Here is a 115,343-nt window from a genome sequence, read left to right as displayed (position 1 = left end):
ATAATGGATCAGAAACCGGCCTGGATCTGCTTCATCATCATATATTTTGCGACCATACCGCCATCTGAAGCGGCATCGATCAGTTGACCGGCAAAATTGTTCTTCGTTTCACCGGCAACATACAGACCTTCCATCGATGTTTCGCTGAAACTGTCCACTGTGAACTTTCCATTATCCTCCCTTTTCAGATCAAGGCCTTCCAGAAAATCGAAATCCGTATCCCAATGCATTCTGGCGATCATGCCCTTGATCTGCGCTTCTGTACCATTTTCGAATGTGATTGTCTCCACCTGACCGCCAGCGCCTGACAGTTCTGAAATGACCGCTTCATTATATTTGAAGCCTTTGTTTTCAAACATTTTTCTATGTGCGTCGGTCAGTACATCCGCACCATTTGTACAGAAGAGCAGGTCACGACTCCAGTTCGAGATCAGCATGACCAGATGGCCGATCGTATCCTGATCCACCATGACTGCGAGCGGCCGGTTTCTGAGCTCATAGCCATCACACCATGGGCAGTAGAATATGGAAATCCCATAGAACTGCTCGAAGTTTTCAATGTCTGGCTGCTTTTCCCGGAGGCCAGCCGCAAGCAGAACCTGCCGACTCTCGAATGCATCTGTGGATGTGGAGACGATGAAATGCCCGTCCTGCTTTTCAACATTCATTACACGATCGCGTTCGAGTGACACCCCCTCATACTTCAAAGCATCCTTCTGTGCCAGCTTCCTGAATTCGAGCAGGCTGATGCCGTCATGCGTCAGGTAGCCGTTCGATTCCTCCGTCACCCTGTTTCTCGGCTTATCTTCATCAATGACTAGTGCACGTTTCAGTCCCCTGCCAAAGTTTAATGCAGCACTGAGACCGGCCGGACCGCCACCGATGATAATCACATCATACATATCCATTCCACCTTCATATATATCATAGAGTCACAATATCCATAATTAGAAGTTTAAAAAACGATTTGCATGACAAATCGTCTTCATTCTATATCAGCTGGTCAATACTTCTGTTCTTGAGCGCCTGGATCATATCCGTCTCCACTTCCATCATCAGCCGCTGGATCTTGCATTCGCTGCCGTGATTGAAACTGTCTTCGAACAATGTGGGTTCCCCGTCGATGGCGACGATGACATCATAGACGGAAATCTCCTTCCAGTTGGCCGGCAGTGAATAGCCGCCCTTTGCACCACTCGTTGCGATGATATACTTTCGCTTCACAAGACGTGCCAGTATTTTCGAGAGATACGTGCTCGATACATCGAGCTTCTTTGCCAATTCCTGGACAGGGAGCTTGTCTGCGCTGTCCTTCTGCCATACAAGATAGGCCATTGCGTGCAAGGCATAATCCGTTCCTTTGGAAAACTTCATTACGACACCTCTAATTATGGATATTATAAGTCCATAATAACCCTGAACTAACTAGATGGCAAGTTTATAATATTTCGAATTCGAGAAGTTTATTTTTCCACAGCCGGGGAAGAAGTACTGCGTAATATCAATCGATCACCCAAGGAGGATTTATAATGGCACATCAGATTGAAACGAAAAATGGAAATAAAATTCACGTTGAAGACTTTGGCAGTGGCCAACCGATTATTTTCCTGCACGGCTGGCCGGCAAACAACAGAATGTTCGAAGCCCAGTCATTCTCAGTAGTCGAGCAGGGCTACCGCTATATCGGTATCGATTATAAAGGCTATGGAGGTTCCGACATTACAGCAGACGGCTACAGCTACGAAGACATTGCTGATGATATTCAGCAGGTCGTAGAAACGCTCAATCTTAAAGACATTGTCGTTGTCGGCTTCTCCGTCGGCGGACCGATCGCATTGAAGTATGGCGTCAAATACAACAGCGGCAATCTCAACAAGATGATCCTCATTTCACCTGCTGCACCAAGCTTCGTCCAGCAGGATGGCTATGAATATGGCATGAAGAAGGAAGAAGTCGATGAACTGATCGAAGGACTCAAGCAGGACCGTCCGAAGGCACTTGGCGAATTCGGCGACAACTTCTTTTCGTCAAACGTTGAGAATTCCGAAGAGTATAAGACGTACTTCCATGGGCTCGTCTCCACTTCTTCACTCATCGCCACAGTGAAGCTTGCAGAAACTTTAAGAGACGCGGACCTCAGAGAAGAGATCAAAAGCCTCGACCTTCCAATCTTCGGCATCCATGGCAAGGAAGACGCGGTATGCCCGATCGAATTCTCGGATGTACTCGAACAGTCACTGCCGAACTATACACTCCACAAAGTGGATGATGCAGGTCATGCCATCTTCCATGAGAAGCAGGATGAAGTCAATCAGCTGATTAATGACATCCTGAAAAAATAAACCAAAAAGTTGCCCCTGCAACGGATATCATTCCGCTGCAGGGGTTCTATATTACATATCGATATCTTTCATGACATCCAGCACATGACAGGTTGTTTCTATGCCATTGTAGAAGTTTTCCACCATCATGTTCTCGTTTGGCGAATGGTTGGCCTCGTCGACATTTGCATATGGGACCAGCACGGAAGGTACGCCGAGCACTTTCGTCCAGACGGCATCCGGCAGACTGCCGCCGAGGCTCGGCTGGATGAAGGCTTCCTTGCCGAATGATTTTTCCGCCGCCTGACGGATCGGTTCGATGAACGGCATGTCAGCAGATGTGCGGGACGGCCACATCTTGCCGAACTGCTTGACTGTAACATCCGGGGCGTGCTTTTTCACGTGATTCTGCAGCAGCTCGAATATTCTGTCCGGGTCCTGGTTCATGACGAGACGTATATCGATTTTCACCTTGGCATCCTTCGGAATGATCGTCTTCGATCCTTCTCCGCCATATCCGCTTGCAAACCCTGCGATATTAAACGTCGGCTCGAAGCAGAGCTTCCGGTAGTAGTCGGCTTTCGACATGCTGATGCCGTCGTGACCGACGTTACGCTTCACTTCTTCGAGGTCGAATGGCAGTTTCTCAAGCAGTGCCAGCTCCTCCTCAGTCGGCGGCAGCACACCATCATAGAAGCCATCTATCAGCACATTACCATCCGCGTCACGCATCGTATGCAGCAGATCGATGAGCTTCCATGCCGGGTTCGGCACGATGTTCCCTTTATTTCCGGAGTGGTTGTCGAACGCCGCTTCCTCGACTTTAAGCTCTACATACAGAATCCCGCGGACACCGAGCAGTACGTAGGGATGACCGTCAGGCAGCATCGGACCATCAGATGCGTAGACGAGATCGGCCTTGAGCTTCTCACGGTGTGTGTCAACAAAATCGACAAGATTCACGCTGCCGATCTCCTCTTCTCCTTCAATCAGGAATTTGACGTTCACCGGCAGTGTTCCTTCCGCTTCAAGGTATGTCCGGATTGCCAGAACCTGCGCCATCATCTGTCCCTTGTTGTCGCCCGCACCACGTGCATAGATCCGGCCATCGCGCACAGTCGGCTCAAACGGCGGACTGTCCCACGCTTCGACTGGATCCGGCGGCTGGACGTCATAATGGCCGTAGATCAGAATGGTCGGTGCATCCTCCGACACATGATATTCACCATAGACGACAGGATGGATCTCCGTCTCCATCAGCTCCACATGCTGCATGCCGGCAGATCGAAGCTTGTCCGCCACGAGCTCCGCACACTCCCTGACACCGTCATTCTGTGCACTGATGCTCTTCTGCCTGAGTACTTCGAATAGTTCTTCGAGATATGCTTCTCTATTCTGATCAATGATGCTTCTATAGTCCATTGGTATTCACCTGTTCTTTTTATTATTCCTAACCAGTATTGTTAGTTTGACCGACTTCACAAAGTGGCAGAGTCTTCAGCGTCTGAATCCACCTTCACTATCGATTATCTGACCTGTAATCCATCTTCCTTCGTCACCATGAAGAAACAATACCAGATTCGCTGCATCCTCTGCAGTCCCCCATCGCTTGGAATTGAACTGGCCGGCAATGTGGGTGTACAACTCACTGTCTTTTTCAATATAGCCAGTATCGGTCGGACCTGGGTTGACGGCATTCACTCTGATTCCCTGTTTCCCCAATGCATGAGAGGTCTGCACCGCCAGATTGGCAACTGCAGCCTTTGACGCGGCGTATGGCATTTCATCTGTCATCGGCCCCAGGTTCTGGCCTGATGTAAATAAAGTGATGCATCCAACTTCTTCCTGGAACTGTTTATAAAATGCCTGTATCAATAACATGCTGGCAGTGACATTAGTGGTCATATGTGCTGTGATCTCTTCAAATGACCAGTGATCGATATCGCATTGTGTACTATAGGCGTGACAAAGCACAAGATGATTGATGGGGGTATGCTGCTTCAATTCATCAATCAGTTGACCGATACCCGCCCTGGTGGATAGATCCGAATCCTGTAATCTCCTGATTTCAGTTAAAGGCGCCGAAGTTCCAGCATCCGGATATTCCATGCTTTTGTCATACTCCGAATTGCCGTGAACGAAAACTTCATACCCTGATTCCGAAAACCTGCGTGACAGAGTACTTCCAATTCCTTGGGGTCGGCTCACCCCGGTAATCAATATGCGCTTTTTCATATTTGAAATCTCCTAGAATATGCTTATTGGTCTTGCTGAGTTGAGTTATATTTGCAGGATTACCCTAATCCAATTCCAATGTTTCCGATGTCATGCGCATCTGTTCCTTGAACGCTTCGTCATCAAACGTCGCCTGCTGTCCTGTTTCAGAAATATGCTTCAGGTTCTTCACCTGGAACTGCCAGCCGGTGAAGTCCTGGGCAATATGACCAAATTCGAACGGCAGCCTCTGCTCCAGTTTAAGCTCTGTCTCATTATCAGCCGGTTCCAATGTGAAATAAACCTCGCCGACATCCCACGTGAAGCCGATGCGTCCGGGCATCTCATATACAAGTACCTCCATCTCTTCAAAGGTGCCATCACCAAGATCAAAAATCAGTTTCTTTCCCGATTCCGTTTCGCTGAAGGATAGCTCTTCGAACCACTGGCTGATACCCTCCGTACCTAGATAACTGAAAACATGTTGTGGTGAAGCGGCGATCACTTCCCTGATTGTCTGATAGACATTGCGTTCATCTTTATGGTAGGAAACATCCATGATTAACCCTCTTTTCTCTATGATTTTAATACTACTTCATAATAAATATCTAAAAATTCCGTCATATTCCAATTATAATTATACATGAGGAAATTCTAAAACAGAAAGGGAAAAAGAGATGTCATTCACACCACCAAAACACAGTGTTTCTGCAGCCACGATTGTAATTAATGATAACGACGAAATACTTCTGATCAATGGTCCGAGAAGAGGATGGGAGATGCCTGGCGGTCAGGTCGAGGAAGGAGAATCGCTGAGGGCGGCGGCAATCCGGGAAACGAAGGAGGAAGCGGGAATTGATGTTGAGATTATCAAATTCTGTGGCATCTATCAGAACGTCGAGAAATCCATATGCAACAGCCTGTTTCTGGCAAAGCCGGTCGGCGGGGAACCAACTACTTCACCGGAAAGCCTTGAAGTCGGCTATTTCCCGATTGAAGAAGCATTATCCATGGTCAAACGCAGTAACTTTCGCGAAAGAATAGAGCAGTGCCTCGATGAGACGGCTCAGCCTTTCTGTGTGGAGTTCTGATTGCATAATTTTTTCAGCCATATATAAAAAAGCCCCTGAAGTTGAATGCATCAACTCCAGGAGCTCGCCTTATTGATTCATATCCATTCTGTTACTCTTCTGATTTATATATGCCGAATTCATCGATCAGTTGCACAGTACGTTCTTCACCTTTTTGAAGGTCTCCGCTCACCTGATACATGCGTACAACCATTTCATTGTCCACGACTTCGTATACTGCAAAGTTCTGCGTGGAGGAGTCACGGTTGTTGGAGTGGGATTCTTCGAAAGCTTCCGTCTCCTGTGGCTGATAGCCGAAAGCGAACAGGCTGTTGTAGTAGTCCATGTCCTCCTGTGTCATCCAGCCGAGATCCGGTCTGACTTCATGCAGGTGTTCAGCGCTTTTTTCATAAAGGTTATCGTATTCCTTCGTACCGCCTGTGTTCGGCAGGATGTATGTTGTACCATCCGGGTTATCCAGATATTCCACGCCATTTTGTCCGTAGAATGTATTTACATCCTCTATTACACCATTCGAGAAGTTTTCTTCAGATGGCACGTGCTTCAGTGAATGGGTTCTGGAGATGACATGATCATGTCCTTGAAGTGCTACATCTACATCAAGCTCGTCGATTAGAGCGGTCAGTTCTTCCCTGACCAGCTGGACGTCTTCATCCTGCAGGGAGTGGTAGGATTTTGAATAGAGCGGCTTATGATAGTTCAGCACGACCCATTCTGCACCATTCGCTCTCGCCTGTTCGATGTCCTCACGGATCCATGCCATCTGCTCTTCTCCAATGGCCTTGCCTTCAGGATTGTCTTCAGATTCCTTATTGTCGTTCGTATTCAGTGTGACAAAATGAACACCGTTGTAGTCGTAGGAATAGTATGACCCACCTGAGATGGCGTCGTTTGTTACAGGCACATTGATATGCTGGTTGAACTTCTCAACAACCGGGTCGTCACCGTATTCCAGTGTATATTCGTCATGGTTTCCTGGGGCAACCGCCATGGCAGTCTGCATGAAGGATGGGCGGGAGCGCTCGTAGATGTCTACCCACTCATCTTCCACTTCTGCGACCTCGACGACATCGCCTGTATGCATAACGAAAGCTGCCTCTTCTGCTGTTTCGAGTGCATGCTTGAGGGTATCTGCACCAAATGCCGCTTCATTGCGTACATTTTCATTCCAGAATGCATTCTGTGTATCTGTGTAATGGATGAAGCTGAAGCGGTCTCCGTCTTCACCGGAAGTCATGAACTCGCCGACTTCACTCATCTGCCCCGCTTCACTGCCCACCTTGTAGTAGTATGTTGTGTTCGGCTCAAGACCTGTCGCTTTTGCCTTATAGGAGTGCTCCGTTACATCAATCAGTTCCATGTGGCCATAGTCGCCGGACATCCATTCATCTCCATGTGCCTGTGCATCGGTATAGTACCCATTGATGACCGGTTCGCCATTTTCATCTTCCATCGGCTCCCCTTCTTCATCTTCAGCCACTTCGGCAAAAATGAAGTTGCCGTTCATGTCACGTTCCCCGTAGCTTGATGTCACTTCAGTCGCCTCTGCTTCGAACGTCATGGCATCTTCGAAGTTGCCGGATTTGGAAACCCATACCATCGGATTCCGAGCGAGATCCGTCGTATACCAGTTGAAGCCCATTTCGCTTGTCGTATCTCCGTTGAAAGTCGTGATGATCCTGTTTGGCATGTTGTTCGGTTCAATTTCCGCTACTTCGGGCTTTGCTTCCGTCAGGACAGGATCGAATTCCTTTTCTTCGGTCATCGGTTCGGAGTCAGGCGCAATTGGACCCCCTCCGCCCCCTGCTTGAGCAATCGGACTAGTCAGTGCGGTTGCGATCAGGGTAAAGACGAGCAGCGTGATGAACGTCATTGCTAGAAATCGCTTGTCAGGAAACTTTTTAAAAGCCATTCTTGGGTACCCTCCTATAATTGTTGAACAATGATGTGTTGCATGTTCAATTATAGGAAAGGAATATGAATTCCATCTTAAGATTCTGTTAGGAAAGCTTTACATGGATTATTTATCGTCTACAGTACCTGGACATGTGAAATTCCAGCTGCAGCTACCGCTTGGCAAGTGTAACCTTCGGTATCACCTCGACTGTGACGACTTCTCCTTCCTCGAACGAAGTGGTAAAGGTCGTTGCACCGCCGTATGCCGGGTTGCCCAGGGCAAATCGGGATTTCTCATACTCCTTGATGGCATTCACTTTCAAGTATCCGAGACTTTCGCTCTCTTCCAGACTGATATCGTAGACGCCTGGCGAAAAGTCTTCTCCCACAACCCACTGGCCTGGTACAAGTTCAGTGACTTCGGCTGTTTCATATGGTGTGAAATCGACACCCTCCATGCCGGAGATTTCCACTTTATGACCATCGTCAAGAAAAATCACTGCCTCACCCGGTTCAGATTGGCCGATGCTATCGGTTTCTCCGCTCATGACTTCGTTGAAGGTCAGGCGTTCTTCCGTATCATAGACGAAAATATTGCCGAAGCCTTCGGTTGCAGTGACATGGTATCGGCCAACCGGAATATCTTCACCGACCATGAAAGTCCCTTCTCCCAAGGTCGTTGCTTCGCCCTGACCCAATAGGTGACTGTAGTCCAATGTTTCAACTTCAGCTGTCTCTGCTTCTGCAGCTTCCTGTGTACTTTCCTTCGCTGTCTCACCTGTGTCGGAAACCGGCACTTCTGCCGTACCCACTGGCTCATCCGTTGCCGTGGATTCTTCAGCTAGCATGGAATTGATGCCATCTGCCATCCGATCGAACGGGTTGCTGCATCCCACAAGGAGTGTGCCTGTCAGAATAGTTGCTGCAAGACCTGTGAACTTCTTTTTATTCTTCATATTTGTCCCTCTTATGTTTGATTTTATTTACTATTCTTTATGCATATAATAGAAAACCTGTCCACCTGTGGATGGCGACGGGTATGAAAATCAGTTGTCTGCCCTATCGATCGATTCCTGCGCCTCGCTCATTTTCCTGAAGGTCTCCTTCAGATGCTTGTCATCCACCTTATCTGCATAATCAGAGAGCATCTCTTCATTGACATGGGCATCGGTGAGCTTGCCGAACTCCTCCTGGATTCTTCTGGCATCTTTTCTGATGCCCTTATGCTTCATGGAAGCAAGTTTTCCGAGATATCTGGCTGAATATCTCAGCTTTTTCGCCTCTTTCCGGATGTCATGCACGGCCTCATAGTTGTTCCGGTTGACACTCTGGTAGGCTGCCTTCAGATCCTTGTTCTTTTTCTCCAGGTGTTCTGTAATGAAGTCGTCCCATTCGGCATCGATATTGAATATCAATCCATTCAAATCCGCTTCCACCGTCTCGATCGTCTTCAGGTTATTATCCGCTTCTACAAGCGTCCGTTCCATCTCTTCATTGCGCTCCTTGTGGAGGTATCTGAACATCTGCTGATAGTGGTCACTCAGCTCAGGGGATTTCAGAGCGATCTGGTTGCACAGATCGATCAGTACATCCAGTTCACGCAACGGTCCATATACTTGGGCCAGGTCCTTCAGTGCTTTATTCAGCTTCTTATATTTCCCTTCCTCGATTGTGGGCTTCAGGAAGCTCAGCAGGCTCCGCAATTTTCTTGAATTCACACGCATCGCGTGGGCGGTTTTCGGGTGGTATGGATTGTTCAGATAGTCCGTATGTGACTGCTTCAATCGGCGCGCACGTTTCGAAAGTACATCCTCCACTGTTTCCATCTTCTACACCTCATTTGAAATTTTCATCCCGTCTGGATCATCCAAGCATATAGACGCTTCTATACTATATATACCCTATACAGGGAAATTCCACAACCCGGTAATAATGAAGGATGGCTAAGCACAAAATGAAAGGCCGCCTCCATTATTCACAAATCTGCCTCAATAAAATAGTTTGAATGGGTTTCAAAATGCGCATAAAGGCAAGATAAGGAATGAATTCAAATTATGGAGGGTGTTCAAATGTCAAAATTCATATTCCAATCCCCAGGCAAGTATATTCAAGGTCAAGGCGTGCTTGAAAGTCTCGGACAGGAAACGAAGAAACTCGCACAGAAGCCTCTTTTAGTATCAGATGAAGTAGTATGGTCGATTACTGGTGAGACGATTAAAGCGAGTTTCAAGGAAGCAGATGTTGAATTCGTCTATGAGGAGTTCAATGGAGAAGCATCGGAAGTGGAAATCGACCGTCTGAGCGAAACAGGCACAGGCAACAATGCGGACATCGTCATCGGCGTAGGTGGCGGTAAAACACTGGATACTTCCAAAGCAGTCGCAGACAACCTCGGCGCACCAGTCATCATCGTACCGACAACCGCATCGACAGACGCACCGACAAGCTCCCTTTCAGTCATCTATTCCGATGAAGGCGAGTTCACGGGATACCGCTTCTATGATAAAAATCCGGATCTCATTCTTGTCGACTCCAAAGTTGTGGTCAATGCGCCGCTTAAACTCTTTGCTTCCGGAATGAGCGACGCGATGGCAACGCTGGTCGAAGCGCGTGCGACACTGCGCAGAAAAGGCGAAACGATGGTCGGCGGCCAGCCGACGCTTGCTTCCATCGCCATCGCTGAAAAATGTGAAGAAACATTATTCAAGCATGGGCATGCGGCATACAAGGCAGCTTCAAAAGGACTTGTGACCCCTCAAGTGGAAGCTGTCATCGAAGCCAATACACTCCTTTCCGGTCTCGGCTTTGAAAATGGCGGTCTTGCAGCAGCACACGCCATCCACAACGGATTCACAACGCTCTCCGGTGACATCCACCACCTGTCACATGGCGAGAAGGTCACTTACGGCACACTTGTCCAGCTGCTGCTTGAAAATAGTTCCGATGAAGTGATGGAGAAATATATCAGCTTCTATAAAGCAATCGGCATGCCGACGACACTGAAGGAAATGCATCTCGAGGATGCAAGTTATGAAGACCTGGTGAAAGTCGGCCAGCTCGCAATCGATCCGAACGATACACTCGGAAACTTGAGCGACAAAATCACTGCTGAAGATGTGGCAGATGCCATACTGGCAGTCAGCGAACTGAGTCAGAAACAATAGATGGATTATGGAGCTGGCAGGCAATCGCCCGTCAGCTTTTTTATTTTGGTTAAAGCGAGCCTGTCATTCTACATATCGTTAAAATGGGTATAGGAGTAAAAATAGAGAGGCATTGAGAATTACAGACCCAAGGAGGGGAATGAAATGGAGCAGGAAGTACTGATTGTCGGTGCAGGACCGACCGGTCTTGCGCTGGCACTCGGTCTGGAAAAGCAGGGCGTCCCTTTTCGCATCATCGATAGGAATGCCGGTCCCGGAACGACTTCAAGGGCGATGGTCGTCCATGCAAGAACACTCGAGTTCTATCGTCAGCTCGATATGGCACACGCACTGATTGAAGCGGGGATTGTGGAGGATGCGGTCCACCTTTATAAGAACAGGGAGGAAGTCTCCCGCGTGCCGCTCGGTGAGATGGGAAAAGGTTTGAGCCCCTTCCCTTTCGTCCTGAGTCTTGCCCAGGACATCCATGAATCGATTCTTGTCGAATGGCTGAAATCAAAGCATATTCTAGTGGAATGGAATACAGAACTCGTGGCATTCGACCAGCAGGCGAATCATGTGGAAGCGAGGATCAGCAAGAATGGCAGGCAGGACTATTCCAGGTTTGCCTATATATGCGGCTGTGACGGCGCCCACAGCACGGTCAGAAAACAGCTCGACATCGGCTTTCCCGGCGGTACCTACAGCCAAATGTTCTTTGTCGCGGATGTGGTGAATGAAAAGCCGTTCAAAGGGTTCTCGGCAGGGTTCCGCGGCAGTGACTTCAAGCTGGCACTGAACATCCGGACGACAGGCAATGTGCGGCTGATCGGCATCATCCCTGATGCCCTCCTCGATGATGGCCCCCCTGAAGCCTTTGCGCCGCTCATTCCGCACGTCGAAAAAGTACTGCCCGTCAAAGTGGGCGCAGTGAACTGGTATTCCTCCTATAAGGTCCACCATCGTGTCGCGGAAAACTTCAGGCAGGGTCGCGCCTTTATTTTGGGAGACGCCGGACATATCCATAGTCCGGCGGGCGGACAGGGCATGAATACAGGCATCGGGGACGCCTTCAATCTGGCATGGAAGTTTGCGATGGTGCTCGAGGACAGAATGAATGACAGCGTGCTCGATACGTATGAAACAGAACGGATCGGCTTCGCCCGGAAACTGGTGTCAACGACCGACCGCGCCTTCCAGCTGGTCGTCGGCAGCAGGACAGTCAGAAATGTGGTAATTCCCTATGTCATTCCGAAAGTGCTCAAGAGCAGCAAACTGAGAAAAGAAGTATTCAAAATGCTTTCCCAGACAAAACTGAGCTACCATGACAGTCTTCTGAGCAGCGGCAGAATCGGCGCAATGACTGCTGGTGACCGACTCCCATGGGTGCAGACACATGACGGCGACAACTACGAACCATTGAAAAGCGCCGACTGGCAGATGCATGTCTACGGCAAGCCGAACAGTAAGATCAAAAGACTCTCTGACACATCCGGCCTCCCCCTCCACTACACTCACTGGACGAAGGAGATGAAACAGAAAGGTATAAACAGGGATTCAGCCTTTCTGATCCGTCCCGATGGCTATATCGGAGTCGCCGCCACCACAGATGACACTGAAGTCATCACTCGGTATATCAGGCAGTTCGACCTCAGGATGAAATAGTTTATTCAGCACGTCCATGAATATATAAAAGCCCCGGATGTTGGACTTTAAATCCAACATCCGGAGCTAGTTATCAATCATTATTTTTTGGCCATTTCAAATTCCCGTCTCATATCTACTGTCGGTGCTGAGCCGACTTTTGAGAATATGACGATTGCGAGAGATGAGAATAGGAACCCTGGTATCAGTTCATACAGTTCGAAAGGAATGACGCCGCGCTCTGTCAGCGAACTCCATAGTATGACAGTCACTCCCCCTGTGATGATACCAGCGAGCACGCCGTTTTTCGTCGTGTCCTTCCAGAATAGCGAGAACAGCAGTGGAGGACCGAATGCAGCGCCGAAGCCTGCCCAGGCATAGCCGACCAGGTCGAGCACGGAAGAATTCGGGTCCAGGCCGACAACAGTCGCAAAGGCGATGATGAGCAGTATGGATCCACGAATGATCCAGAACATCTCTTTTTCTTTGGCATTCTTTCTGAATAGCCCTTTATATATATCTTCAGTCAGACTCGTTGCTGAAACGAGCAGCTGCGTACTGACGGTACTCATCACAGCTGCAAGCAATGCAACGAGCAGGATGCTTGCGATGATCGGGTGAAAGAGCGCATGGGTCAGTTGAATGAAGACGGATTCCGGGTTGTCCAGACGATTATTACCGAAAAAGGCGAGGCCGACGACACCGATCAGAACGGCCCCATACATCGCAATGACGTTCCAGCTGGTATAGACCGCTCTGCCAAGCGTAATATCCTTGGCAGAATTGAAAGCCATGAATCTAAGTATGACATGGGGTTGGCCGAAATACCCCAGTATGCCCCAGAAGAGTGCCGAAATGATACCAAGCTGGGTGATTCCAGAGAAGGCATTCAACTGATTCGACGAAACCTGATCCACCCCACTGATTACATCGTTCCATCCGCCCATGGCGAAAATAGTCACAACGGGTACGAGTATGACCGCAACAAGCATGATGATGCCCTGGACGAAATCGGTCCATGTGACAGCGAAGAAACCGCCTGTCGATGTATAGATCATGACCACTGCGGCGATCAGTAATATTCCGAACGTATATGAAATTCCGAATGTCTGCTCAAACAGCAGACCACCGGCAACAAGACCGGAAGATACATAGAATGTGAAGAAGCCGATGATGAATAAGGCAGAGACAATCTTGATGACTTTGGAAGTATCGCGTGTCCGGTTGGCCAGAAACTCCGGCAACGTCTGTGCATCACCGGATACAATCGTATACTTCCTGACTTTGTTCCCGACATACTTCCAGTTCAGATAGAACCCGATGGTAAGTCCAATCGCCATCCAGAGGCCCCCGGAGAGACCTGTGGCATATACCGCGCCGGGAAATGCAAGAAGCAGCCAGCCACTCATATCTGATGCACCAGTGCTGATGCCTCCGACAACCGGGCCAAGTTCACGCCCACCTAAAACATAATCTGAAAAGTTATTACTTTTCTTATAGGCCAGATAACCGACCAGCAACATAAAAATGAAATACAGCGAAAATACTACGAGTGAAATATAATCCATATTTGTATACGTACTCCTTACCCTGATGGTTTGATTTATCGAATGCTTCCTGACTCTTTAATGATTCAACGATTGTTTTACAACATCTTTTAACGATAGTAGTAGAAGCATGGGCATTGGGATAATTACGAGCAAAATAGTCAATATTTCTGTCATCTAATCACCATCCTTCATATTATCATGGCCACCTTGGCCGTTTTTTACTCTACAGTAGAATAATTTAACACTAAAACGGTCCGTTGTAAACCTTTTTCGATAAAAAATGGACCGAGCGGTCCATTTTTATGTTTATCAATTCCACTTCCTCTGTTATAGTTAGTGTCAGTTATAACTTTCATATTCATTTCGAGGTGAACATATGGGCAATGACAACATATTGAATTACATGATCGAAAATAAGCACAGGATGTCGAAGAAGCACCAGTATCTTGTAGACTATGTTCTTGAAAATCATCAGGACATCAGTCTGATGAGTGCATCCGAGCTATCAAAGCAAGTAGGCGTCGGCAAGACGACCGTCCTCAGATTCATCCATGAACTGGGCTTCGACTCTTTCTACTCACTGAAGAAGGAATTGCTGAAGCTGCAGAAAAACTACTCCAATAAATGGGAAAACATCCAGTCCTCCTACGAAAAGGATGATGACGGCCGGGTCGTCAATATCGTCTGGAAGGAGCAGAAGCGTCTGCTTGATGATATGATGACGCCACATCTGATGGAAAACTATGATGCAGCAATCGACCTGATGGTGAAAAGCCGTACCATCAACCTACTCGGAATGCGTCCATACCGCGCTGCCACAGTCTATATGGAAGCTCTGGTGAAGGAATTCAGCCAGGATATCCGTCAGCTCAGCCAGGATTCCGAGAGCATCATAGACCAGCTGCTTCATCTCGGTTCCGAGGATGTCATCATCATCTTTGAATTCAGTCCCCATCTTGCAAAAAGTGTGGACGTCGCTGAAATTGCCCATAGCAGGGGAATCCCTGTCATTTTCATTACCGATAATGTACTCAGTCCAATCATAAAGTTTTCGGATATCATTCTGGAACTCAATTCGAGTCAACGGTATTTCACTCTCATCCCGATGATGGCATTGATCGAAATCATGGTGGTAGAGTTGGGTCAGAGGCAATCTCCCGATGCTGTCGACAATATAAAACTGCTTTCCACCCTGCTCAAAGAAAAGGGATACATGGTCGACTGACGGCTAAAGATAGTTGAAAGATCGACGACATGGAAGTATAAAAAATGCGCATCATCCGGTCTGTTGACCCGGTGATGCGCATTATCGTTCTATTTGTGCACGTCTTTCAGGAAGTGGAAGCTGGCCGGATGCTGGCCGTAACCCTCGATATCCTCCCGCATGCCTGTAAGCAGTGACGGGTGATAGATCGGGATGATCGGCGATTCATCCAGCAGTATCTGCTGGGTTTCTTCATATAGCGCAAGCCTTTGTTCTTGATCTGTTTCCGAACGTGCTTCATCAAGCAGGTCATCCACTTCGCTATTGGAATATCTGGAGCGGTTGCCTGATGTACCAATATTCGAGGAGTGGAACAGTGCATAGAGTCCGTAGTCAGCATCGAGTGTCACTGTTCCCCAGCCGCCGATGAACATTTCGTGGTCACCGCCACCGACATAGTCGAGGAATGCACCGGAATCGAGCTGGTAGATTTCAAGGTCTATGTTCAGGCCGGCAAGTGCTTCCTGGATGTATGCTGCCATATCTGCTGCAGTGCGGTCCATGACTGTAATCTCCGCAGTGAATCCATCACCATATCCGTTCTCTTCGAGCAGTTGTTTTGCCGCTTCCTTGTCATATTCGATTGTATCCAGATCATCACTGTGACCGAAAACGGCCGGTGCGAGCAGCGTATCCGCTACTTTGGCTCTCCCTTCCAGCATCTCATCGATGATGGCCTGCTTATCGATGGCCATCGCAATCGCCTTTCTGACAATCGGATCGTCAAATGGCGCCTTATCGGTATTGAAACCGACATACTCCATACGCACACTTTCCGTTTCATTCATTTTTGTGCCTGCATTATCTTCTATCTGCGCGTAGTCGTTCGGGTTGACCGGATAGATGAGATCGGTCGTCTCCGTCATCAGCTCTGCGATGCGGGTTGAATCCTCCGGGACGGCCTTGAATGTAAATGTCTCGGCCTGGGCCGGCTCCCCCCAGTAGTCTTCATTACGGGACAGCGTCACAAATTCACCTTCTGCAAGCTCTTCGAAAGTATAAGGACCTGTACCGACCGGGTTCTGGTGGACTTCGGTCAGAAGCTCACCGCCATTTTCATACTGTTCATAGTCGGCCTCGATGACAGCCGGACTGATCATGCTGCCGGCAGGATGGGCCAGGTGTGATGGCAAGGCTGCAAACGGATGGACTGTTTTGATATGTACCGTATATTCATCCACGACTTCAACCGAATCGATCAGTTCGAAAAGGAATGCGACAGGCGCCCCCACTTCTTCATCCCTCACACGGTCGAGATTCGCTTTGACTGCTTCTGCATTGAATTCAGTTCCATCATGGAACTGGATGCCTTCCCTCAGTTTGAACTCCCATGTCAGATCATCGATCTGTTCATAGCTTTCAGCAAGTCCCGGTTCAAGGTCCAGGTCAGGTGTGAACTCGACCAGGCGGTCGTATATGTTGACGTTCACATGGTTCGATGACTGGTCGTTGGCGGCGTGGGGATCGAGCGAGTTCGGTGTTGCCAGCACACTCATTGTAATTTCATCCCCACTGCCCGCCTCTTCAGCATCTGTGTTGTCGTCTTCCACTGCCTCCTCCACTTCGCTGTCATCTGTGCACGCTGACAGCAGCAGTACAAACAGGAATGCAAGCAATGGTACCAAATATTTTTTCATTTCTTCTCCTCCATCTATTTTCATGTCCACTACACATAGTAATATACTCGGAATAAAAAATGAATACCTATTTCTAAAATAGCTCCCCAGTCAGCAAAATTGATTATGGGTAAAGCTGATTGTTATAGTATGTATTGTTCCATGAACACATCACATGCAGGAGGACTTCACCTATAATGAATACTAGATACGCACCCCTATTTGAAGGTGTTCAGCTGCCGAACGGCGTTGAACTGAAAAATAAATTTGTACTCGCTCCACTGACCCACGTCTCTTCGAACGATGATGGCACACCGACGGATGCGGAAATCGAGTATATGCGCAAACGCTCAAATGGTGTCGGTCTCGCACTGACAGCCGCAACGAATGTTACAGATCTCGGCAAAGCATTCCCGGGACAGCCCTCCATCGTCCGTGACTCCGACATTGAAGAACAGAGAAAGATTGCGGATGCGATGAAGGCGAATGGCGCAAAGGCAATCATGCAGATCCACCACGGCGGCGTCCAGGCGCTGCCATCCCAGACAGCCACTGGTGAATCGGCTGGACCGAGCGCGATTACTATGCAGAGCTTCGGCGAACCAGAACCGCATGATGCACGTGAAATCACACCGGAAGAAATTGATGAAACGATCAAAGCATTCGGCGAAGCGACACGCAGAGCCATTGAAGCGGGATTCGACGGCGTTGAGATTCACGGTGCCAACCACTACATCATCCACCAGTTCGTCTCCCCCTACTTCAACAAGCGTACGGACAAATGGGGCGAAGACCGCTACCTGTTCGCGATGGAAGTTGTCGATGAGGTCGTCAAGACTGTCAAAGAACATGGAAATCCGGACTTCATCATCGGCTACAGGTTTTCGCCAGAAGAACCACAGACGCCGGGCATCGATATGGAGATCACCGAAACATTGATCGGCAAACTCGTCGAGAAGCCACTCGACTACCTTCATGTTTCACTATTCGACGTCCATTCCACGACACGCGACGGCAAGTATGTAGGCATCGAACGCATCGAGCTGCTGCACAAATGGATCGGCGGCCGCATGCCACTGATCGGCATCGGTTCCATATTCACGCCAGACCAGGCACTCGAAGCAGTCGAATCCGGCAACGTCGATCTGCTCGGTCTTGGCCGCGCACTGCTGCTCGATCCCGACTTCGTCAATAAGATCGAAGACGGCAAAGAAGAAGAAATTACCAATGTATTCGATCCAGAACGTGCAGATAAGCACGAACTGACCGAACCCCTCTGGGAACAGTTCTACAAAGGATTCTACCCAGTACCCCGTAAGGACCAGTAAAATTAGACGCCTGGAGTTGACATAAGTCAATTCCAGGCGTTTTTCATTCCATATCAGTCTTCTTTCTCACAGTACTGTCGCTCTTTTTCTTTCCTTCTCATTTCATCCAATATCCGCTATTTCTCAGGGTTACGACGTGGTTTATCAAAATGTCTATCGCCCGGTTTGAAGTCAGGGTCCACTCTTCTTGCAGCACGAATCGCATCCTCCCTTCTCTCTCTATTTCTTTTTCGAATCTCAGAGAGTTTCATTTCTTTCATCGCAACCATCCCTCATTTCATCTTTTCTTTAGATCACTTCAGAAAATCTGCTTTCGCACATATTCCTAAAAGTTAGAATTAATATGATGAGACAAACTGATTAAATGGTTATAGATTTATCAGCTTGATATAATTCATTGAATATCGTCTAAACATACTAATAATAAATCTGAAATATACAAATGAAACGCTTTACCATATCTTTCAAAGTAGACCTTCGATTGTTCGGTTCTATATGTTACTGCTAGTTCCTTCAGTTTTTCAACTGTAAAGTAGCCCTGGTATTCATCATTTATATATCTGATAAATGTTTTCATAACGGCTTCGGCTTTATCCCTATCTTCTTTGTGTTTATATATTTTCATAAAATAATAATCAAAATCTATCTTTTTGTTTTTGATATGATTATAAAACTGATCAACATCCACAGTATCGAAATCTATATACTCATTCAAAAGTATTTCTTCTATCGATTTATTTTTCTTTCTCTGCGAAATCATCAATTCCAGTTTGCTTTTCTGTGTTTTTAACCGTTCCAGTTTCATATCTATGATCTGTTCCTGCAGTAAGAGAATATCATCAATGGATTCTGAGTTATTCTCCAGAATCTCTCTGATTTCATCTAATGATATACCTATCTCCTTCAGTGAACGGATCATTGATAGCTTTAGAATATCCATAGTGTTATATACACGATGATTACTGCCATTTCTTTCGATAGGCAATAGATTGATTTCATCATAATATCGAAGCGTTCTGATCGTTACATCGGTTAGATTGGAAACCTCTTTAACTGAATAGCTCATTTCATATTGCACCTCACGTTACGTAACCCCTTACTATAATTGAAAGGAGGGGAAAATGATGAATATTCCAATTAGAAAATATCTGATATGCGACAACCAGTTTAGAGTTTTCGCCATTGGTAAAGACCAAACCGGCACTTTTTCAATTGAAGAAGACATTGCTTATGCTTCAGCTTTTACAACGATGCTGCTCAGTCAAGAAGAACGTATCACTTTCAATTTTAAGAATGAGAATAGCAATTGTTTTCTTTATATCGATTCTTTTTCACAAGGAAATTGTTTTTATAGACTTCCATTGGGTGAAGCTTCTGTTCTGGGCACAAAGTTATTTGTCACTAAGAGTAAACTGAAAAACTTTGGAGCGTCATATAATTCAATTATGCAGTTTCATGAATTTGATATATTGAAGAACATTTCATCCTACTACAAAGAAAGTGAACAGATGGAATTGAGCTTCATAGAAAATGACAAATGCATTCTAATGATTCAACCTTTGCCTTTTTTTGAAGAAACACAGTACCATTACATTATGGAAGAATTAAATGCGTTTCAAGGTGATGAAGAAAGGTATCTATCGAACGAATATCTAGTCGAAACAATCCAAGTCAAAGTTTTAAAGCAATAGTTTCTAAGAGAGCTCGTTTATGAATCATAGGTGTTGAAGTGTGGACCTATCTGTTAAAATCTGCTTTCGCCGGATTCTTCGGCTTCTCACGCTTCTTGTACATTTCCATCTTGTCGTTGTATCCCCAGATGTATGTCAGACCGAAAGCGAGTGCCAGTGTAATGAATGTGGTCAGAATGGCATACCAGAAGTTTGCGGTGATGCCGTTCTCCGGATCAATGAAGGATGGCAGTCCGATCAGAGATCCGATAATGCTCCACATGTTGACGCCGAGAATGCCGGCGAGAAGCCCACCGACTGCGCTGGCGATGCTTGCGCATATGAATGGTCTGCGGAAGCGCAGGTTGATACCGTAGATGGCGGGTTCTGTAATGCCACAGAAGGCGGAGAATGCCCCGGCGTAACCGAGTTCCTTCACTTCCGCCTTCTTCGACTTCACGGCAACACCCAGTGCGGCTCCGGCCTGGCCGACGATGGTGAAGCTGACCATTACGGACAGGTAGCTGTATCCGAGTGTGGCAAAGTCATTTACATAGACCGGTACGATGCCCCAGTGGAGACCGAAAATGACCAGCAGCTGGTAGAATGCTGCGATGACGGCACCAAATAGTGGTGCATTGAAGTCGAGCATGGCCTGCAAGCCATTGGCGAGTGCGGTTGAGAAGCCGACCAGCACGGGACCGGTGATGATGAGTGTAATGGCCGACACGACCCCGATGATGACGATCGGGATGAATATGGCCTGGATGTATGCAGACACCCAAGTCTTCATCCAGTCCTCAAGCTTTTTCACCAGCCAGGCGGCAAGGATCATCGGAAAGATGGAGTATGTATAGGCGACGAACGGAAAGGCGAAGTTGCCGATGGCAAAGATGTTCATATCCCCATTTGCCGCTTCAAGGACAGTCGGGTGGATGATGACCCCGCCGATGACGGCAGTCAGAACCGGGTTGCCATTCATGCGCCTGGCTGCATTGAAACCGATCAGTACAGGCAGGAAGTAGAAGACCGCATCCGCCATCGCATTGATGATCAGATAGGCAGTGCCTGTGTCGGTTATGATATTTGTCGATGTCAGTACCGCAAGCAGCCCTTTGATAATACCGGCTGCAGCGAGAATATTGATAATCGGCATGACGGATCCTGTGATGATGCCGATCAGCTTATTGAATTGATATCCGACCTTGTCCATGATACTGCTGTCTTCGGAAGGTTTCGCAAACTGTTCCCGATCTGCTGGCTGGTCTTCTGAAATGGACAGCTGCGCCATCACTTCCTTATGGATGTCATCCACAGCCGGGCCGACGACGACCTGATACTGGCCACCTGCTTCCGCCACGCCCATGACACCGTCCAATGCCTTTATTCCCTCTGTATCGGGCAGTGCCGGATCCTTCAGATAGAAGCGCAGACGCGTCACACAATGGATGACATTGACGATGTTGTCATCTCCTCCTACCCGTTCGATGATCTGTCCAGCAAGCGTATGATAATCCAGTCTCTTGTTTTTCATTGCTGCTTTCACCTGTCCTTCCAACATTTCCATTTCTGTTTATAGTCAAAATGGATGCCACCAGAATGCGATTGGCAACTCTACATCAAAGTTCACTTATGATAATAGAATACATCAAATGGTGCCATTATGGATATGGTAGAAGAACTTCGGGAAGAAATTAATCAAAATATAAAAAGTATTATAAATATACACCACTCAACTGTAAATTTAATGTAAAATACCTAGTGAATGGATGCATGCATCCACAATACATAAGAAGGAGATGATTGAATCATGGCTGAAAATATGGGATTGGCAGTTATTCTGGGAGTCATTCTTGTACTGATCATCGCTGCCGGCATCGCATGGTACTTCTATATGAAAGTCAGGTATAGAACGGTACCTTCGAACGAAGCGCTGATTGTCACAGGTCCGAACCTCGGAGACGAGTCGAAAGAAACGAATATCTACAAGGATGATCAGGGACGGTATATGAAAGTCATCCGCGGGGGTGGCCATAGGCTGCGCATGTTCCAGACTGGAACGAAAGTCTCCCTGAAATCCTTCCAGCTAAAGATTGAAACACCGAAAGTCTACACCAAGGAAGGCGTCGGCATCTACGGTCAGGCCGTGGCGACAGTGAAAGTCGCCGACGATCTTGAAGGTATCGTAAAATATGCCGAGCAGTTCCTCGGCAAGGATCAGAATGACATCGAACATGAAGTATCCGAAGTACTGAACTCGAACTTGCGTGCCATCCTGTCGAAGATGACCGTCGAGAGCATCAACGCCGACCGTGAGAGTTTCAACGAACAGGTCCGTGAAATCGCTCAGGACCAGCTCAACCGCATGGGCTTCAAGATCACCTCCCTCGGTCTGTCCGACCTGAAGGATGATGAGAACTATCTCGAGAACCTCGGTCGTCCACAGATTGCCAGAGTCAGAAAAGAAGCGGAGATTGCGGAAAGTGAGAATAAGCTTGCAACAGAAAGCAAGCAGGCGGAAGTCAATGAGAAGATTTCACGTGAGAAATACCAGCGTGAGATGAGCATTGCCGACAGCCGCAAGGAGAAGGAACTGAAGGAAGCCCGAAACTCCGCTGAAACGGCGAAGGAACAGGCCATCGCCGAGGCAGCCGGTGAACTTGAGGCAGAAGAACGCCGCCTTGCCGTCGAGCAGCAGCGCCTCGAGATCCGCGAGCAGGAGAAAGCGAATGAGCTCAAGCTGCGTAAGATGGAACGTGAAAACGACGTTGAAATCGAGAAGCAGCAAGTGGAAGTCCGCAGACAGCAGGCAGAAGCCGACTACTATGCTGAAACTAAAAAAGCAGAAGCCAGTGCCGCTGCGCGTATCTCGGAAGGTAATGCAGAAGCCGAAGTCATCCGTAAGAAGAGCCTGGCCGAAGTCGAAGCCATCGAACGCCGCGCCAAAGCCATGGCCCAGCATAAGGATGTCATCCTGATGGAGAAACTCATCGAGATCATGCCTGAATTCGCCAAAGCAGTCAGCCAGTCCATGAGCAACGTCGAATCCATTCGCATATTGGATGGCGGAAGCGGAGACCAGCTCAAGTCACTGCCGAAGACCGTCACAGGCACCATGGTCAACCTTCAGGAAAGCATGGGCCAGATGACCGGTTTTGATATGGAAGGCTTCCTGAAGAACCTGACTGCCAACGTACAGCCGGATGCTGAGGAAGAAGCGAGTGAAACGCTCGCAGATGACCAAGAAGACGGTGAAGATGTGGAAGAAGAGAACTATGTTGATGATGTTGACAACAAAGAGAAATAAACTAAAAAAATGACTCTTCGGAGTCATTTTTTATAACTTGAGGAGGATGCTATGGAGATAACCGTAAAACGAAGGACCTGGCTTCTAGGTTTATTGAATTCACTGAGACTGGAGTTCAACGGTGAAAAGATAGGGAATATCCATTTTTTTCAGAATAAGACTATAGAGATTCCGGAAAAAGAAGGCAGATTGAAGTACGTACAAATATTGGATCACAATGATGAAATTCATGTAAAAGATGGAGACATAATCATTATCAAAGAAACGCTATTGAGCAAAATAGCGAATATCGTTTTTATAGTTTCCCTGCTTTATTTCTTGTTCGTCATTAACTACAGACCACAAAGAGAATCTGATCTCTACGTCCAATTAGGTGAAGCTACACTTCCAATCTTCCTGATTATACTTCTCATGGTCGGTCTATCTTCGTTCTTTTTTAATTCTCACAAGCTCGTGGTAGAGGACAAGACAGACCGAAGTAACCAAAGCTGAATCACTATCAATGCGTTTTTCTATTAAGCATGTATACTGGCAAGTGAGAATAGAAAGAGGCGGAGATACAATGAAGCAGTACTACAGTAACGTGATTCAATATAGAGGCACCCATTATGATTTCGGCTATTTTCAAGGCGAGCAGCTGAGAGAGTCGCCGATTCTGCCCAACCGCGAAAAAGATCTAGAAAGACGTAAAAATCGGCATTATATAGTCAATCCCGAAGAATATATAAATATCATGTCAAAATACTCACCAGCCATACTCGATGAAATTTATGGACTTGCCGATGCACTGGACATGGAAATGAAAAAAGCATTCCAACTATTCGGCGGCTATTATCTGGAATATACACGAAGCGGCTGCTCCATTTTCACGGATAGCGACTTCATGGTTCGCAATTATGACAGCCACCCCCGTGGATATGAGGGACGGTATACGTTTTACGAACCAACTGACCACGGATACGCCGTAATCGGACCTTCGATGCGGATTGCCGGACGGATAGATGGTATGAACGAAAAAGGACTTGTGATGGGATATAACTTCACACACAGTAAAAATTCAGGCGACGGGTTCCTATGCAGTATGATTGGCCGTCTGATTCTGGAAACATGCGCAAATGTAGATGAGGCCGTTTCATTATTGGAAGACATTCCACATAGGCATTCATTCAGCTATATCATTCTCGATCCAGAAGGCGTATCCTACGTCGTTGAAGCATCGCCAAGGAGAGTTGCAGTCAGACAGTCCAATGTATGCACCAATCATTTCCACTTGCTGGATGAAGAAAACCGGTACCGTCAGGAAGAAACACGCGAGCGGGAAAGGACGATACAAGCCGAGCAGCAGCATGCCACCAACCCCTATCAGGCGTTTAAAGTCATGAATAACCCTGACCATGGCATATTCTCACATAAATACGATGCCTCAGCAGGAACCATACACACATCCGTCTATTTCCCTAAAGAATTGAAAGCATGGTTCGTCATTGGTCCCGACAAACAGCCAGTAATCTTTGACTTTTCAAAATGGCTGAGAGGTAATAATGTCAACGTTAAGCAAATCAAAGGAACACTCGAATACGACCGACCATTCGTGAACATGGAGAGATGAAGCAGAAAGGTTTGATTGAGCTATCATCTCTCTACCAAATCACGCATTGTCCTATCGTACTTTGCAAACATTTCGTTGGACAGATCCAGCACCTCTTCCTGTTGATCACTCTGCTTTCTGATGATGACAGAATCACCATCTGGAACAAACTCCAGACGGTCGCCCTCCTCAGCCTTCAGCGTCTCAAGAATGCTTTTCGGTATACTGACAACCATATTATCTCCAGATTTCCTCAGTTGTCTTAAAATAGCCATAAAACCCCACCCTCTCATCCAAGTGTATATAGCACTTAAAAAGGAAAATATGAAGATGAATTAAAAACCATGCTATTCCCTGCTGATCATTCTGGCTCTTAATGCTTTGAGATATGGAACATATTTGATACAAGGGATGGTAACCTCTACTATGTTATCTTCTTCATTTTAAACTTGATTTCAGTAATCGTGGTAATCTTCATAAAAGATAACATAATTTCCGATAACAGACGCACAGGTGACAAAACTCAGTAAATAGACACATTCATAGCAAAAGAACTATTTAATGGCTTCTTGTCCATGAAATCAAAAAGTATTTCCAGCCACTATTTCTGTCATGTATTTCATATAGATACAGCATTTGCAGCTACTGAATCGACAATTGTATAGTTACATTATATTGCGCTAAAACGAAAAACTCCAAAGGAAAAAATTAAATCCGTCGTCGATCATAAGACAGACCCCCTGATATTATGATAACCTGATTCAACTCCTGGTTTGCAGTAAGATCAATCTAGTAAATACTATTCATGGTAACCTTCAGCGTATCACCTTATGATGAGTTTTTCTATCTTCTTTTCAATCATTTTCCACTACAACGACATTTATATTTTGTATATTCTTATAAAATATTGTTACAGTTTAATAGCAATTTAATGAAGTATCTGTAATACTAATTTAAAGTATATAATTTTCTGATAATATGTATATCATAAAAGTCACATATGGGGTGTGGAGAATGATGGGACATAAAAATATGTACAATAAATTTCCAATCATTATGTTACTCGTTTTTATATCAGTACTTTCCGGATGCAGCGACCTGGAAGTTTTCGATCCTGGAGGTCCGGTTGCCGAAAGTCAGCGTGATCTGATCTATTACTCACTCTACTTCATGGCGGGCATCATCATTGTCGTCTATACCATTTTCACTATTTTTGTAATCAGATATCGGGCAAACCGCAAAAACAGAAAGCCATCGGATTACAAACCGGAAATGCACGGCAATCTGAAGATAGAGATTGTCTGGTTCGCAATACCCATACTTATCGTCACTCTTTTGTCCATTCCGACGATAAGCCTGATCTTCCAGCTGGAGGAGCCTCCTGCGTCCTCAGATGATCAGGAGCCTTTAGTGGTTTATGCAACTTCTGCGGATTGGAAGTGGATTTTCAGTTATCCGGAAGAGAATGTGGAGACTGTCAACCACTTATATATTCCGACTGACCGTGCGATAGAATTCAGATTGTCATCTGCAGACTCCATGGCATCCATGTGGATCCCGCGTCTCGGCGGCCAAAAATACAATATGGCCGGCATGGAAAACAGGCAGCATCTGCAGGCTGATGAAGAAGGGGTGTTCCTCGGCCGAAATGCGAACTTCACCGGAGAAGGTTTTGCAGCCCAGACATTCGAGGTCAATGCAGTGGATCATGATGAATTTGACAGTTGGGTGGACAATATCCATGAGACACAGCCTGAACTGACTCAGGAAGAATACGATGAAATTCTGGCGCCCGGGCTGGTTGATGAGATGGCCTTTTCATCCACCCATCTCGAATGGGTCGACCATGGCCGGAACGAATTCAGGGATTATTCAGCAGTCAGGCACGCCGACAAGTATGAAGAAGGCATAGATCTATACAATTACCCCGGATTCAATCCGAATGAAATCTCAGAATGATGAAAGAAGGTCACACTTATGCAATGGGATGAATTTTTTGTAACAGGGGAACCTTTAATATATATAGGTATGGTCGCAATTGTTCTGGTTTCAGCAACGATTATATTTGTCCTTACTTATTTCAAGAAATGGAAATGGCTGTGGCGGGAATGGCTTGTCACAGTCGACCATAAGAAAATCGGCATCATGTACATCCTGCTGGCACTTGCCATGTTCTTCAGGGCCGGCATCGATGCTATGATGATGCGTGTGCAGCTTGCATTTCCAGAAATGAACTTTCTGAATGCACAGCATTACAGCGAAGTCTTCACAACACACGGAACGATCATGATTTTCTTCGTGGCGATGCCGTTTCTGATCGGGCTGATGAACTTTGTTGTACCGCTACAAATCGGTGCACGCGACTTCGCATTCCCTTATTTGAATTCTGCCAGCTTCTGGTCGACATTTTTCGGTGCACTGCTGTTCAACATAGCATTCGTCATCGGCGGTGCGCCTGATGCAGGATGGTCAAACTACGCACCGCTTTCAGGGGCTGAGCTGAACCCCGGCCCCGGTATCAACTTCTATCTGCTCGGATTGCAATTGTCCGGTATCGGTACACTCGCAACCGGAATTAACCTGATGGTGACAATAGTGAGAATGCGCGCGCCCGGCATGAAGCTGTTTCAGATGCCGATTTTCACCTGGTCGACACTGATCACAACATTCCTCATCATCTTTGCATTCCCGATACTTACCGTCGCTCTGGGACTGATGACGTTGGACAGGATATTCGGTTCACACTTTTTCGCTTTAACCGGTGAGGGTATGCCGATGATGTGGACAAACCTGTTCTGGATGTGGGGACACCCTGAAGTCTATATCGTCATCCTGCCCGCTTTCGGTATTTTTTCTGAAATTATTGCCTCCTTCGCCCAGAAGCAGCTATTCGGATATAAGACGATGGTTTGGGCGATTATCGTTATTGCCGGTCTCAGCTTTGTCGTCTGGGTCCATCACTTCTTTACGATGGGGGCAGGCTCTTTCGTCAATTCAGTTTTCTCGATAACGACGATGGCTATCGCAATACCGACCGGTGTTAAGATATTCAACTGGCTGGCGACTTTATATAAATCGAAAATATTATTCAGTCCACCGATGCTCTGGTCACTCGCTTTCGTACCGAGTTTCACCATCGGCGGTGTCACAGGCGTCATGCTCGGCATGGCAGCCGCCGATTACCAGTTTCATAACACGTATTTCCTCGTATCACACTTCCATTATGTGCTGATTCCGGGCACAGTATTTGCAAGTTTTGCCGGCCTCATCTTCTGGTTTCCGAAGATGTTCGGCTATCAGTTGAATGAACGATTGAACAAGTGGGCATTCTGGCTGTTCCTGATCGGCTTCCATGTCACGTTCTTCCCGCAGTATTTCCTCGGGCTCGACGGCATGGCGAGAAGGCTGTTTACAATCGGTCCTGATTGGTTCACGTTAAACTTCATCTCAACACTTGGTGCCTTTACGATGGGCGCCGGTTTCACAGTATTCGTCTACTGCATCATATACAGCTACTTCAAGAGTACCCGTAACTTGAAAGGCGATGTCTGGGGCGTCGGCCGTACACTGGAATGGGCAACACCGACACCGATCCCTAAATATAATTTCGCAACATTGCCTGAAATCAACAGCCTTGATGCACTCATCGAGATGAAAAAATCAGGCAGAACGACATTTGAAAAAGACAAACTCGAACGGATTCATATGCCGAATGATACAGGGCAGCCTTTCATCATGATGGCAATTATGTTCTTTGCGAGCTTCTTCCTCGTATTTGAGTGGATTACACTGGCGGCTGTCGGACTCGTCGGGATCTTGATCATGATGGTGATCCGGTCATTCGACTACAGAGAAGGCTATCATTTTGAAGTGGATGAAATTGAAAAAATAGAGCATGAATCGAGGGGGGCTGAAAATGAGTCAAGATATTAGAAACCATGTCCCTTTGGAATACAGTACAGAAGACGGACAGAATAAAATCATCGGATTCTGGCTGTTCCTGGCTGGTGAAATGTCTTTATTCGGCACATTATTCGCCACCCATGCAGTATTGACAGGCCGTACAGCAGATGACCCCGGTCCTGCTGAACTGTTCCAGCCGGACATAGTGCTCGTCATGACGTTTCTGCTGCTGACAAGCAGTTTCACATGCGGGCTGGCCATCCATTTTATGAGGGAAGGTTCAAAAAAAGGGCTGATTGGCTTGCTCGTTGTGACCTTGCTGCTCGGCACCACGTTCCTGGGCCTCGAAATATACGAGTTTGTCCATTACGTGAGTGAAGGCGTATCACTGCAATCCAGTGCATACTGGTCTGCTTTCTTCACACTGACAGGCACACACGGGCTGCACGTTACACTCGGTATAGTATGGATGATACTGTTGATCATTCAGATCACGCAGCACGGGCTGACGCCGGTGACAACAAGGAAGGCATTCATCGTCAGCTTATACTGGCACTTTTTGGATGTCATCTGGATATTCATCTTTTCTGCAGTCTATATGCTGGGGATGGTGATATAGATGGATAAGAATAAGAGGAAGTACCCGGTCAACCATCTTGTCGGATTCATATTGTCCATCGTGCTTACAATCGTTGCAGCCTGGACAGCACTTTCATCCGGATTGCCTGTAGTATGGATCGTCATCTCAGTCATGGCGCTGGCAATTATTCAGGCGCTCATACAGCTGTTCATGTTCATGCATATAATCGAGCGGGGCACGACCCACACCCCGTGGCATATGATGTTCCATGCATTCGTAATTGTAGCTATCATCGTAGCAGGATCCATCTTTACGATGTCATTCGGATTTACACATGACCACGGAGGCGGGGACCATGATTCCGAAGAAGAGATTATTGAAACAGAAGGCGCGGAACATGATGGTCACTAGCGAAAATGCATTTGATATCTGAAAAAACCAGGAATCCAATTCAGGATTCCTGGTTTTTTAGTAGATGGCATTGATCCGTCAATCGATTAGAAGATCAATAACTGATACCCAAGATACGCAGCAATTCCCCAGATGATGACTGCTGAAATTTTATTGATCGTCATGACAATCTTTCCTTCACGGTCAATCGAACGGGTGCTGCGACCAATGACTGCCAACATCAAGAAGGTTATCCAGGATACGGCGATACATGCTGTCGAAAAAGCGATCAGTTCTGATGTCTCACTGTACCTTAACGAGTTCGCACCGATGACGCCGACTGTATCGAGTATGGCGTGAGGATTCAGCAGGGACACTGAAATTGCAAACATGACCTGCTTTTTCGGACTCATCGCACCATACTTATGGAACAATGGATATCAAAATCAAATAGTGACTGTTGAACTTTTTAGATCTTCGCACAATCAATAACCATTAGAAAATTATATAGAAGTACATATTCTCTAAATCGATTAAACCTCATCAACGATGATACGCTTCATTTCTTATGATCTTATTTAGATTAACAGTCGTAATTCAAGAAATTTTCCAGTATCTTGTTATAAATCTCCGGCTGTTCCAAGTGTACGACATGACCAGCAAATGGAATGATTGACGCATGTACATTCTTATTCATTTTAGGATAGATCAATACTCCAGCGGTTTCATGTGCATTGTGTTCACCGACTATATATAAAACTGGAAGATCGAGCATTGATAAATCTGCTGTTTCATTGAAAGGATACCAATCGGACTCCTGGGTTGTTTGAAGCAGCTCTCTCCAGTTCCCTTTATGTATACTATCAAAATAAACGACAGTTTCAGGGTCTTTAAGCAACTTTTCTGTATGTTCTATGTCCTTCTTGTTCATTTCTACCCAGTCTGAAGGTTTTTCTGGAATGATACCGGATAAAGTTAGAGTTTTCACCTTCTCTGGAAATTTCTTAGCAAAGATAAGCCCGACAAGTGCACCTAACGAACAACCAACAATGTGTGTGGATTCTACATCTAATGATTCAAGTGTTTCCGCCAAGTCTTCTGCAGAGTTGTTAAAGTAATTGTTCACATCATTCGAGACAGATTTACCATGCCCACGTAGATCCGGCAGTATCACTTGATAGTCATCTTTGAAATATTTTCGTTGTATATCCAATTCAGTGCTTCCTGTCTGCAGTCCGGTATGTAGAAAAACGATCGGTTCTCCACCTCCGGATACTTCTGTATGTAAAATCATATAGTGGCTCCTTTTTCTTTATTCACTGAGTAATCATCGTATCTACCCTTTCGCTTCACCAAGCTGAACTCTGCATTGTCTACCTCTCTCATTTATAATCAAGATAACTAGATTTCTCGCATAGGACGACTTATTGACTCACGTCTTAAATGAAAGGTGGATCCACATGACAAGACAAACCACTAAAAAGGACTGGATTGACAGTAGCATCGGTCTTGGAATGATTGCAGGCTGTCTGGTCGGCATACTTGCAGCTCTGTTCATAAATCCATCAATCATGGTCTTTACGATTCCTCCAGGTTCAGCTATCGGCTTGCTGGTCGGCATTGTGATACAAGCCATCTATGGCAGTCATAATCAGCACGACAAATAGCCATGCCACCTAGTTGTTAGGTGGCATGGTGTTATTGAGCACTGTCATGGAAATGGCTGTGGTTGTTGCAATCATGATTGCCGCTTCCATCTGCTCGATGGATTTGTTGATGGCGACGTCGTATTCGCTCTCGGCTGCAATTTTCTCGATCCGCTTCTCTGCGGTTTCTTTTTTCTCTTCACCGAATACTTCGGCTGTGAGGTTGCATATCTTAATCAGGTTCAACAGGATGCCGGCGAGCGGGTCGGGTGTTTCATTATCGAACACAATCCTTTGAAGCCTGCTCCTGATTTCCTGCTCGACTCTGCCGTCTGCCTCCGGGTGCATTTTCTGGTTGAAGACAAATAGGATTTTCTTGGATTCTTCTTTCAGTATCCCCTTCTCCACTAACGATTGGATGATTTCTTTCTTGATGTTATGCATCTTGAACGGCAGGCGGTCCATCCAATATTCGATCTTCTCCGGCTTCTTGGCATTCTCGATTTCATCGAGGACTGTTTCAAAATAAGGCACGCCTGTCGGTGTGCGGTCGATGACGACCACTTTTTCGTCCTGCAGTTCGATGCGTTCCATCAGTGTCAATTCGGAAAGGATGGCGCCGGTGAAGCCATATTCCATCGAGTCGGCTGTAGATACTTGTGTGCCCTTATCGTCGTCTGTTGCAAGCAGCAGCAGTGCTTCTGCAATTGTAAACATAAGATCTCCTCCTATTTTCAAATTTTATAGAAAGTGGTACATATCCCTTTTCCTACTGTCGAAAATCGGCACTTCCTTGCGGATTTTAGCGACTTCATCGCCATCAACCCTGCCGGTCAATACAGCATCGCCATGGTCTGCCGCTTCATCGATACTCCCTCCGAACGGCCCGATGATCATGGAGCGCCCGGCATATTCCTGAGTGCCGATCTTCCCATGTGTGTCGCAAGCAATGATATACAACTGGTTCTCAATGGCCCGTGCACGAATGAGTGTCTCCCAGTGCGATTTACGCGCCATCGGCCATTCGGCCACGACGAAGATGGACGTGGCGCCTTTTAACGCCAGATCTCTGAACAGTTCGGGGAATCTGAGATCGTAGCAGATGACGATGCCGCATTTGTTGCCATCCAGCATGAACGTCTCCACTTTGTCCTCCCCGGCTGCGAGAAATTCAGGTTCATTGAGCATCGGTACGAGGTGCATCTTCGAATATTCATGCACCAGCGCACCCTTTCGGTCGATGACGAATGCAGTGTTGTAGACCTTATCCGGATCGTCCTTCAAATTGGCGACGGACCCGGCAACAATGTTGACATCATATTCCTGCGCGAGTTCGACAATGACGGACTTCGCCGGTTCGAGGTGGTGGCAGGCGTGCTCCTGTATATTTTCAAGATCATAGCTTGATGTCCACATCTCCGGCAGCACGACCACATCCGTGCCTTTCAGGTTCTCCTTTTCGAATAGCGCCTTTACCCTCTCAAGATTCGCTTCAAGGTCTCCATATACAACCTGATACTGCAGTACTTTTATATTGATAACGATCACTCCCCATATGACTATTGCCGACCCAGTTCGATGTTATAATCCGACACGATTGTATCCCCCGAGTTGATTTGCACACTGACACTGGACTCCGGATCCAGTGCCTCCATCTGTCCATAGTTCCGATATGTGCCGTCGACGTTCCAGTAGATCCGGTGCTCACCGGATTCCCCCATTATCGGCAGACTTTCTGTTGCCAGCCAGTACTTTCCAGATTCGATATGAGTGCCCACCGTATATGTTCCTGCAGGCAGCATGATGCTCCTAGTGGCTGATGCTTCCATCATATCATTTCCAATCTGTGAAATGTCGAGTTCACCATCCCGCGACTTGAACGTCAGAGTGTAGCCCGGTTTCAGATCAAACTGTGCACTTGGTGTCTCTAAGCCGATGGAGATTTCCAGGATTCTGATACCTGCGCCATCTTCAACAACAATGGCACCGGCATTCTCCATCACCGTGCCTCTATATCTCCCTGGCGCGAGGTCCTCACCGACTTTGTATGTACCCGGTTCAAGCGTCATCGTTGCACCGGCACTGCTTTCGACCGTTCCTGACAGCTCACTGCTGTCGACGAAAGGGAAACGCTCTGCAATATCATCTGCAAACAGCAGCTTGTCTTCCTGATAGGCATTGATTGCCGCCTCATTTTTCACGAAAGCCTCTCCGTCATAAGTCTCCGGCATGAGGCCGGTATAGCCGCATCCTGCAAGCCCAAACACCATCAGGAGGATTATTGCCCGCTTCATGATTCCACACCCTTGTAGATGCGAAGGTAATGTTCATACGTGCCGAGCGGACCGAGAATGACGGACTCGGAACCTGCTGCCTGCAGGCTCTTCATCAGTTTCAGCGTGTCTGCGTCCGTTAAGCTTTCTGTCGGTATGCAGATGCGCTGGTGATTCAGATACAGCGTCCCTTCCGGCAGTGCATCGAGGGATCTGTATTGGTCCGGTGCGATATTCCCCTTGATATATGTGTCCTGTGCTTCTTTGCGGTCATACGTGTAGTAGATATCGTTGTTGTTGAGAAAATAGATCTGGTCTGCGTAGTCGTCGAGATTCTCGAGCAGGTGGCTCGCGACGATGATGATCTTGCCTTCTTCCTTCACTTCCTGGAGGATTCTGCTGACGAGCTCGACATTGACCGGATCGAGTCCGTTCATGATCTCATCCATGAACATGATTTTCGTGTCTGCTGCCATCATCATGGCAAAGCACAGTCTCTGCCGCATGCCGAGGGAATAGGAGCTGACCTTGCTACGCACATAGCCCGCCATGTCCAGCCGGTCGACAATGGCATCAATGTCCCCTTTTCCCCCTTTCCAGATGTCCCGGTACATCTCGATATGTTCATAGCCGCTGAAGTTCTCATAGAGTTCGGCCTGGTCCGGGAAGAAGGTGATCTTCTCATGCAGGGCGCGTACATCCTTCGTCGTATTGCGGTAGTTTCTGCCGTCGACCCGTATTTCTCCTTTATTGATCGGAATGAAACGGATGATCGCATTGAAAAGTGTCGTCTTGCCGGTGCCGTTCGGTGCAACCAGACCGATGATGTTGCCGTCCGGTATGCTGAAGTTGATATTCTCAAGAACGACATGGCTGCCGTAGCTGATGCTTAGGTCCTTTATTTCGAGTGGCATCAGTTCTTCCTCCTTTCGAGTCTGCCTGTCCGTGTCGGAATGAGCTTGAAAATGAAATGGAACAGGATTTCAATCAGTATATAGAGCAGTACGATGGCGACGAGCATCTTCGTAATATTGACATCACCGACCTCTGCCCACTCCCCTTCAAGCACCGGCAGCAGCTGCAGGTAAAGGAACGGATTCCAGCTGCCTAGAGGTGATACGACAGTGAATATATACGGAATGAAAAAGATGGCAACTACTATGGTGATGGTCAGATAGATGTTTCTGAACACCCAGCTGAGCCCGGTCGACAACTTGATGATGATGTAGCTCAGTGCCATGGCAAGTGCCAGGGTCATGATGACATACTGCAGTATGCTGATGTATATGGCATTCTCCCCGGCGTACAGCTGCACCGGGTACATGAGTGTACCGGTGTCCGTGGACAGGCGGCTGACGAAGTATGATATGAGAACACCGATGATCAGTGTCGCCCAGATCAGTATCCAGCTGATCACTGTGCGCTGCCGCCACTGGAACTTCCAAGTATAGGGCAGCCCCTGGGTGATGCTCCAGTTGTTCTCCTGGTCCCGGCTGAACCGGTCGGCACCGAATATTGCCGCAATGATGTAGATGAAGACACCTGCGATGATGTTGACCAGTGCATGGAGCACAAGGCTTGGTGACATCGGATTCCAGTCGATGGCGACATCATTTTCATCCAGGTAATTCAAGAACTTGAGCCGGTTGTTTATTTCCGCCTCGCAAGGCATGAAGGAGAGCAGCAGCTCCTGGGATTCGAAATCATCCGCCTTGTAAAAGTAAAGCTGGTTCTCTGCCATTTCGATGCCCTGGTCGACATAGTCGCTGACAATCTCTTCAAGGCCTTCGACTGTGTTCCCTTCCTTCTCCGACAGGATGAACCGCTGCATGCCGAGTATCTGCTGCTGGCGGGCCAGACGGTCGTATATATCCTGGCCGGTCTCTGTTTCAAAATGCGCCTCCGGTATCGCTCGGAAGAGGTTCTGCGTATCCGTATACTGTGCTATCGTCTCATCGACCGGCAGCTGGATGGTCCGGTTCTGATAGAGCGTGGAATAGGTTGCAACGAATAGGAGCAGGGCAGCAAGCAGTATGCGCACTTTCCAGTCGCGTACCACTTTCAATGTTTCCCATCTGAACAGCCGCATCATCCCACCTCCCTTTCAAACTTCTGCCTGTCCATCCACTTCGCCGTCAGCAGCAGCAGGACTTCAAGGATGAGGATCGAAGCAGTCAATACGAGCGTGCCGGTCAGAAAGCTGAATCCATTGGTCATGGCAAGAAAGTTGCGTTCACCGCTCAGCACCTGGCCGAACTCAAAATAGTTGTGCGGAAAATACTGGCTGCTGATACCGAAGATGGTCGCTTCGCCGCCGCCATTGTATATGCGGTTGAAGCCGACGAGCAGGAAGCCGATGATCATGACGACAACGTCATGCCTGAATACGAGCGACAGCCATGCATTCAGACGGACGAAGAGGTAGACAAGGAGCAGGATGAATACTGCGGACATGCCAATGAAGCTACTGATTGACCGAGTTGAGAAATTTACTTGTTCCCCGCGGTAGCCTTCCTGGTAGCCATATGAAGACACGCCGAGGTCGAACGTGCCAAATCCGTAGAGGATGCCTGCCACCAGATAGTAGATAGACAGCAGTGCAGTAAATGCTGTGATCAGTATGATGAAAAGCGATACCGACTGGTACAGGATGTAGCGCCACCAGCCGAACGGCTGACCTGCTTTCAATGTACGGTGCTTCCTGTCGTCGACGAGGATTTCACTGGCGACGAATATGGTCACAAGCAGCAGGATGAGCGGCCCGTTCGTCTTCAGGAAAAGATGCAGCTGCTGGGCCGCTGTCTTCTGGTTATACATATGAAGCGTTGCATCTTCCTGTGCTGCAATGGCCTGAAGCTCCGTATTCACCACGCCGGCGTTGTAGTTTCCAAGGTGTATATCACGGTCGAAGCGTTCACTGGGCGCTTCAGCAAGCGGGGGTGTGAGTGCCGAGTGTGTTGCGAGATCGATGAGCAGCCGGATATTCCCGTTGTCTATCCCACTTTGAAATGCATAATAGCTTTCGTAGGTTTTCTTGGCGAGGCTGTATGTATTCATGCCGGTAAAGCTGTTGACCGCGATATCCCCTTCCTCGAGACGGGATTCCTTCATTCCATACTCGGCACTCAGTTCAAGTGCCAGCGCTTCCCGGTCGATGGTGGTCGGGTGCTCCTTGCTCGGCAGGTAGAGCAGCAGATAGGCGAAAATGCCCAGCAGCGTGAGAACCAGCACCAGCCGGTTCTTTCTGTTTCTCCACGTTCGTTTCAGTGTTTCCCTGAACACAGCAGTAAACATATAGGGTCTCCTCGATTTCCATTTATGGGTTTGATGCTGTATCAGTTTGCGGTGATGGTCTCAAGCTTCTTCATCTGGTTATCAAGCACCTGTTTGACAATCGGTCTGGCCCCTTTTAAAACCAGTGCGTACCGTCTGCTCTCTGCGTCGAAATGGCTTTCCACCTGTACCCTCGTCTCTTCCGGTCCTTCTGGTTCCAGTCTGAATGATGATGTGATGATTCCTTGCTTGAGTGTCGTTTTCACTTCGATGAAGCGGTTCTCTTCATACTCGGTGATGGTCGAACGGAACTGATATGTCTTATTGAGTACTTTCATCATCGTTCTGAACTTCGTGCCCACTGCACGCTTGTCTTTCGTGTTATAGATGTTGCCTGCAAAAATCGGACTCCATTCCTTCAGCTTATCGTCATCGTTGACGACCGCAAATATCTGCTCGGGTGTTCCCTTGATCCGTTCATCATAAGTATAGAGTTTCATGGTTATCTCCCTTTTAAATGCTATGTAATTATTTTCTAAAATTTTAGATATTTGTTAAAAATTATACAGTTTTCTTTTTGAATTTTCAATAATCATTGCGTTATTCCTCATTAAAACGCTATTATTATAATAAAAAGAGGTGGCTGCATGTTGAATATGAGCAGGGATCGGGACATTGCCTACAGTGATATCAAACAACTGTACATGGGCAGTGGGGATACACCGTATGAAAATAGACTCGATGCATTGCATGAAGCCATCATCCGCTCCGATTATCTGGTCACAGCATGGGATGGAGAAATGCTTGTCGGACTGCTCCGCTCTTCCGGAGACATGCAGTTCACTCAAGTCATTGCGGATTTCCTTGTGCATCCGGAGCATCATACGAAAGGCATCGCCTCGAAGCTGATGAATGCCTACATCAAGGACACTGCCGATGTGGAGAAGATCTACCTGTTCATGGACGATGGGCTGGCGAGTGCATTCACCAGAAACTGGCTCGTACATAAAGGATTCCGCATCATCAAGGATGGCGAGGACCTGTGCATCTACCTGAAACGCAATCTGGTCTCATGAACAAGAATAACCTGGAAGCTTCTGCTTCCAGGTTATTTCGTCTATATGAAATAGTTGCCGAGCACACTGTTGACGTCATGGACGACGACGAAGGCCTTCTCATCATACCGTCTGATGAGGCGCTTGAGACGGGTCAGCTGTGATTTATTGATGATGACATAGAGGATATCCTTATCCTCCTGCGTATAGAATCCCCGGCCGTTCATGATGGTTACACCGCGTCTGATTTCGCTGTTGATCATCTTGCCGAGCCGGTCCGGATGATCGGAGATGATGGTGATCGCCTTTTTAGGGTTCATCCCTTCGATGATGAAGTCCATGACCTTCATCGCGATATAGAGCGCAATGACGGTGAGCAGCACCTGCTCGAGTGTCATGACCGTGAGACCGATGGTAATGACGACTAGATCGAAGAACATGAGTGCATAGGATACGTTTACGTCCATGTACTTGTTGACGAGACGGGCAAGAATCGTCGTACCTGCCGTCGTCGCTCCGATGCGGATGATGAGTCCGATGCCGAGCCCGACGAGTGCACCGCCGAAAACAGTGTTGATCAGTATTTCGTCAGTTTCAATGCGCCATGTTTCCGTCAGCCACAGGAAGAACGATGTCAGAAAAACGACGACAATCGTGTAGTACATCGCACGCCTGCTCAGAAACTTGAATCCGACCACAAGAAGTATTCCGTTCAGCACAAAGTTCGACACAGCCGGAGAAATATCGAACGCGTAGTAGAGAATAATTGCAAGGCCAGTGACGCCACCCTCACCCAGATTACCGGCGATCATGAACGAATTGACACCGATGGCAAAAATAAAAGACCCTATGATTACCGTAGCAATATTGATCAGGGTCTGCTGGGTGATTCCGGGACCGAATGCAAGCCTTTTTTTATCAAAGTTGATGTTTTTGAGCCTTTTTCTGATCTGCACAATCATCCGCCTCCTCGTTGTTTTTATTCCACCGATACATGATATACGATAAAGGGAAATTTTTCAACTTGAGCCAGTACACTGACACTATTCCGCATGGCTCTCGGGCACATTGATCCTGATGCATGCCGGCACAAGCTCTATGTTCATGGATTCGAACGGCTGGGCGTCTCCATCGATATCCATCACCTCGAGACGGTCCGTATCAAGCGTCAGTTTCTGTGTCCGCATATAATGGACATTCTTATGCCTGGCAATTGTTCCACGCAGGGCGGCAATGATGATTTCCACAATCTCCATCGGACCGGAAGGCGTGATGTTCAGTATGTGCAGATGATGGTCATCCACCCGCGCTTCCGGCAGCAGGCGCGCGAAACTGCCGACTGAGGAGGTATTCGACACGATGGTCAGTATGGAATCCTCCATCACCTTCTCCTCAGCAGTGTCTATCTCCACCCGGTACTTCTTCATTGTGAACAATGCACGCAGGCTGGCATACAGATAGGCAAAAATGCCAAATCGGTTTTTGACTTTTGAACTGACTTTTGTAAATGATTCCATGAAGTCACCGAGTGCAATGAGATAGGCGGCATGGCGATCATTGAATCTGATGACATCTATATCCATCTCCTTCTGCGGACTGGACAGGTTCTCGATGGCTTCGTTCATATCGAGCGGGAGCCCGAGCGCACGGACATAGTCGTTGACCGTTCCTGCCGGCAGTATCGACAGACTGGAACAAGAGCCGCATTCCACCATGCCGTCGATGATTTCACCGAGCGTGCCATCGCCGCCTGCAGAGACGATCAGATCGGCATAGTCGGAGACCTCTTTGGCGAGATCCTTCGCATCGGACCCATCCGTATACAGCAGCTTCACATCGTATCCCTGTGCATGCAAGTTTCGTAGTACACCATACTCAATCGGCGGCTTTTTCTTCTTACCTGACTTCTTATTGATGATTACAGCAGCTTGTTTCATAAGTCTCCCCCATCGATGAATGTATTTACACCATTCTATAGGAATGGCAGCCGTATGTCGATTAAACCATGCCCCAAATAAAAGACATCCGGCAATGGCCGGATGTCCAAAATATAACTTTATTCTTTACGGAACCGTTAAATCCTAAAGAGATTCTGATACTGTGTTAACTACACTCTGTCGGTATCGTCTGTTCTTCTGCGTGCAGTGGCATCATCGGTTGTTCTGTCATTGACAGTGCCGTCAGTGCGGGTGTTCTCTTCATTTTCAAGAACAGGTCTTGTGCCTGGTGTATCATCTGCTGTTCTGTGCGTTGCCGGGTCAGCAGCCGGCTTGTGATTCACATCATCATGATGCGCTTCACGACGTGCGCCATCATCCGTAATCATGCCGAAGAATTTCAGACAGTAGAGTGCTGCAAGACCGACAAGGATGTAGACGACTTTGGAGAGGATGGCATCCTGTCCTCCAAATATGGAAGCAACGAGATCGAATTCGAACAGTCCGACCAGGAGCCAGTTGAGCCCACCGACAATCAGAAGTACGAGTGCAAGAATATCCAATGCTTTCATGTGCTCTCTCCTTTCTTGTCTTTACTAGTCCTTATGTTCCCTCTATGTGAGCGGGTAAACATGCGCTGTCATGTCTTCGGATATAAAAAATGGTCCCGGATTCGACCGGGACCCCCTTTATGCATCCATTCTATTTTTGTAGACTGTGCCTGCCTTGGCGACAACCTGGATATTATCATTGTCCTTCAGAGCGCCGATGTTCTCGAGTGGATTCTCCTTTGAGAAGATGAAGTCGGCAACGTAGCCTTCCTTGACCAGCCCGATATCCGTATAGCCCATGCATTCCGCCGCCGTCTTTGTGGAAGCGACGATGGCGTCACTCGGCGTCATGCCGCATTCGACCATCAGTTCCAGTTCGCGCAGGTTTGTACCGTGCTTGAACACACCGGCATCCGTACCCATGGCAATCTTGACGCCCGCCTTATAGGCACGTGTGAAGCTTTCCTTGTGGATTTCAATGACTTCCTCGGACTTCTGTACTGCCGTCTTCGACATGCCGAGCTCTTCGGCAAATTCGAGTACCGATACAGGCGCGAGCAGTGTCGGCACGAGGTATGTACCCTGATCCTTCATCATGCCGCACACTTCATCATCGAGGAAGATGCCGTGCTCGATGGAATGGATGCCCGCTTCAATGCACTGTCTGACACCTTCCAGGCCTTGGGCGTGCGCCATCACTTTGACACCATTTCTGAACTTCGCCTCCTCGACAATGACTTTCAGTTCTTCAAGTGAGAACTGGGTGAACTTCGGATGGTCGGTCGGGCTCGATACTCCACCTGTCGCGTGTACTTTGATGATGTCTGCACCGGCCCGGAGCATTTCACGCGTCTTCTTGCGTACTTCCTCCACGCCATCACAGATGCCATGCGGCATGCCCGGATGCGCCTGGATGAGGTCCGTCACGACGCCGGAATAGTTGTAGCCGTCGCCATGCCCCCCTGTGATTGTCAGTGCATTGACACTGATCTGCATGCGCGGCCCTTTGACCAGACCATCCTCGATCGCCTTCTTCAGTCCGAGGTCGCTGCCAAGCGCATCCCTTACCGTCGTCACACCTGCGTTCAGCGTGCGGTTGAGGTATTCCATCGCCGCATAGAAATTGTAGGAGAAAGGTGTCACAAGCCGCTCTTCCACTGGTTTGAATTCCGTCATCATGTGGACGTGCGTATCAATCATGCCCGGGAGCATGTACTGCCCCTGGCCGTCCAGCACTTGTGCATTTTCCGCTTCCGATTCATCTGCACCGATCGTCTTGAAACGTCCGTCTTCAATCAGGACATTCGTGCTGCTGACCAGTTCAGAACCTGTACCATCAATCAGATTGACATTTTTAATGAATAGTTTTTCCATTTTCTCCACTCCTAGTTTGTTTTTAGATCAGACTCATGATGAAGCTTGCGATGAAGACTGAAGCAACTGTAACCGTTACAAATCCACCAATCAGCATTGGTGTCACAAGTTCCTGGAATAGTGCATTTTCATCTTCCAGGTTGTCCGTTTCACTTCTGGCCACTTCCTCACAGATCAGGTAGTCGCCAGGAAAACCGATCAATGCGGTGAGTGCCACCGGAATGCCTTTATATGGGTGCCAGCCGACCAGTTTGGATGCGATGAAGCCACCCGTAATGATCCCGACTATACCGAGCCCAAGAATGGCGCCGACAGCAGGAATGTTCGTCAGCGCGTCATTCGGCGTGATGCCACCCATTGAACCAATAATAACAAATATCAGGGCAACCATCATGAAGCTGAATGAATTGGCGGACTCGAGTGCACTTTTCGGCAGCAGGTTCGTATTCAGGGCAAGAATACCGAACAGCAGGCAGAAGAGTGTATAGTGGATGCCCGTAACGTCTCCGAGAAGGATGCCGAACATGCCGAGGAGGAAGATGACAAACAGCTTGATCGTATTGTTCTTCATCAGACTGAATCGTGACAGTCCCCTCTCCTCCTCGAAACCGACGCTGTCGGATCCCGTCATGCCTTTATTTTTCATATACGCACGACCGTAGCGCTTCATGAAGAATGTGGACAGCGGCATGCCGATGACACCCTGGAATGCCTGTACAAGCACGGGGACGACAATCAGGCTCGTCATTCCAAGGTTCGTCAGCGTTTCATTGGTGATCAGCAGGGCGACGACACCGCCCGATAGCGGACCGATGCCACTTGCAGCCGTAGTAAAGTCGAACATGAGTGTGACGAGTGTAAGCACCAGCGTCAGTGCCCCCACCAGTCCGGATAGTGCGATGATGACGGCACGCCACTGCATTTTCAGAATGGAAAAACGCATGAGCGTACCCATATGTACAATCAGAGGGCCGATCAGTATTGCACCCAGCGCCGGAAGTGTGGAGAGTTCAAGAATATTTTCCGGAAATATTCCTATCCATGTAAGTATCAGAAAGCCAAGCATTGCGGTCAGCAGCATCGGAACTCTGGCCCGGGTCAGGACCGAGAGGAGTTCTCCAAATGCAATCAGCGCAAATATCATGACCGTCGCAACAATGGGTTCTTGCAGCATGATTAATTCCTCCTGGATATTTATGATGTACGTAAGTATACGCCCTGAAGGTCATGAAGGAAAGATGTTTTCTGAAAAAATAGATGATTCTGATAATGAATGCGTTTTCATTAAATAAGGGAGGCACGCAGTGTGCCCCCCTTAAAATATACTCTATTCCTTTGTATCGAAGGTATTCCGGGCAATGCTGAGTGATCGGAGCATTGCGGTCTTCTTGTAGTGGTGATCCTCGAATTTGCCGAGAATGTCGGAAACCACCTGCACACCGTCCGCAATATATTCACCCTTGTTCAGCATGATGCACTCGGTTCTTGAACCGGCGACAACGTCTGATATTTCAGAGCGTGTCGGTATGCCTGTCTTCACCAGCGATTCGACGACCTGCGTCGCCCAGATGACCGGCACATGTGCCGCTTCACAGATCCATAGCACCTCTTCCTGTATTTCCGACAGCCGCTCGTAGCCGATTTCAACAGCCAGATCACCACGTGCCAGCATGACACCGAACGGCCGTGCACCGGCTGCACGCTGGATGATATCCGGCAGGTTCCTGATGCCTTCAGGCGTTTCGATCTTTGCGATGATCGGCATATCCTGCTTCTCTTTGGTGAGCCGTTCTCCGAGTGCCGATTCTATCATGTCGATATCCTCCATATCCTTGATGAAGGAAAATGCGATAGCGTCCGCATGCTGTGCCGCGAAGTCGAGGTCCTTATAATCCTTTTCCGTCAGAACTGGCAGCTTGAAATCAAGATCAGGCAAGTTGATGCCCTTTTCGGTCTTGACCTTCACTCCGCCTTCCTTCACCGTGCGGGTGACTTCGCATATGACGCCCTGATCGACCCTTTCCTGTGCTTTTGCTTCAATATGGCCGTCATCCATCTTGATGTTCTGCCCGACTTCGACTTTACCGATCATCTCCGGCACGGAAGTATTGAGTGCAATCTCGATGTCTTTCGGCAGTGTCATCGATGTATCGCCTGAGAGCAGAAACCGTTCGCCGACATCAAGCTTCGGGCTGCGTTTTGATGTCAGAAGGTGCATGGTTCTTATTTTCGGTCCGCTGATATCCATCAGAATCCGGCAGGCCAGCCCGGTTTCATCCGCCGCCTTCCTGATGTTTTCGATCATGGCGGACCATACCGATGCATCATCATGCGCGCAGTTGATGCGTGCCATGTTCATGCCCGACTCCACCAGCTGCCTGACCAATTTATAGTTCTGCCCCGCTTCAGACGGCATCGTCACAAGTACGCGTGTATCCCGCTCTTCATGGGCGGGCCCGAAAATCTCATCCGAATTTTTTCTGAGTGCCTGGTTACGCTCGAGAAAAGAATCGGAGGAGCGGTAGTCGATATCCCCGACGTCTGCGTCTGCAATATAGCCGAGCGTGCGGACGACCGCATTCAGTGTGCCCATCACGTCCGCTTCCAGGCGGCCGAGTGATGACAGCCCCCATGGAATGAGCTTTTCCTGCAAAGCCCGCATATCTTTTCTGCGAAATGCCATATAGTAGGCCAGATTTCTGGCACTGTTACTGTACGCTTCCCTTATGCCGTCCCTGTTCCATTCACTGAAGAGGTCGTCCCCCTCATGTCTGACCGATGCCCGGACATCCATGACTTCATCGAGCAGCGGCTGTGCGTTCTTCCTGTCCATCCGTTTCACCTCATTTGCATGATTTCTTCATAGTATAGTAGTCTATACCCGCTCAACGGAAATCTACCATGATAAAAAAGCGCCCTCGGACCATGAAAGGTCCGAAAGCGCCGAATTTTACATCCCCAGTCTGAACATCAGGTGCAGGGCTTCAAGGTAGCCGATATGAAGGATCGCCCACAGTGTGAATCCGATGTAGCCATAGAGTTCAAGATCCTGGACCGAAAGTGCCGACAGTATGAAATAGAGCAGTGTCGTCACTGCTCCGACCGTCACCATGCCGGGCATATAGAGGCTTTTCTTGTAGACGTACAACCATTTGAGCACCGTGGCCAGAATGACGGATACTGCCAGATGAAGCAATACCTCAAGAACGATGCCAAAGCTGCCGCCATAGACAAAATCCACATTCAGAAGCAGTGTCGCAAGTTCCATCTCTGCTGCAAATTCAACATACGCGCATACCAGTAAAAGCAGCATGCCGGAAATGACGCCGGTCACAAGACCGGATGTTATAATTTTTCCCATGGTCGCTATCCTTTAGCAATGATTATTTCCGTTATTTTCACACTTCCATTATAGCATATGGCATTTCTGAATTTAAGTCTGTTAAAAATGCATGAATGCATATATGATAAGTGTCAGGTCAAAGGAGGGTCCCAATGCAAATTCTATCATTTGAAGAGGAAGCCAGGCATCTCGGCTTCATCACAGATTTCCTGAAAGTATTCAGAGCCGATCTCGAGATGAGACAGGGCCGCACCGCAGAGGGCATCGTCGGCACAAGATACGAGATCAACGAAAACATCTCGAATGCCATCGACTTTGAAGACGGCAACGTCATGGAATTCGTGCAGATGCTGCCGGAGATCAGAACGACTGAAATGAACTTCAACTATATTCATACAATGCTCGAACGGACGAAACGCATGATTCCAAAGCCGTATTTCGGCAAGATCACTGTCGATGGCGAAGCGATCTATATCGGTACCGGCACAATCAAGAACAAGGATAATGACATCCTGATCTATGACTGGCGGACCCCTGTTGCGAGCCTGTTCTATGAGAACCGGACCGGTGATCTGTCATATATCATCCCTGACGGCAGCAGAATCGATGCCACCGTCGAACAGAGGCGGCAGTTCATCATCGAAGACGGCACGCTCGTCAACATGTTCGACAGCGACATGTATATCGGTGATGAAATTCTCCAGAACATGATCACCGACTCATCACAGTCCCGGCTGAAGAATATCGTTTCGACCATCCAGCAGGAGCAGAATGACATCATACGGCTGCCCCTCTCTAGGGACACCCTTGTATACGGTCCACCGGGCAGCGGGAAGACATCCCTTGCGATGCAGCGGATCGCCTACCTTCTGTACCAGCACAAGAACACGCTCAACCCTGAAAATATACTGCTCGTATCCCCCAATGAAGTATTCAACGACTACTTGTCGGACGTACTGCCGGAGCTCGGCGAGAACCATGTCAAAAATACGACATTCTATCGTCTGCTGTCGCGCTTCCCCTACTTCAAAGGCAGAAACTTCGAGCACGTCTATGAGAACATACGCCGCCTGAGGGAGAGCGACTCCGGTCACGCCATATACGAATATAAAAATTCAATCGACTACTTCAGCACCCTTCATCAGTTCATCCAGTCGCTCGGTGAAGCGGGCATGGAATTCAGAAACCTCGTCGGAGAGAATGGCATGTTCTATACAAAGGAGGGGCTTGCCCACATCTTCTACAATGAACTCTCCGCCCATCCGGTCCGCAGAAGGCTCGCCAAGATGCAGGAGCGTCTGCTGTCCCGCTACACCGAGGAAATCAGAAGGCTGACGGAGGAACGGTTCAAAGCACTGCATGAGACAAACACGTACATCGGGGAAGAGAACGAACTGAAGAAGGAAGCACATGAATATGCGAAAAAGCAGCTTAGAGTGGTCCACCGTCAGATCTCACTCTTCCGTTTCGTCCATTTCGAGAAGCTGTACCTGAATTCGATTGGCGACAGGAAGTTCCGCAACCAGACGGTGCGTTCGATCAAGGAGAACGACTTTAAATATGAAGATATTGCACCGCTTCTATATCTCTATATCCATGTGCTCGGCAGGACGGACAGGCAGATCCAGCACGTGCTCATCGACGAAGTGCAGGATTATTCCAATATCCAGTACTATGTGATGCGCCATTTCTACCAGAAGGCGACATTCACAAGCCTCGGAGACCCGAATCAGCAGATCCATCCGGGGAGGAAGGACCCGCTCATCGCACGTGACCATACGGAGAAGAGATTGGAACAGTCGTACCGTTCCACCAACCAGATCAACGCTTTTCTGAACAGCATCATCCCAGGGTCCATAAAATCCGTATCGGTCGATGGGGATGAGGTGCAGAAGATACGTACAGATGACGAAATCGAATACGTCAAGGCACTGCTCCGTAATGATGAGCATCCGCAGGTGGCCATCATTACACCGACGCGGGCAGCAGCAGACGCCTACTACAAGGCGCTGGAATCGGAATTCCCGCAGATCAAGAACCTCGGGGAGACGGATACACTCTACAACCAGTCGTTCATTGTCCTGCCCTACTATCTGTCGAAAGGGTTCGAATACAATACGGTCATCCTGACCAGCGCGCATGATTATGCGGATTCAAAGCATATCCTCTATGTACTCGCATCCCGCGCTACACGGCATCTCCATCTGCTGAATCCGGAAAGTTAGAAATATCCAATATATCCTACTTTACAAGTATGTTTTAATCCATTATAATAGTTCTACTTGATTACAAATTCAAAGGAGATAACATAATGGATGCATTACTTGTCATAATCAACCTCATTGCATTCCTGCTGCTGATCGGTGCACTCGTTGTGCTGAAGCGCCGGAATGTGAAATTTTCCTACCGTGTAATGATCGGGCTGCTGATCGGGCTCGTATTCGGTGCAGCACTGCAGCTCATCTACGGCGTTGAAAACACCGTCATTACAACTACGATGGACTGGGTCGCCATCGTCGGCAGCGGATTCGTCAGACTGCTGCAGATGATCGTCATGCCGCTGATCTTCATCTCGATCCTGAGTGCTTTTGCGAAAATGGACATCCAGGAGAAATTCCTGAAATCCGGTCTCAAGATCATCGGTATCCTGCTCGGCACAACAGCCATCGCCGCTGCGATCGGCATCACTACAGCACTCGTCTTCAATCTGGATGCTTCCAGCCTGAACCTGGGTGAAGCGGAAAACGAACGTGCACTGTCACTGGAAAGCACTGCTTCCGAAGTACAGGATCAGACACTGCCACAGCAGCTCGTTTCCCTGCTGCCGGCCAATCCGTTCCTTGACTTCACCGGAGATCGTGCAACTTCCACAATTGCTGTCGTATTCTTCGCCATATTCCTTGGCGTAAGCTTCGTCCGTCTCATGCAACGCAACCCGGAAAGTGGCGACAAGATCAGACAGGGTCTCATTGCCCTGAACGACTGGGTCATGCAGCTTGTCAAACTGGTACTGGCTCTGACACCATATGGTATCCTTGCCATCATGACATCCACCGTCGCAACAAGTGATTTCCAGGCCATCTACGATCTTGGACTGTTCGTCATTGCTTCCTACGCAGCACTGATCACGATGTACATCATCCACCTGCTGCTGATCTCACTCACGGGACTGAATCCGGTGCAGTACTTCAAGAAAACATCCGAAGCACTGCTGTTTGCCTTCACTTCCCGCTCGAGTGCAGGTACACTGCCACTCAACATACAGACGCAGCGTACTAGACTTGGCATTCCTGCAAGCATCGCCAACTTCTCAGGCAGCTTCGGGCTGTCCATCGGACAGAACGGCTGCGCAGGCATCTACCCGGCAATGCTCGGCATCATGATTGCCCCGGCCGCCGGTGTTGAAATCAACGCGCAGTTCATCCTGACACTGATCGCTGTGACCGTCATTGCTTCACTCGGTATTGCAGGTGTTGGTGGCGGTGCAACATTTGCAGCCATCATCGTCCTGTCCGCGATGAATCTGCCGGTCGCACTGGCCGCTGTCCTCATCTCCATCGAACCACTGATCGACATGGGCAGAACCGCACTCAATGTCAACGGTTCAATGACAGCAGGCACCATTACTGCCAAAACGAACGGCACACTGGACAAGAGCGTATATAATGATGAAAACTATGGTGAGCTTGCAGCAGAAGCATAATATCAGCCGGTACCCTTATGGTACCGGTTTTTCTTTTGAAATTTTTTAATCTTTAATTTCAAAAAATATTACTTCTAATTTGTGATTGTATTACAGAAGAAACACTTCTTTGACATAGCCGCCTTCCCCTATCCCCCTACCGTCTCCACTGAGAAGAAGATTCAACCGCAATGATACCAACGATATGGCTTATGTTCACTTTTTATCAAAAGTATCCTTAATCCTTGCTGCTCCTCCATTTTAATGCGTTATGCATTGAACACTTAAAAATAAATTACTGATTATTACTACTTCTCCATAGCATTTCACTTCTTCTTTGATATAATGTAGTCATAAATGAATATTCACAATATTATATATGAACGGGGGATGTAGCATGAAGAAATATTTACTGCTTATTGTCATGTCGATACTACTGCTGAGCGCCTGTGGTGGTTTTCAGATTGGAGGCGGTTCTGAGGAGCCGGCTTCTACGGAGACCGACAATGCTTCAGGGGATACTGCTGACAGCGGCTCCGAAGCATCTGGAAGCGGAGAAAAGATTACACTTGATTTCTGGACTTTCTGGGGCTCAGAACAAAGACGCCCAATCGTCGATCAGATCATAGAGGACTTCAATAATTCCCAGGAGGAAATAGAAGTCCAGCATACTTACGTGCCTTGGGGAGACATCTGGACGAAGAACCTTGCGGCCATTGCTGCAGGAGATCCGCCCGATGTCATCATCAACGACATCAACACGGTGAAGCTGAGAGCCCAGGAAGGACAGATGGAGCCACTCACAGAATTCGTCGATGAAGAGGTGCAGAACCGCTTCTACGATCAGATGGCGGAAGCGACGATGTTCGACGGCGAAATGTATGCCCTGCCTTTCAACACCGACACGCAGATTCTTTTCTACAACAAGGATCTGTTCGAAGAGGCGGGACTGGATCCTGAAGACCCACCATCCACGTGGGCAGAGATGGAAGAATATGCTGCTGCACTTGATGTGCAGGAAGGGGAAAGCTACGAAACCATCGGATTCTACCCGCTTATCGGCCCGGGTTCCGATCTATGGATGCTGAATGCCCTGGGTGAAAACTACATCGATGAGGAAGGCAATGTATCCATCGATACCGAGCCTGTCCACGATACATTCAACTGGATACTCGAACAGAAGAATAAATACGGCGAAAATACGATCACGTCCATCAATTCGCAGTTTGAAAATGCCCAGCAGGATCCATTCATGGCGGGCAATATCGCGATGATGGTGCAGAATGCCAACTACTATGTACAGCTCAGGGACTTCGGGCAGGATCTGAACTTCGGAGTGGCACCACTGCCTGAGAAGGAAGAAGGCAATGGTCATACATCATGGGGTGGCGGATTTGTAGCTGAAGTGCCGAGCGGCGCCAAAAATCCGGAAGCTTCCTACCAGTTCATCGAATTCCTGACAAACCATGATACACAGCTCTACTGGGCGGAAAACAACTTCGACCTTGTCGCCAACCAGGAAGCTGCCATGGCTGCAGCTGAAAGCGAAGAATTCAGTGAAGCCGGCCAGGAAGTCTATTCACTTATGGTCGAGAACATGGATAATACACTGCTGACACCACAGCCGCTCGTTGCACCGGATTACGCCAGCACCATCAACCCGACCTTCGAATCCATCATCAGTGAAGACACCACAGTCGAAGCAGGACTCGAAAAGGCGCAGTCCGACCTTGAACGCATAGTCGAAAACAACAGATAGGTGATTTCATGTATAAAAAGAAAGAGAATCTGTATGGGTACTTGTTCATACTGCCATGGATCATCGGTTTTGTGGGGCTGACACTCGGCCCCCTCCTTTTTTCTCTCTATGGCAGTTTTACAAACTACAATGTAACCTCACAGATGGATTTTATCGGTTTCCAGAACTACAAGGAACTCTTCATGTATGACGACCTGTTCTGGACATCACTCTATAATACGATGTACTTCGTCATCTTCTCGGTTCCGCTGACTACAATGATCGCCATACTGATATCGACTCTGATGAACCAGAATATCCGTGGCATGAGGGTGTTCCGCACCATCTACTACCTGCCGGCCATACTGTCCGGTGTCGGTGTCTATCTGCTGTGGATGCAGCTGCTCGACCCGTCTACAGGACTGGTCAACCAGTTTCTCGGCCTATTCGGCATCGAAGGCCCAAACTGGCTGTTCGACCCCGAATGGTCTAAGCCGTCCCTGATCATCATGAAGCTCTGGAGTGCCGGTGGCAGCATGCTGCTGTATCTTGCCGCTATGCAGGGCGTATCAAAAGCACTCTATGAGGCGGCCATCATGGATGGCGCTTCCCGTGTGCAGATGTTCTTCAAGATTACGCTGCCCATGATCACACCGATCATCTTTTTCGATATCGTCACCAGCACAATCGGTGCTTTCCAGATATTCCAGGAAGCCTATGTAATGAGCTCCGACAACTCCGGCGCACCGCAGAACTCGCTCCTGTTCTACAATCTTTACATGTGGATCAACGCCTTCAACCTATTTGATATGGGATATGCGATGGCGATGTCGTGGATACTGTTCATCATCGTGCTCGTCCTGACCATCATCAATTTCTGGTTGGCCAGACGCTGGGTGCACTATGAGGGGGAATGACTGAATGTACAACTCCAATAAGATGAAGTTCTGGAGATCTTTCAACTTCGTTCTTCTCATCGTCGGCAGCCTGTTCATGGTTGCACCGCTGTTCTGGATGGTTTCCATATCACTGAAGTCGATGGAGGAGATCTATCGCGGGGAATTCACTTTCATCCCCCAGGATATACATTTTTCGAACTTTGTCGACATATTCCAGGCGGCACCATTCCTGACCTATTTCGTCAATACTTCCGTCATTACCGTATTTGTGGTACTGGCCAATGTTTTCGTCAATGCCTTCATTGCGTACGGCTTTGCGAAAATAAGTTTCAAAGGCCGGGACAAACTGTTCATTCTTGTTCTGTCGACCATGATGCTGCCGGGATTCATTACACTGATTCCCCAATACGTCATATTCGCAAAACTGGGACTGGTGAACACATACTATCCATTGGTTCTGCCTTCATTCTTCGGCAGTGCGTTCAACATATTCCTGCTGCGTCAGTTCTTCAAAAGTGTACCGAACAGCATGATCGAGGCCGCCAGGATGGAAGGCGCCAACCACTTCCATATATTTTTCAAGATTGCTCTGCCGATGATCAAGCCGGCACTGTTTACAGTCGCAATATTCTCATTCAATGGCGTGTGGAACGACTTCCTCGGCCCACTGCTCTACTTGAATGACGAGTCACTGTATACACTGCAGCTCGGTCTGCAAGTATTCAAGGAGCAGTCGAGTACACAATGGAACTATCTGATGGCCGGTTCACTGCTCGTCCTTCTGCCTGTCATACTTCTGTTCTTCTTTTTCCAGAAGTATTTCATCCAGGGGTCGAACATACTCGGTCAGACGGAAGACAAATAGAACGCCCATGGGCGTTCTATTTTTTTGTTATACTGGAGGAAAAATGAGGAGATAGATCATGAAATCAATGAACCCGTTTCTGACATTCCAAGGCCATGCTGAAGAGGCGCTCGGCTACTACACTGAAACTTTCAAGGATGCAGAAGTGCTGCTGCTGCAGAAATACGATGCCGGTACGCCTGAACTTGAGGGCAAAGTGGTCCAGGGGGCCATAAGAATCCACGACCAGCTCATCAGAGTGATGGACAGCCAGGTGCCACAGGAGTCCACCTTCACACCGAGCATGTCATTCTTCATTGAATGCGAAACATTCCAGGAGATGGAAATGTACTATCGTAAGCTGAAAACCAGGGGTGCCATCCATATGCCGCTCGATGACTACGGATTCTCCAGGCAGTTCGCCTGGATACAGGACCAGTTCGGCGTCACATGGCAGCTGAATCTATCCCAATAAAAAATGACCATCCCTCTTCTGTTTCAGGGCTGGTCATTCATATGGGTTTTAGCCGAACATTCTTGCAAGGAAGGATCTTTTCGTTTTGGCCACTTTCTTCTTCTCGGAAAGATAGATGGAACTCTCAGCCATTCTCTTATACTCTGCCATGCGCAGGTCTGCAGAAGCACGATCTGTTGAAAACATTTTATTTCCCCCTGAATTTTTGTAATTTATTTCATTCATACTTTTATTAATATCATTTAACTTAAGTTAAATATACCATCGTAGCGCAGGTTTATCAATTATCATGTGATATATTTACCAAAGTAAATCTATTGATAATTTTTAATAAATTTAATTAGAATATAAAATATATGTAGTATAATTTCAATTTTGTATAAGTGATGGAAAAATCATGCCAAAAAATGCATTGTTATACTCCATGTAACCGCTTTTTCTGTTTGTTCGTGCATGTTGTATTTGTTTTCTGAATACACACAATTATTGAGATACGATATAAAGTGAAAAAAGTCGTATTTTCGGATATTTTTACCGCTGTCCTGGCTGCATGTATTGTATACTGGATTCAAATACTATTAAGAATATGGAAAGGGGTAGAACGCATGTGGTGGATAGTGATGATTGTACTGATCGCTGTGGCGAGCGGTTTCGGCAGCGACTATATGAAGCATAAGCGGAAAATGGAACAGATCCGCGTCGATGTACTGAATAAGGAGATTGAACTCGAGCAGCTCAGGCAGGAGAACTATCTGCTTGAAAACCGGTCGATGCTCGAGGAGCTGGAGAAGATCAGAGCAGAAAATCGTCTATCCTATGAGAAGGATGAAAACAGACGCTGGCTGATCGAGGAAACAAAAATAAAAGAGAATTGAATGATCAATTCTCTTTGTATTCCATATCAACGTGGGGGATGCCATCTTCCAGATGTACATCGGAAGTTGTTTTGAAGCCGAATGACTGATAGAACTTCTCGAGATGGGCCTGTCCGTGCAGGTAGATCCGTTCGCCCTGATGATTTTTATGTACAAAGTCCATTGCCTGGTGCATCAGTTCCTGGCCGAGCCCCTCTTTGCGGCGGTCCTGCCTGACGATGACCCGCCCGATGGATACAGGGTCTTCATGTACGATTCTGAGATAGGCGATGATGCCGGTCTGATCCGTCTTATAGATATGGGTGCAGTGTGCATCCTTGCCATCGATTTCCTGATAGGGACACTCCTGCTCCACTACAAACACCGCCACCCTCAGCCTGTATATCTCTTCCAGCGTGTGGGTGTCGAGTGCTTCAAACTTTTTTACATGCCACATTCAAATGCCTCCTATTTCGGATTTATTCAAATAATACCATAAAAGACCGATGCATGAGCATCGGTACTTTGTATATTCTATGCAAATTGTGCGTCAAGCTCACGTGCACTTTCACGTACAGTTTCAAGGCCTTCTTCGATGATTCTTGCCGCTTCCTGTGGCATTGCATTATGCCCTTCAATAACGACTTCATTGAATATTTCCATTCCGAATACGCCACCGAAGACGGCTTTCATGTAGTTGCTGGACATATCCATGCCGCTCGCTTCAGGTGTGCTGTAGACGCCACCGCGCGCGTTCAACAGGATGATCTTCTTGTCCGTCATGAGCTGTGCCATGGAACCATCCGCATTGTATTTGAATGTGAATCCTGCAGAGTATACATAGTCGATGAACGTCTGGAGACGTGCCGGGATCGTCAGATTCCACAGTGGGAATGCAAATACAATGACATCCGCTTTTTCGAATGCGTCCATCGCTTTCTGTTTTGCATCCATCAGACGCTGCTCATCAGCATCCAATGCTTCTTCGTTCTGGATTTTGCCCAGAGCGCTGAACAGTTCGTGACCGATATATGGCATATCTTCTGCAAATACATCGTATGTTTCCATATTGAGGTTTTTATTGTCTTCTGCACCTTCCATGAATGCATCATACATTTTTGTTGAGATGCCATCAGGACGATTGTTCGCTTTGACTACAAGTACGTTCTTCATTTATATTGCCTCCAAAAGTGTGTGGTTTGATATCATGCATTTCATATGATAACAAAAAGTAATCAGGTTGTAAATAAAAAATGATTGTGTCCACCACTTTATTTCCAATTGAAGATAATATGCTTCTACAGCGGAAGATTGTTTTTATTTTTCAGTATGGCGACACTCAGAATATGCGGAATCCTGTGCCTATCATCCGGAAACTGTTCTTCCAGATAGGCTCTGATCTTGTTCAGCGTGCTCGTCCTCTGCTTTTCCTTGAAGGCGGCGATCCAGGAGACGGAGGACAGGCGTCCGAGCCATTCTTCATTCGTGAAGCGGACATCGTAATCCATCTTGTACATATCCATCAGATCGAACTTGGCATGCTTCCATTCATCGAACCATTCGACAGGGAAACTGTTGATCATCTGGGTGGCGAGCTCCTTCGTTCCTGCTGCACGAATCTGCTTGTCCGGCGAGTAGGACTGGATGATCTTCATCGACTCCTTGACTATTTTAGAGGCGGAAGTGAAGCCTGAATCAATAATGATGAGGTATCCACCGGGTTTCAGAATCCGCCGGACTTCCTCAATCGTTGCTTCGCGGTCGAACCAGTGCCATGCACGCATCACCGTGACAATATCGTAGCTGTTTGCAGGCAAGCCGGTTTTTTCGGCGTAGTTCTGTGTGAAGTTGATCCTCTGGTCACTGCCGATATGCTGCCTGCCGACTTCGATGAGTTCCGGTGATGGCTCGATGGCATCCACAATGGCACCTTTATCACTCAGCATTTTGCTGAGCAGGCCAGGTCCGGCCCCGAGATCCGCCACTTTGCTGCCGGTGACTTCAACACCCCGCTTCTCCAGTTCCCTTATCAGATTTTCAGGAATATCATTACGGAACTTCACGTACTCCTTCGCAACATTGCCAAAATTTACATTCATTTTAACTTCCTCCATAGGGATGATTTGTCTTTTAGTGCAATTATTCATGAAACAGGTTCTTTAAATGAGATTATCCGTCACCTTGTAAGGGTAAACCTCAATAAAGGAGAGTGGATATTGATATGACTAGATCCGTATTATTAATAGTGACCAACCACGGTACGATCAATGGTGACGAAAACAGGCCGACTGGGCTATGGCTCGGTGAGGCTGCAGAGCCCTATCATGTTTTCCAGAGCGCCGGCTTCAAAGTGGATATCGCATCACCGAAAGGCGGTTCCGTGCCGCTTGATCCAAACTCTTTAGGTGACGATGAAGACAAGAACAATGATGTAATCAGACTGCTGCAAACTACGAAACGTGTCAAAGACATGGTGTACGAAAGGTACGATGCAGTATTCTTTGCCGGCGGCCACGGGACGATGTACGACTTTCCGAGACAGCCGGATATCCAGAATATCATCGCCTTCTTCAAGGATGACGGTCGAGTAATATCTGCAGTGTGCCACGGACCGGCAGCATTTGTCGATGCCAAGACGAAAGATGGCAAATATGTCGTGGACGGCATCAAACTGACCGGTTTTACCAATGCGGAAGAAAAAGCGATGGAACTGCTGGATGATATGCCGTTTGCCCTCCAGTCCAAACTGGAATCCCACGGTGCAGGCTTCGTCGTCGGGGAATCGATGGAAGAGCACGTGGTCACAGATGGCAATTTCATTACCGGACAGAACCCTGCCTCAGCCGAAGCGGCAGCCAGGGCAGTCGTCAATAGATTACAGTAGGTGACTCCCCTGCCCCGGCATTATGTCGGGGTTTTTTTATGTCTCAAAATGAATGATAACATCTTTCCACAAAAAAGAGCATCCCAAGGATGCTCTTTTTGTGCCATTCTATCGATTATTCATGACCCTCTTCATTTCCTGCATTTTACCTACGTGCATCGCTTCATGCATGATTGTGAAACCGAACATCTCCTCCTGCGTTGTCATTCCCATGAATTCTTCTGGAAGTTCCTGCTGGATTGCCTCCTCTTCCACATCTTCAAGACGTGAAGGCTGTCCTTTCAGAAGTGCTTCGATTTCATCGATTGCCGGTGTCTCATCGTCGTAGTCATCAGGGCTTGTACCATACCCGAAGTATTTGACATACCTCTGGTATGTTTCATCGTTCTTGTCTGTCAGTTCTTGCGTCACCTGTTCCATCATGGTTGCCGCATGACCAAGCTGCCAGTGGAGACTGTTAGGAAATTCTGCAGCCACTGCGTGGAAATCTTCAGTTTCTACTCCTTCAAATATGGACAGTGTCCATTGCCTTACTTTCCCAAGTTCGAATAGCAATAATTCTCTACTCATCATCATTCTCCTCTTCTATAGGTGTATATTGCTTGTTTACCCTGAATGAACGATTTTATTCATCCAGTCACATTCTAGCATTATGATATAATTCGGATAGCATCGGATGTCTATCGGCATCCATATAAAATGATAGTGGAGGATTTCCTATGACACGTTTCCTGCTTAACCTGGTACTGATGGGCATCATCGCGCTCGCCATCTACTGGCTGATCATGACATTTGCACCTGCACTTGCAGGCTATGCCATTCCCCTGTCCCTGCTGCTCGGCATCACGCTCGGCTTTTTCATCTATATCACGATAGATAACCGGATTGGATGATCTCCCAAATAAATACCTTGCTTATTTCGATAATCGGAATATAATAGTAATATTGATTTTAAAGAAATAGAGGTATTTTATGGAAACAAATGAAAGATCCAAACCGGATTACCGCCTTATATTCATACTGCTCTCAGGGGCTTTCGTCGCCCTGTTGTCCAATACGTTTCTGAATGTTGCCCTGCCGTCCATAAAGGATGATTTCGGTGTGACAACATCCACAGTGCAGTGGGTTTCCACAGCCTACATGCTTGTCAGCGGCATCGTCATTCCAACGACCGCATTCCTGATGCAGCGTTTCAGCGCCAGAAAGCTGTTCCTTCTGGCCATGCTGCTCTTTTTGACCGGCTCACTGGTTGCCGGTTTCTCGCCGACGTTCATCGTTCTGATCATCGGCCGGATGGTCCAGGCCTCAGGCTCGGCTATTCTGATGCCGCTATTGATGAATGTCATGATCACCAGCTTCCCGCCAGCACAAAGAGGCACAGCAATGGGGCTCTTCAGTCTCGTCATGTTCTTTGCACCGGCAATCGGACCGACACTGTCAGGCTTCGTAGTCCAAAACTACTCCTGGCATATCCTGTTCTTCATGATGGTCCCGGTGCTTCTCATCGTCCTTGGCATCGGACGGTTCAAACTGCCTGAAACGGATACGAACTACAGTACAAAACTCGATATTCCATCCGTCATCCTGTCCACAATCGGGTTCGGCGGCATACTATACGGCTTCAGTGCAGCAGGTAACAGCGGCTGGCTCAGAGCAGATGTTCTGACTGCGCTTGTCGTCGGATTCATCGGTGTCTTCTTCTACATCAGAAAACAGACGCGCATGAGCGACCCGATGCTGAACTTCTCGGTCTACAAGTTCCCGATGTTTACGCTGTCCTCCCTGATCATCGGTGTCACCAACATGGCTCTCTTCTCCGGTATGATCCTGATGCCGATATACCTTCAGGACATTCAGGGCATATCGCCACTCGAAACAGGACTGCTGCTTCTGCCAGGTGCACTGATCATGGGACTCATGAGTCCTGTATCCGGCAAGCTGTTCGATATGTTCGGTCCAAAACGACTCGCCATATTCGGCCTGTTCCTGGCTGCATCTACAACGTTCTTCTTCAGCCAGCTCACTTTCGATACAAGCTACGGATTTCTGATCATGCTGTATTCGATCCGTGCATTCGGTCTGACACTCGTACTCACGCCTGTAATGACAAACGGTATGAACCAGCTGACACCGAAACTCACGCCGCACGGTTCATCCATCAACAGCATGCTGAACCAGGTATCCGGCGCCATCGGTACAGCTCTTCTGATCACCATCATGCAGAACAGGATGAATGCAGTGCTGAGTGGTGCAGATGCACCCGACCTTGCGGTGACCAACCAGGCGATGCTCTCAGGCATCAACCTTGCCTTCCTGATCGCCACACTGCTGCTCACCGCAGCCATGCTACTTGCGTTCCTTCTTAAACGTGTATCCACCGATGATATCGCAACGGATACTGTCACAAAAACAAGACCGATTACAGCAGAAGAGAAATAAAAATAAAGACATCCACTCTGATTTTTTTCAGAGTGGATGTCTTTTCTAGTTCTGTGACGTTGGTTTTCTTAAGGCAAACGACAGCAGCAGACCGATCAGTGAAATGATGGCTGCAACAAGGAATGCCGTATTGACACCTTCTATCATGCCTTCGAGTCCAGCTGTAGAATCTCCGGTATGGGTCATGATGGAGACAAGCAGTGCTGTACCGACTGCCCCTGCAATCTGTCGCATCGTATTATTCATCGCAGTACCGTGCGGTACCATCTGCGGTGTGAGCTGATTCAGACCGGCTGTTGTCACCGGCATCATCACCATCGCTACACCGAGCATTCTGAACACATTGACGACGGCCAGATAGGTGAATGTCGTCTCTGCCGTGATTATTGTAAACAGAAATGTCGATACCGTAACAAGGAACAGGCCGATGATGGCGAGCCACCTTGCACCGAACTTGTCAAAGAGCCTGCCGGTGACCGGACTCATGGAGCCCATGACCAATGCACCCGGCAGCAGCATCAGACCGGATTCGAATGCACTGAATCCCATCATATCCTGCATCAGGATCGGCAGGATCACTGCACCGCCGATCATGGACATGAACACGACCATGCCGAGTGCTGTTGAAATCGCAAATATCTTATCCTTGAACACTCTGAATTCGAGAATCGGCTGTTCAAGTCTGTTCTGGCGTCTGATGAAGAGGAACAGCGTCAATGCACCGAATAGGAGCGAAGCCATTACCGGTGCGCTCAGCCAACCACTGCTGCCGGCAGCGCTGAAGCCGTAGAGCAGACCACCAAAACCGAAAGTGGAAAGGATGATTGATGGTATATCAAGTTTCGGATTCGTTTTTTCAGTTACATTCTTAAGAATGTAGTACGCAACAATCAGGTCGATCACCACAATTGGAATGATGATGAAGAACAGGCCTCTCCATGGATAGTTCTCCACGAACCAGCCGGAAAGTGTCGGACCGATTGCAGGCGCGAATCCGATCACAAGACCGAATATTCCCATTGCCGTACCGCGTTTTTCTATCGGATAGACGAGGAAGATGATCGTCTGCATCAGCGGCATGATGATGCCGGCACCTGACGCCTGGAGAATTCTCCCGGCAAGCAGGACCGAGAAGTTCGGTGCAAAACCACAGACAAGCGTGCCTGCACCGAACAGCCCCATCGCTGCGAAGAATAGCGTACGGGTCGAGAACTTCCCGATCAGAAACGCGGTAATAGGAATCATGATGCCGTTCACCAGCATGAACACGGACTGCAGCCATTGCGCAACATCCGCATCGATTTCCAAGTCTTCCATGATCGGAGGAATTGCTGTGGATAACAGCGTCTGATTCAAGATGGCAGCAAATGCGCCGGAAACAAGGACAGCCATCAGCGGGAGTCGATTGAACTCCTCCTGAGACTGCTGTTCATTGGATGACATAGAAATCCTTCTTTCATTAATTAAGCAATACAGTATTTGATTGTCCAAAGACAACATTATAAATGTTGCCTGATTCGGAAACAAATATCAACTAATCTACTCAGCAGCAATCCGGCTGATTTCAGTAATCACATTGACTGCTTTCTCCATATTATCTACGGACACGTACTCGAACTTGCCATGGAAATTTTCACCGCCGGTGAAGATATTCGGTGTCGGCAGCCCTTTATAGGACAGCTGGGAGCCGTCCGTGCCGCCTCTGACCGGTTGGATGACCGGCGTGATATCGAGTTTCTCCATCGCCTGTTTGGCGTACTCGACTATTTCCATGCGCGGTTCGATCTTATCACGCATGTTGTAGTACTGGTCGGACATATCCAGAACAACACGCGCCTCGCCGTACTGGGATTTGAGCGCATCGACATGGGCCTCGACCTCCTGCTTGCGGGCTTCAAACTCATCTTTGTCGAAATCACGGATGATGAAGTTGACTTCCGTCTTCTCGACATCCCCTTTGATGCTGGTCAGATGGAAGAACCCTTCATACCCTTCCATATGCTCCGGTGTATCTTCCGCATCGAACATGGTGATGAAATCAGCCGCCATACGTCCGGCATTCACCATCTTGTTCTTTGCCGTACCCGGATGGACACTGTTGCCGATGAACGTCACTTTGGCAGCTGCAGCATTGAAGCTTTCATACTGCAGTTCACCGAGTGGCCCGCCATCCACTGTATAGGCGAAATCCGCCCCGAAACGATCCACATCGAAATGATGCGGTCCACGTCCGATCTCCTCATCCGGTGTGAAGGCGACCCTGATCTTGCCATGCCTGATGTCTTCGTTATTGATCAGGTACTCCATCGCAGTCATGATTTCAGCGATGCCGGCCTTGTTGTCGGCACCAAGCAGTGTCGTACCGTCGGTCGTCATCAGTGTGTGGCCTTTGTAGTTTTCAAGCTCCGGGAACTGGTCCGGGGAAAGGACAACATTGAGGGCATCGTTCAATACAATGTCCCCGCCCGCGTATTCCACTACTTGCGGATTGACACCGGCGCCAGTGAAGTCTGTCGCTGTATCCACGTGGGCAAGAAATCCGATAACCGGTGCATTGTCGGTATTCGCCGGCAATGTCGCCATAAGGTAGCCGTTATCATCCACTTCCACTTCCTCCATGCCGATCTCCTTCAGTTCCTGAGCGAGCAGGTTGATCAGATCCCACTGCTTGTATGTAGAGGGCACCGAGTTGCCTGAAACATCAGACTGTGTATCGATTTTTGCGTATCTTGAAAGTCTTTCAATCAGTTTGTTGCGCATGTTTCCATCTCCTATGCTTTTTATTTTATTCTATCATACCATTCGGAACTTTATTTCGATGGAACCTTCCACTGAGTGTTAAAATGAAACCATCAAATGCTTGGAGGAATGACATGGAACTTGGAATCAGTACATTTGCAGAAACATTGCCGGACCCGCATACAGGAGAGACGATTTCACATGCCGAAAGGCTGCGCGACATCATTGAAGAGATTGAACTGGCAGATCAGATCGGGCTCGATGTATACGCCGTCGGGGAGCATCATCGTGCAGATTATGCCGTTTCCGCTCCGGAAGTCGTACTGGCAGCCGGTGCTGCACGTACACAAAATATCAGATTATCCAGTGCGGTCACCGTCCTGTCTTCAGATGATCCTGTCAGAGTTCATGAACGGTTTGCCATGCTGGATGGCATTTCAAGCGGCCGTGCCGAGATCATGGCCGGCAGAGGCTCCTTCATCGAGTCCTTCCAGTTGTTCGGATACAACCTGAACGACTATGACGCCCTGTTTGAAGAAAAACTGGACCTGCTGCTGAAACTGCAGAAAGGCGGTCCAATCAGCTGGAGCGGGAACCACCGCGCACCGATGAACGGACTTGAAGTATTCCCGAGACCTGAGCAGGACCAGATTCCCATCTGGATTGCGAGCGGTGGCACACCGGACTCCACAGTGAGAGCCGGCAAGCTCGGCCTCCCGCTGGCGCTGGCCATCATCGGTGGCAGTCCGCAGAATTTCGCACCATTGGTCGAATTGTATAAACAGACTGCGGCCCAGGCCGGCCACAAAATTGAAACACTCGGCATCGCCTCCCACAGTCACGGCTTCGTATGGGACACGGACGAAGAAGCGGCAGACCTCTTCTTCCCTTCCACAGAGCAGGGCATGAACAGGATCGGCGCCGAGCGTGGCTGGGGCAACTACACGAGACGCAGCTTCGATATCGCAAAGTCCCCTAAAGGCGCTCTCTACTGCGGCAGCCCTGAAACTGTCGCCCGAAAGATCATCGATCTGCGTAAAAATGTCGGCATCAGACGCTTTCTCCTCCATACGCCGCTCGGTACAATGCCGCATGACCAGGTCATGAAGTCCATCCGCCTCTTCGGAGAGCAGGTGGCACCCATCGTCAGAGAAGAGATTGCACGGTGGGAAGGCAAATAACGCATTCATCCCCCTCGGAGCGAGGGGGATGTTTTCAGACCATCTTCTTTAGATCAAATCCATATATCAGTTCTGTGTGCTTAAACTGGCCGATTTCTATCTCTTCCTGGCCGATCTTCTGTCCACCTATTCTTTCGTAGAAGCGGCATGCCGGGTTTTCCGCCAGTACCGCAATCACCATTTTATCAAATCCGCGTTCGGCAAGATTGCCGGCGACCGCTTCAACCAGGCGTCTGCCGCCTCCCTGCCCCTGCACGGATTCATACAGATAGATGGCATACAGCTCACTGTCATACCCTTCGAAGTCTCCCGAACGTTCCGTGCCACCGATCGCAAAACCGACGACCTCGTCTGTCTCGTCTGTCAGAATAAAAATCGGGTTCTGCTCTACCGCCTGGCTCCAGACCCGCTCGCGGTCTGCGTACTTCAGGTTGTCAAGGTACGCCTCATCGACAATGCCGCGATACGTCGTACGCCAGCTGTCGACCTGTACTTTCGCAATGGCAGCAGCGTCCTCCCGGTCTGCTTTTTTCAATGTCAATTCCATATGTCCATCCCCTCCATGACTATTCTATGATAGATCGGTCTTCAGACTGCTCTGCAACTCATGACGCTCCAGTGACAGTGCAATCAGCCGGTCCAGCAGTTCGGCATAGCTGATACCGGATGCCTCAAGCAGCTTCGGGTACATGCTGATGCTGGTGAATCCGGGCAGTGTGTTGATTTCATTGACGATGATCTCCCCGTCTTCCCGCAGGAAGACATCGACACGGGACATGCCTTCGCAGTCGAGAATCCTGTAGGCATCCACTGCCGTCTTCTGGATGCGCGTACGGGTGTCATCATCGAGGCTGGCTGGAATCTCGAGCGCAGCACCGTTTTCGTCGATGTACTTCGACTCATAGGAATAGAAATCGGTATTTGCCACGATTTCACCAGGCACTGAGACGAAGGGATCTGCATTGCCGAGGACGGATACTTCGATCTCCCGTCCACGGACTGCACTCTCGATCATCACTTTCGTATCGAACTGGAATGCCAGATCCAGCGCTTCCTGGAATGTCCGTGCATCCGTCACTTTGGAGACACCGACGGAAGACCCCTGGTTTACAGGCTTGATGAACATCGGCAGTCCAAGTTCCGACTCCACCAGACCATAGTCGATTTCCTCCTTCTCACTGTGCCGGCAAAGTACCCAGTCGGCCACGTGGATGCCTTCCATTTTCAGCAGCCGCTTCGTCATATCCTTGTCCATGCAGACGGCTGAACTTCTGACGTTGCAGCCGGCATAGGGAATGTTCATCATCTGGAGGACACCCTGGACGATTCCGTCCTCACCAGCAGTGCCGTGCAGAATCGGCAGTACAGCATCCAGTGCATGCTCGCCCCGCTCCGATATGAATTGGCGGGAAGGCAGTATGGACAGGCGGACGCTATCCTTCCCATCTTCCAGCACTTCAATGCTTTCGGACTGGTCGGCAAGCAGCCACTCGCCTTTCTTCGATATGTAGATCAGACTGACCGTATAGCGGCTTTTGTCCAATGCATCCAGTACACTCTGAGCAGAGCGCAGTGAAACTTCGTGCTCCGTCGACTGTCCACCGTAGATGATACCTATATTCAACTTTTCCATACAAACACTCCTATGTCGCAATAACTTTCATCTCGCCTTTGACAGCTCGAATGTTACTCTGATTCTATCATAGAGGTGCCGTCACTTCTTCATTTTATATGCCGAGAGAACAAAATAACTGCAGCTGCATAAAATATATTGACAATTCGCACATCTATGTTAGGATTATAGACAATCTTGAATGAATTGAGTGATTGATATGACTGTAAACTACATGATAGCTCAATTGAATACGCTTTTCTTCAGCTATTTTATATAGCGTCTATATTCCATCGTGGATATAGGCGACCTATATCGATGATGGCTGATTTGAATGAATAATTTCATTCCTGGCCATTTATGAAATCTAAATGGCTGGGATTTTTATTTTTGGACCATTTGGGTTTCTCTTGTGCCGGGAGCGATCTGAATGGTCTTTTAATTTATTTATGGGAGTGGTTATGATGCTGATAGGATATCAAGGTGTGGAAGGTTCTTATAGTGAAGTTGCCTGCAGGACATTTGCCGAAGGCGGGTCCTATGCAATGAAGGGGCACGCCACGTTCAAAATACTGGTGGATGCGCTCGTCCGGGATGAAATCGACTATATTGCCCTGCCTGTCGAAAATTCGACGAGTGGGCCGATCACACGGACGATCGACTTGATGAAGTACCTCGAAGTGGACGCTGTGGAGGAGATATACGTCAAAATCGACCACTCACTGATCAGCAGAGAGCCGGTGGATATCAATACACTGACGCGGGTCTACTCCCACCCGGAGGCACTGGAACAGTGCCACGCATACTTGAGCGGGTACCCCGGCATCCAAGTGCATGAATATTCCGATACGGCGGAAGCCGTGAGAATGGTCCGGGATGCGGATGACCCGACCATTGCGGCCGTTGCCGGCAGTCATGCGGCCGAACTGTATGGCATGAATATCGTCCGCGAGAACATCAGCGACAATCCTTTCAATACGACACGCTTCCTGTTCTTCAGAAAAAGAGCGGCAGCAAGCCTACGGGAAACGAACAAGACATCGCTCTACATCGAAACCGACCACAGTGCGGGCTCACTCAGTGAAATACTCAACATCTTCAAGAAACATGGCGTCAACCTGCTGAACCTGACATCAAGACCCATCCAGCACAAGCCTTTCTCATACGGTTTCTTCATCGATATTGAAGAAGGTACCGGGGATGCACTGGACCGGGCACTCGATGATGTGTCCCGGGTCAGCAGATATATCAATATTCTCGGCACGTACCAGAAGGGGAGGATCCCCTCGTATGAAAAAGTGATGGCCAATGAATAGAATCCGCCGGATTTCCCTGCCCGCTCCATGTATAATAGAAGGGAATCAACAGGAAAGGGAATCGGTATGAATAACAATAATGCTCAAAAGCTCATCATGATTTCAATCGCCGGTGCGCTGGCATTTGCGGCACTCGGCATCTTCTGGGGCATCCTTGCCGACAGCCAGATGATCCAGTTCGATGGGTACTACTCCTTCATCAGTGTCCTCCTTTCGGTACTGTCGATGCTTGCGCTGCGGTTTATTTCCAAGGAGGATGAAAAACGGTTTCCGTTCGGCAAGGAGAGCTTCATCCCGCTGACCATCGTCATCAAGTATGTCGGTATTCTGATGCTCATCCTCATCTCCCTTGTCCAGGCCGTGATCGCCCTTTTTACGGGCGGGAATGAGATGTCGATGAGTACAGGCATCATCTATGCACTCATTTCGACCGTCGGGTGCTACGCTGCCTACTTCTACTTCCGATCAAGAGGACAGAACAATGAAATCATTGCAGCTGAAATGAACCAGTGGCGCATGGATGCGCTGCTCAGCGCCGGCGTACTTGCAGGTTTCATTTTCGGATGGTTGCTGCGCTTCACACCACTCGATGCTTTTGTACCCTATGTCGATCCCGTGATGGTCATTGTCGTGGCCGGCTACTTCATCAAAGTGCCGCTGCTTGAAATGTACACCGCACTTCGGGAACTGCTCGAGATGGCACCCCGTCATCAGATCAGCGAGCGTGTTGAAGCGGAAGTGGCATCAGTCAGTCGAAGACATGCATTCGACGACTATGCGCTCCGGCTGCAGAAGATGGGACCGAAGCTCTATATCGAGATCGAGTTCATCGTCGCCATGGACGAAGATCTGACCATCAGTGAGCAGGATATGATCCGTCATGAATTGAAAGACAGTCTGAATGAACTGCCGCTCGACCCATGGATCACTGTCGTCTTTACGCATGAACAGCAGAAATAAACACGATGCCTGGCAGGCATCGTGTTTTTTCGCGATCTATTTTCTGTATCTGATTCTGTAGTAGAGATAGTACAGGCTTGGCGTTGCGATCATCGACAGGATTGTGGAGAATGCGATTCCTGCGATGACGGTGACAGCCAGCGGCACGAACAGTGCATCACCGCCGAGAGCAACAGGCGTCAATGCAATGATGCTTGTGATGGTTGTCAGCAGGATCGGCTTGAAGCGGGCGCGCCCGCTTTCATAGATGGCTTCATTGATATCGAATGCGTCGCTCTGCCTTCTTGCTTCAATGAAATCGAGTAGTACAATCGCATTTCTGACCACAATGCCGGAAAGGGATACCATCCCCATGATGCCGAGGAAGCTGATCGGCGTCTGGGTGACAAACAGACCGATGATCCCCCCGCTGATGGCGAGGAAAATACTGAAGACAATGATCAGCGGCATGACGATGGAATTGAACTCGACTGCAATGACGAGGTAGACCAGTATGAGTATGATGCCGAACAGAATGCTGATTTCGATGAAGAAATCGGTCTGGTCTGACGTTTCCCCGCCGATGATCATTTCGCTCGAATCCGGCAGTTCATCGCGGAATGACTCGATGGTTTCATTCGCTGCTGCTTCATCCTCCGCATAGACTTGCAGTTCCACCATCCTGTCTCCGTTTCTATGATGGATGTACTTCGGACTTTCAGTTTCCGATACTTCGACAAAGTCGGAGAGCGGATAGGTTTCCGGCTGCGCTCCTGTCATTCTGACAATCTCTGTGTTCTCGATTGTTGAGGCACCGGAATACTTGAGTGTCGTCTCCCGTGGTTCTCCATCTGCAATGATGCCCTGGATCGGTATGCCTGCTGAGAGCATGTTCAGTTCATTTTTCACCTGCGAGATGGAAATGCCATTCTCTTCAAGAGCCTGATGATCGATCTGGTATGTGAGCGTTGGTATACTTTCACCCAGATTCGTCGTCACCAGTGCACCATCTTCTTCGAGCATACTTTCCAGTTCGTTTGCCTGGGCGTTGAGCTGCTCGATATCCGGTTCATACAGTTCGACTGTAACCGGTGCACTTGCCGGTGGTCCCTGGACAATCGTCTCCATGAAAATGGTCGCTTCCGGGAAAGCTTTCCTGAGCGGCGCTTCGTACTGATCAATCGTTTCCGATGCGCTCTGCTTTGTCTTATCGATTTCGAGCGCAATCTGTGCAGTATTCGGCCCCGACTGGTCGAGTGATGCACCGAAAAGGTTAGGCAGCCCTGTACCCGTGAACAACGAAGATGCTTCGACATGCGGCATTTCATTTTTTATATGATCGAGTACAGCGTTGGCGTCCTCATGTGTCTGCCCGATGGTCTGGGATTCATCAAAGATCAGATCCACTGTCACTTCGGATCGGTCCGCTTCGGGGAAGAATTCAAACGGTGTAAAACGGATCAGTCCGAGCGACAGGGCACCGATGACCAGAACAGTAAGGAATGTGATCAGTGGCCGTCTGATGATGGTCGGCAGTACTTTATCCGCGTAGAAGTCCCCACCCCGCGTGAACAGGCGTCCAAGTAGCCCTGGATATTCAGGCACCTTCCTTTGCTTCAGCAAGTATCTCGCAGCCGGCACAAACGTCAGTGCGAGCACCGTTGATACGATCATCGTCGTAATCAGTATGCTCGGCAGTGCCTTGATGAACTCCCCATTGGCACCGGACAGGAGCAGAAGCGGTGAAAACGTAAAGACGATGGCGAGCGTGGACGAAATGACCGATGGCGCCACTTCCTTCACACCATTGTAGACGCCGTCCAAACGGCCGTCACCAAGCGTAAACCGCCTCTCGATATTGTCATTGACCACAATGGAATCGTCCACCAGAATACCGAGTGCGATGATCAGTCCGATGACGGAAATCTGGTTGAGGTCCACTCCGAACCATGGCACCGGAATCAGACCGATGACAACGGACAGGACCACCGTCGTCATCACGGTGACCGAACCGGATAGCGAGAGGCCGAGTGATGTACTCAGAATGACTGCAATCAGAGCGATGGCGAGCGACATGTAGAGCCCCGTAAAGATGTCCTCCACATTCTCACGCTCGGAAGAGATGTTCGTTGCTTCGATGTCGTCCGGCAGTCCGGAAATTCCCTCGTCCACGACAGCTTCCACTTCCCGGGAGACAGAAGGTACATCTTCACCTGATGCCAGAAATACAGTAAACGAGACTGCCGGGCTCTCTTCATACTGGACGATATCTTCCGGGTCAGCCGGCTGCATTTCAATTTCCGCCATTTCTGAAAGTGGTACACCTTCTGATCCGACCCGCACCTGTTCAAGTACCGACATCGGCACTTCATCCTGGAAAGACAGGCGGATGATATCACCATTCGTTTCCTCCTGCCCAAGAATAACCGGATTCAGAGCACCTTCGATTTCGGTCAGAATTTGATTCGGATTGAGATTGGCTTCGACCATCGCACTCCGGTCGAGCGCAATGACATAGGTCTCATCCGCATAGCCTTTGACGGTGACGCCCTCGATGCCTTCCATCTGAAGCACATCTCTTTCGAGCGTTTCGAGATCGCTTCTGATATCATCAAGTGCTGCACGCTCATCTGCGTGGAACTGATAGCTCAGCAGTGGAAACCGGGTACCGATGGACCGGACTTCAGGTTCCGCGGCATTCTCAGGCAGCTCGCCCGACAGTCCACCTGCCAGGTTGTTGACGGCATTCACCACATCATTCGACTCGACTGCATCGGAAAGTTCAAGTGTCAGCACTGAAACGCCGTCCTGGGAGACGGATGATACACTATCCACTCCATCGACGCTGAAAATTTCGGCTTCCATGACCTCCGTTATATTCGTTTCGACATCCCGCTTATCAGCACCCGGCCATGCGGTCGTCACATTGATCAGGTTGACTTCAGTCTCCGGTATTTCCCGCTGATCGATGGTCAGAAATGTATAGACACCGAAAATCGCAACAGTGAAAATCAGAATGATGAACAGCAGACTGCGTCTGATGCTGGCTTCAAAAACTCTTCTCATAGGTTTTCCTCATCCCTGTATGTATCTTCAAATATCAAATAAAGCCCACCAACCTGGCAGGCTCCAACTCATAGTTCACTGTCATAGCTGAAATAGAGACCGGCCGCAAATAGTATCAGCACAGCCAGATAGCCGATGACAGTATATGAATCCGGTAATACAGTCTGCAGGCCGATCATGACCAGCAGACCCGAAGCAAAGCATATGCCTGCAGCATATTTCATTTCCAGTCCTCCTGAAAGTTGCCCTGCCAGACTATAGAATGAACGACAGAATTGCCAGCACAATCAGGACAACCACTACAATATAAATGATATTCCTCATAGTATACCTCCTCTGGATATCAATGTATTCCACTATACCCTGAAATTGGAGATATTAATTAACTCGATATTAGATTAATTATCGGATTCGATCCATGTCGTCTTCTCTTCAAATGGTGTACGCTTCACTTTGCCCTTCTCCATGTCCGGTTCTCCGAGGAAGATGAGTCCGAGGATCTCCTCACGTTCCTCAAGATTGAAGTATTCCCTGACTGGCGGTGTATCGAATATCGGTCCGCTTCTCCATATCGAAGCGATACCCATCTCATGCGCTGTAAGCAGCATGTTCTGTGTGGCAGCTGCAACTGCACAGACATCTTCAATATAGATCGCCTTCGGATCATCATCGGGAGAAAGTGCGACTACGATGACGGTCGGTGCTGCCAAAGGCTTCTGGCTGATCTTCTCGATCCGCTTCTGTCCCGCCTCCGATTCCGGTTCATCGACGCGGCCGTAGGCAACTTCCTTGAGCACTCTGGACAATGGTCTTCTGCCTTCTCCGCTCAGAACAAAGAACTTCCATGGCTCCGTATGACGGTGGTTCGGTGCCCAGATGGCTGCCTCGAGGATCTTTTCGACCTTCTCACGCTCCACCGGTACATCTTTCATCTTGGCGATACTCCGCCTGTTCTTTATAGTTTCGAAAACATTCATTTCCATTGCTCCTATACTATGTATTATAATTACTAACTATACATTACCAAACTTTGTTTTCCCTTTACAAAATAAATGACAATAATTATCACTCTCATTATGACTAGGAGGTCTACTTTTGATTTTTCTGCTTATATTCGGGACAGCCGTCGGCATGCTGGTGCCCCTGCAGACGTCGGTCAACAGCCGGCTGGCCGGCTTCACCCGCTCCCTGCTGCTCGCTTCATTCTATTCCTTTCTGACCGGTACAGTGCTGCTGATTGTAATAAACCTCATCACAAACCCGGGGAAACTGGCGCCTGCTTTCATATTTTCCCATGATTTTTCATACATATGGTTCACAGGCGGACTGCTTGGTGTCATCTACCTGACCGGAAATATCATTCTGCTTCCGAAAATCGGGGCCGCGCTGACCGTCATCATGACGGTGGCTGGCCAGATGATCATCGGCTTGATGGTAGATACTTTCGGCTGGTTCGGCGCACCCGTGCAGCCCCTCGGCCTATTCCGCATACTCGGCATCGCCATCATGATTGCCGGTATTGTATTCATGAACTACAAGAAAAGGAGCGCCCGGACAGCACAGAGCCGGTCAAACGGCTGGCTGCTGCTCGGGCTGGCCACCGGTGCACTGCCACCCATACAGACCGCAATCAACAGTGCGCTGAGATATGAAGTGTCATCGTTCTTTCTGGCTTCACTTGTATCATTTGTCGTCGGTACACTGGCTCTGCTCGTCCTGTCGCTTGCGACGGCACGCCGGCTTCGGTTCCGAACTTTCAGTGAAAGTACCGGCCGGCTGAAATGGTGGCATCTGACAGGTGGTCCGCTCGGCGCGGTGTATGTCACCACCAACATCATTCTGCTGCCCCACCTTGGTGCGACGCTGACGCTGATGAGCGTCATATTCGGCCAGATGCTGATCAGTCTCGCCATCGACCACTTCGGCCTGTTCGGCATCCATAGGCACCGCATCGATTCAAGACGCATCATCGGTGTGCTGATGATCCTCTCAGGCATCATTCTGCTGCAGATATAACGTATTAAAAAAAGCGGAGTGACTACTCCGCTTCTTCTTTTTCAGACCCTTCATTATTCGCTTTATAGATCAGGAAACCCAAACCACCCGCTGTTGCCAATGCAATGAACTGTATCAGGAAATCTGCCAGACTCGCCTCCATATGAATCCCCTTTCCAGAATTGTTAAACGCAGTATAGCACATGGTGTAAGTGTTTTCACCAAAAAAATAATGGAAATTACAATTTTTTTATTGCGGTGGTTTCGGACCGTATTTATTGGATGAACCACTCGGAAGCAATGTAAATGCAAAACCGATGATATTGACGAGTGCGATGATTACAACGACCAGTATTTTGACCCATTTCCTGACGAATTTCATGAACACGAATGGCAGCAGGAGAAATGACAGATACTGTGGCAGCTGGTACCAGCCTGAAATGCCCACATCGTGATACCTGCGTGCTGTAAGGCTGAATGAAGGCACCATGACCAGTGCCGTGAAGAGTCCATCAACCTGCCCTTTCCTGTCACGGTCCGGCAGCAGCGCAGCAACGATGGCCAGTATGATACTCGGCACCCAGTACTCCTTCCGTGTCGCCCGGCCACTGAACTGGAATGACTTTTTGAAAAAGCGTATCAGATAGTTGAACATTGGCAATCCACTCCTTGATTTATTATCATCCCGAGTATACACCAAATTGCACTTGTTTTTACATTCTCCCCCTCGGTCATATATAATTGAAGCATAATAACCACATAAGGAGCATCATGATGAAACGATTGATAATGGGTACCGTATTCACCGTTGCAGGCATCGCACACTTCAGGAAGCCTGAAAAATTTGCAAAAATCACACCCGGCTTCATCCCGTTCAAGACATTCATCGCCTATTTCACGGGTGTTCTTGAACTCGTATTCGGCATCCTGCTGCTGGTCGGCAGAATAAGGAACTGGCAGCTCTCGGGCATGCAGAAGTTCCTATGGGCCGTCTTCCCCGCCAATATCTATATGTATACACACCGGGAAAAGCTCGGCCTCAGTCATCTGCCGAAGTGGGCACTGCTCGCCAGGCTGCCGCTGCAGAACCTGATGTCCCGTATGCTTGAAGACCTGAAAAGATAGAGCACACTTAAATGTGCTCTATCTTTTTTTGCTGTGTTCTTGAAAGGGCCATCATTCTTTCAGGATAGTTCGTCATCAGTGTCTCCACGCCATGACTGAGGAGCCTCGCGGCATCTCCTGTTTCGTTCACCGTCCATACCCGGATCCGATCTTCGACCCCGGCAATCCGGCCCGGATTTTTCAGTATCGCCTTGTAGCTGATATGCAGTGCCTCGAGCGCAAGCTCCTCCATGTGATCGATCGGCCATAGCGGCACCTTGTCCGTCAGCCAGGCGATTCTCGCTTCCGGATCGATCGCCTTCATTCTGAGAATGCTCGGCATATGGAAGGATGAGTAGATGACTTTGTTCGAGTAGTTATGGTTTTCCACGATGTCGTGAACCCGCTGCTCGATGCCCTCATATTCAAATACATTGGTCTTCAGTTCTATATTCAGCTCGATGTCATGCTGCCCGACAAGGCCCATGACCTCGTCGAGAGTCGGAATCCGCTCCCCGATCCATGTATCCGCGTCGTAATTAACGAAGTCTTCGAACTCACTGCCGGCACTCAGGCCCTTCAGGGTATGAAGATCCATATCCTTGACCGCACCCCTGCCGTCGGTCGTACGGTCAACCTGTTCATCATGAATGACAACAACTTCACCATCGCGGGTCAGATGCACGTCTATCTCCAGGCCATCCACCCCGGCCTCGATCGCCTTTTTGAATGCCAGCATCGTATTTTCGGGATATTCCCCCATGGCACCTCTGTGACCATATATCTTCGTCTGCATTGGACGTCCTCCCAATCAGTATATTTTGCGGCCTGTCCTATATTGAGGTTCTGAATTTATTTTCCTATATACATACCATTTAAGCATATATGTTCTGGCCATGTTGTATATTTACATAATCTTAAAGAAATTATTGTCCATGTAATGAAAGGATCAGAGGAAAGCAGCAGATGCCTTATATGATAAACAAAAAATGGCTATCCTTGTAGATCAAGGACAGCCACTCGGTTTAATCTTACTTCAATGGACTATTCGCCACCGCGTGCCTGGTTCGCCTGCTCGATGGCCTGGTTGTAGCGTTCAACTGCGTTGCTGTATTCTTCGTCTACATCACCGCCATTATAGACGGCTTCAAGTGCTGTCTCCATCACTTTTCTGCCTTCAGGAAGCATGTCCATCAGTGCGCCCTGGGTTGCATATGAAGATGTTGTTTCCTGGAGTTGATCCACTGTCACTTGCAGCTGTGGCATTTCTTCGTGTGCCTGTACCGCCACGTCTTCGTTGTATGCTTCAGGGTTGATTGCGAAGTAGCCTGTACCGACGTGCCATTCTGCCTGGACTTGTGGTGTCTGCAGATATTTCATGAATTCCCATGCTGCGTTCTGCTCTGCTTCCGGCTTGCCGTCGATCATCCACAGGCTCGCGCCGCCGATGACGACGCCTTCACGTTCCTTTTCTCCCGGATGCGGAAGGTATGCGATACCGACTTCGAATGGTGCGTTGTCGATGACATCTCTTGAACTTGCAGAGGACTGCACGAACATGGATACGTCTTCAGCAAGGAAACCTGCCATCATGTTGTCGCCATTTGTACCATAGTTTGCGAAAGTGCCGTCGTTGACCATGTTCTCCACCCAGTTGAAAATGGATTTGCCTTCTTCTTCCGTCCAGCCGATTTCAGTTGCAGTGTCGCCACGGCCGTTGTCGTTATTCAGAAGCAGTGCTCCCTGGTTGGCGAGCAGCTGCTCCCAGAGCCAGCCGTAGGCCTGCAGTGCAAAGCCTTTCATTTCCGGATTCGATTCCGTGATTGCACGGCTTGCTTCTTCAACTTCTTCAAATGTTTCCGGTGGTGCTTCCGGATCGAGACCTGCTGCTTCAAAAGCATCCTTGTTGTAGTACATTACCGGTGTTGAGCTGTTGAATGGCATGGAGTAGAACGTGTCATCCAGCTTATAGTAGTTGATGATGTTCTCTTCGAGTGAGCTCATGTCATATCCATCCGCATCGATGAAGTCCTGGATCGGCTTGATCTGTCCACTGTTGATCATGGACATCGTACCGATTTCGAACGTCTGGATCATTGTCGGTGCGCTGTCGCTGCCTGCGACTGCATTGAATTTTGTGAGAGATTCGTCATAGCTGCCCTGATATTCCGCATTGACCTGGACTGCATCCTGGGACGCGTTGTAGTCTTCAACAATGCCGTTCAGTGCTTCCTGTCCAGCGCCTCCCATGGAGTGCCAGAATGTAACTGTCTGCGCCTCTCCGGAAGCTGCTTCTCCGCTGCTTTCCTCGGAGGATGATTCTGCGGACTCGTCTGCTTCGGCAGTGCTTTCTCCTTCTTCGCCTGAACCACAGGCTGCGAGTACGAATAGTAATCCTAAAGCAAGTAAAAACATCAGATTCTTCTTGAACAATCCAAACACTCCCTATTCCATTGATATTTATGTGGTGAATCATTGAAACCGGATTATTTCAAAGCGCCTTCCGTCAGGCCTTTCTGCAGCTTCTTCTGTCCAAGGAACAGTAGCAGCAGTGTCGGTATGATGACGATGACAGCGCCTGCCATGATGACGCCCCACTGGTTCAGCTGCTCCTGCGTCTGCATCTGCTTCAGCCCGATCTGTACTGTGCGCACATTATCATTCGTTGTCGCAAGCAGCGGCCACAGGTACATGTTCCATGAAGTCAGGAAACCATAGACACCGAGTGTCACCAGACTGGTCTTTGCCACCGGCATGACAACAGTCAGATAGAACTTGAAATCACCCATGCCGGCAATCAGGCTGGCTTCCCTCAGCTCCTTCGGAATCGTCTTGAAGTTCTGGCGCAGCAGGAATGTCCCGAAAGCCATTGCGAAGAATGGCACGGTCAGTCCGGCATAGCTGTCGATCCAGCCGAGATCCCGGATGATATGGAAGTTCGGTATGACCGAAGCTTCAAACGGTACCATCATGGTGGCAATGAAGATGTAGAACAGGATATCCCTGCCCTTGAATTCCAAAAATACAAACGCATAGGCTGCCAGGCTTGAAAGTACGAGCTGCCCGAGCATGATCAGTACCGACACGACTACACTGTTGATGAGATACTGCATGAGCGGGAACGTACTGAATGCCTGCCGGTAGTTGTCCAGTGTGAGTGATGTCGGCATGCTGCCGGTCAGAATGTCCTTGTTGGACATGAAGCTCATGACGAAAGCCATCAGTGTCGGTGCAAATATCAGCAGCGCAGACACGATCAGCAGCACATAGAATGTGATTTTCTGGCCCAGCGGCATCGTCATTGGTAATGCACCTTCTTTTCACCGAACTTGAACTGCAGTGCCGTCATCAGCAGAATCAGGATGAAGAGGATGACCGCCTGCGCACTCGCTGCACCGAACTGGTAGTTTACAAATGCTTCCCTGTAGATCGAATAGACAATGAGGTTCGTTTCATTCTGCGGACCGCCCTGGGTCAGAATATCGATCTGACCGAATGTCTGGAATGCGTTGATGATTGTGACGGTCAGCACGAAGAACAGTGTCGGTGACAGCATCGGCACAGTGATGCGCCGCAGTTTATAGAAATAGCCTGCACCATCGATATTGGCACTTTCATACAGGCTCTGGTCAATCGACTGCAGTCCGCCGAGCAGGATCAGGAAAGTGAACCCGATGTTCATCCATATGGTGGTGATGGACACTGCAACAAGCGCCCATGCCGGATCTGTCAGCCAGCCGATGCCTTCCATTCCCAGGAATCCGAGAATTTCATTCAGCAGACCCATCGTCGGATTGAAAAGATACAGCCAGAAGACCGATGCGGCAGCAACCGAAATGCCCATCGTGGATGAGAAGATCGTCCTGAAGATGCCGACGCCCTTCAGCTTCTCATTTGCTAGTACTGCCAGAAACAGACTGATGATGATTGTTGCCGGCACGATGTACAGGACAAAGAGGAAGGTTGATTTGAAGCTCTTCAGGAAAATGGATGAAGTGAAGAGTTGTATGTAGTTCTGCAGACCGACGAATACTGTGGTCGCCCCGCTCGCGTCTGTCAGAAAAAAGCTCAGATAGACGGTCTTCATCATCGGATAGAACAGGAAGACGCTGAAGAGGATGATGGAAGGCAGCAGAAACAGGATGCCTTTGATGAAATTTCTGGTTTTCGTCTTCCGTCTTTCCGCTTCGAACGCCAGCTGCATATCTTCATAGGGCTTTGTGGCCGGACTCATCGTGCTCATACCGGCACCGCCCCTTTGGACACGCGCTTCGCCGCTCTGATCAGCCTGCCGCTTCCGGTGTCGAATATGGCCAGATCTTCACAGGATATTTTCACAGGGACCATCTCACCGACTTCGATCTCCCACTGTCCAGGCCACTTGGCTGTCCAGATCTCATTGTTCAGCTCGAAGGCGATGGTCGTCTCATTGCCCAGATTCTCAACGTTGACCGCCTCCATGAAGTGTGTCGCATCCTCTTTTGTGGCATATGTCAGGTGCTCTGCACGGATGCCGACTGTAATGCTTGCATCATTCGGAATGTCCGACATGAGCGATTCGGAGGCATTGATGTTGAGTTCGTCCTCCACAATGAGCCGTCCTTCTGCTCTATTCAGCACCGCTTTGCCAAGATTCATTTTCGGCGAACCGATGAAGGAAGCCACGAAGAGATTGGCTGGTTCATTATAGAGCTCGATCGGATTGCCGACCTGCTGGATGCTGCCGTCATGAAGCACCATGATGCGGTCGCCCATCGTCATCGCCTCCACCTGGTCGTGTGTCACATACACCATGGTCAGGCCAAGGCGCTTCTGCAGCCTTCTGATTTCGACACGCATACTTGCACGCAGCTTGGCATCGAGATTCGACAGCGGCTCATCCATCAGACATACCGGCGCCTGGCTGACCACCGCACGGGCCAGTGCCACACGCTGGCGCTGGCCACCGGACAGCTCCCTCGGCTTCCTTTTCAAGTAGTCCCCGAGACCCATCATATCGGTCGTCTCGATCAGCCGTCTGCGCTGCTCTTCCTTGCCGACTTTCTTCGCCTGCAGACCGAAAAGAATATTCTGCTCGACACTCATGTGCGGATAGAGAGCATAGTTCTGGAAGACCATCGACAGATCCCTATCCTTTGGGGGAAGATGGTTGACCACCCTGTCGTCGATCTTCATGATGCCGTCCGTGATGTCCTCGAGCCCTGCAATCATCCGGAGCAGTGTACTCTTGCCCGAACCTGAAGGGCCGACGAGTACAAAGAACTCGCCTTCTCCTATTGTGAGGTTGATTTCATTGAGAACATTCTTCTGCTTGTCATACGATTTTGTGATGTCCGTCATTTCAATATTTTTCATATTCCCTCGCCTCCAAAGAGCATTTAAACATAAAAAACTTCCAAAAGTTAAAAATTTACACAACCTTTAGAATAATTAACAGTACATTCATCAAACTATTGAATTTTTTACTTTATTTACAAATTACTTGGGAATAGAAGACGTTATGATTTGACGTTCGTTCAGCAATACAGGAAAATCAGATTATAAGGATCAGGAAGTTATAATCCTTCGATTTTTGGGAATAGATAATATGGACACTTGAAAAACAAAGGAGTGGAATTCATGAATCAGGAACAATTCGACAAAGTCAAGAATGGAAAGGGATTTATCGCAGCACTCGACCAGAGTGGCGGCAGTACCCCGAAAGCACTTCTCGGATATGGTGTGCAGGAAGACGCATACTCCAATGAAGATGAAATGTTCACCCTTGTACACGAGATGCGCACGCGGATCATCACTTCACCTTCGTTCAATGCCGATCAGATTCTCGGTGCCATCCTGTTCGAACAGACGATGGATCGCGAAATCGAAGGCAAGTACACTGCCGAGTACCTGGCAGATAAAGGCATCGTGCCTTTCCTGAAAGTCGACAAGGGTCTTGCAGACGAGAAGGACGGCGTCCAGCTGATGAAGCCGATGCCGGACCTCGACCAGCTGCTTGAACGTGCAAACGAAAGAGGCATTTTCGGTACCAAGATGCGCTCCAACATCCTTGAGCCGAATGAACAGGGCATCAGGGAAGTCGTCGACCAGCAGTTCGAGGTGGCACTCCAGATCCTGAATGCCGGCCTTGTACCGATCATCGAGCCGGAGGTCAATGTCTATAGTGAGAATAAAGAGCAGTCCGAAAAGATTCTGAGAGAAGAGATCGAGAAGCACCTCGACCAGCTCGAAGCAGACCAGCAGGTCATGCTGAAGCTGTCCATTCCGACAAATGCGAATGAATACAAGTCTCTCATCGAGCATCCAAGAGTGGTCAGAGTGGTCGCCCTATCCGGTGGCTATTCAAGAGATGAGGCGAATGAAAAGCTGAAGAAGAACGAAGGACTGATTGCGAGCTTCTCCCGCGCGCTTGCAGCGGAACTGAACGTCAACCAGTCCGATGAGGAATTCGATAAGAAGCTGAAAGAAGCAGTGGATACGATCTACGATGCTTCCGTCAATAAGGAATAGCAGTACTGATGCCTCGATAAATCGTCGAGGCATCACCTTTTTTAACTTATTCGCCTTTTAGGGTGGACATACCCCTTTATATGATGTATAGTAACTGTAATAAGATTTTTAAGTATAGCAGTATCTAATTCACATGTTACAAAGAGTAATCGTGATTTGGCCGGTACTTTTTGTAACGTGTGAATTTTTTTATGTTTATACGCTTAAGATATTATTAAATTTATTTTTGGAGGTCATTTATATGACACAAGGTACAGTTAAATGGTTCAATGCAGACAAAGGTTTCGGTTTCATCGAAGTTGAAGGCGGAGACGACGTATTCGCTCACTTCTCCAACATCGAAGGCGAAGGCTACAAAACACTTGACGAAGGTCAAGCTGTAGAATTTAGCATCGAAGAAGGTCAGCGTGGACCACAAGCTGTTAACATCGTAAAACTTTAATAATATTTTAGGATATTTTAAGTAATTCATGTTAATGGAAAATCCCCTCTCATATGAGAGGGGATTTTTTTATGCCTTGATCTGGCCTGAACCTTCAACGACGTACTTGTAGCTCGTCAATGCTTCAAGTCCCATCGGTCCTCTGGCGTGGAGCTTCTGGGTACTGATGCCGATTTCCCCACCAAAGCCGAACATCTCCCCATCCGTAAAACGGGTGGATGCATTGACATAGACGGCAGCGGAATCGATATCGTCGAGAAAGGCTTCAGCGTGTGTGTAGCTGGTCGTCACAATCGCATCGGAGTGTCCGGATGAGTACTGTTCAATGTGTGCGACTGCCGCTTCATAGTCCGCCACGACCTTTACAGCAATCTCACTGGCCAGATATTCCTGGCTGTAGTCCGCGTTTGTTGCCGGTACTGCATCTTTGACGATGGCACATACCGCCGCATCTCCGTGGATCAGCACCCCTTTTTCAGCCAGTGCTTCCGATAGCACAGGCAATGCCGTGTGCGCAATGCTTTCGTCGATCAGCAGTGTCTCAAGCGCGTTGCATACTGACGGCCGCTGCGTCTTGCCGTTGACCAGTATGGATTTTGCCATCTCAAGATCCGCCTCTTCATGTACATAGAGGTGGCAGTTGCCCGTGCCGGTTTCGATAACCGGCACCGTCGCATTATCGAGTACAGTCTGGATCAGGCTGCCGCCCCCGCGTGGAATGAGACAGTCGAGCCCGTCATTGAACTTCATGAACTTTGCCGCCAGTTCCCTCGAAGGATCTGTAATGAGCTGGATGCTGTCTGCCGGGATATCCGAACCGTCAAGACCGGCCTTCAGTACCTGGACCAGTGCCCGATTGCTGTTGATCGCCTCCTTGCCGCCTCTTAGAATGACACTGTTGCCTGCTTTCAGACATAATGCAGTGGCATCGACCGTCACATTCGGGCGCGATTCATAGATGATGCCGATGACGCCGAGCGGGACACTCCTTCTCGTAATCCTGAGACCATCGGCGTTCACCCACTGCCCTTTCGATACTGCAGTCGGATCCGGCAGGCCGGCAATCTGCCTGAGGCCACTGGCCATGCCTTCAATGCGGGCCTGATTCAATGTCAGCCGCTCCACCATGGCTTCCGGATACTCAGCTTCCCTGCTGTGCATCAGATCCTTCATATTCTCCTGAAGAATAAAATCCTGCTCGGCTTCCAGTGCTTCAGCCATTTTTATGAGTGCACCGTTCTTCGCAGCCGTGCTCATCTTGCGCAGTACTTTCGCAGCAGACTTTGCGGAAACGCCCATCTTTTCAAGTGTCATATCTGTACCGACAGATCCATCTACCATCATTTTTCCTCCCCTTGCAGTGCTTTTTCACGCACATCCTTCTTGAATAGCGTACCGATCTCGCTGCCCTTCAATATATCGAAAATCTGGCATGGGTCTTCAGCACTTGTGATGATCATGCTCTTGTTGTTGTCCATCAGGTACTTGGCTGCCTTCAGTTTCGTCTCCATGCCGCCGGTTGCGAACGTGGAACCGGCGCCGTCTGCCATACCCAATATGTCATCGTCGACATTTCCGACACTTGGAATGAGCTTCGCATAGGCTGTTGTATGTGGATTGGCATCGTAGAGGCCATCGACATCACTCAATATGATCAGGAGGTCTGCATCCACGAGTTCAGTCACAACTGCAGAAAGTGTATCGTTCTCACCGAATTTTCTGCTGTAGGTCTTCTCATCTGTAGAGATGGCATCATTCTCATTGATGACGGGAATGATCTTCCTGGTCAGCAGGGAATTGATTGCGGATCTGCAGTTGACGTAGGAAATCGGGAAGTCGACGATGTCGCGGGTCATCAGAATCTGGCCGACGTACTGGTCATAGTGCTGGAAGAAGCGGCAGTAGAGGTTCATTAGGGCACACTGCCCGACGGATGCCAATGCCTGGAAGTCTGCGACTGTTTCAGGATACTCCTTTATTTTCAATGTACAGGCGCCGACACCGACAGCACCTGAAGTGACGAGTATGATTTCTTTTCCCTGCTGCTGGAGTACGGAACAGACATAGGATAGACGGTCGATCTTGCGGTAATCAATTTCTCCGGGCGACTTCATGATCGAATTTGTGCCGATCTTTATGACGATGCGTTTACTATCTTTTAGAAAATCTCGATTCATCTAATCCCCTCCCAGGAAGGTACAATTAATAATATCTATTAATTATACATAATATTGCATATAAATCCACAGTTATTTTGAATTTTTCTCAATTTTTATTTATTTTTCTGTTTCTAGTATTCTACAGCATGCGAAAAAGCCTGGAACCATACGGTTCCAGGCTTCTCTTCTATTCGCGCAGATCATCGTGTATTTCAGCAAACTTCTGTGCGGTATATTCACTCATGCCGCGATCTTCCACATTCTCCACATAGAGGCTCATGATCATATCCTTTGTGCTCTGATCATAGCCGATGAACCACCCTGTCTCTTCTCCACGGGTATCCTGGGACATCTTGTTTTCGCTCGTTCCGGTCTTGCCCGCAAATTCGGCGTAGTCCCGTTCCGCATCTTCCGGATGATTTATCCTGACCACATCCCGCATTGCCGTTTCCAGGTAGTCGAGCTTGTCCTGGCTGGCGATGTCCTCGATCTTCACTGCCTTCTCGGTCTCAAGCAGCATGTGCGGCTTGTAGACATCTCCGCCGTTGATGACTGCGCTGTAGATGGAGGTGATCTGGATCGGGGAAATCAGCAGCTCTCCCTGGCCATATCCTGTATCCGCGAGCAGTATATCCTCATCTATTGTACCCTCATTCGATACTTGGCTTGTATAGATCGGATAGTCTGTATCGTATTCCTGGCCGATGCCGAGATCCTTCATGCCCTGGATGAAAGTGTCCGCTCCAAGGCCAAGCGCCGTCCGTGCAAAGTAGATGTTGTCCGAATAGGTCAATGCCTTCTTCAGATCGAATGATTCATCCAGCACCTTATAGCGGTTCACTTCATAGCCGCCCCATGATGCATCCTGCTGCCAGCCTTTACCTGTAATCTCCATTTCAGCATCCCTGTCAAAGCCATCGGAATTCATCGCTATGATCGATGTCAGTATCTTCTGGGTCGAACCTGGAGATGTCGTACGGTTGAATTTATTCAGCAGTGGATTGCCCTCATCCGACTCGAGTGCTGCGTATTCCTCCTGCGATAGGCCGAACATGAAGTCGTATGGACTCGGGCTCGGATAGCTGACCGCAGCAAGCATTTCCCCGTTGTTCGGGTCCATGGCGACACTCGCTCCGGAATCCGATTCGAGATTATTATAGATGGTCGACTGGACTTCCCCATCCACCGTCAAGATGATATCCTCGCCGTCCTTTGGTGCCTCACTCAAGAGCTCCTCTGCAACACTGCCATTGTCGTCAATAAACTGGACGGTATAGCCCGGCTCCGGCTTCAGCCTTTCATCGTACAGCCTTTCGATGCCCCGTTTTCCGATCACATCACCGGCGCTATAGCCTTCACGCGCCTCAAGCTCCTCTGCAGTGATCGGTCCAACGTACCCGAGCAGATGGAATCCAGCTTCGCCAAGCGGATATTCCCGTTCACCTGAGGACTGGATGGTGAGCCCTTCAGCCTCGAACTCCGCCTGCGCGTCTTCATCAAAACGGTGGGCGTCCTTAAGTGGTACAAACATGCCATCCTCAATCCATGATTCATTGAAAATGCTCTGGAGGCTCTCCTCCTCCATGTCGAGTACTTCTCCAGTCTCCAGCAGCTCCGACTCGCTCATCTGGCCGGCTATGTATCCTACCGTCTCCTTCGTGCCATTGAATGCGAGCGGCTCGCCATTGCGGTCCAGTATATCACCCCTTGCACCTGAAGTCGTCTCGATGCTCAGTTCGTTGCCGGCAAGCCCCGGAATGATCATATCCGGCGTCCATTCGACGAACCAGTCATTCTCCTCCTCGTTGTAGGTGAGATCCACCTGATATTCCCTGTCTATTTCCCCGTAACGGGTATCCAGAACGAGATTGCCGGTATATGTCTGCTCGGTGTCATCTTCTGTTTCAGGTTCCACCTTCTCCAGATTTTCAAGGCTTGCCGTCTCGACACCGAGAGCCTCGAACAGCTGCTGGTTCCGCTCCACCACTTCCGCTTCAGAATATTCCTCTTTCGAAGCAGTGTTCAGAAGCGGGTATATGTCCGCGTAGTCTCCATTCTGGAAAGCTTCAGTGAACTGGTTGAGTGTTTCTTCCTCCGACTTCTGGAACAGACCCGATGCCATCAGAAAATAAGTACCCACAGCTAGCACAATTACAATCACCGGTATCGACCATAGAAATTTCTTCATCTTGACCTCCACAATTTTTAATATCCATCATTATACCAGTGATGGACAGATGCTTAAAGAGAACACAATATTTTCCTGATTGAGCCAGTTCCCAAAACCCATGTCATGCCACACAAGCATCAACGTGATAGTATGAGGGTAATCTATAAAAGAACGAGGGGATTTTATGTGTCTGATCATTTTTCAAAAGAATACCCATTCAAAATACAAACTGGTTGTTGCAGCAAACCGTGATGAATTCTACGGGCGCCCGACAGCCCCTGCCCAGTTCTGGGAGCAGCATCCCGAGATGCTGGCCGGACAGGATTTGAGTAAAGGCGGTACGTGGCTTGGACTGACGAAGCAGGGCCGCTTCGCCGCCGTCACGAATATCAGAAAGCCGGGATTTGAAAATGCCGATAAGAAATCACGCGGCGCACTAGTCAGTGATTATCTTACCGGAGACGCCACACCAGAAGCCTACCTCGATGCACTCGACAGGGAAAAGGACGACTATTCCGGATTCAATCTGCTTGTCGGCAACCAGAACGAATTGTTCTATCTGCACAATGACGGTGGCACCGTCGACAGCGTAACCGATGGCCCCCATGGCTTGAGCAACCATCATCTCGACACCCCCTGGCCGAAAGTCGTCAAAGGCCGTGAGAGGCTCGATGACTATATGCAGACTACAGAAGAGGTTGACATCGATGTCATTTTCCAGCTGCTCGCTGATTCAGAGCAGACGACAGGCGCACTGCCAGAGACAGGACTGCCCGAAACACTCGAACGCCAGCTGTCCTCAGCATTCATCAGCATTCCAGAGTACGGCACCCGGTCATCCACCGTTGTCCTCATAGACCATGACGATAACGCAACATTCGTCGAACGCACATTCACAGAAGACGGCCAGACCGGGGAAAACCGCTACACATTCAAAATCGAATCATAATAATGCATTCGGTAAATTGACCTGAATACACATATGCCTTATCATTGGTGTATAGATCATTTGCCTGACGATAGCATTCACCAGATGAATGACACATATTTCAGGTTACACATAAGATGACAAGTACCCGTCCCAACCAACGAAAGAAATATCCATAAAAGTGAGGAGGTCGTACCATGGCATATGTTATCCTGCAACCGTGTATGGCTGAAAAGTCCGGAGATTGCGTAGAAGTCTGCCCTGTCGATTGCATCGAAGAAGGACCAGACCAGTTCTACATTGATCCTGATATCTGCATCGACTGTGGCGCATGCGTCGCCGTCTGCCCAGTAGACGCAATCGTGGAAGAATACGAAATGACACCGGAAGATGAGCCATTCCTGGCCAAAGCCGAGAAATTTTTCGCGAGTAAATAAAAAATGAAACCTTGTTTGAGGGAATGTCCTCAAACAAGGTTTTTTGTTTCTGCTTCTATTTGATAATCAGGTCGAAACGATGTTTATCTGGAAGGGATCTTGCGGTTCTGCACTTGCTCCAGTGTCGGCATCCCTGTTTGAGCACCAAGCTGTTCAACTGTATAAGAAGCAGCAATATTAGATAACTCTAATGCTGTATTTATTTCGTACCCTGCCCCCAGAAAATAAGCTAAAGCTCCATTAAATGTATCGCCAGCTCCCGTCGTATCCTTTGCCTTAACAAAAGGGGCAGGGACGATATTCTCGAGAAAACTAGCTCCACGAGAGCCGAGAGTAGTAATGAATTTATTTATGAATTGTTCTGTTGAAGAAGAGGTGGATAAAATTTTTACATATTCTTCTTCATTCGGTGTCAGGTACTTACAGTTTTCTATTAGGGACTTGGATAATTCTTGTGCTGGCGCAGGGTTAATTATTAATGGGATGCTATGCTTATTACAAAATTCCGCACACCATTCAACAGTTGAGATAGGTATTTCTAGCTGTGTGAGAACTATATCACTATCAAGAAGAATCTCTTTATATCTTTGTACATATTCCACTGTTACTTCTTTATTGGCACCAGAAACAACTATAATTCGATTATCGTTATTTTGTAGTATTACATTTGCCATTCCAGTGGGCGACCCATCAGTACGATCAATTCCTTCTGTATGAATACCATGGTCACGAAAATTTTTTATTAATTTCTCTCCCAGAGAATCATTCCCAATCTTTCCTATAAAAGAAACTTTTCCTCCAAGACGTGCAGAGGCTACAGCCTGATTAGCACCCTTGCCTCCAGGAGTCATGAAGTATTTCTCTCCAAATACAGTTTCTCCTTGAGAAGGTAACTCTCCCACATGCGTAACTATGTCCATGTTTATACTTCCTATGACCGTAATTCTAGGATTCATACTTATGATCTCCCTTCTTTCTGATAATCAGTATTAACTTTTTGATCAGTGGCATTGCCAAAGTCAGAAATGCGATACTAAGTAAGATCACCGGGATAGGTTTGGTGAAAAAGATAGCGTAGGAAGCGTCCTCACTGACGACCAACGCCCTCCGAAAATTGGACTCAGCCATAGGGCCTAGTATTAGCCCTAAGATAAGAGGGCCTAGAGGATAATTGAGCCTACGGAATAGCAGACCTACAATACCACTGATGAACATCACCCATACATCGAAAATGCTGTTATTTAGTGCGTAAGATCCAACTACACTGAATAAAATAACAGAAATCCATATGTATTCTTGTTTTAGTAGTATTATGCGAGAAAAGAGCTGAGCACCTAGTAGCCCTATTACAATTACGACGATGTTTGAGATTAACAGCAATCCAAATATAGTATTTACGATATCAGGATTCTCGAGAAATAAATTGGGGCCTGGTTGAAGACCATACATCATCAATGATCCTATTAATATAGCTGTAACTGCATCCCCTGGAAGGCCAAGTGTGAGCATTGTCGTGAAGGCTCCACCGATAACTCCATTATTTGCAGTACAGGTAGCTGCCAATCCGCTCAAAGAACCATTATTAAATTCTTTTTTCTTCTCTTTCTTAGCAAATTTTTTACTTTGTTCCCACGTTACTATAGAAGCAATGTCACCACCGGCGCCTGGAATCGCTCCAATAAAAGTCGAAACGATAGAGGACATTGCAAACGGCATGGCTATCTCTTTATGCTCCTGCCGAGTGGGAAACACTCTCCCAATCTTCTTTTTTATACTTTCAATTTTCTCAGGTTTATTTAGAATCTGATCAAAAATCTCACCTATTCCGAATAAACCTATCATGATAGGTATGAATGAAATACCATCGAAGAGTGCACTTTGCTCAAATGTAAATCGGGGTGTGCTAACAATAGGATCTAAACCGATCGTAGCAATAAAAAGACCTATGAACCCGGTAAGTAGTCCCTTGGTAATAGATTTACCAGAAATACCTATCATCATCGATAACCCAAAAATAGCTAAGGCAAAATATTCAGGAGCACCAAAGCTTAATGCAAAATTGGAAATAGGCTGAGCGAGCAAAATAAGAAATATAGTACTTACAATCCCTCCCAATCCTGAATAAATTGCATTTATCCCCAGAGCTACACCAGCTTTTCCTTGTTTAGTAAGTGGATAGCCATCGAAAGTAGTTGCCATAGATGCGGGAGTACCTGGTGTATTAATGAGGATAGCAGGTATGCCACTTGCAAATAATCCAGTACAATAGATGGATATTAACATTGCAAGTCCCTGTTCGGGAGGTAGCCAAAAAGTAAGAGGAGTTAGTATTGCAATTCCCATTGTTGCCGTAAGACCTGGCAGAGCTCCTATAAACAGACCCAGAATACTACCGATCAATATGAAGGCAATAGTGCCAAATTGGAATAAATCGGCTATGGTACCCATAGAATCCTCCTTTTTAAAGGATAATATTGAATCCTTCTGTGAATATTAGATAAACAGTTAAACTTATAGCGACTGAAAATAGTAGAGAAGGAATAAGTTTCAACTTAAGAATAATACTCATTAGAAATAACGTTACGATAGAAACAATGAGAAAAGGGAAGTTACTAAAAAGCCCGACAAAAAGTAGGATAACTGCTACAAATAACAGTAATTGCTTATTAATTAACTTGCGGGATTCACCTTTGCTATCATATTTAACAGCCGAAGCTATTTCTATTACATTTAGCACTATAAGTATAAGAAGGGTGACTCTTGGAAAAAAAGCTGGCCCTACTCCCTGAGACGCAAAACTCGTCTTAAATTGAAATGTTTGCCAGAATAAGAAACTAAATGTGATGAGCAAGAATGTACTGACAATAATTCGGAGATTTTTCATAAGCAAACTCCCCTATCCTTTCTTTATTCACTTAGTTCTATACTCGGAATTAATTCACTGAAGTAATCATATTGTTCCTGAGCATACTCCATGAATTCTTCACCCGATTTATATGCCGGAATCATACCTCTATCTTCCATTAATTGTTGGAACCCTTCGCTTTCAGCTGCCTCTTCAAAAGATGATCGCAATTGCTCTAGAGCATTTTCCGGTGTTCCTTTAGGAGCAACGAACCCTCCCCATCCTGCAACAGCAAAATCATAACCAACTTCTTTCATTGTAGGAACGTCAGGAAGTTCAGGATCACGTTCTTCTCCCATGACTGCAAGAACCTTCAAATCTTCACTATCCACTCCTCCTCGAACTTCAGAAGGGCTTACAGATACTGCAGAAATATGGTCACCCATAAGGGCAGTGACTGCAGGGGCTGCTCCTTCATAAGGAACGTATTCTACATCAATTTCTGCTTCTTGAGCAAAAGCTGCGGCGGCAATATGCCAAATGGATCCTGTTCCGGAGTTTCCAATTTGGATTTTACCAGGGTTATCTTTAGCGTAAGAGACAAACTCTTCAATCGTATCGTAAGGAGCGTCTGCAGGGACGGTGATTGCCGAAGGGATGGTCATTAATTGACCAATAAATTCATAGTCTTCAGGTTTGACTTCAGCCAGTCCAAGACTTTCAAGCATGGACATTTCTACAGGAACATATCCGATTGTATATCCATTTGGTTGTGCATTTTTAGTACTCATCATCCCGGTTGCTCCGGAACCACCTGTTTTATTAGTAATAGTCAAAGGCACACCAAGTCCATCTTCCATTTCAGAAGCTACAGTCCGGGAAACGAGGTCAGAGGCACCACCTGATGAAAATGGAACAATAACCTCTATTTGATCTTCTGGGTAATTAGCTGTTTCTTCTCCTGAGGAAACATTCAAATTGCCACATGCACTGAGTATTAGTACAAAAGACAGAAAAATGAATGCGCTTACTTTTTTAGTCATATAAAATTGCTCCTTTATTTAATAGATTTGCATGATTTACCTTCAATCAATAAAGGTTTCATCACTTTATGTTGTAATTCATAATTCTCGGTGAGAACTAATCGATTTTTTAGCAGAATAGAAGACTCCATACCAATTCTTTTCATTGGTTGTGTCATTAAAGTCAGCTTGGGTTCAATTAATTCCCATTGTTCGCTGTCACCGAAAGCTATAACAGAAATATCAGTTGGTATTTGTTTATCTTGATCTCTTAAAGCTTTAAGTACTCCCTTAGTCATTGTGTTATTACATGAATAGATAGCAGTAGGTGGATTCGGATGCATAAGTAATTCAATTGTGGCTCGGTATGCAAAGTTTTCTTTAAAGTCAGCCTCTTGGAGGAGAGACGTTTCTTCGTCGAGATTATATTCTTTTATCGCTTCAATTGCTCCATACAATCTTTCTCGTCCAATAGAATTTCTTTCATGACCATAAATGATTCCTATACGCTTGTGACCAAGAGAACTTAAGTACTTAATACATTCATATGAACCGTAAAAGTTATCGTCCACAATTAAATCAGTAGCCACACCATCCACTTGGCGGTCAATGGCTATAACAGGGATACTCATATTTTGAATAGCTTCAATCATATCCTTGTTCTGTCCAGTAGGAATAATTACAAGAGCATCTACCTGTTGCTCCATTATAACTTTCAAAGAAGACCTCTCTATTTCAGGGTCGTCACTGTGGCTAAGAAGTATCATGTGGGAATCAAGAGATCGAATCATTTCCTCTACATCTTTAGCAATAGACATCAAGTAAGGGTTTGAGATATCCGATATAAGTACAGCTATTTTGTTGGACTTCGATGTTTTAAGGCTACGGGCATTGGCATTTACACTGTATCCAAGCTCCTGTATAGACTCAAGTACAACTTGCCGTGCCTGTTTACTTATATATCCTTTATTATTGATAACTTTAGAAACGGTACCTACTGATACTTCTGCATGTTCAGCCACGTCTCTTATGGTGACTTTTTTCATCTTAATACCTCCGGGTTTTTATTGTTCTAAGGCCTCTATAAAAACACGGAAAAGATTATACTTCAAACTTTTGTTTGCTTAAATTGATATTACTGTTCTCATGCATCCATTGATTAAGTTGTTCTTTCAATTGAAATTCTTCTTGTGAAGATATATTTTGTTGAGGATTTCTCACAGAACCGCCCTTAAGCCCTCTCAAATCCAATCCTTTTTTGAAGTAGGACATATTTGCTCCGGCTTTTAGTATGGAAATAACTTCATTAGCTGAGGCCTGCATCTTTCTTGCCTCTTCCCATTCACTGTTGCTGTACAACTCATATACCTTTACAAATGGCTCTGGAAAGACTCCTGAAACACCGGAAACGACACCGTCACAACCCATCGCCATAGCAGGAAGAAACAGTCCATCTGCCCCGGTCAGAATTGAAAAATCTTCTGGCGTAGCGTTCAAGTATTCATTCAGCCTAGGAAAATCTGGATAACTGTACTTCAATCCGACGATGTTTGTACATTCCTCAGCCAATTCTTTTACTACAGAAACGCTTAAATCGTTCCCCGATAGTTGAGGAATGTTGTAAAGGTATATCGGAAAGTCATCAGGAAGGGCAAAAGATATTTCCTTATAGTAGTTTTTAATCTCCACATCATTCGCACCGAAGAATACCGGGGAAACAACACCAATGCCATCTGCACCTGTTTGGAGAGCATGCCGAGCTAGTTCGAGAGTGTCTTTTGTAGTCATTCCTCCTGCATGAATAAAAACGGTAAGACGCTCCTTGTTTGAATCGATAACTTTTTCTGCAATTTTTTTTCTTTCTTCAATCGTAAGCTTAAACATTTCCCCAGTAGTTCCTAAAGGAAAGAGACAATCAACTCCTTTATCTACTAAAAAATCCGTTAGCTTTTCAACACCTTCCATATCGATGTTCTGATCTGCTGTCATTGGCGTGACCATAGCGGTTGTTACTCCATAGAGTCTTTTCATACTTACACTCCTTTTCTAAATGAATCGTTTCACTAATTAAATCGCTGATTAATAAGCTAGAAATCTTATATCTTAAATTATATACATACAAATAGTGAAACGTTTCAACATCATTATAAAGTTGCTTTTCTTATTTTGCAACCCCTTACATTTATAAAATTTATATTTTTCAGAAACTTAAGTTGGTGCATGAATACATAAATGGCTTCAAAAGTTTATTAAAAAATAGTCCACCCTGAAATTGAATTGCCTTCAATTTCAGGGTAGGCTACCTGTTTTTACAAAGCATTTTGTTTGTTCTTAGGATTTATTTTGCACTGTTCAGCTCATCAATAACCTGCTGCAGTGCTTCTTCCGGGAACTTGCCTTCACTGAAGTTCGAAAGTGCACGTAATGGCATGTATCTCATCATGGCTTCCATCATATCACCCATATCACTGCTGTCATCCATATTTTGTGTAAGTGGTGTATCCATCTGTGCCATCATTCCCTTGATGATTTCTGCCTGCTTTGGATTTTTCATCAGATCACCGATGGTCGTATTGCGATGCACTTTTTCTTCTTTCGTATGGCTACCTTCTACAGTGACTGTTTCTGAAAGTCTAAGATTCCTTGAAGATAACCCGACAGCAATCTCGAATTCTCCGCCTTCTACACGCCAGTCTTCAATTTCAACATCGTAGAAGGCAAAGGAACGTTTGTCGAGATTGAAGCTGACTGTCTGCGTTTCACCCGCCTCCAGATGCACCTTCTCAAAACCTTTCAATTCCTTTTCAGGTCGTGATATGATGCTTTCAATGTCTTTTACATAAAGCTGCACAACTTCCTTACCAGCCCGTTCTCCTGTATTCTTAACATCCACAGAGACCTTTACATGGTAGTCGCCATTTTCTGGTTCTTCCACTTCAAGATTTGCATATTCGAATGTTGTATAGCTCAAGCCATATCCGAAAGGAAATAGTGGCTCAATCTTTTTCTTAACATAGTAGCGGTAGCCCACATGGATGCCTTCCTTATATTCGACTCTGTCACCATCACCTGGAAAGTTCAGATATGAAGGATTGTCTTCGAGTTTCATCGGAAATGTTTCGGCAAGTTTACCACTCGGGTTCACATCACCATAGAGCAGCTTGGCAATAGCACCACCGAGAGCCTGTCCACCGAGATATCCTTCAAGTACAGCTTTGACTTTGGACAGCCATGGCATCTCTACAGGTGCACCATTACTCAGTACGACAACGATATTCGACTGGACTTCGGACACTGCCTCGATCAGTCGAAGCTGGTTCTCAGGCAGTGATAGATGCGTGCGGTCGTATCCTTCCGACTCGTATGCATCCGGCAGACCAAGGACCAGTACCGCTGCCTCCGCTTCTGTAGCATGCATCTTCGCTTCCTCCAGCAGCGACTCATCCGCCTCATCGCCTCCCAGTCCATAACCTTCAGAGTAACTTACTTGTGCTGTATTATCTCTGCATAATTCGTCATATATATCATCAAGCTCGGTCGGATTGATGTTCGAACTGCCTCCACCCTGGTAACGCGGCTTTCTTGCCAATGCACCGATGACAGCGAGATCCTTTTCCTTGGATATCGGAAGCATATCATCTTCATTCTTCAGAAGCACCATGCTTTCAGCTGCCACTTCACTTGCAAAGCTATGATGTACTTTTTTATCAAAGGACACATCTTCCTTCTGATGCTCTGCAACTGTGAAAATCAGTTCAAGCAGTCTTTCCACGGATTGATCCAGCTGTGCTGTTTCCAGCTCTCCATTTTCGACGGCTTTCATTATCTTTTTCTTTCCGATGCCATAAGTACCCGGCATTTCCAGTTCAAGACCAGCCTTGAGACTCGCTACTCTCTCATTGACTGCACCCCAGTCGGAGACGACGATGCCATCAAATCCCCATTCTTCCCTGAGGATTTTGGTCAGCAGCCTATGGTTTTCAGAAGCGAATGTGCCATTAACCTTATTATAGGCACTCATCACTGTCCATGGCTGACCTTTTTTAACAGCCCCTTCAAAGCTCGCGAGATAGATTTCACGTAATGTACGCTCATCGACAACCGCATCAGTAGACATGCGTCTATGCTCCTGGTTGTTGACCGCGAAATGCTTCAGGGATCCACCGACGCCCTTCTCCTGGAGGCCACTGATATGACTCGCAGCAAGTTCTTCGGATAGATAGGGATCTTCAGAAAAGTACTCAAAATTACGACCACACAGTGGTGAGCGTTTTATATTTGCACCCGGACCTAGAAGCACCCCGACTTTCTCAGCAAGCGCTTCAGTTCCGAGAGTCCGTCCCACCGCCTTCAAAAGATCGCGGTTCCACGTGCTTGCAAGTCCTGCAGCAGAAGGAAAACAAGTCGCAGGAACACTGTCGTTCAAACCCAGATGATCCGCCCCTTCCTCCTGCTTCCTCAGACCATGAGGACCATCAGTAACCAGAATGGAAGGCACACCCAGTCGCTCTATACCTTTGAAGTTCCAGAAATCAGCGCCGGAGCACATTTCAGCTTTCTCTTCCAGAGTCATCCGGCTCAATATGTCTTTGATTTTCTCGGACATTACAATTCCTCCTATGTTCTGTTTCAAATGACGCTTCTACCTTAGCATAGATGATACTGCTTCATCGTACGAAAAACTTTGGAATGAGATGTCTCTATATAAATGTAATTATATGTAAATACAGCTCTAAATTCTTCATAACTGCTCGAGTATTTGAGAAATAATGTTATCAAATGTAGCATATGAACCCTGCTATTGTATGCCCCTAACTTCCTTTGCTTTTAAAAAACTTTGATGCGACCCAGACAGGCGAAATCAGATATGCTCCAATCAAGGAATAACTGGAAATAAAAACACTTTTATCTTTCGTAGCTTCCCCTGCCTCCAGGCTGACTAGAGGTAAAGTGAAGATTGAAATGAAAAAGTAGATGGTAAGTAGTATATAGGGGAAATCCAAGTAACTACCGTTATAAAATATGCCGTCAATGATAACTATATAGAAAGCAAAAAAGAAAATACCAATGATCAAACTGAGTATTTTCATAATTCGATCCTCCATTTTTTACATCTCCTCTATTTCTAATCTTATCTAAATTCAAACAGACAATCCTATAAATGTAAATTGAAGCACCATTCCAGAACACCAAAAAAATAAGGCAGATTCGGTGAGTTTCAGCAGTATCATAAAAAGCTTGTACTCAAAAAAATATGACAGGCCTCCTGAGAGCCCTGTCATATCCTTACTTATTAAATTTATTTACATCATGCCTGGCATGCCGCCGCCCATGCCGGCACCCATGTCTCCGCCGCCATTCTCATTTGGAATGTCTGCGACGACTGCTTCTGTTGTGAGGAACATGGCTGCAACGGATCCTGCGTTCTGCAGTGCGGAACGTGTGACTTTTGTAGGGTCCACGATGCCTTCGTCGATCATGTTCACCCATTCGTCAGTTGCTGCGTTGAAGCCGATGCCTGCTTCTTGTGTCTTGAGGCGTTCCACGATGACGGAACCTTCAAGGCCAGCGTTTTCAACGATCTGACGGAGTGGTGCTTCGAGTGCTTTCAGTACGATGTTGATGCCTGTCTTCACATCGCCTGTTGCTTCGATTTCGGATACTTTGTTGTAGATGTTGACGAGTGCTGTACCCCCACCGGCTACGATGCCTTCTTCGACAGCGGCGCGTGTGGAGTTCAGTGCATCTTCAATGCGGAGCTTGCGTTCTTTCATCTCTGTTTCGGTTGCGGCACCGACTTTGATGACTGCAACGCCGCCGGAAAGTTTCGCCAGGCGCTCCTGCAGTTTTTCCTTATCGAAGCTTGATGCTGTCTCTTCGATCTGGGATTTGATCTGACCGATGCGTGCTTCGATATTCGTCTTCTCGCCTGCACCTTCAACCACTGTTGTGTTGTCTTTGGTCACATTGACTTTGGATGCTGTACCGAGCATATCGACTGTTGCGTCTTTCAGATCGAGTCCGAGGTCTTCAGTGATGACCTGGCCGCCAGTGAGCACTGCGATGTCTTCGAGCATCGCTTTGCGGCGATCGCCGAAGCCTGGTGCTTTGACTGCGATTGCAGTGAATGTGCCGCGCAGTTTGTTCAGTACGAGGTTCGCCATTGCGTCGCCTTCAACGTCATCTGCAATGATGAGTACCGGACGGGACTGCTGGACGATCTGCTCGAGCAGCGGCAGGATATCCTGGAAGTTCGAGATCTTCTTGTCTGTAATCAGGATATACGGGTTGTCGAGGTCTGCGACCATCTTCTCGGAGTCCGTCACCATGTAAGGGGACGTGTAGCCGCGGTCGAACTGCATGCCTTCAACGACTTCAAGTTCTGTTTTGAAGCCACGGGATTCTTCGATTGTGATGACGCCGTCATTGCCGACTTTCTCCATTGCTTCTGAAATGTATTCGCCAACTTCCGGGTCTGCAGCTGAAATTGCACCAACCTGTGCAATGGATTCCTTGTCCTGGACCGGACGGGAAATGTTCTTCAGCTCTTCCACTGCCACTTCCACAGCTTTTGAGATACCGGATCTGATACCTACGGGATTGGCACCGCTTGTTACATTCTTCAGGCCTTCCTGGATCATTGCCTGGGCGAGTACTGTTGCTGTCGTCGTACCGTCACCGGCAATTTCATTCGTCTGGTTCGCCACTTCGGCAACCAGCTTGGCACCCATGTTTTCGTATGGATCTTCAAGTTCGATCTCTTTTGCGATGGTCACACCGTCATTGGTGATCAGTGGTGAAGTGAAGGATTTGTCTAGAACGACGTTGCGTCCTTTCGGTCCAAGTGTCACTTTTACGGCATTTGCCAATTTATCTACACCAGCGAGCATGGACTGGCGTGCATCTTCAGAAAACTTAAGTTCTTTAGCCATTTTCAATCATTCCTCCTATACAAATCTAAATCTAATGCTTTGTGCGTATTTTTATTGGATGCGGTTATTCGATTACAGCCAGAATGTCGGAATCTGCAAGAATCAAATAGTCCTTGTCATCATGTCTGATCTCGGTACCGGCAAATTTGGAATAGACGACGCGATCGCCCTCTTTGACTTCAACTTCAGCACGTTTGCCATTTTCCAATACTTTTCCTGAACCGACTGCGACGACAGTGCCCTCCTGTGGCTTTTCCTTTGCGGATTCAGTCAGGATGATACCGCTCTTTGTCGTTTCTTCCTTTTGCGTCAGATCGATGACGACTCTGTTGCCTAATGGTTTCAACACGTGAAAACCCTCCTTTAATAGTACAAATATCATTAGATTTAGCACTCATACATTCGAAGTGCTAACAATTAAATAATAATCAAAGTTGGTCAATATTGCAAGTGATATCTATTTGCTTTAACCACTTTAATTTTTAGGGTAGAATAGCTGTATTGGAAAATGGAGGGTTTACTTTGAGAAAGTTATATAGTGCTCTAATCATCGTTGTATTCATCGCAGTCCAGCTCGCTGTACTGCCGGTTTCAATCGTCCTGGCCTTCACCAACCCTTCGATTACCGAAGCGGAACTTCTGGATCAGGTCATGCCGTATCAGGCGGCCGCTTTTGCGCTCGGTGTCATCATCGTCATCATCATCGGCAGGCTGCATAAGAACAAGAACCGAATCGAGCGCGGCCCGCAGTCGGATATCCCTGTGACAATCGCCTGGGTGGTCGGTGGTCTCGTCCTTGCCTACGGTTCACAGATTGTTGCCGGACTCATCAATACACAAGTTCTCGGCAACCCGATAGAGAGTGAAAACACGAACAGTATCATAGAGATGATCGAATCGGCACCATTCATGATTCTTGTGGTGGCGCTGCTCGGTCCGATCCTTGAGGAGTATGTATTCCGACGCGCCATCTTTGCTGAAATATATGAAATGATCCCAGGTTCCAAAGTCATCGGTTTCCTTGTTGCCGGCCTGGTCAGCGGACTCATTTTCGCACTGGCCCACTGGGATCTGACGCATATCCTCATCTACGTCACCATGGCCTATACATTCAGCTTCCTCTATGTCATGAGCGGCAGGCTGCTTGTGCCTATTCTTGTCCACATGCTGATGAATGGGCTCGTCGTCCTGCTCCAGCTGATGTTCAAGGACTATATCGAACAGCTTGAGCAGATACGCAGCACAGCGGGTGCCATACTGAGCCTGATGTTCTAGCCTTATAAAACGAAAATCCATCCGGGATCTCCCGGATGGATTTTTCTATTCTACAACGACATATGAGGATGGTACTGTCGTCTGTATGACCTGCTGCTTCTTGTTGTATTTCGATTTGACGATGGTGTCGGCTGCAATATCATATACGTCGAAGTGTCTGCCAGGTGATTCGATCATCACGCTCATCGCGGAATCGAGCGTGGTGATGGTCTCTGTTCCATCATCGGTGATGCCTCTGAGCAAGACTTCGTAAATATCACTGACATGATGTACTTCAGTGCCTGGTGTACGCAGGATATCGACTTCAACCGCATCATACGCTGTGAACTGCTGGAAGTTCTGGACCGTCAGCTGGACTGCTGAACCGCCGACGTTCAGTACGACCGTCTTGTTTTTGCGCATCTGTGCAAACTGCGTGATCAGATCATTCGAAATTCTGATGGAGGCAGATCCGTCTTCTATGCTTGCTTCAGGTACTGTCACGTGGATATCCTTGATGTTGTTTCTTGTGATGCCATCCCCGATGTCCGCTGACGTCAGTTCATAAGCAGTGCTGCCCGGTGCCTCTTCTTCAGGCAGTTCCGCTTCGCCTTCTGTAATTGTGTTTTCATCGAAATTGACCGTATAGACATATGTGCCGCTGTTGCCGGCTGCATCGGTGAAATCGAGTGTCAGATGATGCACACCCGTATAGCCTGAGAAGTCGAGTGACAATGTGCCATCGGCACCGATTGCGACCGCACCTTCCTCGGTACTTTCACCATTTGACAGCTGGTAGGTGCCACTGATATATGTGTTCGGGTCATACGTCATGCCGTACATCTCCTCAAGTACCGGAAGCACCTCGATATAGAGGTCTTCGATGCCGGCTCGGATGATGCCACCGGAAACGGCTGGTTCCACCACTTGTGCCACGTTGCGTTTGACGAACAATGGTCCATCGTACTGGAGTTCCGTGCCACCTTCATGCTGTGAAATGGCATCTATCGTATATACGCCATCAGGCACTTCGGAATACACGTATCCACCATTTTCAATATTATACATCTCGCCGTTCACAGGCACTGTGATGGATGACTCGATTCCTTCAACAAAAGCAAAGTCGCCGATGTATCCGTCTGCATTCGGCCCGGATGACGGGTTGAGCAGATCAAACCAGCTGAATGCTGTCAATTGCTGTGGATTATGGAAGGCCGCATAGACGCTTGTTTCATCCTGTACGCCATCTCCATTCGGAGACATATGGTAGTCGTTCAGATAGAGTTCTGCGAATCCCTGCTGCATCGGTGGCGCAAAACCGACCGCAAAAGGTACCGAGTACGTACCGGAGCCGCTTGTTACATTGATATAGCCGAGGAACTCGTTGCCTGGTTCTTCAACACCTGCCGGTACATTCAATGTAAACTGGACCGTCTCGGTTCCGTTCACTGTCACCGACTGTGTACCTGGCGTCAGTGTCGCACCAGCCATCGATCCTGTCGGTGCTTTTGTAGTAACGACATCAAAGCTGTATGTCTCACCGGAATTGCTTTCAATGATGAGATCCTTCGTCACCGCCTGGGCAGATCCACCCGGAGTGACAAAACCGAAGGACATCGTACCGCGTGTATGGCTGTGTGTTTCGCCATCCATTGTGGATTCATGCGGCACTTTGATCAGTGTGTTCGTCGTTGCTGCAGCATACGGCTGAACCAGTCCTGCACCTTGTGCGAATACATCATAGAGTGACGTATCGAGTACTTTCGCCGTGTTGCTCATTGCAGACTTCACATCAAACGGTGTCCATTCCGGATGCAGTTCGATGAGCAGTGCCGCGATGCCTGCTGCATGCGGTGTCGCCATGGAAGTGCCTGTGTACTGTGAATAAGCTCTGGAATAGTCGCCCGAGGCCTCGAATCCAGGAATGGTGGACAAGATATTCGTTCCTGGTGCTGAAATATCCGGTTTGATATCAAAGTTCGGCGTGGATGGTCCTCTTGAAGAGGAGTCATTTACCGCATCACCGGCTGAAAGCGAATCTTCAAAACTGTTGAAAGTGACGCTGCCGTTGCCCGCCCCGTCTATTGCGGCTGCAAATTCCGCACCAACTGTATGCGAAATATCAAGTGTCGGAACATAGTCGAATGCCGTACCTAGGAAGATGTCCACCGGTCCTGGTGCATTCGTACCGTCTGAAGAGTTGTAGATGATGACACCTCGGGCACCGTTACTGCGTGCATTCGCAATCTTATCGACGAATGCAATCTCACCGCGCTGGATCAGTGCCATTTTATTTTCAACATCGATGCCCTCGAAATCCGCAGCATTGCCGACGCCCGGGACATTGACGACTTCCATCGTGTCTTCAAGGCTTTCCTGTGGATGCGTACCGATCATGAATGCCATGAAGTTTGCATCAAGCGTCTCCGAAAAACTGCCTGCTTCAAGTGTGACATTCGATGCCACCCTCTGCTCAGGCAAAGTCGTATTGCCGACACTGATTGCCATCGTACTTGTGGCCGGTCCGCCGACTGTCGATCTCTCGGGACCCGAGTTTCCGGTTGCTGCTACAGCTGTTGTACCGAGCAGCATGGCGTTATTCAAGGCAAAGGAGTTTGCCTGGCTTTCATCACTCAGCGTATTGCCGAGGGACAGGTTGATGACGTCCATGCCATCCTGTACCGCGCCTTCAATTGCGCCGACAATCCAGGATGTATAGCCACTGCCGTATGCACCGAGTGCACGGTAGGCATAGAGATCGACGTTCGGTGCCACACCAATCATGCCGTAATCATTATTACCCTGCGCGGCGATTGTTCCGGCCACATGTGTACCGTGTGTCGTCCAGTAGGAATTGCCACGGTCATCATATTCCGGCAGACCTTCCGGACGTTCTTCAGGTTTTGTTTCGTAAGGATCATCCGACGGCCTTTCCACCAGGTAGTCCGTACCATTCACATAGTTTCTGCCACCCTGGTATACATCAGCGAGATCGGGATGATTGTAGTCTATGCCTGTATCGATGACGCCCACTTTCACGCCCTGGCCACGATTGCCGAGTTCCCATACTTTCGGTATATCAAGGTGCGTGATGCCTGCGATGTAGTTCGGTTCTATATCTTCATCAGATACATCCGACACACCTTCAATATTCTCACTGTGGTCTGTGCCGACTTCTGGATCAAGTTGGACAAAATAGTCCTCTTCTACCAGTGCCACTTCTTCAACTTCCAGCAGTTTTTCAAGATCTTCTGCTGCAACCGTCATGGATTCGGCGTTCAGCACAGTAGTATATGTATTGCCTTTGGAAAAATTGATATTCTTATTCCGCATACTGTGTTCAGCCTGACGCTGCTGTTTCTCTATTTTCTGCCTGACTTTTTCTGCATCAAGTCCAGACCATTTTTTCCCTTGTGATTGTACAATCCCCTTTTGGAGTCCGACAGAAGGTTCCCTGTAATGCACAATGACATTCACGTTGCCTTCCTTGTCCTTTAGACTCTCACCAAGCTGTGCCTCACCCGTAAGAATATCCAGCTGGCTCTGCACGTTCTGATACTGTTCAAAATGCGTTTCGTCCAATGATGGCGAACGTTCCGGCTTGCCCAGTTCGTTGGCCAGTACTTCCGTACCGAACGCACTGAATACCAGGAGAAGTGCTGTGAATAGAAGAAAAATCCGTTTAAATGAATGCATTTCTCAATCCCCCTATTTATTATGAACTATTTAAATTTTCAAAAATTAAACAGTTCTTTTATAGAATATACATTTTTCCAAAATGGTGCAATAACTATTTTTTGCCACCCCCGCTTTGCATGCTTGTTTGGTTCCTATCCATATTTATGATAAAAGTAATGTAGAGAAGGCTGGCAATCAGGGTACATAGATCAATAAAGAGAGTTCTTATAATGACAAAACAAATGAATCGTTTTGAAAATAAGGTCGCACTGGTGACGGGCGGACGCTCAGGCATCGGGCAGACCATCGGCCGCAGCGGCGCGCCGGAAGAAGTCGCTGCACTCGTCGCCTTCCTTGCAGCAGACGAAGCGGCATTCGTCACCGGTCAGATCTACACTGTCGATGGCGGCAGGATGACACAACTGAGTCTGCCTTAGGCAGATGCATAAATAAGGCTTGAAGTTGGACATCCTACTTCAAGCCTTTTACATATTGTCGCTTCAGCTGTTGTCGAGGCGTGCTTCACACGCTTCGATCACTTTTCTGAGCGCCGTGATTCTCGCATATCTCTTATTGTTGCCGGCGATGACATGCCACGGTGCATGGTCAGTACTGGTTTCACGCACCATATCTTCACCCGCCTGCACATACAGGTCCCACTTCTCGCGGTTTCTCCAGTCTTCATCGGTCAGCTTCCATTGCTTGTCCTCATCATCCTGCCGGTCATTGAAGCGTTCCAGCTGTTCATCCTTATCGAGTGACAGGAAGAACTTCACAATGACCGCACCGGAATTATACAATGATTTCTCAAAGTGGTTGATTTCCTCATATGCCTGCTTCCATTCCTTATTCGACGCGAATCCTTCGATGCGTTCCACAAGCACTCTGCCATACCAGCTGCGGTCAAAGAAGCCGATATGCCCGCTTCTTGGCGTATCGATGGCGAATCGCCATAAGTAGTGGTGTGCCAGTTCCATATCGGTCGGCGCTCCGGTCGCATTGACCGTATACCCGGTCGGGTCGAGACTCTCCCGGATGCGTTTGATATTGCCCCCCTTGCCGGCAGCATCCATGCCTTCGTATACAATGACGAGTGGAATCTTCTGCTCATAGAGCTGGAACTGGATCTCCCGCATCCTCGACTGCAGGTCAGGCAGGATCTCCTTATATTCCTTTTTCCTGATCTTTTCTTTTTCGAAGTCGAAATTGAAGAACTCGGGCTGATAGTCCGCGGTGAACTCCCCGTCCACTTTCGGTGTCTCCTTGTGCAATTCCTTTTTCACCCGCTTCTCAAGACGCTCTATGATGGTGCTGTAAAGCGTATTGATCGCCCCGCCCTTATCTTCGAAGTCGATCACCGTCCACGGACAGTCCGTCGGTGCATCCAGAAACTGCTTCATTTCATTTTCATAGTCAATCTTGCTCAGGCGTTCCGCAAATTCCTCTGCCTTCCACTTCAGCACAGGGTTCGCTCTGAGCTTTTCAATATGCCGGTTTCGCACTTCTTCCGTCGATTGCACATAGAGCTTGATGATCTCGTAGCCGTTATTCATCAGCGATTGCTCAAAATGGTCGATATCCTGCCTGATCTCCCGATAGTCCACTTTGACATTTTCACGCACGTCATTCGTCTTGTATTCGATGTATTGCGCATACCAGCTTCTGAAATGGATATTGATGTCCCCATTCTTCGGCAGATGGTTCCAGTAGCGCTGCAGGAAAGGATACCTGAGATCGATGTCCCGCGGCGGTCTGGTGGCCATGAAATCCGTGTATTTGGCATCGAGTGCCATATACAGTGCGTTCGACAGGCGGGATTTACCGGAAGCCGGCGCCCCTTCAATCACAATCATGAGCGGAATGCCCATCTCCTTAGTCTTCCTTGTCATTTCTCCAATTCTGTTCTCGAGCATCTCATCTGTCTCTACCATGTCATCTCTCCCTTTACGTTTCATCTCCTATCTCTACCCACAAGTCAAATAATCTGAACATATTGTAAACTTGAGGTGCATTTCAGATGAATATGATAATATGAAGATGTATATAACTTTTAGGGGGATGAACATGGTACATACTTTTAAAGACTATGAATACGAAAGACCGGATCTTGAAAAAATATCATCCGAAGTGGACGCACTGCTCGAAGAGTTCAAGATAAAGGATTCTGCTGAGGCACAAGGTGAGGTCATCGACAGACTCAATACCCATTTCAACTACCTGTCGACGATGAGTACGCTGACCTACATACGTGCTTCCATTGATACAAAGGATGAGTTCTACGATCAGGAAAGAACATTCTTCGATGAATACGGGCCGATGATCCAGGAGATTGATCATAAATACTACCAGGCAATCTCTTCAAGTCCATATAGAGATGCTCTTGAAGAAAGATACGGCAAGCAGCTGTTCGCCCTGGCTGAAAATGCGATCAAAGGATTCGACCCGAAAGTAAAAGAATTGCTTCAGAAGGAGAACAAGCTCGACTCCGAGTACTCGAAGCTCATGGCTTCGGCTGAAATCGAATTCGACGGCAAGGTGCTCAATCTGTCCGAATTCGGCCCCTATGCCCAGCATAAGGACCGCGGCATGAGAAAAGGCGCGACTGAGGCTGTACAGGGCTTCATGGGAGAACAGATGGATAAGATTGACCAGATCTATGATGACCTTGTCAAGACACGCCATCAGATTGCACAGGCGCTCGGATACAAGGACTTTGTCGAACTCGGCTATATCCGCATGAACCGGATCGACTACGATCGTGATATGGTGGAGAACTTCAGGCGCCAGGTGGCCGAGCATGTCGTGCCGCTCGTTACGGAACTGAAGGAAAGGCAGCGCAAAAGAATCGGCCTTTCGGAACTGAAATCCTACGATGAATCCTTCGACTTTGTCACAGGCAACGCAACACCGAAGGGCGATACGGAGGAAATCCTTGAGAATGGTGCGAAGATGTACAGTGAGCTGTCTCCTGAAACGGACGAATTCTATACATTCATGAGAGAACGCGAACTGTTTGATGTGGAAGCCAAGAAAGGCAAGGAGGGCGGCGGATACTGCACATTCATTCCGAACCATGCATCCCCGTTCATCTTCTCGAACTTCAATGGCACGCTGGACGATGTGACTGTACTGACCCATGAGGCCGGCCATGCGTTCCAGAGCTATATGTCGAGAGGATTCGAAGTGCCGGAATACCAGTTCCCGACACTGGAAGCGGCAGAGATCCATTCAATGAGCATGGAGTACTTCACCTACCCTTGGATGAATCTGTTCTTCAAGGAGGATACGGACAAGTTCAAGTTCACGCACATGGCGGACAATATCTCCTTCCTGCCCTATGGTGTCGCCATAGACGAGTTCCAGCATGTAGTCTACGAAAATCCGGAGCTCACACCAGAGCAGCGTCGTCAGGAGTGGCAGAAACTTGAGGACAAGTATCTGCCGCACCGTGACTACGATGGTATCGAGCCGCTTTCAAGCGGTGCATTCTGGCACAGGCAGGGCCACGTATTCGGTGTACCGTTCTACTATATCGACTATACGCTCGCGCAGGTTTGTGCGCTACAGTTCTGGAAGCGTGCAAATGAAGACTTCGAAGCGGCATGGGCGGACTATGTCAAACTATGCAAGCTTGGTGGCTCACTGCCATTCAATGCCTTGGCACAATCAGCCAACCTGACCTCTCCGTTTGAAGACGGATGCCTCGAATCCGTAGTGGAAGAAGTCAAAAGCTACCTGAATTCAATCGACGATAAAGTACTATAGAAGAAATGCCCCATTCATTGAATGGGGCATTTCCATGTCTATTTATTGTGCTTCGGTTTCCTCATGATACAGAGCAGTATGCCACCTGAAATGAATAGTACAGTTCCGTATAGGAAAGTGTAGGTCGTCTCGCCCGTATTTGGCAGTTCCTCACGTGAGGTTGAAGCAGTTACCCCTTCTTCGTTCTTTACTTTTTCCTCTATTTCATATATGACTGCTTCATCCACTTCTGATTCTTCCATGATCCGCGCCGACATCAGGCGATTGACCCGCTTATCCAGAAGACCGAGCTCCGTTTCTGATGCACCGGGTCTGAGCGATATGCCTTCCAGAATATTGCCATAGTCGTATCGGAAATATTTCTTCTTTTCAGCAGCCGGTGGTTCGGATGGTTCCGGATCCACAGAGGTATGCTCCGCTTCAGGGGCTTCCGGATACGGCACAAAACCATTGTCATCCTTTTCAGGTTCTTGTGCCGGCACTTCCACTGAAGGTTCCACTGGTTCCATGACCGGCTCATCCGCTGCAGGTTCTTCACTTTCCTGAACGGGTACTTCGACTGTCGGAGGCTGGTTCGTCTCTTCAATCGTCTCCTCGGCTGTCGGCGCTTCTTCAGTCGGTTCCGTCGTCGGCGCTTCTTCAGTGACCGGTTCACTCGTCGCCTCTTCAGTCGGCTCCGGTGCGACGGTGCTTTCCTCTTCCGTTGGGAGAGGTGGCGTTTCCGGCTGTTCTGAAGATGGCTCGGCAGGTGCATCGCTCTCCTGGCTTTCATGCAATGCAGGCGGTGCCTCATCACTTTCATCATTTTCACTATGCGCTTCGATTGCCGCTTCACGGATCTGATCTTCATCCGTATTTTCCGGCGTGGAACTGACAAGAACGTCCTCCTCCACCGCTTCTGCTGATGGTTCAGTAGTCTCTTCCTCCGCAACCGGCATCTCTGTGCTTTCTGCTGGTGCTTCCTCACTATTTTCCATCTGTACGTTTTCGTTCGTAACGACTGTTTCCGAAGTCTCCGCTGCCTCCGGCTCTTCTGCATGGACTACTGCGTCTATATCGGTTATGAATATGGTAGATGCGATCAACAGGGATGCGATACTACTCTTCATGATTTTATTTTTCAATATGACTCCCCCATCAGGCTTTACCATTTTTAGTCACTTTCAATAATCATCATTATATTAGAATGACACGGGGGTATCCACCGAATATCCGAGTTGTTACATAACCTTAATACTGGTGCCTTATTACTGGGAAATATTTCAGTAATGTTTCAAAAAGGTAACTTTGTATCAGAAATATTTACATGGAATAAAAAAAATCTCCTTTCACTTTGAAAGGAGATCAGTGGGTGACATCGTAGGTTTTGATGATGGTCTCATACGCCGAGGAACCAAGTTCCCGGCAAATATAGAAGAACAGGACATCACAGATCACGAGCTGGGCCACCCGGCTTGTCATGTTCATATATTGTATGTTTGTTTCTTCCTCGGTGATTTCTATTGCGATATCGGCATTGCGCTTCGCTATGGAAGCGTGGTTCTGTGTCAGTATGACGGTCTTGACCCCAAGCTTCTTTGCAAGTTTCACTACTTCGACGACTTCCTTGGTCTTGCCGGACAGGGTGATGAGGAACAGGACATCATTTTCCTTGGCATTCGACAGCCGGGTCATGCAGAGGTACTTGTCCGAAGTGAAGAAAGCATTGATATTGACTCTATGTAGCTTCTGCTCCAGTTCATTCCCGACATTGGCGGAGTCTCCAAGTCCAAATATGAACGTGTTGTCGGACTTGGCGAAAAGCTGTGCCGCTTCCTTCATGGTGTCCCGATTGACGATCTTTTCCGTGTTGTAGAGCGCCTGTATCGTATTTTTGAACACCTTATCGAAAATATCCTTATGGGTATCATGCTCGAGATCGATGACCCTTGATATATTTTCCTTTTCAAGTGTATGGAGCTCCTTGGCGAGTTCGACTTTCAGCTCTTTAATACCTGCAAGCCCGATTCTCTTCGAGAATCTGACAATGGCTGCATCGCTTGTATCACTGTTTCTTGCGATGTCCTTGACAGGCATATTGATGACTTTGGCAGGATTGTCCAACATGAAATTTGCAATCCGCTGCTCTACAGGTGTCATATATTCATAACGTTTGCGAATCTGACTCAGTACCGAAAACATATCCACTTCTCCTCTCACCCTTACCGTATGTAAGTTTATAATAACAGAATACTCAATCGATTATAAGCGGAATTGAAACAATATTATGTGCAAATTCTGAAATCCGGTTCCTCTATTTCATATGGATGATCGGATTGGACGCCAGCGGCTGCATTTCGTAACGGAACATTCTGACATGACAGCTGCCCATTTCTGTGGATAATTCCACGCCTCTCGCCTTTTCCGAAGGGAATATGCGTGCTGTCATGACAGCCGCTCCGTCATTGATGAAAATTTCAACACTTGAAACATCAACGAATATCCGGAGTTTGGAAAGGGGTGCATCGAGCTTCGCCGTCCTCACAGTCCCATCGACATTTTCCGGCATTTCGCCGCTGAAAGTCGTATCAAGGGTGAGCGTGCCTGCAGTTGCATCATAGATCAGGCTCGTCTGCTCCCGTCTGCTCACTCTCAGATTGATGTATATCTGTGTCGCCGAATTTTCAAGTACATCCATCGTCAGCTCATAGCTGTCCCCATAGAAGTCCTTCATCTTCTTCGGACGATGATCGAAATAGCCTTCTGCCGTCATTTCATCCGTTCTCAGATCTGCCAGGGCCGCTGCAGGCCGCTGCTTCAGAACACCATTTTCGATGGACAGCCTGCGGGGCAGCGTCAGGCAGTGGGACCATGCGCCATCTGTCGGGTAGACCGTCTCCTTCATCCCCATCCATCCGATGATGTAACGGTTGCCAAAAGCGTCACACGTCGTCTTTGGCGCATAGAAGTCGAAACCCTGATCCAGTTCATGAAAGTCGCCATGCGACATCACCCGCTTGTCGAGGTCCGCACTGCCGAGGATATAGCCGGACTGGTAGATGTTCCAGTAGCTGTGCTGATACTTGTCGAGTCCTTGCGGACAGAACATGAGGACATGGTGCCCATCCAGTTCAAACAGCTCGGGTGACTCCCACATGAAACCGAACTGATCCAGCTCAGTTTCAAGTTCGCCTATGTAATCGAATGCTTCAGTGCCCGTGCCGGTAAAATAGAGCACACGGCCGAAGTCATCCTGGGTAGCCGCCCCCATTATCATACAATATCTTCCATTTTCTTTCCACACTTTCGGATCTTTCACAATCGGTCCATAGCCTTTCGGCGCACCTTTTATGATGGGTGATGTCCGATATGGACGGAGATGCCCCGCTTCTTCTCTGAATGCCGTATGCTGCTGGAGTGGTATGCCGCCGTCCATCACTGTATGATACACGTGCATACCATCCATTACAGAAGCGGAGCCTGAATCGGCTCCGTCCGGTAATGCATCGACTATTCCGCGATTATGATAGATGGCAAGATCATCCGATACGACGTGGTACAGATACTTTCTGCCCTCTGTCCAGAAGGGCGCCCACTGGTACAGGATGTGATATTTGCCTTCATGGTATATGAAGCCATCAAGCGCATCCATGCTGCCTGCAGGCGGCTGGATATGATACTTCTGCCGCCATGGGCTCTCCTGTGTCCTGTCAATCTGGCCTGTCCATTTTTCACTGCTGCCATCAAGCGCCAGAGATGCTCTGGCATCCGGATCGAATTTCACCTGGAATACCCCCTAGTCGGAATCCAATGATTCTTCTAATGCTTTCTGCTCTGCTTTCAGATGTCTGCGATAGCCGATTTTGGAAATGTAGATGCTGATTTCATAAAGAATGATCATCGGTATGGTAAGCAGTATATGTGTCATTACATCCGGCGGTGCAACGAGTGCCGCAACCACCAGCAGGATGAAATAGGCGTATTTCCTGTTCTGCTTGAGAAATGCCGGTGTCAAAAGGCCGAGCTGCGTCAGGAAAAGTACAAGAATCGGCATCTGGAATATGACACCGAACGGCAGTACCGTCCTGAACAGGAAGCCGAAATACTGGTTGATTCCGATGGTGTTCTCAATCCCCATCTCCTCGGACAGTTCAAAAGTGAACTGGATGATATAGGGTACAAGAATAAAGTAGCCAAAAGCCATACCGAGCAGCATGAGTACCATGACAATCGGTATGTAGCCCAAAGTAAGCTTTCTTTCGTTACTGTACAGCCCCGGGGAGACAAATGCCCAGAGCTGGTAGAGTATCGCCGGCAGCACGATGACAAATCCGATGACAATGATGATCATCAGGTATATCTTCAGGGGATCGGTCACCTGGAATGCGTGCATCTGGATCGTCTCCGTCCACGGTGCATTCTGCATCTGGTAGATCAGTGGTTTGGACAGGAAGAATCCGATGACCAGGGCGCCGACAAAAAAGTACATGACAATCAGCAGCCGCTTCCTCAATTCATCCAGATGCTCGGTGATCTCCCTTTTTTCCGAGTCGTTCATACTTCATTTTCACCTCTTTAAAAAAAAGGTGGCTTCCGCCACCTCTTCATACCTTTATGCTTTAGTTTCTTCAACTTTTTCGACTTCGACTGTTTCGATTTTCTTCGGTTGTTTCTTTCTATCGTTGTCGTCTTCGTCGTCATCGTCGTCAGTGGCGAGACCTTTGGTTGCATCTTTAAACTCTCTTAAAGTGGAACCCATCGCGCGTCCGAACTGCGGCAATTTTTTAGGTCCAAATATGATCAATGCTACAACAGCAATTACGATCATACTTGTCGGGCCTACTGCCATCAGTGTCACCGGCATTAATGTTTCGAGCATAGTATCCCTCCTAGATATGTTTCATATAAAAGAATAGTGCCTGCAATTCAACGCTCAAATCTATATTATGGACATAGATTTCATCACTTACATTCAATCTGATCGGTGTGAAGTTGAGTATGCCTTTGATGCCAGCTTCCACCAGACGTTCAGCCATATCCTGGCTGACTTCTGCCGGCAGCGTGAGTATCGCAACATCTATGCTATGTCTACTGATCAGATCCTCAAGCTCATCCGAATGATATACTGTCGTGCCATTGATGGATGTCCCGACAATCTGAGCATTACTATCAAAAGCAGCTACCACATTCATTCTATCATTTATGCTGCTGAATTTGTAGTTTAATAATGCACTGCCCAGGTTGCCCGCTCCAATGATTGCCACATTTCTCACTTCATTACCCTGGATATGCTCCATGAAGAAATTCAATAGGCTCTTGACGTTGTAGCCGTAGCCCTTCCTGCCAAGTTCACCAAAATAGGAGAAGTCTCTCCGGATTGTGGCTGAATCGATATCCAGTGCTTCGCTGATTTCCCTTGAGGAAACTCTGTCTACACTGGTCTTCTCGGCATTTTTGAAAAATCTATAGTATAAAGGGAGACGTTTCATTGTTGCGTTTGGGATTTTCTTTTTACTGTTCAAATGTCCCACACCTCTTCTATTGCACTCTGTCGGTATATTATAGCATATCTCCATTTTCGTAGTGTAGTCATTGTCACTTAATTTCATCGTTTTTTTGACTTGTTTGTTGTAAAATTGAATGAAGTGGGGGAATTCATATGATAGTAATGCAATTAGGAAATGTAGGGAAATCTTTCGGTACAGACCGGATTTTTTCAAATATAAATCTTGAAATAAAAAAAGGTGAAACCGTCGGCATCGTCGGCAAGAATGGCGCCGGCAAGACGACGCTGATGAAGATGATGGCGGGTGAACTCGGTGTCGAGGACGGCCGGATCACGACGCCGAAAGGCATCGCGATCGGCTATCTCACCCAGCAGATGACACTGGAGTCATCCCAGACCGTCCGTGATGAAATGATGCGGCCCTTTGCCGGGCTGCTGCGCACCCAGGAGGAGATGAATGCCACCACCGCATGGCTGGCAGCACATGACTACGAGGATCCGGCATACAGCGACCAGCTGGAAAAATACGATCGGCTGCAGAACACTTTCGAATCAAAGGGCGGCTACACGATCGATGCCCAGATCAAGACCGTGCTCACCGGCCTCAACTTTTCCGGCAGTGATCTTGATCGCAATGTCGATGCGTTCTCAGGTGGTCAGAAGACACGGCTCGCGCTCGGACAGATGCTGCTGTCGAAGCCCGACCTGCTGCTGCTCGATGAACCGACCAACCACCTGGATATGCAGACGGTGGCATGGCTCGAACAGTATCTGAACAGCTTTACAGGCGCAATCGCGATCATCAGCCACGACCGCTACTTCCTCGATCGGACGGTGGATAAGATCTTTGAAGTGGAGATGCACAGAGGAACACTCTACCACACCAACTATACGAAGTATGTCAAAGAGAAGGAGAAGAACTTCAGCCTTCAGGTGAAAGCATATGAACACCAGCAGAAGGAGATCAGGCAGCTTGAGACCTTTGTTGAGAAAAATATAGCGAGAGCCTCCACGAGCAATATGGCAAAAAGCAGACGCAAGAAGCTTGAGCATATGGATCGTATGGAGACGCCGATGATCGACCGCAAAAGTGCACGGTTCTCCTTTGACATAAAGCGTGAGAGCGGCAATGATGTGCTGAGAATCAAATCGCTCGCCATCGGATATGAGGAGACACTGAATAGCGGCATCAGTCTGAATGTCGACAAGGGGGACCGGCTCGCCATCATCGGTCCGAACGGTATCGGCAAGTCCACACTTGTAAAGACGATCGCCAAGGAACTGCCGCGGCACGACGGGGAAATCATCTATGGTACAAATGTCTCGATCGGCTACTACGACCAGAAGCAGGCGGAATTCACTTCCAACAGGAATGTATTGGAAGAACTGTGGCATGAGTACCCCGAAATGAACGAAAGCGACGTGCGTAAGGTGCTTGGACGCTTCCTGTTCACCCAGGAGGAGGTACTGAAAAGCGTCAATGACCTGAGCGGCGGAGAAAAGGCCCGCATACAGCTTGCTAGGCTGATGCTCGAGAAGAACAATCTGCTCATTCTCGATGAGCCGACCAACCACCTCGACATAGACAGCAAGGAAGTGCTTGAAGCTGCACTGCAGAATTTCCCTGGTACCATCCTGTTCGTCTCGCATGACCGCTATTTCATCGACCGCATCGCTACCAAGATTGTCGAAATGGATCAGCAGCATGTCCAGGTCTATAATGGAGATTACAGCTACTACCGGCATAAGAAGGATGAGCAGGCCTCACTCACCATCCAGGCGGAAAGCAGCCAGCCGGTCGAGCAGAATGATTTGGACTACCGGCATCAGAAGCAGAAGCGGAATGAGATGCAGAAACTGAAACGCAGTGCAGCCAGAATGGAAGAAAGCATCCTTGAACTGGAAGAGGAGATTGCGCAGATTGAAGAAAAGCTGGCCGAACCTGAAGTATACGGGGACTACGAGAAGGCGTCCGAATACGACCAGCAGCTGAATGATCGGAAAGAGGCACTCGAACAGCAGATGCTGGAATGGGAAGCGCTCGAGGAGCAGATTGAAGAAGTATAGGATGCGAACATATATTCCTTTTCTTGTATCAGTAGCAATGGATGGAATACACAGCTCTATACACAATGAGAAGTGCTCTGCATCAGGGGTTTGCGGGTTTCATCCACAAAATAAACAAGTTATCCACAAATCTGTACACACTTATATCCCCAGGGTGCTGGCCTTAAGGCAAGCTTTCAGTAATATTATCAACAAGTTATCCACAACCCGCATCGAAACAGATGTTCCATATCCAAAGAAAAAGGGCAATCCCGGTGAGGGATTGCCTTTTTAAATGCTGTATTCTTCTATATCAATATAGTTTCTGCCATTCAGGTCGAGACCACCGAATGCCTTATTATTGTAGAGATGATAAGCTGCAGCGCCGATCATTGCCGCATTATCGGTACAATATTTCAAAGCAGGAATGCTGAGTTTTATATCGTTCTCCTGGCAGAGCTCTTCAAATTGTGCCCGGAGTCCGCTGTTGGCTGCCACACCACCTGCTATGATCAGATTTTCAACTTCATAGTCCGCTACTGCCTGCATTGTCTTTTTAGTCAGTACATCAATGACGCTCTCCTGGAAGCTTCTTGCTACATCCGCATCCTTCACTTCAAGATCTTTCTGCCTATGGTTGTGCAGTGTATTGATCACCGCAGACTTCAGACCGCTGAAGCTGAAATCGTAACTGCCGGGTTCAAGGTAGGGTCTTGGAAAGTTGAAGCTATCCTCGCCTTCCTTGCTGAGACGGTCGATATGAGGACCACCAGGGTACGGCAGTCCGATGACCCTGGCAACTTTGTCGTATGCTTCACCGACCGCATCATCCCTCGTTTCCCCGATGACCTCAAAGGACATGTGATCTTTCATGTAGATCAGTTCGGTATGACCGCCGGAGACGATGAGGGAGACGAGTGGGAACTGCAGCTCCTCCTCGAGCTGGTTGGCATATATATGACCTGCGATATGATGGACGGGAATCAAAGGCAGATTGTGGGCAAAGCTGAATGCCTTGGCCGCATTGATGCCGACCAATAGTGCCCCAATCAGCCCGGGACCTTCAGTCACTGCCACAGCAGATAGATCTGCTGGCGTCAGGCCTGCCGTCTCGAGTGCTTCTTCAATCACTACTGTTATGGTTTCGACATGGTGTCTTGAAGCGACTTCCGGTACTACACCACCAAAACGTTTATGACTCTCAATCTGACTGACAACGACATTGGCCAGTATTTCATTGCCGTTTCTGACGAGGCTGCATGCTGTTTCATCACAGCTCGTCTCGATACTCAGTATAATGACATCTTCATTCATCCAGCTTCACCCACATGACATGTGCATCCTTTCCCTGTCCATAGTAATCCTTGCGGATCCCTCCATAGAGGAATCCTTCCTTTTCATAAAGCTTCATTGCCCGATCATTATCTACACTTACTTCGAGTGACAGTATGCCTGCAGACTTTCCTGCATATGCCTTGGCATGCTGCATCAGCTGATGGCCATAGCCCTGCCCCTGCTCTTCGCTGCTGACGGCAATTGTTGTAATCTGGCTCTGATCGATGACCAGCCACATGCCGCAGTAGCCGACCACGCTGCCTTCCTTTTCAATGACAAAGTAATAGGCGAACTGGTTGGCGGTCAGTTCTCTCAGGAACGATTCAATATTCCATGATGTATGAGGAAAGGAAGCACATTCGATTTCATACACGGCTTCCAGGTCGTCAATCGTCATTTTTCTTATGGTTGTGTACGTTCCATCCAATTCTTCTCAGCCTCCGATACTTTCAGATATTCAGGCACCATACTATGGATGTCTTCCTGACGCAGCATGGATCCATATTTTTCAACGGTACTGACACGCGGTACTGTATGGAGGAATGATGCGACATTCTCACTGAACTTCTCCTCGCCATCCAGAAGCAGCTGATGCGCTTGATGGCCTTCCATATGCTCAAGCAATGCATCAAGGGATCTGTATCCAGCCGGCAGAACCTCTTCCATTTCATCATGTTCCACCCGATGGACTGCACTGTATACATTACCCCTCCTGCCATCAAATAGCGGAGCCAGTATACCTTCCCTATTGCTTGATGCCGTAATGACAGCCAGAGAGGATACGGAATAAAGATCCACCCCGAGCGCATGCGCCAATGTCTTCGCAACAGTGACACCGATGCGGACACCAGTATAGGAACCCGGTCCGCGTGCGACGATGATACGGTCGATATCCTTTCTTTCATATCCGGTCATATCAAACAGCTGGCTGATATGGACCATCACTGTAGCAGAATGCGTCTTTTTTACAGTTGTATTTATTTCTGCCAGGCAATAGCCGTCTTTATTGAGTGCGACAGACAGCGGTCTGTTGGAAGTATCAATCAGAAGAGAAATCATGTTCAAGCGCCTCCAGTATTTTTGTGTATTTCATACCGGATGAGGTGAACTTGAAAACACGCGCATCTTCACCAGCAACGGTAATATGGATTGATAGATGTTCATCAGGCAGAAAGTCTTCAATGAACTGAGGCCATTCGACAATCGTAATATCCTCGCCATTGAAGTATTCATCAAAGCCAAGATCCTCATCACTATCCTCAAGCCTGTAGCAGTCCATATGATGGATCGTATGATCTCCACGATATGTCTTTATGATATTGAAAGTCGGTGAACTCATTCTTCTTCTGACGCCGAGAGACCTGCCAAGGAACTGGGTGAATGTCGTCTTCCCAGCCCCAAGGTCTCCGGATAGAAGAATTACAGTACCCATCTCCATATTATCAGCAAGCGTACGGGCGAGCTTTTCAGTTTCATTCAGACCATTGATTTCAATACTATACTTCATATTATGCCACCTCATCTACCATATACTCCGATTATACAAAAAAAGAGACCTGTAAAGGTCTCAATGCGGCTCATCGCATCCATAATTAAATTATGTATTAGTAC

The 115,343-nt window shown here is 47.9% G+C and carries 112 protein-coding genes; 39 read left to right on the top strand and 73 right to left on the bottom strand.

Annotated elements, in window-relative coordinates; translation table 11 throughout:
* Positions 1-8: 8 nt before the first annotated feature.
* Together J4760_RS11975 and J4760_RS11970 are read right to left on the bottom strand one after the other, a co-directional pair.
* Positions 9-902: an NAD(P)/FAD-dependent oxidoreductase gene (locus J4760_RS11975; protein WP_237605859.1), complete on the bottom strand. Its 894-nt coding sequence runs from the start codon at positions 900-902 to the stop codon at positions 9-11.
* A gap of 88 nt (positions 903-990) precedes the next feature.
* Positions 991-1,374 (bottom strand): RrF2 family transcriptional regulator, encoded by a 384-nt coding sequence (locus J4760_RS11970; protein ID WP_237605858.1) that lies wholly within the window; start codon positions 1,372-1,374, stop codon positions 991-993.
* A gap of 155 nt (positions 1,375-1,529) precedes the next feature.
* On the opposite strand from J4760_RS11970, the gene J4760_RS11965 reads away from it, so the two are divergent.
* Positions 1,530-2,342: an alpha/beta fold hydrolase gene (locus tag J4760_RS11965; RefSeq protein WP_237605857.1), complete on the top strand. Its 813-nt coding sequence runs from the start codon at positions 1,530-1,532 to the stop codon at positions 2,340-2,342.
* Between the two features lie 51 nt (positions 2,343-2,393).
* On the opposite strand, the gene J4760_RS11960 is transcribed toward J4760_RS11965, so the two are convergent.
* From J4760_RS11960 to J4760_RS11950, 3 genes are all read right to left on the bottom strand, one after another.
* Positions 2,394-3,743, bottom strand: coding sequence for a M20/M25/M40 family metallo-hydrolase (locus J4760_RS11960; protein WP_237605856.1), 1,350 nt, complete (start codon positions 3,741-3,743; stop codon positions 2,394-2,396).
* A gap of 75 nt (positions 3,744-3,818) precedes the next feature.
* Entirely contained in the window at positions 3,819-4,556 is a 738-nt protein-coding gene (locus J4760_RS11955; protein ID WP_237605855.1) for an SDR family oxidoreductase, read from the bottom strand.
* Between the two features lie 64 nt (positions 4,557-4,620).
* A complete protein-coding gene (locus J4760_RS11950) occupies positions 4,621-5,094 on the bottom strand; it encodes an SRPBCC domain-containing protein (protein WP_237605854.1) in 474 nt (157 codons plus the stop codon).
* 118 nt (positions 5,095-5,212) lie between these two features.
* On the opposite strand from J4760_RS11950, the gene J4760_RS11945 reads away from it, so the two are divergent.
* Positions 5,213-5,626 (top strand): NUDIX hydrolase, encoded by a 414-nt coding sequence (locus J4760_RS11945; RefSeq protein ID WP_237605853.1) that lies wholly within the window; start codon positions 5,213-5,215, stop codon positions 5,624-5,626.
* Between the two features lie 91 nt (positions 5,627-5,717).
* Here J4760_RS11945 and J4760_RS11940 read toward each other — a convergent pair whose 3' ends face one another.
* The 3 genes from J4760_RS11940 to J4760_RS11930 form a co-directional block, all read right to left on the bottom strand.
* Positions 5,718-7,538: a purple acid phosphatase family protein gene (locus tag J4760_RS11940; protein WP_237605852.1), complete on the bottom strand. Its 1,821-nt coding sequence runs from the start codon at positions 7,536-7,538 to the stop codon at positions 5,718-5,720.
* Between the two features lie 154 nt (positions 7,539-7,692).
* Positions 7,693-8,478, bottom strand: a complete 786-nt coding sequence (locus J4760_RS11935; protein ID WP_237605851.1) for a hypothetical protein — start codon at positions 8,476-8,478, stop codon at positions 7,693-7,695.
* A gap of 90 nt (positions 8,479-8,568) precedes the next feature.
* Positions 8,569-9,348, bottom strand: coding sequence for a CHAD domain-containing protein (locus J4760_RS11930; RefSeq protein ID WP_237605850.1), 780 nt, complete (start codon positions 9,346-9,348; stop codon positions 8,569-8,571).
* A gap of 243 nt (positions 9,349-9,591) precedes the next feature.
* Here J4760_RS11930 and J4760_RS11925 point away from each other — a divergent pair, with 243 nt between their 5' ends.
* Together J4760_RS11925 and J4760_RS11920 are read left to right on the top strand one after the other, a co-directional pair.
* A complete protein-coding gene (locus J4760_RS11925) occupies positions 9,592-10,686 on the top strand; it encodes a glycerol dehydrogenase (protein ID WP_237605849.1) in 1,095 nt (364 codons plus the stop codon).
* Between the two features lie 144 nt (positions 10,687-10,830).
* Positions 10,831-12,330 (top strand): FAD-dependent monooxygenase, encoded by a 1,500-nt coding sequence (locus J4760_RS11920; RefSeq protein ID WP_237605848.1) that lies wholly within the window; start codon positions 10,831-10,833, stop codon positions 12,328-12,330.
* 80 nt (positions 12,331-12,410) lie between these two features.
* Here J4760_RS11920 and putP read toward each other — a convergent pair whose 3' ends face one another.
* Positions 12,411-13,877, bottom strand: coding sequence for a sodium/proline symporter PutP (gene putP, locus J4760_RS11915; RefSeq protein ID WP_237605847.1), 1,467 nt, complete (start codon positions 13,875-13,877; stop codon positions 12,411-12,413).
* Between the two features lie 358 nt (positions 13,878-14,235).
* Here putP and J4760_RS11910 point away from each other — a divergent pair, with 358 nt between their 5' ends.
* Positions 14,236-15,084, top strand: coding sequence for a MurR/RpiR family transcriptional regulator (locus tag J4760_RS11910; RefSeq protein ID WP_237605846.1), 849 nt, complete (start codon positions 14,236-14,238; stop codon positions 15,082-15,084).
* Positions 15,085-15,173: 89 nt separating this feature from the next.
* Here the strand turns inward: J4760_RS11910 and J4760_RS11905 are convergent, their stop codons facing one another.
* Positions 15,174-16,760, bottom strand: coding sequence for a glutathione ABC transporter substrate-binding protein (locus tag J4760_RS11905; RefSeq protein WP_237605845.1), 1,587 nt, complete (start codon positions 16,758-16,760; stop codon positions 15,174-15,176).
* Between the two features lie 176 nt (positions 16,761-16,936).
* Here J4760_RS11905 and J4760_RS11900 point away from each other — a divergent pair, with 176 nt between their 5' ends.
* A complete protein-coding gene (locus J4760_RS11900; protein WP_237605844.1) occupies positions 16,937-18,067 on the top strand; it encodes an NADH-dependent flavin oxidoreductase in 1,131 nt (376 codons plus the stop codon).
* Between the two features lie 116 nt (positions 18,068-18,183).
* Here J4760_RS11900 and J4760_RS11895 read toward each other — a convergent pair whose 3' ends face one another.
* Entirely contained in the window at positions 18,184-18,327 is a 144-nt protein-coding gene (locus tag J4760_RS11895; RefSeq protein WP_237605843.1) for a hypothetical protein, read from the bottom strand.
* Positions 18,328-18,461: 134 nt separating this feature from the next.
* Positions 18,462-19,133 carry a MerR family transcriptional regulator gene (locus J4760_RS11890; RefSeq protein ID WP_145288802.1) on the bottom strand — a complete coding sequence of 224 codons (672 nt, stop codon included), beginning with the start codon at positions 19,131-19,133 and terminating at the stop codon, positions 18,462-18,464.
* A 55-nt stretch (positions 19,134-19,188) separates the two neighbouring features.
* Here J4760_RS11890 and J4760_RS11885 point away from each other — a divergent pair, with 55 nt between their 5' ends.
* Positions 19,189-19,758 (top strand): Hsp33 family molecular chaperone HslO, encoded by a 570-nt coding sequence (locus J4760_RS11885; protein ID WP_237605842.1) that lies wholly within the window; start codon positions 19,189-19,191, stop codon positions 19,756-19,758.
* A 46-nt stretch (positions 19,759-19,804) separates the two neighbouring features.
* Here the strand turns inward: J4760_RS11885 and J4760_RS11880 are convergent, their stop codons facing one another.
* A complete protein-coding gene (locus tag J4760_RS11880; RefSeq protein ID WP_237605841.1) occupies positions 19,805-21,271 on the bottom strand; it encodes a PTS transporter subunit EIIC in 1,467 nt (488 codons plus the stop codon).
* A gap of 276 nt (positions 21,272-21,547) precedes the next feature.
* On the opposite strand from J4760_RS11880, the gene J4760_RS11875 reads away from it, so the two are divergent.
* The 3 genes from J4760_RS11875 (at position 21,548) to J4760_RS11865 (ending at position 24,653) form a co-directional block, all read left to right on the top strand.
* Complete coding sequence (locus J4760_RS11875) at positions 21,548-23,044, top strand: flotillin family protein (protein ID WP_237605840.1); 1,497 nt, start codon at positions 21,548-21,550, stop codon at positions 23,042-23,044.
* Between the two features lie 51 nt (positions 23,045-23,095).
* Positions 23,096-23,536, top strand: a complete 441-nt coding sequence (locus J4760_RS11870; protein ID WP_237605839.1) for a hypothetical protein — start codon at positions 23,096-23,098, stop codon at positions 23,534-23,536.
* Between the two features lie 70 nt (positions 23,537-23,606).
* Entirely contained in the window at positions 23,607-24,653 is a 1,047-nt protein-coding gene (locus tag J4760_RS11865; RefSeq protein ID WP_237605838.1) for a C45 family autoproteolytic acyltransferase/hydrolase, read from the top strand.
* A gap of 23 nt (positions 24,654-24,676) precedes the next feature.
* On the opposite strand, the gene J4760_RS11860 is transcribed toward J4760_RS11865, so the two are convergent.
* Entirely contained in the window at positions 24,677-24,907 is a 231-nt protein-coding gene (locus tag J4760_RS11860; protein ID WP_186365523.1) for an AbrB/MazE/SpoVT family DNA-binding domain-containing protein, read from the bottom strand.
* A gap of 739 nt (positions 24,908-25,646) precedes the next feature.
* On the opposite strand from J4760_RS11860, the gene qoxA reads away from it, so the two are divergent.
* From qoxA to J4760_RS11840, 4 genes are read left to right on the top strand one after another with little or no spacing between them, the layout of a single operon-like run.
* Positions 25,647-26,591, top strand: a complete 945-nt coding sequence (gene qoxA, locus J4760_RS11855) for a cytochrome aa3 quinol oxidase subunit II (protein WP_237605837.1) — start codon at positions 25,647-25,649, stop codon at positions 26,589-26,591.
* Between the two features lie 18 nt (positions 26,592-26,609).
* On the top strand, positions 26,610-28,565 hold the full coding sequence (qoxB, locus tag J4760_RS11850) for a cytochrome aa3 quinol oxidase subunit I (RefSeq protein ID WP_237605836.1): 1,956 nt from the start codon (positions 26,610-26,612) through the stop codon (positions 28,563-28,565).
* Positions 28,549-29,154 (top strand): cytochrome aa3 quinol oxidase subunit III, encoded by a 606-nt coding sequence (gene qoxC, locus J4760_RS11845; protein ID WP_237605835.1) that lies wholly within the window; start codon positions 28,549-28,551, stop codon positions 29,152-29,154. Before qoxB ends, qoxC begins: the two co-directional genes overlap by 17 nt.
* The gene (locus J4760_RS11840) at positions 29,155-29,526 is read left to right on the top strand and encodes a cytochrome C oxidase subunit IV family protein (RefSeq protein ID WP_237605834.1); all 372 of its coding nucleotides are present in this window, start codon (positions 29,155-29,157) and stop codon (positions 29,524-29,526) included.
* 86 nt (positions 29,527-29,612) lie between these two features.
* Here J4760_RS11840 and J4760_RS11835 read toward each other — a convergent pair whose 3' ends face one another.
* A complete protein-coding gene (locus J4760_RS11835) occupies positions 29,613-29,918 on the bottom strand; it encodes a LysE/ArgO family amino acid transporter (RefSeq protein ID WP_237605833.1) in 306 nt (101 codons plus the stop codon).
* Between the two features lie 170 nt (positions 29,919-30,088).
* A complete protein-coding gene (locus J4760_RS11830; protein ID WP_237605832.1) occupies positions 30,089-30,799 on the bottom strand; it encodes an alpha/beta fold hydrolase in 711 nt (236 codons plus the stop codon).
* A 166-nt stretch (positions 30,800-30,965) separates the two neighbouring features.
* On the opposite strand from J4760_RS11830, the gene J4760_RS11825 reads away from it, so the two are divergent.
* The gene (locus J4760_RS11825; protein ID WP_237605831.1) at positions 30,966-31,172 is read left to right on the top strand and encodes a hypothetical protein; all 207 of its coding nucleotides are present in this window, start codon (positions 30,966-30,968) and stop codon (positions 31,170-31,172) included.
* 9 nt (positions 31,173-31,181) lie between these two features.
* Here the strand turns inward: J4760_RS11825 and J4760_RS11820 are convergent, their stop codons facing one another.
* Genes J4760_RS11820 through J4760_RS11790 form a run of 7 tightly spaced genes read right to left on the bottom strand, consistent with a single transcriptional unit; the run spans position 31,182 to position 37,197 of the window.
* Positions 31,182-31,868 (bottom strand): GOLPH3/VPS74 family protein, encoded by a 687-nt coding sequence (locus J4760_RS11820; RefSeq protein WP_237605830.1) that lies wholly within the window; start codon positions 31,866-31,868, stop codon positions 31,182-31,184.
* 24 nt (positions 31,869-31,892) lie between these two features.
* Positions 31,893-32,699, bottom strand: coding sequence for a carbon-nitrogen family hydrolase (locus J4760_RS11815; RefSeq protein ID WP_237605829.1), 807 nt, complete (start codon positions 32,697-32,699; stop codon positions 31,893-31,895).
* An 11-nt stretch (positions 32,700-32,710) separates the two neighbouring features.
* Positions 32,711-33,445 carry a hypothetical protein gene (locus J4760_RS11810; protein ID WP_237605828.1) on the bottom strand — a complete coding sequence of 245 codons (735 nt, stop codon included), beginning with the start codon at positions 33,443-33,445 and terminating at the stop codon, positions 32,711-32,713.
* The gene (locus tag J4760_RS11805; RefSeq protein ID WP_237605827.1) at positions 33,442-34,338 is read right to left on the bottom strand and encodes an ABC transporter ATP-binding protein; all 897 of its coding nucleotides are present in this window, start codon (positions 34,336-34,338) and stop codon (positions 33,442-33,444) included. Before J4760_RS11805 ends, J4760_RS11810 begins: the two co-directional genes overlap by 4 nt.
* Complete coding sequence (locus J4760_RS11800; RefSeq protein ID WP_237605826.1) at positions 34,338-35,513, bottom strand: G-protein coupled receptor family protein; 1,176 nt, start codon at positions 35,511-35,513, stop codon at positions 34,338-34,340. The genes J4760_RS11805 and J4760_RS11800 overlap by 1 nt, the downstream gene beginning before the upstream one ends.
* A complete protein-coding gene (locus J4760_RS11795) occupies positions 35,513-36,718 on the bottom strand; it encodes a hypothetical protein (RefSeq protein WP_237605825.1) in 1,206 nt (401 codons plus the stop codon). Before J4760_RS11795 ends, J4760_RS11800 begins: the two co-directional genes overlap by 1 nt.
* A 41-nt stretch (positions 36,719-36,759) precedes the next feature.
* Entirely contained in the window at positions 36,760-37,197 is a 438-nt protein-coding gene (locus J4760_RS11790) for an SRPBCC family protein (RefSeq protein WP_237605824.1), read from the bottom strand.
* 147 nt (positions 37,198-37,344) lie between these two features.
* On the opposite strand from J4760_RS11790, the gene J4760_RS11785 reads away from it, so the two are divergent.
* Positions 37,345-37,773 (top strand): GNAT family N-acetyltransferase, encoded by a 429-nt coding sequence (locus J4760_RS11785; RefSeq protein ID WP_145288835.1) that lies wholly within the window; start codon positions 37,345-37,347, stop codon positions 37,771-37,773.
* A 41-nt stretch (positions 37,774-37,814) separates the two neighbouring features.
* On the opposite strand, the gene J4760_RS11780 is transcribed toward J4760_RS11785, so the two are convergent.
* The 7 genes from J4760_RS11780 to J4760_RS11750 all read right to left on the bottom strand — a co-directional run bounded on the left by J4760_RS11780 (position 37,815) and on the right by J4760_RS11750 (position 44,975).
* Positions 37,815-38,708 (bottom strand): YitT family protein, encoded by an 894-nt coding sequence (locus J4760_RS11780; protein WP_237605823.1) that lies wholly within the window; start codon positions 38,706-38,708, stop codon positions 37,815-37,817.
* Between the two features lie 87 nt (positions 38,709-38,795).
* A complete protein-coding gene (locus tag J4760_RS11775; RefSeq protein ID WP_237605822.1) occupies positions 38,796-39,689 on the bottom strand; it encodes a diacylglycerol/lipid kinase family protein in 894 nt (297 codons plus the stop codon).
* A 170-nt stretch (positions 39,690-39,859) separates the two neighbouring features.
* Positions 39,860-40,261, bottom strand: a complete 402-nt coding sequence (locus tag J4760_RS13335) for a DUF378 domain-containing protein (protein ID WP_145288844.1) — start codon at positions 40,259-40,261, stop codon at positions 39,860-39,862.
* Positions 40,262-40,378: 117 nt separating this feature from the next.
* On the bottom strand, positions 40,379-41,614 hold the full coding sequence (locus tag J4760_RS11765; protein WP_145288847.1) for a metal-dependent hydrolase family protein: 1,236 nt from the start codon (positions 41,612-41,614) through the stop codon (positions 40,379-40,381).
* A 22-nt stretch (positions 41,615-41,636) separates the two neighbouring features.
* Positions 41,637-42,788, bottom strand: a complete 1,152-nt coding sequence (locus J4760_RS11760; protein ID WP_237605821.1) for a hypothetical protein — start codon at positions 42,786-42,788, stop codon at positions 41,637-41,639.
* Between the two features lie 153 nt (positions 42,789-42,941).
* Positions 42,942-44,447: a pyruvate kinase gene (locus J4760_RS11755; protein ID WP_237605820.1), complete on the bottom strand. Its 1,506-nt coding sequence runs from the start codon at positions 44,445-44,447 to the stop codon at positions 42,942-42,944.
* A 117-nt stretch (positions 44,448-44,564) separates the two neighbouring features.
* Positions 44,565-44,975: a hypothetical protein gene (locus tag J4760_RS11750; RefSeq protein ID WP_237605819.1), complete on the bottom strand. Its 411-nt coding sequence runs from the start codon at positions 44,973-44,975 to the stop codon at positions 44,565-44,567.
* A gap of 134 nt (positions 44,976-45,109) precedes the next feature.
* Between J4760_RS11750 and J4760_RS11745 the strand changes: the two genes are divergently transcribed.
* The 6 genes from J4760_RS11745 (at position 45,110) to J4760_RS11720 (ending at position 52,595) form a co-directional block, all read left to right on the top strand.
* The gene (locus J4760_RS11745; protein WP_237605818.1) at positions 45,110-47,182 is read left to right on the top strand and encodes a HelD family protein; all 2,073 of its coding nucleotides are present in this window, start codon (positions 45,110-45,112) and stop codon (positions 47,180-47,182) included.
* Between the two features lie 86 nt (positions 47,183-47,268).
* On the top strand, positions 47,269-48,660 hold the full coding sequence (locus tag J4760_RS11740) for an L-cystine transporter (RefSeq protein ID WP_237605817.1): 1,392 nt from the start codon (positions 47,269-47,271) through the stop codon (positions 48,658-48,660).
* Between the two features lie 376 nt (positions 48,661-49,036).
* Positions 49,037-50,398 carry an ABC transporter substrate-binding protein gene (locus J4760_RS11735; protein WP_237605816.1) on the top strand — a complete coding sequence of 454 codons (1,362 nt, stop codon included), beginning with the start codon at positions 49,037-49,039 and terminating at the stop codon, positions 50,396-50,398.
* 8 nt (positions 50,399-50,406) lie between these two features.
* On the top strand, positions 50,407-51,294 hold the full coding sequence (locus J4760_RS11730; RefSeq protein WP_145288866.1) for a carbohydrate ABC transporter permease: 888 nt from the start codon (positions 50,407-50,409) through the stop codon (positions 51,292-51,294).
* A 4-nt stretch (positions 51,295-51,298) separates the two neighbouring features.
* Positions 51,299-52,141 carry a carbohydrate ABC transporter permease gene (locus J4760_RS11725; RefSeq protein ID WP_145288869.1) on the top strand — a complete coding sequence of 281 codons (843 nt, stop codon included), beginning with the start codon at positions 51,299-51,301 and terminating at the stop codon, positions 52,139-52,141.
* Positions 52,142-52,199: 58 nt separating this feature from the next.
* Positions 52,200-52,595, top strand: a complete 396-nt coding sequence (locus J4760_RS11720; RefSeq protein ID WP_237605815.1) for a VOC family protein — start codon at positions 52,200-52,202, stop codon at positions 52,593-52,595.
* Between the two features lie 48 nt (positions 52,596-52,643).
* Here the strand turns inward: J4760_RS11720 and J4760_RS11715 are convergent, their stop codons facing one another.
* Positions 52,644-52,781, bottom strand: coding sequence for a hypothetical protein (locus J4760_RS11715; RefSeq protein WP_237605814.1), 138 nt, complete (start codon positions 52,779-52,781; stop codon positions 52,644-52,646).
* Between the two features lie 419 nt (positions 52,782-53,200).
* On the opposite strand from J4760_RS11715, the gene J4760_RS11710 reads away from it, so the two are divergent.
* Positions 53,201-53,470 (top strand): hypothetical protein, encoded by a 270-nt coding sequence (locus J4760_RS11710; protein ID WP_237605813.1) that lies wholly within the window; start codon positions 53,201-53,203, stop codon positions 53,468-53,470.
* 4 nt (positions 53,471-53,474) lie between these two features.
* Here the strand turns inward: J4760_RS11710 and J4760_RS11705 are convergent, their stop codons facing one another.
* From J4760_RS11705 to J4760_RS11695, 3 genes are all read right to left on the bottom strand, one after another.
* Positions 53,475-53,906, bottom strand: coding sequence for a GNAT family N-acetyltransferase (locus J4760_RS11705; RefSeq protein WP_237605812.1), 432 nt, complete (start codon positions 53,904-53,906; stop codon positions 53,475-53,477).
* Positions 53,907-53,983: 77 nt separating this feature from the next.
* A complete protein-coding gene (locus tag J4760_RS11700; RefSeq protein WP_237605811.1) occupies positions 53,984-54,622 on the bottom strand; it encodes an FMN-dependent NADH-azoreductase in 639 nt (212 codons plus the stop codon).
* Positions 54,623-54,747: 125 nt separating this feature from the next.
* Positions 54,748-55,548, bottom strand: coding sequence for a class I SAM-dependent methyltransferase (locus J4760_RS11695; RefSeq protein WP_237605810.1), 801 nt, complete (start codon positions 55,546-55,548; stop codon positions 54,748-54,750).
* A gap of 122 nt (positions 55,549-55,670) precedes the next feature.
* On the opposite strand from J4760_RS11695, the gene J4760_RS11690 reads away from it, so the two are divergent.
* On the top strand, positions 55,671-56,333 hold the full coding sequence (locus J4760_RS11690) for a type 1 glutamine amidotransferase domain-containing protein (RefSeq protein ID WP_237605809.1): 663 nt from the start codon (positions 55,671-55,673) through the stop codon (positions 56,331-56,333).
* 108 nt (positions 56,334-56,441) lie between these two features.
* Here the strand turns inward: J4760_RS11690 and J4760_RS11685 are convergent, their stop codons facing one another.
* Positions 56,442-56,903, bottom strand: a complete 462-nt coding sequence (locus J4760_RS11685; protein WP_145288888.1) for a DinB family protein — start codon at positions 56,901-56,903, stop codon at positions 56,442-56,444.
* Between the two features lie 149 nt (positions 56,904-57,052).
* On the opposite strand from J4760_RS11685, the gene J4760_RS11680 reads away from it, so the two are divergent.
* Both J4760_RS11680 and J4760_RS11675 read left to right on the top strand, forming a co-directional pair.
* Entirely contained in the window at positions 57,053-57,226 is a 174-nt protein-coding gene (locus J4760_RS11680; RefSeq protein WP_186365525.1) for a hypothetical protein, read from the top strand.
* Between the two features lie 79 nt (positions 57,227-57,305).
* A complete protein-coding gene (locus tag J4760_RS11675; protein WP_237605808.1) occupies positions 57,306-58,772 on the top strand; it encodes a DHA2 family efflux MFS transporter permease subunit in 1,467 nt (488 codons plus the stop codon).
* A gap of 45 nt (positions 58,773-58,817) precedes the next feature.
* Here the strand turns inward: J4760_RS11675 and J4760_RS11670 are convergent, their stop codons facing one another.
* Both J4760_RS11670 and pepT read right to left on the bottom strand, forming a co-directional pair.
* A complete protein-coding gene (locus J4760_RS11670; RefSeq protein ID WP_237605807.1) occupies positions 58,818-60,215 on the bottom strand; it encodes an MDR family MFS transporter in 1,398 nt (465 codons plus the stop codon).
* Positions 60,216-60,311: 96 nt separating this feature from the next.
* Positions 60,312-61,532 (bottom strand): peptidase T, encoded by a 1,221-nt coding sequence (pepT, locus tag J4760_RS11665; protein WP_237605806.1) that lies wholly within the window; start codon positions 61,530-61,532, stop codon positions 60,312-60,314.
* A 113-nt stretch (positions 61,533-61,645) separates the two neighbouring features.
* On the opposite strand from pepT, the gene J4760_RS11660 reads away from it, so the two are divergent.
* Positions 61,646-62,692 carry an LLM class flavin-dependent oxidoreductase gene (locus J4760_RS11660; RefSeq protein ID WP_237605805.1) on the top strand — a complete coding sequence of 349 codons (1,047 nt, stop codon included), beginning with the start codon at positions 61,646-61,648 and terminating at the stop codon, positions 62,690-62,692.
* A gap of 34 nt (positions 62,693-62,726) precedes the next feature.
* Here J4760_RS11660 and J4760_RS11655 read toward each other — a convergent pair whose 3' ends face one another.
* Positions 62,727-63,239 carry a GNAT family N-acetyltransferase gene (locus J4760_RS11655; RefSeq protein ID WP_237605804.1) on the bottom strand — a complete coding sequence of 171 codons (513 nt, stop codon included), beginning with the start codon at positions 63,237-63,239 and terminating at the stop codon, positions 62,727-62,729.
* Positions 63,240-63,263: 24 nt separating this feature from the next.
* Positions 63,264-64,325 carry a D-alanine--D-alanine ligase gene (ddlA, locus tag J4760_RS11650; protein ID WP_237605803.1) on the bottom strand — a complete coding sequence of 354 codons (1,062 nt, stop codon included), beginning with the start codon at positions 64,323-64,325 and terminating at the stop codon, positions 63,264-63,266.
* A gap of 443 nt (positions 64,326-64,768) precedes the next feature.
* Between ddlA and J4760_RS11645 the strand changes: the two genes are divergently transcribed.
* Together J4760_RS11645 and J4760_RS11640 are read left to right on the top strand one after the other, a co-directional pair.
* Positions 64,769-65,620 carry a prephenate dehydratase gene (locus J4760_RS11645; protein ID WP_237605802.1) on the top strand — a complete coding sequence of 284 codons (852 nt, stop codon included), beginning with the start codon at positions 64,769-64,771 and terminating at the stop codon, positions 65,618-65,620.
* A 66-nt stretch (positions 65,621-65,686) separates the two neighbouring features.
* On the top strand, positions 65,687-66,580 hold the full coding sequence (locus J4760_RS11640) for a cation diffusion facilitator family transporter (RefSeq protein ID WP_237605801.1): 894 nt from the start codon (positions 65,687-65,689) through the stop codon (positions 66,578-66,580).
* A 36-nt stretch (positions 66,581-66,616) separates the two neighbouring features.
* On the opposite strand, the gene J4760_RS11635 is transcribed toward J4760_RS11640, so the two are convergent.
* The 3 genes from J4760_RS11635 to J4760_RS11625 all read right to left on the bottom strand — a co-directional run bounded on the left by J4760_RS11635 (position 66,617) and on the right by J4760_RS11625 (position 70,602).
* Complete coding sequence (locus J4760_RS11635; protein ID WP_237605800.1) at positions 66,617-69,625, bottom strand: efflux RND transporter permease subunit; 3,009 nt, start codon at positions 69,623-69,625, stop codon at positions 66,617-66,619.
* A gap of 68 nt (positions 69,626-69,693) precedes the next feature.
* Positions 69,694-69,849 (bottom strand): hypothetical protein, encoded by a 156-nt coding sequence (locus J4760_RS11630; RefSeq protein WP_186365526.1) that lies wholly within the window; start codon positions 69,847-69,849, stop codon positions 69,694-69,696.
* A gap of 174 nt (positions 69,850-70,023) precedes the next feature.
* Positions 70,024-70,602 carry a nitroreductase family protein gene (locus J4760_RS11625; protein WP_145288918.1) on the bottom strand — a complete coding sequence of 193 codons (579 nt, stop codon included), beginning with the start codon at positions 70,600-70,602 and terminating at the stop codon, positions 70,024-70,026.
* 118 nt (positions 70,603-70,720) lie between these two features.
* On the opposite strand from J4760_RS11625, the gene J4760_RS11620 reads away from it, so the two are divergent.
* Positions 70,721-71,641, top strand: a complete 921-nt coding sequence (locus tag J4760_RS11620; protein WP_237605799.1) for a DMT family transporter — start codon at positions 70,721-70,723, stop codon at positions 71,639-71,641.
* A 229-nt stretch (positions 71,642-71,870) separates the two neighbouring features.
* On the opposite strand, the gene J4760_RS11615 is transcribed toward J4760_RS11620, so the two are convergent.
* A complete protein-coding gene (locus tag J4760_RS11615) occupies positions 71,871-72,275 on the bottom strand; it encodes a DUF805 domain-containing protein (RefSeq protein ID WP_237605798.1) in 405 nt (134 codons plus the stop codon).
* A gap of 119 nt (positions 72,276-72,394) precedes the next feature.
* Here J4760_RS11615 and J4760_RS11610 point away from each other — a divergent pair, with 119 nt between their 5' ends.
* Positions 72,395-72,745 (top strand): DoxX family protein, encoded by a 351-nt coding sequence (locus J4760_RS11610; RefSeq protein WP_237605797.1) that lies wholly within the window; start codon positions 72,395-72,397, stop codon positions 72,743-72,745.
* Positions 72,746-72,752: 7 nt separating this feature from the next.
* On the opposite strand, the gene J4760_RS11605 is transcribed toward J4760_RS11610, so the two are convergent.
* The 5 genes from J4760_RS11605 to J4760_RS11585 all read right to left on the bottom strand — a co-directional run bounded on the left by J4760_RS11605 (position 72,753) and on the right by J4760_RS11585 (position 78,079).
* Positions 72,753-73,520 carry a glycerophosphodiester phosphodiesterase gene (locus J4760_RS11605; protein ID WP_237605796.1) on the bottom strand — a complete coding sequence of 256 codons (768 nt, stop codon included), beginning with the start codon at positions 73,518-73,520 and terminating at the stop codon, positions 72,753-72,755.
* Between the two features lie 248 nt (positions 73,521-73,768).
* Positions 73,769-75,157, bottom strand: coding sequence for an ABC transporter substrate-binding protein (locus J4760_RS11600; RefSeq protein ID WP_237605795.1), 1,389 nt, complete (start codon positions 75,155-75,157; stop codon positions 73,769-73,771).
* A gap of 53 nt (positions 75,158-75,210) precedes the next feature.
* Positions 75,211-76,026, bottom strand: coding sequence for a carbohydrate ABC transporter permease (locus tag J4760_RS11595; protein WP_186365529.1), 816 nt, complete (start codon positions 76,024-76,026; stop codon positions 75,211-75,213).
* The gene (locus J4760_RS11590) at positions 76,023-76,958 is read right to left on the bottom strand and encodes a carbohydrate ABC transporter permease (protein WP_370637567.1); all 936 of its coding nucleotides are present in this window, start codon (positions 76,956-76,958) and stop codon (positions 76,023-76,025) included. The genes J4760_RS11595 and J4760_RS11590 overlap by 4 nt, the downstream gene beginning before the upstream one ends.
* Positions 76,959-76,963: 5 nt before the next feature.
* A complete protein-coding gene (locus J4760_RS11585; protein WP_237605794.1) occupies positions 76,964-78,079 on the bottom strand; it encodes an ABC transporter ATP-binding protein in 1,116 nt (371 codons plus the stop codon).
* Positions 78,080-78,343: 264 nt separating this feature from the next.
* Between J4760_RS11585 and J4760_RS11580 the strand changes: the two genes are divergently transcribed.
* Both J4760_RS11580 and J4760_RS11575 read left to right on the top strand, forming a co-directional pair.
* Complete coding sequence (locus J4760_RS11580) at positions 78,344-79,234, top strand: fructose bisphosphate aldolase (protein WP_237605793.1); 891 nt, start codon at positions 78,344-78,346, stop codon at positions 79,232-79,234.
* A 241-nt stretch (positions 79,235-79,475) separates the two neighbouring features.
* A complete protein-coding gene (locus J4760_RS11575; RefSeq protein ID WP_145288934.1) occupies positions 79,476-79,676 on the top strand; it encodes a cold-shock protein in 201 nt (66 codons plus the stop codon).
* Positions 79,677-79,745: 69 nt separating this feature from the next.
* Here J4760_RS11575 and J4760_RS11570 read toward each other — a convergent pair whose 3' ends face one another.
* From J4760_RS11570 to J4760_RS11560, 3 genes are all read right to left on the bottom strand, one after another.
* The gene (locus J4760_RS11570) at positions 79,746-81,017 is read right to left on the bottom strand and encodes a glutamate-5-semialdehyde dehydrogenase (RefSeq protein WP_145288937.1); all 1,272 of its coding nucleotides are present in this window, start codon (positions 81,015-81,017) and stop codon (positions 79,746-79,748) included.
* Complete coding sequence (proB, locus tag J4760_RS11565) at positions 81,017-81,853, bottom strand: glutamate 5-kinase (protein WP_145288939.1); 837 nt, start codon at positions 81,851-81,853, stop codon at positions 81,017-81,019. The genes J4760_RS11570 and proB overlap by 1 nt, the downstream gene beginning before the upstream one ends.
* Before the next feature lie 169 nt (positions 81,854-82,022).
* Positions 82,023-84,023 carry a penicillin-binding transpeptidase domain-containing protein gene (locus tag J4760_RS11560; RefSeq protein ID WP_237605792.1) on the bottom strand — a complete coding sequence of 667 codons (2,001 nt, stop codon included), beginning with the start codon at positions 84,021-84,023 and terminating at the stop codon, positions 82,023-82,025.
* Positions 84,024-84,189: 166 nt separating this feature from the next.
* Between J4760_RS11560 and J4760_RS11555 the strand changes: the two genes are divergently transcribed.
* Positions 84,190-84,954, top strand: coding sequence for an NRDE family protein (locus J4760_RS11555; RefSeq protein ID WP_237605791.1), 765 nt, complete (start codon positions 84,190-84,192; stop codon positions 84,952-84,954).
* A gap of 176 nt (positions 84,955-85,130) precedes the next feature.
* Positions 85,131-85,370, top strand: coding sequence for a ferredoxin family protein (locus J4760_RS11550; RefSeq protein WP_145288950.1), 240 nt, complete (start codon positions 85,131-85,133; stop codon positions 85,368-85,370).
* Positions 85,371-85,453: 83 nt separating this feature from the next.
* Here the strand turns inward: J4760_RS11550 and rbsK are convergent, their stop codons facing one another.
* The 10 genes from rbsK to groES all read right to left on the bottom strand — a co-directional run bounded on the left by rbsK (position 85,454) and on the right by groES (position 96,518).
* Entirely contained in the window at positions 85,454-86,326 is an 873-nt protein-coding gene (rbsK, locus tag J4760_RS11545; RefSeq protein ID WP_255695441.1) for a ribokinase, read from the bottom strand.
* Positions 86,316-87,818, bottom strand: coding sequence for a tripartite tricarboxylate transporter permease (locus tag J4760_RS11540; protein WP_237605789.1), 1,503 nt, complete (start codon positions 87,816-87,818; stop codon positions 86,316-86,318). Before J4760_RS11540 ends, rbsK begins: the two co-directional genes overlap by 11 nt.
* Before the next feature lie 13 nt (positions 87,819-87,831).
* Positions 87,832-88,254, bottom strand: a complete 423-nt coding sequence (locus tag J4760_RS13330) for a tripartite tricarboxylate transporter TctB family protein (protein ID WP_370637566.1) — start codon at positions 88,252-88,254, stop codon at positions 87,832-87,834.
* 23 nt (positions 88,255-88,277) lie between these two features.
* Complete coding sequence (locus J4760_RS11535) at positions 88,278-89,258, bottom strand: tripartite tricarboxylate transporter substrate binding protein (protein WP_237605788.1); 981 nt, start codon at positions 89,256-89,258, stop codon at positions 88,278-88,280.
* A gap of 14 nt (positions 89,259-89,272) precedes the next feature.
* Positions 89,273-90,283: a LacI family DNA-binding transcriptional regulator gene (locus J4760_RS11530; protein ID WP_237605787.1), complete on the bottom strand. Its 1,011-nt coding sequence runs from the start codon at positions 90,281-90,283 to the stop codon at positions 89,273-89,275.
* 55 nt (positions 90,284-90,338) lie between these two features.
* Positions 90,339-91,268 carry a dihydrodipicolinate synthase family protein gene (locus tag J4760_RS11525; protein WP_237605786.1) on the bottom strand — a complete coding sequence of 310 codons (930 nt, stop codon included), beginning with the start codon at positions 91,266-91,268 and terminating at the stop codon, positions 90,339-90,341.
* Between the two features lie 307 nt (positions 91,269-91,575).
* A complete protein-coding gene (locus J4760_RS11520; protein ID WP_237605785.1) occupies positions 91,576-93,843 on the bottom strand; it encodes a glycoside hydrolase family 3 C-terminal domain-containing protein in 2,268 nt (755 codons plus the stop codon).
* Between the two features lie 205 nt (positions 93,844-94,048).
* Entirely contained in the window at positions 94,049-94,327 is a 279-nt protein-coding gene (locus J4760_RS11515) for a hypothetical protein (RefSeq protein ID WP_237605784.1), read from the bottom strand.
* Between the two features lie 213 nt (positions 94,328-94,540).
* Positions 94,541-96,169 (bottom strand): chaperonin GroEL, encoded by a 1,629-nt coding sequence (gene groL, locus J4760_RS11510; protein WP_145288953.1) that lies wholly within the window; start codon positions 96,167-96,169, stop codon positions 94,541-94,543.
* 64 nt (positions 96,170-96,233) lie between these two features.
* Positions 96,234-96,518, bottom strand: coding sequence for a co-chaperone GroES (groES, locus tag J4760_RS11505; protein ID WP_237605783.1), 285 nt, complete (start codon positions 96,516-96,518; stop codon positions 96,234-96,236).
* Between the two features lie 173 nt (positions 96,519-96,691).
* Here groES and J4760_RS11500 point away from each other — a divergent pair, with 173 nt between their 5' ends.
* On the top strand, positions 96,692-97,444 hold the full coding sequence (locus tag J4760_RS11500) for a CPBP family intramembrane glutamic endopeptidase (protein WP_145288958.1): 753 nt from the start codon (positions 96,692-96,694) through the stop codon (positions 97,442-97,444).
* Between the two features lie 45 nt (positions 97,445-97,489).
* Here J4760_RS11500 and J4760_RS11495 read toward each other — a convergent pair whose 3' ends face one another.
* A complete protein-coding gene (locus J4760_RS11495) occupies positions 97,490-101,119 on the bottom strand; it encodes a S8 family serine peptidase (protein ID WP_304621261.1) in 3,630 nt (1,209 codons plus the stop codon).
* A gap of 170 nt (positions 101,120-101,289) precedes the next feature.
* Between J4760_RS11495 and J4760_RS11485 the strand changes: the two genes are divergently transcribed.
* Positions 101,290-101,538, top strand: coding sequence for an SDR family oxidoreductase (locus J4760_RS11485; protein WP_255695454.1), 249 nt, complete (start codon positions 101,290-101,292; stop codon positions 101,536-101,538).
* 63 nt (positions 101,539-101,601) lie between these two features.
* Here J4760_RS11485 and J4760_RS11480 read toward each other — a convergent pair whose 3' ends face one another.
* Positions 101,602-103,032, bottom strand: a complete 1,431-nt coding sequence (locus J4760_RS11480; RefSeq protein WP_237605781.1) for a phosphate--AMP phosphotransferase — start codon at positions 103,030-103,032, stop codon at positions 101,602-101,604.
* Positions 103,033-103,165: 133 nt separating this feature from the next.
* Here J4760_RS11480 and J4760_RS11475 point away from each other — a divergent pair, with 133 nt between their 5' ends.
* Positions 103,166-104,866, top strand: coding sequence for a M3 family oligoendopeptidase (locus tag J4760_RS11475; protein ID WP_237605780.1), 1,701 nt, complete (start codon positions 103,166-103,168; stop codon positions 104,864-104,866).
* A gap of 38 nt (positions 104,867-104,904) precedes the next feature.
* On the opposite strand, the gene J4760_RS11470 is transcribed toward J4760_RS11475, so the two are convergent.
* The 6 genes from J4760_RS11470 to J4760_RS11445 form a co-directional block, all read right to left on the bottom strand.
* On the bottom strand, positions 104,905-105,990 hold the full coding sequence (locus J4760_RS11470) for a hypothetical protein (protein ID WP_145288969.1): 1,086 nt from the start codon (positions 105,988-105,990) through the stop codon (positions 104,905-104,907).
* A gap of 220 nt (positions 105,991-106,210) precedes the next feature.
* Positions 106,211-107,047, bottom strand: coding sequence for a MurR/RpiR family transcriptional regulator (locus tag J4760_RS11465; RefSeq protein WP_237605779.1), 837 nt, complete (start codon positions 107,045-107,047; stop codon positions 106,211-106,213).
* A 112-nt stretch (positions 107,048-107,159) separates the two neighbouring features.
* Positions 107,160-108,629 carry a glycoside hydrolase family 32 protein gene (locus J4760_RS11460; protein WP_237605778.1) on the bottom strand — a complete coding sequence of 490 codons (1,470 nt, stop codon included), beginning with the start codon at positions 108,627-108,629 and terminating at the stop codon, positions 107,160-107,162.
* Between the two features lie 12 nt (positions 108,630-108,641).
* Complete coding sequence (tatC, locus tag J4760_RS11455; protein WP_145288978.1) at positions 108,642-109,403, bottom strand: twin-arginine translocase subunit TatC; 762 nt, start codon at positions 109,401-109,403, stop codon at positions 108,642-108,644.
* Positions 109,404-109,457: 54 nt separating this feature from the next.
* Positions 109,458-109,694, bottom strand: coding sequence for a twin-arginine translocase TatA/TatE family subunit (locus J4760_RS11450; RefSeq protein ID WP_186365533.1), 237 nt, complete (start codon positions 109,692-109,694; stop codon positions 109,458-109,460).
* Between the two features lie 40 nt (positions 109,695-109,734).
* Entirely contained in the window at positions 109,735-110,367 is a 633-nt protein-coding gene (locus J4760_RS11445; RefSeq protein ID WP_255695437.1) for a redox-sensing transcriptional repressor Rex, read from the bottom strand.
* 137 nt (positions 110,368-110,504) lie between these two features.
* Between J4760_RS11445 and J4760_RS11440 the strand changes: the two genes are divergently transcribed.
* On the top strand, positions 110,505-112,418 hold the full coding sequence (locus J4760_RS11440) for an ABC-F family ATP-binding cassette domain-containing protein (RefSeq protein WP_237605777.1): 1,914 nt from the start codon (positions 110,505-110,507) through the stop codon (positions 112,416-112,418).
* Positions 112,419-112,688: 270 nt separating this feature from the next.
* Here J4760_RS11440 and tsaD read toward each other — a convergent pair whose 3' ends face one another.
* The 4 genes from tsaD to tsaE are packed head-to-tail and all read right to left on the bottom strand — an operon-like array spanning position 112,689 to position 115,239.
* Positions 112,689-113,711: a tRNA (adenosine(37)-N6)-threonylcarbamoyltransferase complex transferase subunit TsaD gene (tsaD, locus tag J4760_RS11435; protein ID WP_237605776.1), complete on the bottom strand. Its 1,023-nt coding sequence runs from the start codon at positions 113,709-113,711 to the stop codon at positions 112,689-112,691.
* Entirely contained in the window at positions 113,704-114,159 is a 456-nt protein-coding gene (gene rimI, locus J4760_RS11430) for a ribosomal protein S18-alanine N-acetyltransferase (protein ID WP_237605775.1), read from the bottom strand. Before rimI ends, tsaD begins: the two co-directional genes overlap by 8 nt.
* A complete protein-coding gene (gene tsaB / locus J4760_RS11425) occupies positions 114,135-114,791 on the bottom strand; it encodes a tRNA (adenosine(37)-N6)-threonylcarbamoyltransferase complex dimerization subunit type 1 TsaB (protein ID WP_237605774.1) in 657 nt (218 codons plus the stop codon). Before tsaB ends, rimI begins: the two co-directional genes overlap by 25 nt.
* The gene (gene tsaE, locus J4760_RS11420; protein ID WP_237605773.1) at positions 114,772-115,239 is read right to left on the bottom strand and encodes a tRNA (adenosine(37)-N6)-threonylcarbamoyltransferase complex ATPase subunit type 1 TsaE; all 468 of its coding nucleotides are present in this window, start codon (positions 115,237-115,239) and stop codon (positions 114,772-114,774) included. The genes tsaB and tsaE overlap by 20 nt, the downstream gene beginning before the upstream one ends.
* Positions 115,240-115,343 lie beyond the last annotated feature (104 nt).

Origin of the sequence: Salinicoccus sp. ID82-1 (assembly GCF_021991715.1) — a bacterium.
Classification (GTDB): domain Bacteria; phylum Bacillota; class Bacilli; order Staphylococcales; family Salinicoccaceae; genus Salinicoccus; species Salinicoccus cyprini.
Note: the sequence above shows the minus strand (reverse complement) of the source record. Positions and strands in the feature narration are given on the sequence as shown.

What these genes read in the sequence shown, in the direction of transcription:
- J4760_RS11975 (WP_237605859.1), bottom strand. Translation starts at nt 902, where the DNA reads ATGTATGATGTGATTATCATCGGTGGCGGTCCGGCCGGTCTCAGTGCT.
- J4760_RS11970 (WP_237605858.1), bottom strand. Translation starts at nt 1,374, where the DNA reads ATGAAGTTTTCCAAAGGAACGGATTATGCCTTGCACGCAATGGCCTAT.
- J4760_RS11965 (WP_237605857.1), top strand. Translation starts at nt 1,530, where the DNA reads ATGGCACATCAGATTGAAACGAAAAATGGAAATAAAATTCACGTTGAA.
- J4760_RS11960 (WP_237605856.1), bottom strand. Translation starts at nt 3,743, where the DNA reads ATGGACTATAGAAGCATCATTGATCAGAATAGAGAAGCATATCTCGAA.
- J4760_RS11955 (WP_237605855.1), bottom strand. Translation starts at nt 4,556, where the DNA reads ATGAAAAAGCGCATATTGATTACCGGGGTGAGCCGACCCCAAGGAATT.
- J4760_RS11950 (WP_237605854.1), bottom strand. Translation starts at nt 5,094, where the DNA reads ATGGATGTTTCCTACCATAAAGATGAACGCAATGTCTATCAGACAATC.
- J4760_RS11945 (WP_237605853.1), top strand. Translation starts at nt 5,213, where the DNA reads ATGTCATTCACACCACCAAAACACAGTGTTTCTGCAGCCACGATTGTA.
- J4760_RS11940 (WP_237605852.1), bottom strand. Translation starts at nt 7,538, where the DNA reads ATGGCTTTTAAAAAGTTTCCTGACAAGCGATTTCTAGCAATGACGTTC.
- J4760_RS11935 (WP_237605851.1), bottom strand. Translation starts at nt 8,478, where the DNA reads ATGAAGAATAAAAAGAAGTTCACAGGTCTTGCAGCAACTATTCTGACA.
- J4760_RS11930 (WP_237605850.1), bottom strand. Translation starts at nt 9,348, where the DNA reads ATGGAAACAGTGGAGGATGTACTTTCGAAACGTGCGCGCCGATTGAAG.
- J4760_RS11925 (WP_237605849.1), top strand. Translation starts at nt 9,592, where the DNA reads ATGTCAAAATTCATATTCCAATCCCCAGGCAAGTATATTCAAGGTCAA.
- J4760_RS11920 (WP_237605848.1), top strand. Translation starts at nt 10,831, where the DNA reads ATGGAGCAGGAAGTACTGATTGTCGGTGCAGGACCGACCGGTCTTGCG.
- putP (WP_237605847.1), bottom strand. Translation starts at nt 13,877, where the DNA reads ATGGATTATATTTCACTCGTAGTATTTTCGCTGTATTTCATTTTTATG.
- J4760_RS11910 (WP_237605846.1), top strand. Translation starts at nt 14,236, where the DNA reads ATGGGCAATGACAACATATTGAATTACATGATCGAAAATAAGCACAGG.
- J4760_RS11905 (WP_237605845.1), bottom strand. Translation starts at nt 16,760, where the DNA reads ATGAAAAAATATTTGGTACCATTGCTTGCATTCCTGTTTGTACTGCTG.
- J4760_RS11900 (WP_237605844.1), top strand. Translation starts at nt 16,937, where the DNA reads ATGAATACTAGATACGCACCCCTATTTGAAGGTGTTCAGCTGCCGAAC.
- J4760_RS11895 (WP_237605843.1), bottom strand. Translation starts at nt 18,327, where the DNA reads ATGAAAGAAATGAAACTCTCTGAGATTCGAAAAAGAAATAGAGAGAGA.
- J4760_RS11890 (WP_145288802.1), bottom strand. Translation starts at nt 19,133, where the DNA reads ATGAGCTATTCAGTTAAAGAGGTTTCCAATCTAACCGATGTAACGATC.
- J4760_RS11885 (WP_237605842.1), top strand. Translation starts at nt 19,189, where the DNA reads ATGATGAATATTCCAATTAGAAAATATCTGATATGCGACAACCAGTTT.
- J4760_RS11880 (WP_237605841.1), bottom strand. Translation starts at nt 21,271, where the DNA reads ATGAAAAACAAGAGACTGGATTATCATACGCTTGCTGGACAGATCATC.
- J4760_RS11875 (WP_237605840.1), top strand. Translation starts at nt 21,548, where the DNA reads ATGGCTGAAAATATGGGATTGGCAGTTATTCTGGGAGTCATTCTTGTA.
- J4760_RS11870 (WP_237605839.1), top strand. Translation starts at nt 23,096, where the DNA reads ATGGAGATAACCGTAAAACGAAGGACCTGGCTTCTAGGTTTATTGAAT.
- J4760_RS11865 (WP_237605838.1), top strand. Translation starts at nt 23,607, where the DNA reads ATGAAGCAGTACTACAGTAACGTGATTCAATATAGAGGCACCCATTAT.
- J4760_RS11860 (WP_186365523.1), bottom strand. Translation starts at nt 24,907, where the DNA reads ATGGCTATTTTAAGACAACTGAGGAAATCTGGAGATAATATGGTTGTC.
- qoxA (WP_237605837.1), top strand. Translation starts at nt 25,647, where the DNA reads ATGATGGGACATAAAAATATGTACAATAAATTTCCAATCATTATGTTA.
- qoxB (WP_237605836.1), top strand. Translation starts at nt 26,610, where the DNA reads ATGCAATGGGATGAATTTTTTGTAACAGGGGAACCTTTAATATATATA.
- qoxC (WP_237605835.1), top strand. Translation starts at nt 28,549, where the DNA reads ATGAGTCAAGATATTAGAAACCATGTCCCTTTGGAATACAGTACAGAA.
- J4760_RS11840 (WP_237605834.1), top strand. Translation starts at nt 29,155, where the DNA reads ATGGATAAGAATAAGAGGAAGTACCCGGTCAACCATCTTGTCGGATTC.
- J4760_RS11835 (WP_237605833.1), bottom strand. Translation starts at nt 29,918, where the DNA reads ATGAGTCCGAAAAAGCAGGTCATGTTTGCAATTTCAGTGTCCCTGCTG.
- J4760_RS11830 (WP_237605832.1), bottom strand. Translation starts at nt 30,799, where the DNA reads ATGATTTTACATACAGAAGTATCCGGAGGTGGAGAACCGATCGTTTTT.
- J4760_RS11825 (WP_237605831.1), top strand. Translation starts at nt 30,966, where the DNA reads ATGACAAGACAAACCACTAAAAAGGACTGGATTGACAGTAGCATCGGT.
- J4760_RS11820 (WP_237605830.1), bottom strand. Translation starts at nt 31,868, where the DNA reads ATGTTTACAATTGCAGAAGCACTGCTGCTGCTTGCAACAGACGACGAT.
- J4760_RS11810 (WP_237605828.1), bottom strand. Translation starts at nt 33,445, where the DNA reads ATGAAGCGGGCAATAATCCTCCTGATGGTGTTTGGGCTTGCAGGATGC.
- J4760_RS11805 (WP_237605827.1), bottom strand. Translation starts at nt 34,338, where the DNA reads ATGCCACTCGAAATAAAGGACCTAAGCATCAGCTACGGCAGCCATGTC.
- J4760_RS11800 (WP_237605826.1), bottom strand. Translation starts at nt 35,513, where the DNA reads ATGCGGCTGTTCAGATGGGAAACATTGAAAGTGGTACGCGACTGGAAA.
- J4760_RS11795 (WP_237605825.1), bottom strand. Translation starts at nt 36,718, where the DNA reads ATGTTTACTGCTGTGTTCAGGGAAACACTGAAACGAACGTGGAGAAAC.
- J4760_RS11790 (WP_237605824.1), bottom strand. Translation starts at nt 37,197, where the DNA reads ATGAAACTCTATACTTATGATGAACGGATCAAGGGAACACCCGAGCAG.
- J4760_RS11785 (WP_145288835.1), top strand. Translation starts at nt 37,345, where the DNA reads ATGTTGAATATGAGCAGGGATCGGGACATTGCCTACAGTGATATCAAA.
- J4760_RS11775 (WP_237605822.1), bottom strand. Translation starts at nt 39,689, where the DNA reads ATGAAACAAGCTGCTGTAATCATCAATAAGAAGTCAGGTAAGAAGAAA.
- J4760_RS13335 (WP_145288844.1), bottom strand. Translation starts at nt 40,261, where the DNA reads ATGAAAGCATTGGATATTCTTGCACTCGTACTTCTGATTGTCGGTGGG.
- J4760_RS11765 (WP_145288847.1), bottom strand. Translation starts at nt 41,614, where the DNA reads ATGGAAAAACTATTCATTAAAAATGTCAATCTGATTGATGGTACAGGT.
- J4760_RS11760 (WP_237605821.1), bottom strand. Translation starts at nt 42,788, where the DNA reads ATGCTGCAAGAACCCATTGTTGCGACGGTCATGATATTTGCGCTGATT.
- J4760_RS11755 (WP_237605820.1), bottom strand. Translation starts at nt 44,447, where the DNA reads ATGGACAGGAAGAACGCACAGCCGCTGCTCGATGAAGTCATGGATGTC.
- J4760_RS11750 (WP_237605819.1), bottom strand. Translation starts at nt 44,975, where the DNA reads ATGGGAAAAATTATAACATCCGGTCTTGTGACCGGCGTCATTTCCGGC.
- J4760_RS11745 (WP_237605818.1), top strand. Translation starts at nt 45,110, where the DNA reads ATGCAAATTCTATCATTTGAAGAGGAAGCCAGGCATCTCGGCTTCATC.
- J4760_RS11740 (WP_237605817.1), top strand. Translation starts at nt 47,269, where the DNA reads ATGGATGCATTACTTGTCATAATCAACCTCATTGCATTCCTGCTGCTG.
- J4760_RS11735 (WP_237605816.1), top strand. Translation starts at nt 49,037, where the DNA reads ATGAAGAAATATTTACTGCTTATTGTCATGTCGATACTACTGCTGAGC.
- J4760_RS11730 (WP_145288866.1), top strand. Translation starts at nt 50,407, where the DNA reads ATGTATAAAAAGAAAGAGAATCTGTATGGGTACTTGTTCATACTGCCA.
- J4760_RS11725 (WP_145288869.1), top strand. Translation starts at nt 51,299, where the DNA reads ATGTACAACTCCAATAAGATGAAGTTCTGGAGATCTTTCAACTTCGTT.
- J4760_RS11720 (WP_237605815.1), top strand. Translation starts at nt 52,200, where the DNA reads ATGAAATCAATGAACCCGTTTCTGACATTCCAAGGCCATGCTGAAGAG.
- J4760_RS11715 (WP_237605814.1), bottom strand. Translation starts at nt 52,781, where the DNA reads ATGTTTTCAACAGATCGTGCTTCTGCAGACCTGCGCATGGCAGAGTAT.
- J4760_RS11710 (WP_237605813.1), top strand. Translation starts at nt 53,201, where the DNA reads ATGTGGTGGATAGTGATGATTGTACTGATCGCTGTGGCGAGCGGTTTC.
- J4760_RS11705 (WP_237605812.1), bottom strand. Translation starts at nt 53,906, where the DNA reads ATGTGGCATGTAAAAAAGTTTGAAGCACTCGACACCCACACGCTGGAA.
- J4760_RS11700 (WP_237605811.1), bottom strand. Translation starts at nt 54,622, where the DNA reads ATGAAGAACGTACTTGTAGTCAAAGCGAACAATCGTCCTGATGGCATC.
- J4760_RS11695 (WP_237605810.1), bottom strand. Translation starts at nt 55,548, where the DNA reads ATGAATGTAAATTTTGGCAATGTTGCGAAGGAGTACGTGAAGTTCCGT.
- J4760_RS11690 (WP_237605809.1), top strand. Translation starts at nt 55,671, where the DNA reads ATGACTAGATCCGTATTATTAATAGTGACCAACCACGGTACGATCAAT.
- J4760_RS11685 (WP_145288888.1), bottom strand. Translation starts at nt 56,903, where the DNA reads ATGAGTAGAGAATTATTGCTATTCGAACTTGGGAAAGTAAGGCAATGG.
- J4760_RS11680 (WP_186365525.1), top strand. Translation starts at nt 57,053, where the DNA reads ATGACACGTTTCCTGCTTAACCTGGTACTGATGGGCATCATCGCGCTC.
- J4760_RS11675 (WP_237605808.1), top strand. Translation starts at nt 57,306, where the DNA reads ATGGAAACAAATGAAAGATCCAAACCGGATTACCGCCTTATATTCATA.
- J4760_RS11670 (WP_237605807.1), bottom strand. Translation starts at nt 60,215, where the DNA reads ATGTCATCCAATGAACAGCAGTCTCAGGAGGAGTTCAATCGACTCCCG.
- pepT (WP_237605806.1), bottom strand. Translation starts at nt 61,532, where the DNA reads ATGCGCAACAAACTGATTGAAAGACTTTCAAGATACGCAAAAATCGAT.
- J4760_RS11660 (WP_237605805.1), top strand. Translation starts at nt 61,646, where the DNA reads ATGGAACTTGGAATCAGTACATTTGCAGAAACATTGCCGGACCCGCAT.
- J4760_RS11655 (WP_237605804.1), bottom strand. Translation starts at nt 63,239, where the DNA reads ATGGAATTGACATTGAAAAAAGCAGACCGGGAGGACGCTGCTGCCATT.
- ddlA (WP_237605803.1), bottom strand. Translation starts at nt 64,325, where the DNA reads ATGGAAAAGTTGAATATAGGTATCATCTACGGTGGACAGTCGACGGAG.
- J4760_RS11645 (WP_237605802.1), top strand. Translation starts at nt 64,769, where the DNA reads ATGCTGATAGGATATCAAGGTGTGGAAGGTTCTTATAGTGAAGTTGCC.
- J4760_RS11640 (WP_237605801.1), top strand. Translation starts at nt 65,687, where the DNA reads ATGAATAACAATAATGCTCAAAAGCTCATCATGATTTCAATCGCCGGT.
- J4760_RS11635 (WP_237605800.1), bottom strand. Translation starts at nt 69,625, where the DNA reads ATGAGAAGAGTTTTTGAAGCCAGCATCAGACGCAGTCTGCTGTTCATC.
- J4760_RS11630 (WP_186365526.1), bottom strand. Translation starts at nt 69,849, where the DNA reads ATGAAATATGCTGCAGGCATATGCTTTGCTTCGGGTCTGCTGGTCATG.
- J4760_RS11625 (WP_145288918.1), bottom strand. Translation starts at nt 70,602, where the DNA reads ATGAATGTTTTCGAAACTATAAAGAACAGGCGGAGTATCGCCAAGATG.
- J4760_RS11615 (WP_237605798.1), bottom strand. Translation starts at nt 72,275, where the DNA reads ATGTTCAACTATCTGATACGCTTTTTCAAAAAGTCATTCCAGTTCAGT.
- J4760_RS11610 (WP_237605797.1), top strand. Translation starts at nt 72,395, where the DNA reads ATGAAACGATTGATAATGGGTACCGTATTCACCGTTGCAGGCATCGCA.
- J4760_RS11605 (WP_237605796.1), bottom strand. Translation starts at nt 73,520, where the DNA reads ATGCAGACGAAGATATATGGTCACAGAGGTGCCATGGGGGAATATCCC.
- J4760_RS11595 (WP_186365529.1), bottom strand. Translation starts at nt 76,026, where the DNA reads ATGACGATGCCGCTGGGCCAGAAAATCACATTCTATGTGCTGCTGATC.
- J4760_RS11590 (WP_370637567.1), bottom strand. Translation starts at nt 76,958, where the DNA reads ATGAGTCCGGCCACAAAGCCCTATGAAGATATGCAGCTGGCGTTCGAA.
- J4760_RS11585 (WP_237605794.1), bottom strand. Translation starts at nt 78,079, where the DNA reads ATGAAAAATATTGAAATGACGGACATCACAAAATCGTATGACAAGCAG.
- J4760_RS11580 (WP_237605793.1), top strand. Translation starts at nt 78,344, where the DNA reads ATGAATCAGGAACAATTCGACAAAGTCAAGAATGGAAAGGGATTTATC.
- J4760_RS11575 (WP_145288934.1), top strand. Translation starts at nt 79,476, where the DNA reads ATGACACAAGGTACAGTTAAATGGTTCAATGCAGACAAAGGTTTCGGT.
- J4760_RS11570 (WP_145288937.1), bottom strand. Translation starts at nt 81,017, where the DNA reads ATGGTAGATGGATCTGTCGGTACAGATATGACACTTGAAAAGATGGGC.
- proB (WP_145288939.1), bottom strand. Translation starts at nt 81,853, where the DNA reads ATGAATCGAGATTTTCTAAAAGATAGTAAACGCATCGTCATAAAGATC.
- J4760_RS11560 (WP_237605792.1), bottom strand. Translation starts at nt 84,023, where the DNA reads ATGAAGAAATTTCTATGGTCGATACCGGTGATTGTAATTGTGCTAGCT.
- J4760_RS11555 (WP_237605791.1), top strand. Translation starts at nt 84,190, where the DNA reads ATGTGTCTGATCATTTTTCAAAAGAATACCCATTCAAAATACAAACTG.
- J4760_RS11550 (WP_145288950.1), top strand. Translation starts at nt 85,131, where the DNA reads ATGGCATATGTTATCCTGCAACCGTGTATGGCTGAAAAGTCCGGAGAT.
- rbsK (WP_255695441.1), bottom strand. Translation starts at nt 86,326, where the DNA reads ATGAATCCTAGAATTACGGTCATAGGAAGTATAAACATGGACATAGTT.
- J4760_RS11540 (WP_237605789.1), bottom strand. Translation starts at nt 87,818, where the DNA reads ATGGGTACCATAGCCGATTTATTCCAATTTGGCACTATTGCCTTCATA.
- J4760_RS13330 (WP_370637566.1), bottom strand. Translation starts at nt 88,254, where the DNA reads ATGAAAAATCTCCGAATTATTGTCAGTACATTCTTGCTCATCACATTT.
- J4760_RS11535 (WP_237605788.1), bottom strand. Translation starts at nt 89,258, where the DNA reads ATGACTAAAAAAGTAAGCGCATTCATTTTTCTGTCTTTTGTACTAATA.
- J4760_RS11530 (WP_237605787.1), bottom strand. Translation starts at nt 90,283, where the DNA reads ATGAAAAAAGTCACCATAAGAGACGTGGCTGAACATGCAGAAGTATCA.
- J4760_RS11525 (WP_237605786.1), bottom strand. Translation starts at nt 91,268, where the DNA reads ATGAAAAGACTCTATGGAGTAACAACCGCTATGGTCACGCCAATGACA.
- J4760_RS11520 (WP_237605785.1), bottom strand. Translation starts at nt 93,843, where the DNA reads ATGTCCGAGAAAATCAAAGACATATTGAGCCGGATGACTCTGGAAGAG.
- J4760_RS11515 (WP_237605784.1), bottom strand. Translation starts at nt 94,327, where the DNA reads ATGAAAATACTCAGTTTGATCATTGGTATTTTCTTTTTTGCTTTCTAT.
- groL (WP_145288953.1), bottom strand. Translation starts at nt 96,169, where the DNA reads ATGGCTAAAGAACTTAAGTTTTCTGAAGATGCACGCCAGTCCATGCTC.
- J4760_RS11495 (WP_304621261.1), bottom strand. Translation starts at nt 101,119, where the DNA reads ATGCATTCATTTAAACGGATTTTTCTTCTATTCACAGCACTTCTCCTG.
- J4760_RS11480 (WP_237605781.1), bottom strand. Translation starts at nt 103,032, where the DNA reads ATGGTAGAGACAGATGAGATGCTCGAGAACAGAATTGGAGAAATGACA.
- J4760_RS11475 (WP_237605780.1), top strand. Translation starts at nt 103,166, where the DNA reads ATGGTACATACTTTTAAAGACTATGAATACGAAAGACCGGATCTTGAA.
- J4760_RS11465 (WP_237605779.1), bottom strand. Translation starts at nt 107,047, where the DNA reads ATGTTTTCGGTACTGAGTCAGATTCGCAAACGTTATGAATATATGACA.
- tatC (WP_145288978.1), bottom strand. Translation starts at nt 109,403, where the DNA reads ATGAACGACTCGGAAAAAAGGGAGATCACCGAGCATCTGGATGAATTG.
- J4760_RS11450 (WP_186365533.1), bottom strand. Translation starts at nt 109,694, where the DNA reads ATGGCAGTAGGCCCGACAAGTATGATCGTAATTGCTGTTGTAGCATTG.
- J4760_RS11440 (WP_237605777.1), top strand. Translation starts at nt 110,505, where the DNA reads ATGATAGTAATGCAATTAGGAAATGTAGGGAAATCTTTCGGTACAGAC.
- tsaD (WP_237605776.1), bottom strand. Translation starts at nt 113,711, where the DNA reads ATGAATGAAGATGTCATTATACTGAGTATCGAGACGAGCTGTGATGAA.
- tsaB (WP_237605774.1), bottom strand. Translation starts at nt 114,791, where the DNA reads ATGATTTCTCTTCTGATTGATACTTCCAACAGACCGCTGTCTGTCGCA.
- tsaE (WP_237605773.1), bottom strand. Translation starts at nt 115,239, where the DNA reads ATGAAGTATAGTATTGAAATCAATGGTCTGAATGAAACTGAAAAGCTC.